Source organism: Acinetobacter sp. 802_lipA, assembly GCF_058242885.1.
Map to the genome: position 1 here is coordinate 2075547 of NZ_JBZAYP010000001.1, position 115343 is coordinate 2190889.

Here is a 115343-nt window from a genome sequence, read left to right on the forward strand (position 1 = left end):
TTCCGATGAATTCAGCAAGATATTTATTCATAATGCGCTTTTTGTAGTTATTGATGTTTTATTCGCATAGAACTTTATATCTAACGAGAAAATGCTCGTTTTTCAATCAATTTAACAAAAAAAACATGACATCCTGATGATGTGGATCAAACAGATCAGATTTTAGTGAAAATGCTGGATACGCCACTGCTGAGGTGTGACTTGGGTCCAGTGTTTAAAGGCACGTTGAAAAGCACTTTGTTCAGAGTAACTCAGCAACAGTGCAATTTCCTGTAAGCTGAGGTGTGGATCTCTTAAGTATTGCTCCGCCAAGATGCGTCGGACTTCTTGCATCCGCTGTTGGTAGGTCGTGCCTTGTTGTTGTAAGTAACGTTGCAGCTGTCGGACTGAAAAATTCAGTTGCCGAGCAATATGTTCAATTTGATATTGGTTTTTTTGTAGCCCGGTTAAAATCGCATGCTGTAGGCGCTGGTCGATGTGAGTAGAGTTAGGGAGTTTTTCCAGTAAGGCTTCGGCTTGCTGTAAGAGCAATTTTTGAAGGGTTTGATCACCTTGCTGAAAGGGCATGGATAATTCACTGAGGGGAATCATCATCATCGGCCGGCTTTGAGAGAAGCGAACTTTACAATTAAAGTACTGCTCATACAGTGCCGTATTTTTCGGGGCAGGGTGAGTAAAATGAACCTCGCTGAGCTGGATGTCATCATGGGCGACAAAGTGCTTCATAAACTGAATGATCAGCGCCATTGCCACTTCATTGCTGAGTTGTGTGGTGAGTTCAATCGGCATCTCCACCCAACCAAAGCATAGATTTTCACCTTCAACTGCAACATATAGCGAGCTGCCATCATAAATGAGACGGTGAAAGTCATGATAACGGGTGAGCGCTTCGCCTAAATTTTCGCAGGACAGCGCAATATAACCCAAAATGCCTAAATGCTTGGGCTGTACATACTTTGCAATCTCAAGTCCGAGTGCAGGGATGTGCAGATGGCTGTCAAGATCATTCAGTAACTCTAACCACAGTGCATAATCAAAACGTTCTAAGTTCTGTGCTTTTTCAAGCTGTTCAGAAATGGGGTAGCCCACGGCTTGGCAATAGGCATAGAGTAAATGCCCCAGTCCACCGTAGATAGAACCTGTGTAGTCTTTGAAATGTTGCATTGATTGGCTCTATTGTTCTTGTCGTAATTTGTCAATGAATTTGAATGCTAGGGTCAATATTTAGCATAGTTTCCACATTATATTCAATCTGAATATAGGAGGAATTTGCCATGTGGAAGGGTTTTGTCGCAGGACTGGTGGTTGCCAATGCGTTTGAGTGGGTTGCACATAAATATATCTTGCATGGAACACACCGTGCTGGAAAGCCACGCTATAGCCCCGTGCCTGACAGTATGAAATCGCATTGGGAGCATCACCGAGAAGTGCGGAAAACCACATTTCATGATCATGGTTATGTTGAAGGTTGGAGCAATTGGCGTACCAAAAATGAAATCGTGTCACTCGCAGTCGTGGCGGGTGTATTTGGGACATTATTTTATCCTGTCTCCAAAGGCATGACTTTGTCTGTGTTGTACAGTGCAGGAAATTATTACTACATCCACCGCCGTGCGCACTTAGAGCCAGACTGGGCAATGCGTAAGATTCCTTGGCATTATGATCATCATATGAACTCCAATCAGGATGCCAACTGGTGTGTGACCAAGCCATGGTTTGATTATATTTTAGGAACGCGGGTCATTTCCTCATTGGATTTGCAAGAGCAAAATCCGTTGGGTATTGCTTTACCCCAAGTGGTGTCGGATAAGCTCACCCAGTGGGTCAATCAGGTCTTCCCTGCAAAATGGGTTAAGGCACCTGAAGCGATTCCACTGAACTCAGCGCAGACGACTGAAACGGTTGCAGGATAACTGAATGGGTATTTTGTCGTGATTTGTCAATAATATTGGTGTGTATTGTCAATATTTCGTCATTTGAACATTCTATAGTAAAGCTGTTGATGAGGTGAGATCATCTCATGAGCACTAGTACGTCATTTTTCATTTTCCAGTTTAACAAGACAATGTTGTCGTTATTCTAGGTTTATAGGGAGTCGCAAGACTCCCTTTTTTTATCTCAAAAATTGAGAGCATAATTGTGGTCAAGAGCCAGCGAGCATTCTAAGCTTTAACATCTACTGCATAATCGATAGTACTGTTCAACTCAGCGTTAGCTCAGCTGTGCCGAAGTACAGCGTAATTGAGTCTTTTAATTCGCCTGCTTTTTAAAGTCCGTTAAAATATAGCGATCCATTTCATCGGTATAGTCAGGGGAAAACTGAAAGCACACATGCTCGTTGATGTTTAAGGTTTTGAGATCAGGGAAGCTTTGTCTGGCACGTGGACTATTGCTAAATAAAAAAGCTTGTCGATCACTCTGAAAGTAAAACACTTTTTCAGTGCTGATGTTGTGCCGTCGGTAATGGGTGACCTCTGACCATTGTGTAAAAATACCACAAGCCCGAATTTGATCAGGTGCAATCAACGCTTTTTCATAATACTGTTTAAACTGATATTTGCTGAAGCTGATATAGCTAAACAGGCATAAACCAAGGAGTAACAGTACAGCCAGCATACCGAAAGGGCGGTCAGCATATTTCTTCATCAAAAGGATGAAAACAAAACAGATCAATAGACCACAAATAAATAAGATTAGCTCTAAGTGATACATTTTTTCTCATCTTTAAAATGATAAAAAAGAGTACTCGAAAGTACTCTTTTCATAGGTTTTACGGTTATGGTCTGTTTATAGACGCATTTCAATACCTTGCTCTGCAAGGTATTTTTTCGCTTCAGGAATGGTGTGTTGTCCAAAGTGGAAAATCGAAGCAGCCAGTACAGCGTCTGCACCACCTTTTAAAATACCATCGGCCAAGTGTTGTAAGTTTCCGACACCGCCCGAAGCAATGGTTGGAATGGTGACGCGGTCATTGATTTGACGCATCAGCTCAAGGTCATAACCTGCTTTGGTGCCATCGGCATCCATCGAAGTAATCAGCAGTTCACCTGCACCAAAGTCGGCCATTTTCACGGACCATTCAATTGCATCAATACCCGTTGGTTTACGGCCGCCATGGGTAAAAATTTCCCATTTATTCTCGCCTGTTTTTTTTGCGTCAATGGCAACCACAATACACTGTGCGCCAAAGCGTTGCGATGCTTCTTGTACAAATTCTGGGTTAAACACCGCTGCTGAGTTAATGCTGACTTTGTCCGCACCAGCATTGAGTAAGAGACGAATGTCTTCAACTTTGCGAACGCCACCACCGACCGTTAAGGGAACAAAAACCGTTTCAGCCATGCGTTCAACCGTACGATAAGTCGTGTCACGACCATTCGAAGTTGCGGTAATGTCTAAGAAGGTAATTTCATCAGCACCTTGTTCGTTATATCGACGTGCTACTTCTACTGGGTCACCTGCATCACGAATATCAAGGAATTGAACACCTTTCACTACACGACCGTTGTCTACGTCGAGGCAAGGAATAATACGTTTAGCTAGCATAATTTTTTCCAAAAATAACAGCCGATTATGAAACTTCGCGACTTAGATGCTACACCTTAATAGTCGGAGCGGGTATTCTATCAAACTTATGTAAGTTTTTTTGCAGGTTTTATATGTCGGTTTATACCACTTTGACTTTACAGGAAGTTCAGGCGTTTGCAGCACCTTATGGACTTGAGGTAATCGATCTGATCCCAATTCAAGGCGGTATTCAAAATACGAACTATTTTATTGTGTGTGAAAATGCTGTGCAGTATGTATTGACTGTATTTGAAGAAATGGATGAACAGGGCGCAGGCGAGTTGGTTCCTGTGCTTGAGCATTTAGGTCAGGCTGGTTTAGTGGTTCCTGTACCTTTAAGTCACTCAGGCAAAGCCATTCATAGTTTAAAAGATAAACCTGCCCAAATTGCCCCACGGATGATGGGCAAACATCCCATGCCTGCGACCCTTGAGCAAGCCGAGGCGATTGCGGTTGCACAAGCGCAAATGCACGTCGCACTGCAAGATTTTCCATTGGAGCGTGCAGAATACCGTGACCATGATTACTGGCTCGCTGTAGCGTTACAAATGAAACCGACATTAAGTGAGGCGGATCAAGCACTACTCAATAAGTTATTGGGGTTATATGACGCATTATCGGCGGTTTATCCGAATCGTCCAAAGGGCTTTATCCACTCGGATTTATTTCGTGACAACACTTTGTTTGAGGGCAATCAGCTCAAAGGCATTTTAGACTTTTATGAACTGAATAAAGATGAGTTCTTGTTTGATATTGCGATTACCCTGAATGATTTCTGTACCGAATATCCAAGTGTGCATTTAAATGAAGACAAAGCCATTGCATTCTTAAACGCCTATGAAAGCATTCGTCCTTTGACTGCCGATGAAAAATCTTGTCTCGAGTTGTATCTTGCAATGGCCGCTGCGCGTTTTTGGATGATGCGTCTACAAGTGGCACAAAAAAATGCTGAACAAGGCCGTACGGGGGATGACATTTTGCAGAAAAATCCTGCCGAAATGCGTAATATGGTGATTGACCGCCTAAAATTTGTAACTGCTTAAATAGGAAAGAAAAATGCGTGACCAAGGACGACTCGTTGAATGGTTTGATGAAAAAGGCTATGGCTTTATTCAGCCCAACGATGACAGCAAAGATCGCGTGTTTTTACATATCAAGGACTTTGCTCGGCAAGGTCCTCGTCCTATTTTAGGCTGTGCGTTGGAATACAACGTGCTTGTGGATGCGCAAGGGCGTTATCGTGCACAGCAAGTTAGTTATTTAAAAGCATCACAAACCCAAAAGAGCCGTACCCAAAAAGTCTCCCCGAAAAAGACCGAACAGGGTCAACGTTGGAGTCCAATGCAAATTGCGTCGGTGGCATACATCGTGTTTTTGGCGCTATTGGTATTGCTGGGGCGTTTGAGTGGATTGGTGCTGCTGTTGATTAGTGTGATGAATGCGGCCAGTTATTGGTTCTATGCACAAGACAAAGAAGCTGCGCAAAATGGACAGCGCCGTGTACCTGAAAACACGTTGCATCTGCTTTCATTTTTGGGTGGTTGGCCTGCAGCATGGTTAGCGCAGCAAAAGCTACGACATAAAACACAAAAACAACCCTTTAGAAAGATTTACTTTTGTACAATTCTATTCAATATACTTTTAATTTTATGGCTTATTTCTCCTTTCAATAGTTTGCCTATTTAAAGTTCAAGCCCACTTTATGAGGGACAATATGAATTATTCAGTCGATCAAGATCCGAATCGTAGTCTGACTTTTATTCTTTATATTTTGTATATCGTTGCGATTTTTTCCGCAGGCATTTTAGCCATTATTGCTTTAGTGATTAATTATGTGAAGCGTGGCTCTGTGCGTGGTTCCATTTTTGAGAGCCATTTTACTTGGCAGATTCGCACCTTTTGGTGGTATTTAATTTGGAACGTGATTGCCTTTGTGCCATTTATTTTCTTATTCTTTACGGGTGAAAATGCCACAGCTTTCGCAGGTGTTGCATTCGGTGCTTCGACCTTCTGTGTGGCCGTGATTGGGTTGTCGTGGGTGTGGATTGTGTATCGTGCCATTAAAGGCATTATACGTTTAAACGACAATCAACCGATGTATCAATAACAAGTGATGGGATTTAAAAAAGGGCAGTGTGCCCTTTTTTTAGGTCTGTATCTTTTGGGATGAGATTTATGCACCGAGATGAACCCAGCTGATGCAGCAGTGTCTCTATTTTTGCGCAGGCTTTTAAAAAGCACCTTACTAAATTGAATTTCAATCTTTACTTTTTTATATTAATAAATTTACTTTTTTAATATTTATAACTTACATTTTTATTTATAAATAATTACTTTTTTAATAATTTTAATTTACATTTTTAATAAATTAACTTTACATTAATGTACAGTTATTTATATGAATATATGCGTAGAGAATATTATAAAAAATAGTCCTTTTTTGACTAAGCGTAGAATCTTCCTCGACGACGTTTTAGTCCCAAAACATGGATGGCACGAACCAAAACTGCATAAGAAACCGAATAGCCAAAGTGTTGTTCAAAAAGTGGAACTAAATCGCTAATATTTTGAAATTTTGTATTTTTAACAAATACTTGAAATGCACTCCAGTCTTTTATATGGCTGGGTGCTCCACGGCTGTTGGCTACTTTTGGAGACAAGCCGCCTGTTTCTTCTTCGAGCTTAATCCATGCGTCTAAGGTCACACGAGAGATGTTGAATTCCTTGCAAACGGCAACCTTATAATCCGTGAGTTTATAGCGTTGAATCGCTGCTTTTCGGGTTTCTAAATCGTACTTTGGCATTTAATTCAATATTTTTAAAATAGCGAAGCTGTTATTATATGGCATAGTTGTTGCAAAAACCAAAATCACTAGATTAAAAAATGAAAGATGGTGATTTCGGTGAAAAATGCAGATTTTTCTTTAAAGAAAATGTCACTATGGCAAGTGGTCATTATTGGTGTGGCCTATATGACCCCGATGGTCGTGTTTGATACCTTTGGGATTGTGTCTGGGGTCACCGATGGGCGTGTGCCATTGGCTTATATTTTGGCGTTGGTTGCAATGTTACTGACCGCATTTAGTTATGCACGTTTTAGCCGAATCAGTGGTGACTCAGGTTCTGCCTATAACTACACGGCACAGTCGTGTGGAGCCAAAGCAGGCTTTTTTGTCGGCTGGTGTTCACTGCTGGATTATATTTTGTTGCCCTTGGTGAATGCCTTACTGGCAAGTATTTACTTAGAAGCTGTGATCCCGAGTGTGCCGTATTGGCTATGGGTGGTTGTATTCACGGGTTTGGTTACGCTGATTAACTGTTTCCGAATCAATATTTTGGCGAATTTAAGTCTGTTGTTTGTACTTTTACCCTTACTGCTGATGGTTTTATTTATCTATCTAGTCATTCAAGGCGTGGGTTCTGAACAAGGCTATGATCATGTACTGACTTTAGCCCCGCTGTTTAATGGAGACAGTTCTGTTTTGCCTTTGATTGCGGGTGCATCGATTTTATGTTTTTCATTTTTGGGTTTTGATGCGGTCACGACCATGTCCCATGAAACCAAAGATCCCCAAAAGAATATTCCACGTGCCGTGCTGCTTACCACGTTGCTCGGGGGCGGGATTTTTATTAGTGCCTCATGGTTTATCCAGCTGTATTTTCCAAGCAATGTGCGTTTTAACAACCCTGACGAAGCCTTACCTGAAATTGTCCTTTATGTGGGGGGAGCACTTTTCCAAGCCGTATTTTTATGTGCCCAAATCATGAATACCTTCGCTTCAGGTTTAGCCACTCATGCCAGCGCTTCACGCTTAATTCATATTATGGCGAAGGATGGCATTTTCCCCAAAGCAACCTTTGGGCAGCTCCATGCAAAATTAGGTACGCCACTTTATGCCGTCTTAAGTATTGGCCTGATTTCGCTATCGGCCATTTTTCTAGATCTTGCGACTGTGGTCAGCATGATTAGCTTCGGTGCTTTGATTGCCTTTACTGCGGTGAATTTCTCGGTTTTTGTGAAGTTCTATCTGTTGGAAAAACAAACCCAAGGCATTAAAAACAAATGCCTCAATTTGATTCTGCCCTTGTTATCTGTATTGGTGATGCTTTGCCTTTGGGTCAATTTAGAACGAAATGCACTAATTTTTGGTTGCGCTTGGCTGGCGATAGGCATTGGCCTATTTATTTATAAGAAATTGAAAAGACAAAACATTGTGATTGGAAATGCATATTAAAACCTGCATGAAAATGAGAGAGATATTGAGTGTGAATGAAATGAATATGAATAAACCGACATTTTTAGACGACGTTGAATACAAAGCCAGTTCTGCGGCGCAAAGTGGCAAAGAGTGGAATTGGTTGAACCCGCAGCGTGGTACGTTTAGTCATCCAGCCAATTACTATGAAAGTTCAATGCATGTATGGCATGAGTTTGAGCCTTTAAATGCGGATATCGAATGTGACGTGGTCGTGATAGGCGGTGGCTTACTGGGAGCATCGGCTGCACTGCATTTGTCGGAGCAGGGTGTCGATACGGTCTTGGTTGAAAAAAACCGAGTGGGCAGTGCTGCCTCAGGGCGTAATGGTGGGCAACTCACCCCGGGGTTGGCACGTTGGGAAGCCGAAACCATGATTGAGCACTTCAGCTTTGAAGAGGCTAAAAAGTTATGGCACTTTACCTCAACGGAAGCCATGACTTTGATAGATGACATTACTGAAAAATATGGCTTAGATGTGCAACGTAAACGTGGACATCTAACGGCCGCAGTACACCCAGGACATTTAGATGCACTGCATGAAGGGATGAAAGCACGTCAGTATTTAGATGAAAAAAATACCTCAATGTTGACCCAAGATGAATTACGTGAGCATGTGCAATCCGACAACTATTTTGGCGGTCAGTTGGATCAACTTGGGGGACATATTCATCCTTTAGCCCTGACGCGTGGTTTGGCTTATAGCTTTTGTCAAAACGGCGGCACGATTTATGAACAGACGGAAGTACAGTCAATCCAAGAACGTGCCGATGGTATTTATGTGACCACAGCCCAAGGCGTGATTAAAGCACGTAAAAGTGTGGTGATGGGCGTACACCATGCCTCATTTAAACTATTAGAAGAACGCAATCAAACCACCATTCCTTTTTATACCTATGTGTGCACCACAGCACCTTTAGCACTGGATTTGAAAGAGCTATTGCCGACGGATCTGCCTGTATACGACACCCAGTTTCAAATTGACTACTACCGCGGGGTCTCAAAAAACCGATTGTTATTTGGCGGTGAAGGTACGGGTTCGTGTTGGAGTCCTGAACAAACGCATGACTATTTGCTAGGGCGTATTCAACATGTATTTCCTCAGTTAGAGCAGGTCCAGCTTGATTTTGTGTGGAGTGGCACGACCGATTTAACCGTTAATGGTGCCGCGGATAGTCGCAAATTTGGCAGCCAATACCCAATCTATGCTGTTCAGGGTTGGAGTGGACATGGTGTTGCGCAAACGGTTCGCATTGGTAAAGCCATTGCCGATGATTTCTGCGGTCAAAGTGGTGACTTTAATATGTTGACCCGTATTCAACATCAGAATATTCCTTTTGGTCGTGCACTGGCGCCGTTGGTAATTCCAATAGCCAAAAGCATGTATGGAATCGGAGCAATGATTAATCCGGGCAAGATGGTGTCATTCTAACCACCTGACCATACTGCTGAATTGGTGGCCATTGATCACTCGATTCAGCAGTTTTTTTGTTTCGGAGATAGGCTAAAGTTGTTCGACATTCTTTTTCGACTTCAGCAATTTCGGTTTCCATTCACTGATCATAATACCAAACACCACCAAAAGTCCGCCCAACAAAGCCAGTGGTGCTAAGCGTTCTCCTGCAAGACGCCCAAACAGTGCCGCCCATACAGGCTCTCCTGCATAAATAATTGCCGCTTGAGATGGATTGACTGAGCGCTGTGCCCAATTCATTACATATTGAATCACGGCACTGGCAAGCCCCAAGCCTAGTGCAATACTCAGTAAAGGCCATGAAAAGTCTGGAATGCGGTGTTCACCTGCCAATGGCATGGCTGCAAAGGCGAGCACAGAGGCAACTGCCAGTTGAATTACCGTCACTCGACCAATATCGACTGTTGGAGCAAAATAGCCAATCAGGATAATTTCCATCGCTATAGCGATTGCACCGAGTAGGGTTAAGGTCTGGCCAAAATTCAGTGAAATTGAATTCAGGCTATTGCCTGTAAGTAAGACTAAGCCCATAAATGCACAGAGCGCACCAATCCAAATCATAAAATGGGGCACTTTACGAAAGATCAGCCACAACAATACAGGTACCAAAGGCACATACAGTGCAGTTAAAAAGGCAGATTCACTGCTACTGACTGTTTGTAGTCCGACCGTTTGTGTGCCATAGCCAATAGTGACCATACAGCCAATGAGTGCACCTGCCCACAAGTCCTGTCGGGTGATGTGTTTTAAATGTTGATAGGAAAATAAGCCAATAATTGTCGCGGCGCAGGCGAAACGACAGCCCACAAAGAACATGGGTGAGCTGAAATTTAAGGCATATTTCACGGCCAAGAAGGTACCGCCCCAAATAAAAGTAATTAGAATCAGCGCAATGACAGGCGCTTTAGAACCGAGCTGAGTATTCAACATAAAAGAACTGGTGTGCAATATATTGCACATAGCTTGTCATGCTTTGTTTTTTTGTGCAATATATTGCTCAATATTTTTTGATTTATCTCTATGAAGTCTCCTGCGGTACTACAACACGTCAGTCAAAATGTGCGTCATTATCGAAGCTTAAAAGGCTTGAGCCAGCAACAACTGGCGGATTTGGCTGGTTTAAGCCGTCGCATGGTGGCTGGGGTTGAATCAGGACAGGACAATATTAGTTTGGCGAAACTCAGTTTGATTGCCGATGTGCTTGAGGTCGATTTTGTACAGATCATTGCTGCACCTGAACAGCAAGGGCAAGCGGTCGTCAATGTTTTGGCTTGGCAGGGCACACAAGCCCACAGTGAAGCAAAATTAATGGCTTCAGCAGCAGCAACACAAAAAGTTGAACTGTGGACATGGGTACTTGCCCCAAATGAGCACTATAGTGCAGAACCCGACCCATTCGGTTGGCGTGAGATGCTCTATGTGATGGAGGGGGAGTTAACTTTGGATTTGGCAGGTGACATAAAAGTCTTAGGTGTAGGAGAGTCGATTGTGTTTTCGAGTGCCATCGAATACCAATACATCAACCGTGGAACTGTACCGTTAAAATTTATTCGTAATGTGATTTATTAAGCAGCAGATTTTATACGTCAACATTTAATGAATAAAAAAGAGGTCAAAAGACCTCTTTTTTAAATTCTACAATTAGAGCGATTGTTCATCTAACAACAATTGTGCATCACGTAAGTTTAAACTGCCTTCGTAAATCGCACGACCGGTAATTGCACCCAAAATACCCGGTTGACCTTTGAGGTTACGTACGTCATCAAGGTTGGTCACACCACCTGATGCAATTACAGGTAAGCCAGAGTATTGTGCCAATTGAACAGTTTGCTCAACGTTCACACCTTGCATCATCCCGTCACGTGCAATGTCGGTATAGACAATGCTCGATACGCCCGCATCGGCAAAACGTTTGGCCAAATCGGTTGCTTTCACATCGGTCACATTGGCCCAACCATCGGTGGCCACCATGCCATTCATGGCATCAATGCCGACAATGATATGACCTGCAAATTTCTTACATGCTTCTTCAACAAACTCAGGGTCTTGAACGGCTTTGGTGCCAATAATGACAAAAGACACACCCGCTTCTAAGTAGTGTTCAATGGTTTCTAGTGAGCGAATACCGCCGCCAATTTGAATTGGCAGTTCAGGTTGTGCGCGAGTAATGGCTTCAACCACAGGTTTATGAATTGGCGTACCAGCGAAAGCACCATTTAAATCGACCAAATGTAAGCGACGCGCGCCTTCATTTACCCAGTGCTGTGCAGTTGCAACAGGATCATCAGAAAAAACCGTATCGTCTTCCATACGACCTTGTTTTAAACGAACACATTTGCCATCTTTCAGGTCAATTGCAGGGATGATCAGCATGCTTTCGCTCCTAGCCAAATCTTAAATAAAATCAATGTCCGTCATCTTAGCAAAGTATTGGCAATTTTCTAAGCATCTGTTACAGCTTTTCATGACGACAAGGTTTTGTTGTTTTCTCTAATTCTTTGGAAATATCTTTTGGGAGTCGCTCTAAACGCCGCAATTCTTCAAAAACCAACAGCGCGGCATAGGCATCGGCAGCGGCATAGTCAACTTGTTCAGGCGTGAGTATTTTCCTCGCCCAATTTGAAGTGCTGACTTTTTTGCTTTTGGGGAAGTTGAGTTGAAACAGCAGGGCGATGGCATTTTTAATGCCAACAGGGTTAGTTAAACCAAAGCTGGCAAAGCATTTTGACAGCTCAACCACGCCCTTGAGCTCAAAACCTTTTTTGCGGAACAGATGGGCATCATTTTTTAAACCAAAACCCACTTTGAGCTGGTCTGGATTCGCTAAAAATGGCGTAAGGAAGTTCCAAATGGGTGGATTCATTTGAAACAAATAAGCATGCTCGACGCTGGCCAGTTGAATTAAATGCGGGCCCGTGGAAACTTCTCCTACTTGAAAGGTCGGTTTGGACTCGCTGTCAAAACCGAAGATGGCAATCTGTTCCAGTTCAGCACGGATTGCTTCACACTGTTCTAAGTTTTGAATGACATGAATTGCTTGTTTTGGTAAATTTTGAAAACGAGGAAATTTTTGAATTTCGACTTTACTGGGAAGGATGTGTTGAAAAGAAGAATCCATCATGCTTTGACTATGCCATTGTTGCCTAAGCCTAAAGCTTTTGTGTTGATTTAGCAAAACAGCCGACCTAGGCAGGCTGTTTTGCACGGGTGATTTTAGGACATAAAACCAGCCGCAATACCGCCGATAATTGCTAAAACGAAAATCAGGATGTAAATCCATGCCAAAACAGCTTCCCAGCCTGCAGTGGGGCGTGGTGAGCCATAACTGTTGTTACGATCATCGCCTGGTGCGAAAATTAGGTAAAGCATTAGAATCACGTTGGCAAGAGGCACCAACATCAACAGTGACAACCAGCCCGTATGGTTGCGGTCATGTAGGCGACGAATGGTAAAAACAAAAGTGAAGTACATGAGCGCAACATAGATCAGGGCGATAAAAATCATGCCACCACCGAAGTTGCCTGTTTCCAAATTCACAAATGTATTAGGAAAGATGGCGATGAAAATACCTAGAATAATTGACGCTACAATGGCAAGTAGACAGTTCCATGCTAGGTATGAAAAACGTCCGAAACGACCTGCGGCATTCAGCGCAGATTCTTGTGCATATTGAGTCATAGTGACTTACCTTATCGTTGTAAATTAAGTTTTTTATAAATAAAAATTTCTAAAAAGCAGGCAAATCATAATCAAATTTGGTGACAATGAAAAGGCATCGTAGTCATCTTGAGTGTAGTAGTGTGCTGTAAAGCAAAGATTTTATAGGCTCAAAGGCATAGGAGTGAGGTCACACGCCTCATTTACTTAAGCTGTTTCTGATTTATTTTAGTCTAGATGCATCAATTTTGGATAAACAAAAGCCCAACCGAAGTTGAGCTTTTTCAATCAAACAGAAGCTGGAATAAATTAAATTTTCCATTCCACAAAGTTTTTCAGCAGTTGCAAACCTGCGGTATGACTTTTTTCAGGGTGAAACTGTGTCGCAAACAAATTTTCTTGGTGAATGGCCGTGCAGAACTCTAAACCGTAGTCACAGGTCGCAGCCACAATACCAGAGTTCTTCGGTTCAACATAAAAGCTGTGCACGAAGTAAAAACGTGCATCTTGTTCAATGTCTTTCCACATTGGATGATTCGGATCGGCTTGATGAACTTGGTTCCAACCCATATGTGGGACTTTCAAGCCGTCTATATCAGGAAAGCGTTTCACGCTGCCTTCAAAAATACCGAGAGCATCGACTCCGCCATTTTCTTCAGAGCATTGCATCAGCGCTTGCATACCCACACAAATCGCTAATACAGGCTTATTAAATGCTGCATGACGAACGACTTCATCAATCCCTGCTTCATGCATGCCTTGCATACAGTCACGCATAGCACCTACGCCAGGGAACACAATTTTATCAGCTTGAGCCACTAGCTTGGGATCATTGGTCACATCGACCGTTGCACCAACATGCTCAAGCGCTTTTGCTGCTGAGTGTAGGTTACCCATACCATAGTCAAGAAGGGCAATACGGGTCATTACAAACTACCTTTGGTTGAAGCAATGGTGTTGGTTGCACGTGGGTCAATTTCACAGGCCATACGAAGTGCACGCGCAAATGCTTTGAACACACTTTCAATTTGGTGGTGACTATTTTTACCTTTGAGGTTATCAATGTGTACTGTCATGAGTGCATGGTTCACAAAGCCTTGGAAAAACTCAGAGAAGAGATCCACATCAAAACGACCAATCATGGCGCGGGTAAATGGAATATCCATAAATAAACCCGGACGGCCTGATAAGTCCACCACAGCACGGCTTAAAGATTCATCTAACGGTGCATAAAAATGACCATAACGACGTAAACCTTTTTTGTCACCTAAAGCTTTGGCAAAAGCCTGCCCAAGCGTGATACCACAGTCTTCAACCGTGTGGTGATCATCAATTTCCAAGTCGCCATCACATTCAATATCAATATCAAATAAGCCATGTCGCTTGATTTGATCAATCATATGATCTAAAAAGGGAATACCTGTGTTGAGCGTGCCTTGACCCGTACCATCGAGGTTTACACGAACTCGAATTTTGGTTTCGTTGGTATTTCTTACCACTTCACTGATACGTTCTGTCATAGACACGTTCCTCAAAGACGTCAAATAATTGATGTAAAATGTTTCGCCGTAACGAAGTCACCGCATATTAGATTGCTCAGGAGGGTTTATCAATGCCTATTACCGTACACGCTTATACTTCACTGGAAAAAGAAGAGTTGCGCAGCCAGCTAGAGCGACTGTACGACACCAGTCCTGAATTTGGCGATGGGCATGATGCCGTAGAACAACTTGAGCAAAATCTAGCTCAGTATACCTTACTTTACACTGCAGAATTTAATACTAAAGTCATTGGCGCCATTTGGTGTAGTGGGCAGGGTGAAAATAAAACCTTAGAATACATCGTAGTACATCCTGCAAACCGTGGACGAGGGGTTGCGGAGCGGCTGGTTGAAGAAGTTTGTCGTATGGAAGAAGCCAAAGGTGTCAAAGTGTTTGAGCCGGGCTGTGGTGCGATTCACCGTTGCTTAGAGCACATTGGTAAAATTTAAGCTTTTTTAAAGCAGTCTTTGGGCTGCTTTTTTCATGAATAGTGATGGTGACGCGCTTTAAGTGCAAATAATGACTCAAAAAATGTACGAAGGGTGCTGGGGTTGCTGTAAAAGTAAACACTCAACTGATTTTTTTGAAAACGCACTTGACGCTGCTTCGCTTAAACTGTTTAATACGCGACATCGGCGTGATAGCTCAGTAGGTAGAGCAACGGATTGAAAATCCGTGTGTCCCCAGTTCGATCCTGGGTCTCGCCACCATATTCAAAATCTTATTTAAAGATTTCAATCCCTGATCCCATCAGGGATTTTTTTTGCCTGAAATTTATCCGATCAAATAAAAAAGTGATGATTTTTATTGACTATTCATCCGAGATACGGCTTAATACACGGCATCGGCGTGATAGCTCAGTAGGTAGAGCAACGGATTGAAAATCCGTGTGTCCCCAGTTCGATCCTGGGTCTCGCCACCATATTCAAAAAAGCCTCAAACACTGTTTGGGGCTTTTTTTTGTCTTATGAAAAGTTGGATTGTATAAGGTGTTGGACAACATCATGCTTTAGTTAATGGAAAATGTGCTAATTTTGAGTCAAAAATAAGACTGAGAATGGCTTATGAAAGACCGCTTTTCATCGGGAAGTCAGCTTTATCAACTCGCACGTCCGAGTTATCCAGTGAGTTTGATTCAAGAAATACTCAAGCATGTAGTAACTCCTCAATTTGCGTGGGACTGTGGTGCAGGATCGGGGCAATTGACTCAATTGTTGGCGCCGCATTTTGATGCCGTGGTGGCGACAGATATCAGTGCTCATCAGTTACAACATGCACCTTATTTTGAAAATGTCAGTTATCAAGTTCAGTCTGCAGAGCACACCAGTTTTGCTGAGCAGAGTTTTGATTTAATCACGGTGGCTCAAGCCATTCATTGGTTTGATTTTGATGGTTTTTATGCAGAAGTGCGGCGGACTTTACGACCTGAAGGCATTTTGGCGGTCATTGGCTATGGTTTAATTCAGCTACAGCAACCTGAGTTACAGGGCTGTATTGAAAGACTTTATTTTAAGACTTTGAAAGGTTATTGGGATGCCGAACGACGTTATATCGACGAGGCCTATCAAACCATTCCTTTTCCCTTTGAGAAAATAACGACATCTGAATTGTCGATGTCGTTCCAATGGTCTGCTGCTCAATTGTTGGATTATTTAAATACATGGTCTGCACTGAAACATTATCGAGCGAAAAATTCAGATGACCCCTTATATGAGTTCAAAGCATTCTTTACGTTGGGTGATCACGCGAACCAACTCTTTGAGCTTAAATTTCCGATTTTTTTAAGATTGGGTCGTCTACCTGTATCGGCGCATTGAGTGTCTGAGCTTAATCGGCAATAAGACGTTTACCAAAGCACACGACTTCGATTTCCTCATAGCCTAGCTGCTCATAGAAGCTTTGCACGTCGATGTTTTCTTTACGTACAAGCAGTTGTAGTTTGGGGCAACCTAAGGCAATCAGGCGCTTCTCGAGCTGCTGTATGAGTGCAGTTGCGACTCCATTGCGTTGAAAGTGTGGATGTACTGCCAAATAATTAATCCAGCCGCGATGGCCATCATAACCACCCATCAATGTGGCGATGAGTTGTTCATCTTTAACAGCCAGTAAAAATAAACCATCTTTTTGCGCAGTTTTTCTAAAAATATCAATTTCAGGGTTATTCCAAGGGCGAGTGAGGTCGCATAACTCCCAAAGTGCAATGACGTCTTCTAAATCTGTTTCGAGATAGGGGCGAATAATGAACATGAGCTTGGCATTTTTATTTTTTGGATGCCTTTAGATTAATTGAGTTTTTTTATTTTGATAAGTGTTTTATTACACTTTTCATCAGACATAAAAAAACGCCCAAGAGGGCGCTTTTTTTTAAACTTTAAATTAAGCAGATTTCGCTTCTGCTTGAACAGGAAGCATGTGACCTGTTTCTTCAAAGTTAGAATGCCAAGACAACGCTTCACGAAGAAGGTGAGGCGTATGACCACCTTTTGCACATGAGCGATCGAAGTAGTCATTTAATGCATCACGGTAAAGTGGGTGTGCACAGTTGTCGATAATCGCACGAGCACGTTCACGCGGTGCTAGACCGCGAAGATCTGCCAAACCTTGTTCTGTTACCAGGATGTCAACATCATGTTCAGCATGGTCGATGTGCGACGCAAACGGTACGATTGAAGAAATGTCGCCACCTTTTGCAATTGATTTGGTCACGAAGATTGCCAAGTGTGCATTACGTGCGAAGTCACCTGAACCACCAATACCGTTCATCATTTTAGTACCGCAAACGTGAGTTGAGTTTACGTTACCGTAAATATCAAATTCAAGTGCAGTGTTGATGCCGATAATACCTAAACGACGAACCAATTCAGGGTGGTTTGAGATCTCTTGCGGACGTAAAACCAATTTATCTTTGTACGCTTCAAGGTTATTAAATACTTTCTCGCCGTATTTTGCAGAAAGGGTAATTGATGAACCTGAAGCAAACTTCATTTTACCTGCATCAATCAATTCGAAAGTACAGTCTTGCAACACTTCTGAGTACATGACGAGGTCTTCGAAGTTCGAATCTTTAAGGCCTGTAAGTACAGCATTGGCAATTGAGCCAATCCCTGCTTGTAATGGGCCTAAGTTTTTAGGTAGACGCTCTTCAGCCACTTCTTTTTCAAAGAATGCGATTAAGTGGTCTGCAATGCCTTGAGTTTCATCATCTGGAGCCGTTACCGTTGATGGAGAGTCGTGCAAGTCGTTGTTGATGACGATACCGACGATTTTTGCAGGATCGATATTGATCGCGTGCGTACCAATACGCTCATCCACTTGAGTCAATGGAATTGGTTGACGGGTTGGACGGTAAGTTGGGATGTAAATATCGTGTAAGCCTTCAAATGCAGGGCTTAAGTTGGTGTTGATTTCAACAATCACTTTTTCTGCGAAAATTGCAAAACTTGCAGAGTTACCTACAGACGTTGTTGGAATGATGCCGCCATCTTCAGTAATCGCAACCGCTTCAATGATCGCTACATCTGGCTTTTTCAACTGAAGGTTACGCATTTGCTCAACAGTTTCAGACAAGTGTTGGTCAATGAACATCACTTCGCCATTGTTGATGGCTTTACGTAAAGTGTTGTCCACTTGGAACGGTAAACGACGTGCCAATACACCCGCTTCAGTCAATTGCTTGTCTAGGTCATTACCTAAAGAAGCACCAGTAATTAATGTGATTTTTAAAGGATTTGTGTGTGCACGTTTAACCAATGCCAAAGGTACAGCTTTCGCTTCGCCAGCACGAGTGAAGCCACTCATACCTACAGTCATGCCATCTTCAATAAAAGCAGACGCTTCTTCTGCACTGATGACTTTATCGTGAAGTGAAGCTAAACGGATACGATCTAAAGACATGGTTTACTCTCGTTAATATTCTGGATCTGGCACCGATTGTACCGATCAAGAACGACATTGTGCATACCTGTTAGGCTAAGGTCTAATTTTTTGAAAAAATGTGGGTATAAGGGATTCTGATGATTTGTAAGTGTTTGAAATATATTTGGTAAAATTAAATTGTTGAATAGTTGAACAAAATCGTTTGATCAACTATTGTACAAAGTTTAAAAATGCTCAACCAAGGTTTGCTTTAATTTTTCGAGTGGGTTGTTGCTGGAAATTTCAGCATCTTGATTGTGATGAAGAGGCAGCGAAATAATTGCTTCAAGTCCGCCTTGTTCACGATTATGAATGGCCAGTTGACCTTGGTGAATATCAACAATGCGTTTCACAATGGCGAGACCTAAACCACTGCCTTGGACTGTTCTGGCTTCATTGCCACGCACAAAAGGCTGCATAAGTTCTTCAATTTGATCGTCAGGAATGCCTTCACCATGGTCTGCTACGCTAATTAAAATATGTTCATTTTCCACTGTTGCGGAAAGTTCAATCGGCTCAGCACCGTAGCGTTTTGAATTATTAATCAAGTTACCAATCAGGCGTTTAAGAGACAGACTACGTGCCTGAATAATCGGTAATTCAGCAGGTTCAAAACGAATATCCAGCGGTTTGAATTGCACCACCAATTCTTGTAATAGCATATTTAAATCGGTGTCTTGGATTTCCTCATCCGAACCATCACGCATATAAGAAATGAACTGATTTAAGATCGCGTCCATATCTTCAACGTCATAAATCAGCCCTTCTTTTAAAAAATCATCATCGGGCATCATTTCTGCACTGAGTCGAATACGGGTCAGTGGGGTGCGTAAGTCATGTGAAATCCCTGCCAACATAATCCGACGGTCACGTTCAGTCTGATCTAGGGTGTAAATCATGTGATTAAACGCTTGGTTGACCTCACGAATTTCTTGAGGGCCGTGATTGGTCTCTAAATACGGCGCTGTGCCTGTTTTACTATAACTGTTGGCAGCATTTTGCAGACGGCGCAGTGGGCGATTGAGCTGACGAACCAAGGTTAAAATAATGGCTGCTGCAATAAGTGGTACGCCAAGCAGCCAACCGAAAATTAACTCAGGGCTGTAGTTGGCGTATGTTTTCAGTGGTTCGCGGACCCAGTTACCGTTCATTTCAGGGGTTTGAATCCAAATGCGCGGACTGGGCTTAAATTGAAAATACACCGTGGCATGCTCGACTTTTAATTCTTTGGCCAGCTTAGCTTCAATTTGGTTGGTAAAGAACTCGGCAATCACCTTATCTTTGACATTGGGATATTCTTTGGGATCTGTGACGTATTCAATCCCGACGCGGCTTCTTAGCCAGTCATCGACATCGACTTCAGTATTTTGATGATAAATCCGTAAGTCGGGGTTGTTGAGAATTTCTATTTCAACAGCAAGATAACGAGCATGTTGTTGAATTTCTGGAAGATATAAGGTGCGCCAAAAGAACCACAAAGACATAAATAAACTGAAAAATACAATGAAGAGTACCAGTACGGTGGTGCGCATGGCAGCAGAACGCGGCTTGATTTTATCTAAAAAGCGTTCCCAGCGTGTGCGTTTCCGTTCTGAATACGCTTCGTAATCTGTAAATTTTTGAGGGTCGATGGGTTCGAGTTTCACGCCAGCTTCCTATGGACTATTTTTTATCAATATTACTGAAAGATACAGCAGAGTCTTACCGTTTTTATCAGTAATAGAAGGAGCTCATTCTGTTACTTTTTAAAAAGTAACCAAAACTTTTGCCATTCGCTGAACTCGCAATAAAGTTGACGAGCCTTGAAAGTAAAATTGGCTCAAACAGCAGCGAATGGCTTTTAGGGACAATAAGTTCGGTGAACGTTTACATTATTAGAGCTTATTATTCCGCGCCGTCTGGAACGAACACATAACCTACACCCCAAACCGTTTGAATATAACGTGCACGAGCAGGGTTTTCTTCCACAAGGCGACGTAGGCGCGATACTTGAACATCAATCGAACGCTCCATTGCTCCCCATTCACGGCCACGTGCAAGGTTCATCAATTTGTCGCGAGTCAAAGGTTCACGCGGATGTTGTACTAAGGCTTTGAGAACAGCAAACTCACCTGTAGTTAGGGTTACGACTTGACCTTCACGCGTGAGAGTGCGTGTAGATAAATCAAGTGACCATGGCCCAAAGCTGACCACTTCCATTTGTTGGCTTGGTGCACCTGGAACTTCACGGACTTGGCGGCGCAGTACGGCGCGAATACGTGCTAACAACTCATTTGGATTAAATGGTTTCGGTAAATAGTCATCTGCACCCGCTTCTAGACCTGCAATACGGTCTGAATCACTACCACGTGCGGTGAGCATAATAATAGGCGTATCAATATTGGATTGGCGTAGACGACGGCAGATACTTAAACCATCTTCAACAGGGAGCATGAAGTCGAGCACAATCAGTGAAAACAGTTCGCGCTGTAAGAGACGATCCATTTGAGTTGCGTCATGCGCTGTTTTCACCACAAAGCCTTTATCTTCTAAAAAGCGTTGAAGTAGCGTACGCAAACGCACATCGTCATCTACCACTAAAATGCGTTCAACGCGATCTGCATCGCTATGTACAGCATCTGTTTTTTCAGCAGGTACAACTAAACTCATTGAAGTGCTCCTTTATTCTTTATTGTCATCGTAAACAAAAGTCGGGATAGTCTTGAGTATACGACTCATTTGTATGTCTTTACTATGCTCTAAAGCAACAAATATTGCAGGTAAAATCAAGACATAGATACCAAATGTATACATCTTAGCCCATAGAAAAAAATGGCAAAGAATACCTAAAAATAAGATTTAACACTGAAAATGAGATGGATTTATGAAATTTGCCTGAAATATGTCACATTTAAGCCATTAAATTAATAAAAACAGTTGTGGATTTTATAGTCTTGGTCTTTATAATCATGGCTTTTAGTACATATCCTTGTGGGATCACATACGATGACTGACTTAGTTCAGCAGTTGGCAAAAGAAATTGCCGTACGTCCAAATCAAATCGAGGCTGCCATCAAGTTGATTGATGAAGGTGCTAGCGTTCCATTTATTGCGCGTTACCGTAAAGAAGTCACGCAAGGCTTAGATGATGCGCAGTTACGTCAGCTCGATACACGTTTGGCTTATTTACGTGACTTATTTGAACGTCGCGACAAGGTAATCGAATCATTAAAAGAACAAGACAAATTGTCTGATGATTTATTGGCACGTGTAAATGCTGCTGAAACTAAAAATGCCTTAGAAGAAATTTACGCACCGTACCGTCCAAAACGGACCAGTAAATCATTTAAAGCCAAAGAAGCAGGCTTGGGCCCGATTGCAGAGAAAATCTTTGCAGAAGCGGTTGATCCAGCTGAAGCATTGGCAGGCTTTAGCCATGAAGATTATCCAGATCTAGAAAGTCAGTTGGATGCGATTCAACATATTTTAATTGATGACTGGGCGCAGAACATTGCACTGACAACTGAACTTAAGGCCACGTTTGCAAAAACAGCCACTTTAAAAAGTTTAGTGGCAAGTGATGAGAAAAAAGAAGTTGGCAAAAAATTCCGCGATTACTTCGACTTTTCTGAAAATTTAAATAAAGTCCCATCACACCGTTTATTGGCTATGTTACGTGGCCGTCAAGAAAACGTTTTAGGTTTAAAAGTGGATGGCGAAGATGATGCACCATTGGCGCGTATTGAAACAGAATACAACCTTGAAACTGCACAGCCGCAAGCACGTCAAGACTATTTAAAACAAACGGCTAAATTGTTCTGGTTAGGCAAGGTTCGTCCAAGTATCGAACATTCGTTACTCACCGAAAAACGTCTTGCAGCTGAATCTGAAGCAATGGATGTTTTTGCTGAAAACTTACGTCATTTGCTGTTGTCTGCACCCGCGGGCGCACGTACAACCCTAGGTGTGGACCCTGGTATCCGTACAGGGGTGAAATTGGCTGTGGTAAATGCATCGGGTGATGTACTTGCACATAGCACGATTTATCCATTTGCACCCAAAGATGATAAAGCGGGTTCAATTGCAGAACTTGCCCGTTTATGCCGTGAGTTCAATGTTGACCTGATTGCCATTGGCAATGGTACAGCAAGCCGTGAAACAGAAAGCGTTGTGGCTGAAATGATGGCTGCAAACAGTGATTTAAAACTGACACGTGTTTCTGTATCAGAAGCGGGAGCATCGGTTTATTCAGCATCTGAATTGGCTTCTGCGGAGTTACCAGAGTTAGATGTGTCGATTCGTGGTGCAGTGTCGATTGCACGTCGTTTACAAGACCCATTGGCTGAACTGGTGAAAATCGATCCAAAATCGATTGGTGTAGGTCAGTACCAACATGATGTGAACCAAACGGGTTTAGCGAAAACCCTTGAAGCAGTCGTTGAAGACTGTGTGAACTCGGTAGGTGTGGATGTTAATACTGCATCATCTGCTATCTTGGGTTATATCGCAGGTTTGAATAAGTCGATTGCGCAGCAAATTGTCGATTTTCGTAAAGAAAATGGCCGTTTTGACAACCGCCAAGATTTGAAAAAAGTGCCACGTTTAGGCGAGCGTACTTTTGAACAAGCGGCAGGTTTCTTACGTATTCAAGATGGTTCAGAGCCACTGGATGCTTCTGCTGTTCACCCAGAGTCTTATGCGCTGGTGGGTAAAATTGTTGAAGCGAAAGCGACGACAGTGAAAGACATCATTGGTAACTCTGAAATCATTCGCCAAGTGAATGCTGAAGAATTTGCAGATGAGAAATTTGGTTTACCAACCATTCAAGATGTACTGTCTGAACTGGAAAAACCAGGTCGTGATCCGCGTCCAGAGTTCCGTACAGCAAAATTTCGTGAAGACATTACCGAAGTTGCGCAACTGACTGAAGGCATGCAGCTTGAAGGTGTCGTGACCAATGTGACGAACTTCGGTGCTTTTGTGGATGTGGGTGTACACCAAGATGGTTTAGTTCATATTTCAGAGTTGGCCAATGAATTCGTTGCAGATCCGCATAAAGTGGTGAAGCCGGGGCAAATTGTACAAGTACGTGTACTCACAGTAGATGCTGAGCGTAATCGTGTGAATTTGTCGATGCGTCCTGAAGGTGCTGAAGCGGCTAAAGCTCCGCGTCAACCACGTCGTGAAAATACAGAGCGTAGTGAACGTAAACCACAAGGTAAACGTCCACAACAAACACGTCCTCAAGGTGAGCGCGCTCAAACAAATAAGAAACCGCAAACGGCTAAACCTCAAGAAAATAAAATTGGTGGTTTAGGTGCATTGTTACTTCAAGCGGGCATTAAAGGTTCGAAATAATCTTTAAGATTTGAATAAAAAAAACCTCCCAAGTGGGAGGTTTTTTTATGGTTACTTTTATCCGTTGATGATGGGCACGATCCAACTGGTGATAATCAACATAATGCCAAAGTGCCCAAGCTTTCGGCAAACTTTGACAAAAGTTGGAGCGGGTTGTTCCAGTCGAGTAGCATAATCTTTGAGGCTTATGGCTTGTGTACTACGGCTATGCCACAGGAAAACAGCAAGATCGATACAGATTAGAATCGTCCCGACATTGGCCACGATATCCATCATCACATAATCTTGTAAATACAGGCTACTGCCTACTCGGTAGCAGAGATAAATCGCAAAAGCGATACACACATATTGCAGTACGAAAGTAAAAGCGCGCATAAATTCACAAAATAAAAAAAGACGGCTGTTTATAACACAAAAAGTAGAAGGGGCACGTCGTCTTTATCTTTTGTCCACAAAAAAGGTATGAGTCTTAACTGATTAGGCTTTGTGCAATCAGGCTGGAAAAAATGGAGACTAAACCTATTTTTGAAAAAATATTGCAATACATGCTTGAGGGTTGTGAGGTTGGCTTGTTTTTTGTTTCTAGAGAGTATATTTCGCTCGTCAGTGGGGTAGGCTGTTGCGGTGCGCGTTGGCTCTTAAAGCCAAATTCGAGCAAGATCATCAGCAAACCGCCATGAATCAGCACTTGCCAAATTGAAATATGAGAGAGGGTGAGTTCTGTATATAGATTAAAAGCGGTGATTGCAGCAAAGATGAAGCAAAAAAGCTTGAATGAATAAAATGTCTGCATTTCTTTTCCCCTTTTATAATTGCTTTTATGATGAGCTTTTTTTCTTAAGCGAATATTAAGAACTATAAAAGAGTTTCGAAAAATTTAGCTACCCAACCTTTGATCAAAGGTTGGGTAAATTGTAAGAAAACTTACCAGTGTTCACCTGGGAATAAGCGTGCATACGCTTTTTGTACCCAGTTGAGTTTTTGCTGTTCGCCTACAGACGCGGTAGAACTTGGGAATAAGTTATAACCAATCGACATGAGCTTATTGTTGATGTCTGGTGCAATTGAATAAGTAATCGATGCCAAACGACCTAAGTTAGTTGCGACCTTCTTCGGACGCTTCACAATCGCATAAGCAACCAAATCTGCTGCTTGTTCAGGCGAAAGAGTCGGGACGTATTTATAAATTTTTGTTGGCGCAATCATCGGGGTGCGTACCAAAGGCATATAAACCGAAGTAATCGCAATTTTATGTGAATGCACTTCGGCAGAAAGACAACGACTGAATGCATCTAGTGCGGCTTTAGACGCCACATAAGCCGAGAAACGAGTGGCATTTGCCAATACGCCAATCGAGCTAATGTTAATAATATGCCCATCACGACGAATCATCATTTGTGGCAGGATGTTCATGACTAAACGTACAGCACCAAAGTAGTTGAGCTGCATGGTACGTTCAAAGTCGTGGAAGCGTTCCGCTGACTCATGTACAGCACGGCGGATCGAACGACCTGCGTTATTAATTAAAATATCAATATGATCGACTGAAGCTAAAATCTGCTTAGAGACTTCATCAATCGAGTCTAAATCATTTAGGTCACATGGAAAAACAGAGGCTGAACCACCTTTGGCTTCGATTTCTGCTTTAACTTCTTCTAGTGTTTCTTTGGTGCGCGAAACTAAAAGGACGTGTGCTCCTGCGTCAGCCAGTTTGTGTGCAACGGTTAAACCAATACCACTTGAAGCGCCTGTAATTAAGACGGTTTTTCCATTTACACGTTCTTTAAAAAGTCTATCCATTCTTGAATTCACGTTATCATTCCTGATCTAAGTCAAATATTTGAGGGTTATGGCTGTTTTTATATTCGATTATTAAGGCTGCATTTTCGGAGAAATGTAGCTGCTTTCCTTCACGGTATAATACCTAAACTGCTTAAAATATCACTGCATAAGTTATTGAAATAATAAATAAATTTAGAGCAAAAGCTCTATTTTATTGGTTCTAATTACTTGTTTTTAACATGAATTCAAGCAAAGTGAAAGGGCTATAAATATAAAAGACAAGCGTATAAAAAACCTCAATCATGTGATTGAGGTTTTAAGTTTAGTGGTCTGTATTTTAGACTTGAGTCAAGGCCTGCTCTAAATCTGCAATCAAATCATCAATATGTTCAATGCCTACAGATAAACGCACCATATCAAGACTTACTCCAGCAGACTTTAATTCCGCTTCATTCAGTTGGCGATGTGTGGTGGTGGCAGGGTGGCAGGCCAAACTTTTGGCATCGCCAATATTGACCAGGCGAGTGAAGAGTTGCAGAGCATCAATAAAGCGAGTGCCACCTTCACGGCCATCTTGTACACCAAAGGATAAAATTGCCGAAGGTTTTCCTTTGACATATTTTTGTGCCAAGCCATGCTGAGGGTGATCTTTCAGGCTGGCATAGTTGACCCATTTCACTTTGGGGTGGGCTTGTAAATATTCTGCGACTTTCTGCGCATTTTCAGTATGACGTTCCATACGCAGGTTTAGCGTTTCTAAGCCTTGTAGAATCAAGAACACGCTTAAAGGGCTAATCGCAGCGCCAGTATTACGTAGTGGTACCACGCGGGCACGCGCGATATAAGCTGCTTCGCCTAAAGCTTCGACATAGTTCACGCCGTGATAACTTGGGTCTGGCGTATTCAGCACTTTAAAGCGCTCAGGATGCTTGCCCCAAGGAAATTTACCGCTGTCGACAATCGCACCGCCAATCGAGTTACCATGCCCACCAATATATTTGGTCAAGGAATGCACCACAATATCTGCCCCATATTCAAAGGGTTTCAGCAGTGCAGGCGTTGCAACCGTGTTATCGACCACCACAGGCACGCCATATTCATGCGCGATTTTGGCGATCGCTTCTAGGTCAATGATGTTGCCGAGTGGATTGCCAATCGATTCAACAAAGACCAACTTGGTTTTTTCATCAATTAAACCGCGTAGGGCTTCTGGGTCTTGATAATCAAAGAAACGGACTTCAATGCCTTGTTTCGGTAGAGTATGGGCAAACAGGTTATAGGTGCCACCGTACAAGGTCGAAACAGAAGCAATGTTGTCGCCTGCTTCGGTAATGGTTTGAATGGCATAAGTAATGGCTGCCATGCCAGAGGCTAAGGCTAACGCACCAATGCCTCCTTCGAGTGCAGCCAAACGTTGTTCTAGCACCGCAGTGGTCGGGTTCATAATTCGGGTATAAATATTACCTTGTACTTTAAGGTCAAATAAATCCGCACCATGTTGCGTATTATCAAAGGCATAAGAGGTGGTTTGATAAATCGGTACGGCCACTGCTTTGGTGGTGGCTTCGGGGCTATAACCAGCATGGATAGCCAAAGTTTCATCTTTATAGGTCATGGGACTTCATCTACGTGAGTTAAATATTGCACAGTCTACCATCAATGAATATGAGTGAAAGTGTGAAAATAATGAATATTTATCTAAAAAATTCATAAAGATGAGCTGAGCGTAGCTTCTTTTCTGCGGAAAAGTAAGATAAAGAGAGTGTTTAAAAAATAACCGCACTGAAAGTTGTAACATTGCATTGAAGATCGGTTTCATGCCTTATTTTTTCAACGTATTCATCGTATAATGCCCGCAAATATTTTTTCGCTTCTTGCGATTTTTTGGTTTTTCTATTGAGGAGTCCTACGTGGCCCAATATATTTATACGATGAACCGAGTGTCTAAGATGGTTCCGCCTAAGCGCGAAATCTTAAAAGACATCTCTTTGTCATTTTTCCCGGGTGCAAAAATTGGTGTACTTGGTTTAAACGGTGCAGGTAAATCGACCTTGCTTCGTATTATGGCAGGCGTAGACAAAGATTTCTCTGGTGAAGCTCGTGCGCAACCGGGTATCAAAATTGGTTACCTAGAACAAGAACCGCCACTTGATCCAAATAAAGATGTCCGTGGAAACGTAGAAGATGGTTTACGTGAACCATTGGATGCTTTGGCACGTTTGGACGAAGTATTTGCTGAATATGCAGCAGAAGATGCAGACTTTGATGCATTGGCAAAAGAGCAAGAAAAACTTGAAGCGATTATCCATTCATGGGATGCGCATAATCTGAGCAACCAAATGGATCAAGCTGCAGCTGCCTTGAACCTACCTGCTTGGGATGCGGATGTCACACTACTTTCAGGTGGTGAGCGTCGTCGTGTTGCATTGTGTCGTTTGCTTTTATCTAAGCCAGACATGTTACTTCTAGACGAACCAACGAACCACTTGGATGCAGAATCTGTGTCTTGGTTAGAGCGTTTCTTGAAAGACTTTGCTGGCACGATTGTGGCGATTACGCACGACCGTTATTTCTTGGATAACGTGGCGGAATGGATTCTTGAGCTTGACCGTGGTATGGGTATTCCATATCAAGGTAACTATTCTTCTTGGTTAGAGCAGAAGAACGCGCGTCTAGAACAAGAGAACAAGCAAGAAGAGTCTTTTGCTAAAGCATTGAAGAAAGAACTTGAATGGGTTCGTTCAAATGCGAAAGGTCAGCAAAAGAAAAACAAAGCGCGTATGGAGCGTTTTGAAGAGCTTAACTCACGTGAATTCCAACAGCGTAACGAAACTTCTGAAATCTATATTCCACCGGGCCCACGCCTAGGCAATAAAGTCGTAGAAGTGGAAGGCATCAGTAAATCATTTGATGGTCGCTTACTGTACGAAAACCTGAGCTTTACCGTACCTCCTACAGCAATTGTGGGTATCGTGGGTCCAAACGGTGCGGGTAAAACCACACTGTTCCGTATGATGACTGGTGAACAACAGCCAGATACAGGTACAGTGACTTTGGGTGAGTCGGTTAAAGTGGCGTATGTTGGTCAGATTCGTGACACCTTAGATAACAACAAAACGGTTTGGGAAGAAGTTTCAGGCGGTTTGGATATCTTAAGAATTGGCGATTATGAAATTGCATCACGTGCTTATATCGGTCGCTTTAACTTTAAAGGTCAAGACCAGCAGAAGCGTGTAGGTGAGTTGTCAGGTGGTGAGCGTAATCGTTTACAACTGGCGAAAATCCTGCAAATGGGTGCAAACGTCATCTTACTGGATGAGCCATCGAACGACTTGGATATCGAAACCTTACGTGCGCTTGAGGATGCAATTCTTGTATTCCCAGGTACGGTAATGGTGGTGTCGCACGACCGTTGGTTCCTTGACCGTATTGCAACGCACATCTTGTCGTTTGAGAACGAACAGCCTGAATTCTACGAAGGTAACTATGCTGAGTATGAAGCCTATCGTTTAGCATGTTTGGGTGATGCTGCAGTTCAAAAACGTACCAAATACAAGAAAATTGGCGGTTAACGCTTCCGTTAATTCAATTAGAAAACCAGCCTTCGGGCTGGTTTTTTTATGCTTATCAATTGCCTCTTAAGGTGTTTTAGGGGTATTCACTTGTAAGCTGATAATGGTGTAATACTGATTTTTAGGTTTTGCTTTGGTATCGACTTTTTCGCTCACTTCAATCAGGTATTGCCCAGCTTGTGCAAACGTGAGTGTGGCATGGCCTTGTGCGTCGACAGGTGTGCTTTTCGCTTGTTGCTCAAGCTCACCTTGAGCACGAACCATGAGTTCTGCATGCGCTAGGGCTTTGCCTGCTTGAGTAATTTGCAGTTGTACAGGCTGTTGCACCGTGATTTGGTTTGGATGGGTTCTGAAGTTGACTTGAATTGGGGCTGGCGTTACAGCAACAGGTGAGGTGCTGTCTTTGCTCACATAGCTTTGAATGCTCCATTCGCGAACCGTAGAGACTTTGCTTGGCACTTTGCCTTTAAAGTCACTTGGAATGACATAGTCACGCTCGCTTAAGGCAGGGACTTTGTCTGCTGCGACATCGGCAAATATTTTCCATTGATGATTATGTTGTACATATTCAATTGGATATGAGGTTTTGGCAAAAATGGTATAGGTGCCTTTTTCTGGTAGCTTAAGATCAAATGCAGTTGCAGATTCTAAGTGCTTCTGTGCTTGAATCGTAGTCTGTGTTTGGTTTGGTTGGAAAACGCTGAATGAAATATCTTTTAGGGCATATTCAGGATGAAAGGCTTGTTCCGCATAGGCGCTCAATACAGGGACTTGGGTGTTTTCAGTGTGATACGCCAGTGGAGCGACGTAGGGTTCATGTGCTTGAGCCACTGAACAGAACAAGAGTGTGTAGAGTAGAGCGTTTTTCATAGAGACTAGGCCTAAAAATATTTCGTAAGATGAGGTTTTTGATTATATCGAGAAAAACTAACAAGTGATAATAATTATTATTTATTCTTTGAGCAGATAAAAGGGAGTACATAGACTCCCTTTTTGGATGCGGGTTCTAAATTAAAACTTAGATTTCCCACTCATGGTCGCACTCGCGACATTTCCATTTTTTCTGAGACTGCATGAAGCCTTGCATTGAAATCTTAAAATCAGGAAGGTCACGGTAAAACAGGAAGCCTGCAATCACACACACGATAAAAACCACGACCGTTGCAATTTGTAGTGTTGAGCCAGCGCCATCCCCGAACAGCCACATTGCGATGCTAATGAGCACCAAAAGTAATAATACAAAAATGGCTGGAACCAAAAAAACCAGACTTTTAGGCACAACAGGGCGCGTTGCTGGAACCCCTGCTTGAGCAACTGGCATAATTTTTGGGCTTTGACATTGAGGACAACGATATTGCATTACAACTCCAAAATTCGAATCTATGCCGTATTCTAATCGGATTGGAGCAGAAAGCCAAAAAAGCGTGGTAATGAAGTGCTGATAATTTTGAGGCAATAAAAAACCCAAGTCATAATGCTTGGGTTTTTTACCAGATGTTGCCATCTTAAATATGGCGTCCCTACGGGGATTCGAACCCCGGTTACCGCCGTGAAAGGGCGATGTCCTAGGCCTCTAGACGATAGGGACTTATTGAGGCATCACGTTGAGTGGTTAACACCGTCTCTCTGTGTGAGCGCTATATTAGGGATATAACGCCCATGCGTCAACTAAAAAATCAATTAAGCTTCATCAACTGCGTCATTTTTCGGCAATTTTAGGCTTTCATTGAGTTTTTCCCAAACTTTTGCTTCTTTTTTGCTTGGACCACCGACAATTTCAAGGGCATGACGTAAGCGCGCGAAGGTTAAGTCAGGGCCAATGGTGACCATGGTTTGCATCACTGGAGTCGAAGCGGTTGAACCGGCAATCGCAATAAAGAACGCTGGCATAAAGTCACGGAGCTTAATTTCCATTTGGTTGGCTAAGTCCATCAAGGTTTGACTTACGGTGTCATTGTTCCATGTGAACATGCTTTCCAAACGCCAAATCGCAAATTGCAGACTTTGACGAACTTGTTCTTCGCTCAGTTTCTTGCTTTCAAACTGTTCTTTGGTCAAGCTTGGGAACTGGTTAAAGTAATGCGCAGACCAGTTCACCGCTTCTGAAAGTAAGTTGATACGAGGTTGAATTGCTGCGGCGATGTCTTCGAGCATCTTACGATCTGCTTTCCATGCCAATAGGGTATCTAACAGTTCAGCAGGGCTTAAGCCTTTGATCCATTGACCATTGAGCCAATTCAGTTTTTCCACATCAAAAATTGGACCACCGAGGGATACACGTTGAATGTCAAAGTGTTCAATCATCTCGGCCAATGTGAATTTTTCGCGTTCATCTGGCATCGACCAGCCCATACGGCCTAAGTAATTCAACAAGGCTTCAGGCAAGACACCAATATTTTTGTAGTAGTTAATAGAGGTTGGGTTCTTACGTTTCGACAGTTTTGATTTGTCTGGGTTACGTAGTAATGGCATATGACCCAGTACAGGCATTTCCCAACCAAAGTATTGATACAGCAACTGATGTTTAGGTGCAGAAGGCAACCATTCTTCGCCACGGAAAACGTGGGTGATTTGCATCAAATGGTCATCGACCACATTGGCAAGGTGATATGTCGGTAAACCATCGGTTTTAAGCAAGACTTGCATGTCCACTTGTGCCCAAGGGATTTCTACTTCCCCGCGCAGTAAGTCATTGACTGTACAAATGCCTTCTTCGGGCACTTTCATACGAATCACGTGTGGCTCACCTGCAGCAAGGCGACTTTGAACTTCTTCAGCAGATAATTTTAAACCACGACCATCGTACTTTGGTGTTTCACCACGGGCCTGTTGTTCTGCACGCATTTGATCCAACTCTTCGCTCGTAGCAAAGCAGTAGAACGCATGACCTTTTTCAACCAAATCCAGTGCATATTGTTTATAAATATGCATGCGTTCAGACTGGCGATACGGTGCATATGGCCCGCCAATGTCCGGACCTTCAGACCAATTCAATCCTAACCAACGCAATGAATCTAAAATCATTTTTTCCGATTCAGGAGTCGAACGAAGTTGGTCGGTATCTTCGATACGCAGAATAAATTCACCACCATGTTGCTTGGCATAGCATAAGTTAAATAGCGCAATATATGCTGTGCCCACATGCGGGAAGCCAGTTGGAGAGGGTGCAATACGAGTACGAACAGTCATAGCCAATTATGATTCAGAATGTAAATTGAGGTCTATTATAACGAAAAAGCCCGACCACTTAATGCTTAATTCAACATTCAGTGATCAGGCTTTTGTGCGCAAATGTCATAACTTGAGAGAGGTTACGACACTGTGGCTTATTTTTAGTTTAGAGGAACAATGATTGCACAAAACGGCTAAAGCGCTGGTTTTGTGTAGCAAAGAAATTTTGTGTCGGTGCAACTTTGATTGAGGTCATGATTTTTAAATCATTATCCATCATCGTGGTTCGGTCACTGCCTTTTTGTTGGCTGAGCGCTTTTTCAATCAACGATGTTTTCTCAGTGGGCATCGTCGCTTTATCATTGCTTTGAATGGCTGCACTATGTCCCAGTTGGCTAAAACAAGCCAAGCCGATACTCAACGTAACGGTATGTAAAAATGTTGCTTTCATGTCCTTTTCCCCTCTCAACATGGTATTGGAACAGATTTTTATTAAAGTCATTGGTAATCTAGTTTCAATTTAACCGATTTCACAAATAAAAAAGTAGAACCGTGTCACACAATTTACAAAATTATAAACAAATTTGGGCTAAATTGACATTTAAACATCAAATATAAATCATTTGGCTTTTTGTACCAAATAACTGTGGAGATAGCATGGAGATTTTGAGCTTGATCTGTGGAGGGTGGATATGGGTTATCCTTAAAAGTGCACAAAATAGTCCTTTTAGAGATATCTTTTTATCAGTATAGCCGTAAAACCTCGCCTTCAGGGCATAGGTATCTATGATCCTAGCCAAAATAATGGACAGCACGTCCCTCTAAAGATAACGTAACTTTAATCTTTGGAGATTCAAGAAATGGCTAAACGTTTTAGTCCTGAATTTAAACAGCAAGCGATTGATTATGCACTTTCAAACCCCCACGAACCTATAGCTGCAATCGCCCAGAAATTAGGTGTTGGTTATTCAACATTGGATAAATGGATTCGTGAAGCCAATCCAGTGGGTTCAAGCAAACGCCAACTTTCATCAGAACAACAGCGGATTTTAGAATTAGAGAAAGAAGTCAAACAGCTCAGGGACGCCAATGACATCTTAAAAAAAGCGCATGTGTACTTTCTGACAGATCATGCCAAGAAAAGTACACGGTAATTCAAGATCTGGATGTGAATGAAGTCACTGTATCTTCTGCCTGTAAATGCCTGGGTGTCAGCACTTCAGGCTATTATGCCTGGCGAAAATGCCAGGCCAATCTAGCGCAGAAATATAATGATTTAAAAGCCGTATATTGGCAGCATCATGCACGATTGGGTGCACCTTCATTGGTACATGACATGCATGATTTAGGTTACAGCATGAGCGAACGAACCGTTGGAAGAATGCTTAAAAAGCTTGGTTTACGTAGCAGGATTGCACGTAAATACAAGCATACGACTGATTCAAACCATCGTTTGCCTACAGCGCCTAACTTGTTGGATCGTCAATTTGGCGTTGGTCAATTGAAAGCTACTTCAAGCTTCTAAAACAAGCGGGTCATGATGTTGAATCGTGGCTCCAAACGACCCCTCAAGCAATTTTAAGAAAACTACTTGTTGCGAGTATGGCCTGCGTACTGACATGGCGAATAAAACGCTGTAATGATGAACAAACTACTCGAGTAAGAGCCGTACTAACACGACTATCTGGGCGACAGCAAAAGCGAGGGAAAAGAGAAAGTGCACCATCAATACTTGCTGGACTTTCAATCTTATTAAACACCTTGAAGCTACTGGAAAGTTATTCGGTGGATGAGTTAAAGGAAATGGCTAAAATTGCGTTGGGGTATCCACACGAAGATGTGTAGATACCTATACCTTCAGGGCGGGGATGTAAGGCTGCAATCCGCTAGTCCCCTTGTGGGGATTAGCTAGGATTGCTAATGCGGAGTTTGCTGTTGCTGAATATATTGTTTGATAATCCCAATAGGTGTACCATCACATGATGCAGCGAAATAGCTAGGCGACCACAAAGCATTACCCCATAACTTGCTTCTAATTTCAGGGTGCTTGGTTCGTAAAATACGACTGGAAGCACCTTTTAAACTATTTACCAAGCTAGAAATAGCGACCTTTGGCGGATAATGCACAAGTAGATGGACATGATCATCTTCACCATCAAATTCTGCCAACTCGGCTTCAAAGGTAAGCGTGCGCTGAACCCCATAGCTATTTTTTAACTTGGGTTGGATTTCCAGCGGTGTGGCAGTAATTCTTCTATTTGGGTCACTTTATGGATCGGTAACCTTTTCAGCACATCACTGAGATAGGCATACGGATCCAGCCCATTCAGTTTTGCTGACTGGATCAGGGTCATGATATTGGCCGCTCGTTGACCACTACGCAGCGAACCTGCAAATAGCCAGTTCTTGCGCCCCAACGCCCAGGGACGCATCTGATTGTCGGGTAGTCAGACGCAGTTACCTACGTCCAACCCCCTAAGAACCGTGCATGCGAGTTTCCCAGCACACGGCTCAAGCCTCTGCTAAGGCGCCATTCGGCACCCGGTTATACATCGTTGACATTGGCAAACTGAACACTCCTCGGACAATACAGATGGTAAATCTCAAGATTAGCAACTGCATCCGTTCCACCATGACTTAGCTTCACAATATGACGGCTGTGCCATGGTGTATCTTTGGTGACTGGTTTAAGACAGGCGCAGCAGCGACCACCTTGTTTTAGCCACACCCGATACAGCTTGGCTCGCCCCTTTGCGGAGACCAGCATTCTTTTACCCCATCGGGATTCGAAGTACTCATCCCATGCGGGGTCATGAGGGTTAGCAGCAGCCTTGATCTTGATATGTCGCACAATTGGCGTGTCCGAGGCAGACACTAATGTGTATTGTCGCTTCCGACCATCGGCGGACTGTTCATCACATGAGAACACCCATCGACGCGCTCCTTGTACTTTGAAATACCGATCAAAGTGGCCTGTCGTGTCGCTTTGTTTGCATTGATTAATGCTCGCAGCTTGTCAAGATGAGCGCTGATGTTTGCCTTTGACGGCTTGATCAGTAGCTTGCCGTTGTACTTACGTACGTTCCAGCCAAGAAAATCGAACCCGTTCCCTATGTGCGTGATTTTGGTCTTTTCCTGAGAGAGCACGAGACCGCGCTGCGCCAGAAATTCAACCACGGCAGGACGAACTTCATTTTCGAGCCACTCTTTAGAATACCCCGTGATGATGAAATCATCCGCATACCGTACCAGTTGCAGCTTTTTGCCTGTCCATTTGGCGTTAGAGAACCTCTTCGCCAGCATCGTTTCCAGTCCGTCCAAGGTCATGTTGGCCAGCACCGGGGAGATAATACCTCCTTGCGGTGTTCCGGAAAGACTGGGAAACAGCTTGCTTTGGTAGACGTAACCGGCTTTGAGCCATTTCCGTAGAATCACCTTGTCCATTGGGAGGTTGGCGATCATCCAGTCATGGCTGATATTGTCGAAACAGCCTTGAATGTCACCCTCTAGCACCCACTCCGCACTTACTTTTCTTGACAGCACACCAAAGCACTGTGCTGCAGCATCCGCGGTTGAGCGTTGCGGTCTGAACCCATAAGAGTTCCGATCAGCGATGGTCTCCGCGATGGGTTCCAAAGCCAGCAGATGGAGCGCCTGCATGGCCCGGCATTTCATCGTGGGTATCCCGAGAGGTCTCATCTTGCCATTTTTCTTCGGAATAAGGACTCTCCGAAGCGGAAGGGGCGTGTAACCTCGCCTCTTCAACGACATCATCGCACCGGTCTTGGCCTTGGGTGTATTCCAAGTCACCTTGTCGACCCCAGCCGTGTTTTTGCCTTTGTTTTCAGACACTCGTTTGACGGCCAATGCTTTGCCACTAAACGAGTGAGTCAGCAGCCATTGCAAAGCTTTCGCCTTGTTATGCCTGCCGTCTTGTACCGCCTTCACAATACGCGCTTGCAGCCCTCTGACATGACGCTGTACAGCAATCCAATCGATGCTGTCCCACGATGTGCTGGAAGGTGCACACGCTGATACTGCTGCATTCATTTGCTCTCCCTCCATTAAAAGGGTTCTACACACTCTCTTGTGATGAGAGACCATAAGGACGTCAGCCCGCTTTCGCGTGGGGTAATGTTTCAACCTCTATCCAACCCATTACAGACTGGCATTCGCTTTTTCCTCGTTCCTTCGCCCGCATCACCATGGGCAGTTTTTGCAAACTGCTTTCCCAATGGGAGTAATACGGGATTTCCACGTTCCGCTTACTGAAGTACATCGGCTTAGGTGCCTGCTATCGACCGGGAGGCGTATGGGTCACGAATGCGTAGTCGAAAGACGCAATTCCCACCTCCATTACCGTTTTGGTTCGAGCGTATCAGCCATTTCCGCTCGTTCAACTTAACGATCGTTACGCAGATTCACATGTGTTCACCATACCGATTATCTAGCCCTTGTCCGGCTATGGCTGCCAGAAGGGTACGCCTCTCACGATTGATACCCCGCACCTTGCGGTGCCTCGTTACATTGTCGAAGGCGCTCTTTATTCAGCCTTCTAGATTCACCCGGTGACACGGGTGGTTCCCGCAGGGGGGAACAACTTCATTAAGCGACTTCGTGTCGCACTTCCACCCAATTATTGCAAATCGGTAGATTGCCATCATCCAGATAGCGGCTTAAAGCTGGCCAACGCTTCAGAGTGTAATTGATGGCCTTGGCGGTTGGAGAACTCGATGGCACCGTCAGTTGATGCTGGTTGAGCCATTCATACAGTTGTTGCATCACCGGTTGACTATGCTGTTGTCGGTATTCGCGGCGCTGTTCTGCTGTACCATCGGTCTTTTTCCTGAGTTCTGCTTCTATGGCATACAGTTTCTGAATCAGCACTAATGCCTGTTCAGCGATCTGACTTTTCCCGGTCACATGCAGTTCATGAAATTTACGACGTGCATGTGCCATGCAGCCCACCTCAATGACCTGGCCTGATTTAAAGCGTGCTTTATAACCACTGTAATCATCACAGACCAGATGGCCCTGCCAGCCATTCAGGAACTCTTCTGCATGCTGACCTGAACGGCTATCCTGAAAGTCATAGATCACCGCTTGAACTGGATTGTACTGTGTGGTGGCATAGGCCCAGACATAACCTTTCTTTGGTTTTTTCTCATTATCACCCATCCGCATAATGGTGACCGGCGTTTCATCGGCATGGATCACCCGCTGTTGCAGCACCACCTGTTTTAAGGCATTGGCCAGAGGTTCCAGTTCCACACCGCAGCGACCAATCCAGTCAGATAACGTGGATCTGGACAGATCAATGCCCGCCCGCTGATAGATCAGGCGCTGACGGTACAGCGGCAAATGATCGGCATACTTCGATACCAGCACATGGCTGAGCAGTTCAGGTGAAGCAATGCCTTTATCAATCACATAGGCGGGCATCGCTTGCTGAGTCAGGGTGTCACACTGATCACAGACCCATTTGCCACGCACATGCTGTTCCTTATAGAACTGTGCCGGTCTGAAATGCAGTTTTTCACTGATATCTTCGCCGATACGACGCAAGGTGCAGCCACAAGCACATTGGGTTGATGTTGGTTCATGCTCGATACGGATGGTGTGTAGATGATCGGGCAGCAGTCGACGTTTAGGTTTGTTGACTGTGGCTTTGTGTGTCGCTGCATCAGTTTTATCTGCATTCAGCCGTTCCAGTTCCAGATCAACAGCGGCAATATCTTCTTCGACCGCTTCATCCCACAGATGGATTTGTTTTGCGGTGAGATGTTCGTTTTTACTGCCAAATTTGTGCTGTTTAAATAGTGCGAGCTCATGCTCGTATTTTTGCGTGAGAATGGAAAGATGTTGAACTTTGGCATCCAATTGCTGGTTTGATTTTTCTAATTCTTGATTTGATTGTGTCAGAGACTGATGCTGCATTGCCAACTGCTGGGTAAATTCCAGCAGTTGTTCATGGGTCAGTTGGCTTAAATCGGGCAGCATTTTCATGACCGAAGTATGCATGAGGTCATGACGCAGAGGAAATAGAACGTTTGGAGAATAGTAGAATGGACCAGCCTAGTTTAGAGCATCGTCACCACCTGCTGTCGTCCAATGCGCTGCCAAGGTAAACCCTGGATCAGTGCCTGTAACTGTTCCGGACTGATCGCCATGCTTTCACCCTGGTGAACCTGCGCCCAGTGGAATTTTCCCTGTTCCAACCGCCGGGCACACAGCCAGATGCCCAGTCCATCATGTACCAGCACTTTCATGCGATGGCCACGTTTATTACAGAACAGGTAAGCACAATGCGGTTTAATGTAGCCAAAGACTCTCACCACCTGAGTCATGACAGTATCCATACCTGCACGCATATCCATCGGCTGGGTAGCAAGCCAGATTTCATCAATACGGATCATTGAGTCAAACCCTGGATCAGCACCAGTAATTCAGTTACTGACTCCACCGGCCAGTCGATCTCGATCATCTGACCCCTTACGGAACCTGGTTCCTCATGTAGTGGAATCCTAATATGAGCGACAACTTTCTTCTCTGGTACAGGTGGCGGAGGTGCTTCTTGTCTGACTGGAGTCGGGTGAAGAATGACGGGAAGGAAGTCGGTCTGTGGAATAGATGGGGGTGTTAATGATGGAACCATTGATCTGGACTGACGAATCCATTTATGCAACAGATTCGCATTGACCTGATGTTGCATTGCCACCTTGGCCACTGATGTGTCTGGCTGCTGACATTGCTGAATAAGTTGATGTTTAAATTCAGCCGTGAAGGTTCGACGGGGCTTTTTTAGGGTTGGTGTGCTGTCTATAACTGTCTTTAAATCCATAAATAGGTGTCCACTTAAATTTTAGTGGACACTATCGCGGTATTAATGAGTTAGAAAAAGTGGGGTTCAGCGGACGCTTACCTTCAAAGTCTAAACAAACACGCTCAAACACTTCACGCATTGTTTCAAGCATTGCTTTGGTAAAAACATCTCTACGATATTTAGCGACAAAGACTAAATGAACGTGCATATTAAAAACACAATGACGACCTGTTCTAATCTCTTGACTATTGCTCATAGACCAAATATATTTTAGTAATGAAAACACTTAAATTACGAATAAAAGACAAACATTGCAAGATGCTAGACCAACTAGCAGTAGAGGTGAACTTTGTTTGGAATTATGTCAATGATTTGTGTTTCAAGCACCTACAACGTAAACAACAATTCTTTTCAGCATACGATATTGCTCAATACACGAAAGGCACATCAAAAGAATGTAACTTACATAGCCAAACCATACAGGCAATTGCAGAAGAATTAGTTACACGAAGAAAGCAGTTTAAAAAAGCCAAGCTAAAATGGCGTGTCAGTAACAACAAATCTGCAAGACGCTCATTAGGCTGGATACCTTTTAAGAAAGTAGCCATTAAATACGCCGATGGCTATGTGCAATATGGCAAGCACCAATTCAAACTATGGGACAGCTACGGACTAAGCAAATACAACGTCAAAACAGGCTCATTTGTAGAAGACAGTCGTGGACGTTGGTATGTTTGCCTTGTGGTTGATGATATTCAACAAGTTAAAGCTATAGCTAAAGGCTCAATTGGCATAGACTTGGGTTTGAAAGATTTAGCCACTTGTTCAGATGGTGTGAAACTCGAAGCTCCTAAAATCTATCGCCAATATGAGGAAAAACTTGGCATTGCTCAAAGAGCAAAAAATAAGAAACGTGTCAAAGCGATTCACGCCAAGATTAAAAATATACGCCAAAATATGTTGCATCAATTCAGCCATAAACTGGTGAATGCACATGCAGCAATCTTTGTTGGCAATGTGAATGCTAAAGCATTAGCACAAACTAGATTAGCGAAGTCAGTGTTAGATGCCAGTTGGACAACACTAAGAACCATGCTCAAGTATAAATGCGAGAACGCAGGAGTATGGTATGGAGAAGTCAACGAAGCCTATACGACCCAAACATGTTCGTGCTGTGGCTCACGCTCTAGCAGTCCGAAAGGTAGAGCAGGTCTTGGAATAAGAGAATGGCAGTGTATGGAGTGCGGTACGCTCCATGATCGGGATATAAATTCCGCACTGAATATTCTTGCGCTCGGACATGAGCGTCTCGGAGGAGGAATCCCCGTTCTTTAGGTCTGGGAGGATGTCAACAAGAATATAACCAAGCCTTTGGACAGTATCAGTATTGGAAAAGCAAAGCTGGGCAGGAGGTCAACTTTAAACAGTCTCATGGTGGATCGGGCAAGCAAGCACGTGCCGTTGCAACGGGTCTCCAAGCAGATGTGGTGGCCTTGGCCAATGATATTGATGAAATTGTGAATACTGGACAAATTGATAAAAACTGGCAAAAAGAATTTCTAAATAATTCTGCACCTTATACTTCAACCATTGTTTTTTTAGTGCGTAAAGGTAATCCAAACAAATTAAAGACTGGAATGATTTAACCAAGCTGGGGGTGAGATCATTACCTCAAAACCAAAAACAAGCGATGCGCCGCGTTGGATCTATTTATCTGCTTGGGGGTATGCGTTAAAACAACCTGGAGGTAATGATGCTAAAGCCAAAGAATTGGTGAAAAACTGTATCAAAATGTCAAAGTTCTTGATTCAGGCGCGCGAGGTTCATTGACCACGTTTGCTGAACGGGGCATAGGTGATGTGTTGTTGTCTTGGGAAAATGAAGCTTTACTGGCAACTCAAGGCCTAGGTAAAGACAAATACGATATTGTTTATCCGTCTATTTCGTTTTTAGCGGAGCCGTCAGTTGCGATTGTAGACAAAACCGTGGACAAAAATGGCAATCGAAATTTGGCCAAGGGCTATTTAAACTATCTGTATTCGCCAAAAGGGCAGGAGTTGGCGGCGAAGCATTTCTTCCGTCCACGAAATAAACAAGTGGCGAACAAATACCTTGCGCAATTTCCAAAGCAAAAAACCTTTAATATTAATGATGTCTTTGGAGGGTGGGCCAAAGCGCAGAAAACTCACTTTGTAAATGGTGCGATCTTTGATCAAATTTATACTGAAAAATAAACGTGCTGCGGTTTAATGAGATCACGTTCGGACATAAAAGTGGATATACGCATATCCACTTTTATTATATTTTAAGCATAAAAATGTATATAATAAGAATAAGTAAAGTGTTTGCTATTATTTTAAATAAAAACAATTCATTAAGTCTTAGTGATGTAAAAATAATGTGTATTTAAAAAACAAAAGCGAATTGCGATTTATGATTTTGTTTCATATATTTAGCATAATTCTTGATATTTAATTTAATACGCTATGAAAACGCATTTGAAATCTCTCTGGGCTGCTGCCGTAGTGGCAACAGGTCTGACATTCAGTATGACATCAGCTCAAGCAGCTGACCGTACTATGCTCAATGTCTCCTATGATGCAACACGTGAATTTTAAGATGAGTTCAATAAATCCTTTGGTGCTTATTGGCAAAGTCGTACAGGGCAAACGGTTGACTTTAAACAGTCACACGGGGGTTCAGGTAAACAAGCCCGTTCGGTCGTGGATGGTCTAAAAGGGGATGTGGTGACCTTGGCCTTAGCCAATGACATTGAAGAAATTGTCAAATCAGGTCAAATTCAGCCGGGTTGGCAAAAAGAGTTCCCAAATAACTCTGCACCTTATACATCGACCATTGTGTTCATGGTACGCAAAGGCAACCCGAAAAAAATTAAGGACTGGTCTGATTTAACCAAACCGGGTGTACAAATTATTACGCCTAATCCTAAAACAGGTGGTCTACCACGTTGGGTGTATCTGTCTGCTTGGGGTTACGCACTGAAACAACCTGGTGGCAATGAGGCCAAAGCCAAAGAGTTCGTAGGTAAAATGTACCATAACGTGAAAGTCATGGACTCTGCGGCACGGGCGTCTATGACCACCTTTGCAGAACGTCGCATTGGTGATGTGTTATTGACTTGGGAAAATGAAGCCTTAGTGACACAAAAAACTTTAGGTAAAAATCAGTTCGATATTGTTTATCCATCGATCTCGATTTTAACCGAGCCTTCGGTGGCAATCGTGGATAAGACCGTGGCGAAAAATGGCAACAAGTGGTTAGCACAGGGTTATATCAACTATTTATATTCACCACTGGGTCAGGAAATGGCGGCGAAACACTTCTATCGTCCACGTAATGCTGCGGTTTTAGAAAAATATAAAGCGCAATTTCCACCGTTAAAAACCTTCACCATTGATGAAGTGTTTGGTGGTTGGGCCAATGCTCAAAAGACCCACTTTGTGAATGGGGCGACTTTCGACCAAATCTATAATAGCCGTAAATAATCCAGTTAATTATTTCAGCTGCTGCTTACAAAGCCTCCCTTGGGAGGCTTTTTTGATAATGAATGCCGTTTAAAAACGGTTTTGTCTATGAAAAGTAATATTTCCCTACAAAAAGTCGTTTGGAGCTTTGTTAAAACAAGGTAATAATGTGCAGTTACATTTTTCCTTCCGATCATATTGAGTCTTTATGTCGCATATTTCTGTATTACTTCACGAAACTGTTGATGCTTTGGTAGCAGATCGCAATACAGGGATTTTCATTGACGGGACGTTTGGTCGTGGCGGACATACGCGTTTGCTGTTGTCTAAGCTAGATGAAAATGCACGTGTCTATGGTTTTGATAAAGACCCGCAAGCACTGGAAACAGCCGCGATTTTAGAACAAGAAGATCCACGTTTTAAAATTATTCATGCCAGCTTTGCTGACCTTAAACATGAGTTAGAAGTACGCGGAATTGGCTTGGTCGATGGGGTTATGGCCGATCTGGGCGTGTCTTCACCGCAGCTTGATCAGGCGGAGCGTGGTTTTAGTTTTATGAAAGATGGACCACTGGATATGCGTATGGACAATTCAAAAGGTCCAACCGCAGCGCAGTGGTTGGTTAATATTGAGGAAGAGGCGTTAGCCAATATTATTTTTCAATATGGTGAAGAGCGTTATAGCCGTCGTATTGCCAAAGCGATTAAAGCGGCCGGATTGATTGAAACCACAGCGCAGTTGGCTGAAATTGTGAAAGTAGCGCACCCGAAATGGGAAAAAAATAAACATGCCGCAACACGAACTTTCCAAGCAATTCGTATTGCCATTAATAAAGAATTAGAAGATATTGAAGTTTTCCTACCGCAAGCGGTAGAAGTATTAAAACCGAATGGTCGCTTGGCTGTGATTAGCTTCCATTCCTTAGAAGATCGATTAATTAAACAATTTATTCAAAAAGAGTCGACACTTGAGGAAGATATGGGTTGGGGTATGCCACAACAACGACCAGATACGCGTCGTTTAAAGAAAGTATCACGTGTGAAAGCAAGTGATGCAGAGGTTAAAGCTAATCCACGTTCACGTAGTGCATGGCTTAGAGTTGCAGAGCGCTTAGCACTTAAAGGCGAATAATGAAAACTGAAGTCGTTGAAAAAATTCCAACAAAGTTAAAGTTTAAGAAGTTGATTGCCTATGTCATTTTATTGGTGCTGGTGTTTATCAGTGCCATGATGGTGGTGTTCCAAGTGTTTGAATACCGTCATGACTATCGCGAAATGAGCTCTTTTATGCGCGAGCGTGATGACTTAAATGCAGAGTGGGGCCGTTTGCTGATTGAACAGCAAACTTTTGGCGCAACTGCACAAATTGGAACGCGCGCGGTGACGCAACTGCGGATGTATTCACCACCTGCGGCGCAAACCGTAGTGATTTCTTTACCCACGACTTCAGAAGACAAAAAATAAGGCCGCTGTAACATGGTAGAAAAGCGTAAACCCACTCGTAAAAAACAGCAAGCGGTGACTGAAAAATCGGCTCTACAGGTTGAAATGTGGCGCTTTTATCTCATGTGGGCGGTGGTTTTAGCCTGCTTTATTGCTTTGGTTGGACGTGCTTTTTACGTACAAGTCATTAATACCGAATTTTTGCAAAATAAAGCCAATGCCAATATTTTAAGAACTGAAAAAATTAAGGCCATGCGCGGTGTGATTTATGACCGTCATGGTGTGCCTTTGGCGATCAGTACGCCGATTATGAAAGTGGTGATTGACCCACGTGATTATTTTGATAATAAAAAACTATTTGATGAAATTACCGCTGAATTAGCCAAAGATCCACACAATCGTAAATTGAAGCGTCAATTACCAGACAAAAATCTAAATCTGGATGAACTGGCTGATGCCGTGGGCATGGATCGTGCGGAACTGAAGCGGAAACTCAATGAACGTCCGCGTTCGCGCTACTTGGTTTTGAAAAAAGAAGTGCCACCTCAGCAAGCCGAACTGATTGCAAAACGTGAGTTCCAAGGTGTGTATACCGAAAAGAACTACAAACGTTACTATCCGCAGCCACAACCGAATGCGCAAATTATTGGTTTGACCAACAGTGAAGGTTCGGGCATTGAAGGTTTAGAAATGCAGCTGAATCAACGCTTGTCGGGTATTGATGGTGAGCAGCAAATTGTTCGAGATAAAAAGGGCAATCGTTTTAAAGATGCCGAGGTGGTTAAAGAAGTTGAGCCGGGCGAAAATATTACGCTCAGTATTGATTCGCGCCTTCAGTACATTATGTACCGTGAACTGACCGCTGCGGGTGTAGCCAATAATGCTCGTTCTGCCACAGCAATTGCGGTCGATGTGAAAACGGGTGAAATTTTAGCGATGGCGTCGTGGCCGTCGTATAACCCGAACGATAAAAACAGTTTGTCCAATAAAGACGCCATGCGTAACCGTGGTGCGGTTGACTCTTTCGAACCGGGTTCAACCATGAAGCCTTTGACCATTTCAATGGCCTTGGAAAGCGGCAAATACATGCCGAATACTGTGGTTAATACCACTCCGGGTTCGATGCGAGTCGGCAACCACACCATTCGAGATACACATAACTATGGTCCACTGACTTTGGGTGGAATTATTCAAAAATCGTCTAACGTGGGTGTGGCTAAAATTGCTTTGTCTCTCCCTTATGCAACTTTACCGACTTTTTATAAACGTCTCGGTTTTGGTCAGCGTTCAGCTGTTAAATTCCCGGGTGAAAGTGGTGGTTTAATTCTTCCACCAAGTAAATGGAATGTATCGGAAGTGGCGACCATGGCGTATGGCTATGGCTTAAATGCGACTGTGCTGCAAATGGTGGATGCTTATGCCATGTTGGCTAACAAAGGTGTGAAAATGCCTTTGAGTTTGTATAAGTTAGATGCGCCTCCCCGTGGTGAACAAATGATTGATCCAAAAATTGCGGATCAAGTTTTGTTGATGATGGAAACGGCAACCTTACCGGGTGGTACCGCGACTCGTGCAACCATTCCGGGTTACCGTGTAGGTGGTAAAACAGGAACCGCGCATAAGTTACGTGCTGACCGTAAAGGCTACTCAACCAATGAATATCGTGCACTTTTTGCCGGTGTTGCACCAGTCAGCGACCCGCGTTTAGCGATGGTGGTTGTGGTCGAAAACCCGCAAGGGACCTACTATGGTGGTACGGTGTCTGCGCCTGTATTTGCCCGTGTTATGCAAGAATCCTTACGTTTAATGAACGTGCCTTTAGATAAACCTTTAGATGCTCCTGTAATCAAGAGATAGGTGATGAATGTCCATTACATTTCAACAACTCTACACCGCTAACTTAAGCGCTGAATGGATGGCACAGCCATTTCAAGGTTTTGTTCTTGATAGTCGTAAAGTACAGGCAGGGCAAATTTTTATTGCGCTGACATCACTTTCACAACCTGAGAAAACAGAGCAGTTTGCGCAAATAGCCTTGGACAAAGGGGCTTTAGCAGTGGTGAGTGAAACTGAGCTTGCACTTGCAAACAGTATTGTGGTGCCGAATGTGCGTCACTTGATGGGAGGCTGGCAAAAGCAATTTTTGTTGGCCACTAGCCAAGTACAGCCTGCTCGTATTTTAGCGGTGACAGGAACCAATGGTAAAACCACCATTTCTCGTTTAGTCGCAGAACTGTTGATGCTACAAGGCAAATCATGTGCGGTAATGGGCACGACAGGTAATGGCATTTTGCCCAATTTAGAAGCATCGTCGCATACCACCTTGGATGCGCTGCATCTACAAAATGCACTACATAGCTATGCCAAGCAAGGTGCTGAATTTGCATCGATTGAAGCCTCTTCACATGGTTTGGAACAAGGCCGTTTAGCGGGCAGTGAAATTGAAATTGCTGCATATAGCAACTTAAGTCGCGACCATTTGGACTACCATGGCACGCTTGAGGTCTATGCCGAAGCTAAATCTCGCTTATTTCAATTTCCATCATTGAAAGTTGCAGTCATCAATCTGGATGATGAGCATGCTGGAGTCATGATTCAAGCGGCACAAAATAATCCAGCCCAACCGAAAATTTTAACTTATTCAACCACGCAGCCTGCAGACTATCTGGTAAAGAATATTCAATATAGCCTGACGGGTGCAAACTTTAGCTTGTGTACGGCACAGGCCGAATATCAGGTACAGAACCCATTATTGGGTCATTTTAATATTGAAAATTTGGTCGCCAGTTTAATTATGGTTGAACAAGCGGGTTTTGATTTAGCCGATGTGGTTGCTACAACAGCACAGCTCAAGGGTGCGCCAGGTCGTATGCAAGTGATTCGTGATGATGCGCGTTTGTTTGTGGTTGATTATGCGCATACGCCTGATGCTCTGGTGCAAGTCTTAAGTACGTTGAAGCGCCATGTGGAACAGCAACTCTGGGCAGTATTTGGCTGTGGTGGAGACCGCGACCGTGGCAAACGGCCACTCATGACCCAAGCAGCATTAAACGGAGCAGATGTGGTGTTGTTGACTTCAGATAACCCACGTACAGAAAATCCTGAGCAAATTTTTGCCGATATGAAAGCGGGGATTGATTTCTCAAACCGTGTGGTTCATGAAATCCATGATCGTCGTGAAGCGATTAAATTTGCCGTTCAACAGGCCCAAGCGGGTGATATTGTCGTGATTGCAGGCAAAGGTCATGAAAACTATCAAGAAATAGAGGGTGTTCGGCATTGGTTTGACGATGTCGTCGAAGTGCAATCCGCGATTGATACACAGCACCACACTACTGATTCTGCTTATCCTGCACACTAAGGAAGTCGTATGCATACCTCAACAACAAGCACAGTGCCTTTAGTGTCATGGACCGCCGCACAGTTGCTCGAAGCTACCCAAGGTTATTGGCTAAATGATCAAGCGCCAAATACTGAAATTAAACGCATTTTGACGGATTCACGTGATGCAGAAGCAGGAGATGCTTTCTTAGCACTCAAAGGCGAACGTTTTGATGCACATGCTTTTATTACGCAAGTTGCTGAACAAGGTTGCCAAGTGGCCATTGTGAGTCAGCCTATAGATGCAGAGGTTTGTCAGTTGGTGGTGCCCGATACACGTTTGGCATTGGGACAACTGGGGGCTTATCGCCGTGCACAAAACCCACAGCTAAAAGTGATTGCGCTGACGGGTAGTAGTGGTAAAACCACCACCAAAGAAATGTTAGGCAGTATTTTGTCACGTATAGCACCAACGTTGGTGACCCGTGGCAATCTGAATAATGACTTGGGTGTGCCAGTCATGTTATTGGAATTACATCCAGAGCATCAATATGCAGTGATGGAGTTGGGTGCAAGCCATCAAGGTGAAATTGACTATACTTCGAATTTGGTCCAGCCCTTGGTTGCAGGCATTATCAATATTGGTACAGCACACTTGGGTGAGTTTGGTGGACGCGATGGCATCTGCCGTGCTAAGTCTGAGATTTATGCGCATATTGCTCCAAATGGCACATCAATTGTTCCTGCAGCCGATGATTTTGCCGATAGCATTCGCCAAGCAGTGCAAACTGAACAGGTGCTCAGCTTTGGTGCGGGTGGTGAAATCTTTGCCACTGAGATTGAGTTACAGGCACAATCTGCAACGTTTAAGCTAAATACCCCGCAAGGCGTGCGTCAGGTGAATTTACCATTTGCTGGGGAGCATAATGTTCAAAATGCAACTGCTGCGGCAGCTTTTGCTTTAGCGATTGGTATTAGCTTGGATGATATTGTGCTTGGCCTTGAGCAAGCGGTCGGTGCAAAAGGGCGTTTGAACTTTATTCAACAAGGCCGTCATTTGTTGATTGATGATACCTACAATGCCAACCCAACCTCTATGCGTGCCGCTGCTGAAGTGCTTGCACAGCAAGAGGGGGTTCGAGTGATGGTGATGGGTGATATCGGTGAGCTAGGTAGCTCTGCTGCACAGCAGCACTATATGCTGGGGCGCGATTTGGTCTCAGTGAAAGGGCTGAACTTCGTGGTGGCTGTCGGTGAATTTGCACCTGCGGCACAAGAAGGTGCACGCAGCACCCAATATGGCAAAAAAATGCAGGCTTTTTTAACTCAAGAGCAGGCTTTGCCGTTCTTACTCAGTTTAATTGAAACACATCAACCCCAGTCTATGAGTTTCCTGTTTAAAGGTTCTCGTTATACCCATATGGAAACGTTGATGGCTGATTTGATGGAGAAACTCTAAATGTTGTTATGGTTGTTTGAACAACTGGCGGGCTACCATAGTTCGTTTCAGGTGGTTCGTTATTTAACATTGCGTTCTTTGCTCAGTGTTTTAACCGCACTGACCATTGGTCTAGTGCTCGGTCCTGTGATGATTCGCAAGTTGCAAGCACTCAAATATGGTCAAGCCGTGAGTTCATATGCTCCTGAAAATCATGCCAAAAAAATGGGCACACCAACCATGGGTGGTGTGTTGATCTTACTCTCAATTGGTATCTCCACACTGTTGTGGGCAGATTTATCCAACCCTTATGTATGGATTGTCTTGGCAGTGATGGTGATTTTTGGTGCAGTGGGTTGGGCCGATGACTGGATCAAGATTCGCTATAAAGACAATGCAGGCTTACCTGCCCGTAAAAAGTTCTTTTGGACGTCGCTTGCATCATTGGGCGCAGGTATTGCGCTATATGTAATTGCGCAACAACAGAGCAATCCTGTGCATACCGCAAATATGCTGGATCTGCTGATTCCATTTTTTAAAGATTTAAGTATTCCTTTGTCGGTGATTCCGTTGGGTATTGGTTTTATCATTTTCACCTATTTGGTAATTAATGGTGCATCAAATGCCGTGAACCTGACCGATGGTTTGGACGGTTTAGCGATTATGCCTGTAGTGCTTGTTGCAGCGGGTTTAGGTGTATTTGCATATTTGGCTGGTGATGTCCGTTTTGCCAATTATTTACATATTCCTTATGTGCGCTTTGCTTCTGAGTTGGTGGTGATTTGTGCAGCCATGATTGGCGCGGGTCTAGCCTTCCTCTGGTTTAATGCACACCCTGCACAGGTTTTTATGGGCGATGTGGGCGCATTATCATTGGGTGCAATGCTCGGTACAATTGCGGTCATGGTTCGTCAGGAAATTGTCTTTGCCATTATGGCTGGTGTGTTTTTGGTCGAAGCGATTTCAGTCTTCTTGCAAATTGGTTCCCTCAGAATGCGCAATAAACGGGTATTCCTGATGGCACCATTACACCACCATTATGAGAAAAAAGGCTGGCGTGAAACCCAAGTGGTGATTCGTTTTTGGATTATCACAATTATGCTGGTAGTTTTAGGTCTAATGACCTTAAAATTGCGTTAAGCAAAAGTATGAAAAGAGTCGGTATTTGCCGGCTTTTTTTATGCCTGAGGTAAGGTCTTGGAGAAAATAATGAATCTGCTCATGTGTCCTGTGTGTCGTGAGGCTTTAACTTTAAACGAAAGAACATGGCGCTGTGCGAATTCACATAGTTATGATGTGGCGAAACAAGGCTACGTCAATTTGCATGTCGTTCAACACAAGCACAGCAAAAATCCGGGGGATACGCGTGAGTCGGTACAAGCCCGCCGTGCCTTCTTAAGTGCAGGTCATTACGCGCCTTTACAGCAAGCAGTGATCAATAAGGTACGTGAGTTACGTATTGAAAATTTACTCGATATTGGTTGTGGTGAAGGCTATTACACCGATGCAATGCAGTCGGAGGTACTGCAATGTGTCGGTGTAGATATTGCAAAAAATGCAGTGCAAGTGGCTGCGAAAATCAATAAAAATATCACGTGGGTAGTGGGTACAGGAGCAACTTTACCCGTGTTGGATCAATCGATTGATTTATGTAGTAGTTTGTTTAGCCCGATTCCAATACAAGAGATTTTAAGGGTACTCAAACCGCAAGGATATTTGTTGGTGGTGACGCCTGCGCCTCAGCATTTATATGCCATGCGTGAGGCTTTGTTCGAAGAGGTGAAGCCGCATGAACCGAGCAAATTTGTAGAGCAGTTGAGTGATGCGTTTGATTTGGTGAGTGATGATGTTGTTGATGCTGATCTTAAGCTTAATCAGCAGGACTTAAAAAACCTGATTGCCATGACACCTTATGCCTATAAGGCGAAACAAGAGCGCCGTGAAGCTTTAGAGGCTCAAACAGCTTTTGAACTACAGGCACAGTATCAAATTTTACTGTTTCAGAAAAAAGCATAAGTATAAAAAAGCCCGCAGATGCGGGCTTTTATTATTGGACTTGATCAATCAAATGATCGAGCGCATCCGATTTAGGTTTTGGTTGTTCTTTGGGTGCTTGCATGGTGGGTGGGGTGCTGTTCTTTGGAACCAGCGTTTCCTCTTCACCCGGCAAATCATCAAAGTCATGCTCAGGAGCACGTGGAACTACCACCGGTGCAGGGCGATACAACGGCTGCGCCAAAGGTGGGGTTGGGCCTAAGTTACTCTGAGGTGTTTCTTTCTGATGGCGTTGAATCGGTGCTTTGGCTTTGGCATCGAGTTGAACCCACGCCGAAGGCGTGCCTTGTAAGGCTTTGCCCATGAAGTCCGTCCAAATTGGAAGCGCAGCCACACCGCCGTATTCGCGGCGTCCTAAAGTTGTTGGTTGGTCGAAACCAACCCACGCTACAGTGACCAATTTGCCATTAAAGCCGGCAAACCAAGCATCTTTTGCATCATTGGTGGTTCCTGTTTTACCGCCCAAGTCATCTCGTCCAATACGCAGCGCAGCACGGCCTGTACCATGTTGAATCACGTCTTTTAAAATATTCGCCATATCATAAGCAGAGCTAGATTTTAAAATACGTTGCGCTTGACGATAGTCACTGTTGATCTCAACAGGATTTGCCGATTTTTCAGCAGGGTTCAGCTCTTGGTTGGTGACTTCAATTACTTCATCATCAGGCGTGATGGTGTCAGCAGACTGAGGCTTTGATTCTTGTTGAGAGATACAACTGATACATGCATATTCAGGGTTGTTCTGATAAATGATCTTGCCATAGGCATCTTCAATACGATTAATGAAGTGCGGTTGAATACGATAACCGCCATTGGCAAAGGCTGAGTATCCAGTAGCCATTTGAATTGGTAAAACCTGAGGTGTTCCGAGTGCAATCGTGTAGTTGCGTGGAATCTGTTCATCAGTTAAGCCGAAGTCCATGAACAATTGGCGTGTACGTTCAATGCCCACGGTTTGCAGGAGTCGAACTGACACGGTGTTACGCGATAAATAGAGTGCACGACGCAGGGGAATCATGCCTAAATAGCGGCCATCGGCATTGCGTGGTGACCATTTCCCAATCGTGATTGGGCTGTCATTGACCATGCTATACGGTGTCATACCGCGCTCTAAAGCGAGTGCATAGACAAAGGGTTTAATAATTGAACCTGGTTGGCGCCAGCCTTGGGTGGTTCGGTTAAATTTAGATTGATAAAAATTATAACCACCAACCAGTGCTTCTACAGCGCCATTGTTTGGGTTAAGTGCAATCAGTTGGCCCTGAACTTTAGGCAGTTGCACCAAAGCCCATGAGGTTTTGTTGTCATTGGGGCGCAGACGTACGATGTCTTTCACTTTAACAATTTGAGATGCTCTTGATGGTGTACCGCCTACGGCATTCGCGTTGCGATAAGGACGTGTCCAAGACATGCCAGACCATGGCACGGTTACTGTTGAGCCATCTTGCATTAAGGCATCAAAACTATTTTGATTCACACGGGTGACTTCGGCAGGGAAGGTATTGGCAAAAGCACTAAAGCTACTTAAGGGTTTGTCATGGGCTTCCGCACCACGCCAACCATGACGACGGTCATAGGCTTCTAAACCATCTTGTACCGCTTGTTCGGCATAGGCTTGGCGTTCGCTGTTGATGGTGGTGTAAACCTTATAACCAGAGTCAATCGCGTGCTCGCCGAACTTTTCAATCAGTTCGCTACGGACCATTTCACCGATGTAGGGAAATCGGTTGCTTACCCCGCGGTCAGGCATATCGAGGTTAATTGGTTCTGCAATGCCTTTTTCATATTGGCTTTGGTTAATGTAGCCTAGCTGGAGCATACGACCCAAAATCCAGTTACGACGTTCTAAAGCACGTTCGGGGTTGACCACTGGATTGTATTTAGACGGCGCTTTAGGCAGACCTGCAATCATTGCCATTTGCGCAATGCTGAGTTCATCTAAGCTTTTGTTGTAGTAGATTTTAGCTGCCGCTGCGATACCGTAGGCATTTTTACCTAAGAAAATCTTATTGACATAGAGGGTTAAGATTTCCTCTTTCGTCAAATTTTGTTCAATTTTTCGGGCTAGAAAAACCTCAGTCAATTTACGTTTTAATGTACGCTCGGGACTGAGATAATAGTTTTTTGCCACTTGCATGGTGATGGTCGAGCCACCCGTTTGGACATTTGAGCCAGTAATACTTTCACTGACTGCACGTCCTAAACCTTTAAAACTGATACCACTATGCTCAAAAAAAGAAGAATCTTCCGCCGCTAAGAAGGCATGAATAAAACTTCGTGGGATCTGATCGTAATCTACGGGTACAGATAGCTTGCCACCGTATTCCGAAATGAGTTGGTTATCCGCACTATAAACTTGTAAAGGTTTTAGTAATGGCGCCTTTTTTAGAGTTGTCATTTGCGGCAAAGATGGGGCAATATAGAGATACATGCCATAAAAACCCATTGGAATTGAGACCAACATTATAATAATGATCAAAAAAAATGGATGAACACGGCCCGAACAAGATAGCTTTTTCATAACAAGTAAGTTTTAATAAGAGCTAATGGCAAACTAATTAGCGGTCAGTATATCCTGTACACATACGGAATGTTAGATGAGTTATTGTATCCGTATAAAATTATAGACGCGGACTAATTAGTGGGTTACTTTTTTTGGGGGATAAAAAAATAATAGGAATGATACTGTGCTCAGGTTATATCGTAAGCCAAGTAAGGGGTTAATAGGAGTAGGTATTAGTTCGACTTCTGTTAAGGTATTGGAACTTTCTGTTAAAAACAATCGGTATTGGGTGGAGAGCTATGCACTAGTCCCATTACCAGAAGGAAGTGTGGTCGAAAAAAATATATTGAATCCAGAAGCAGTTGGTGATGCCCTTGAGCGTGCGGTAAATTTGGCCAATGTTCAATCGACAGACGTAGCGCTGGCAGTTCCGACTTCCATGGTGATTACTAAAATCATTGAAATGGATGCCGATATGAACGATGACGAACGTGAAATTCAGATTCGTGATGATGCTGAGCAATATATTCCATTCCCATTAGATGAGGCGAGTTTGGACTTTGAAGTCCTTCCAGACCGTTTACCAATCCAAATCGTGTCAATGTACTCCTCGTTGCAACCCGCATTGAAAATGTAGAGGCACGTGCCGAAGCATTGGAGTTGGGCGGTTTAACGCCTAAGATTGCCGATGTTGAAAGTTTCGCCATTGAAAATGCATTCAAAGTCTTTTCAGATACGCTTCCAATGGGCGTAAATACCGTTGGGATTTTAGACATTGGTCATACCATGACCACCTTGTCCGTTATGAGAAATAATAAAGTCATTTATACGCGTGAGCAGGTGTTCGGGGGGGAAACAACTGACCCAGGAAATTCAAAACCGTTATGGTTTATCTTTTGCGGAAGCAGGGCGTGCCAAAAAAAGCCGTACTTTGCCTGATGATTATGATATTGAAGTCCTTGAGCCATTTCTTGAAGCTTTAGTGGAGCAAGCTGCACGCTCTATGCAGTTCTTCTTTGCGTCCTCTCAATTTAATGAGATCGACCATATTTTATTGGCAGGGGGGAATGCTAATATTCCAGGACTGGCGAAGTTATTACAACAAAAATTAGGTTATCGGGTCACCATTGCCAACCCATTTTTACAGATGGGCTTTTCTCCACAAATCGACATTAAAAAAATTGAAAATGATGCTTCATCACTCATGGTGGCATGTGGATTGGCATTGAGGAGTTTTGATTAATGGCAAAAATAAACCTACTCCCTTGGCGTGATGCGTTAAGAGAGAAACGAAAAAAAGAATTTATTGCCTATTGTGTTGGGGCTGCATTAGTTGGGGTTTTAGCTGTTGCTTTGGCGTGGTTTTTTTACAGTCAAAAACTTGAAGATCAAGAACAAGCCAATCAGTTGGTGGTGAGTACCAATCAAAACTTAGATGTCCAATTAAAGTCATTGGAAGGTTTGCAAGAACAGCGAAATGCGATTGTTGAACGGATGAAGTTGATCCAAGGCTTGCAAGGTCAACGTCCTGTGGCTGTGCGTTTGGTCGATGAAATGGTACGTGTTACACCGAGTAATATGTACATTACTAAGTTTGTGCGTACAGGTGATAAATTTACCATTGAAGGTAAAGCGGAAAGCCCGAATACAGTTGCGGAATTCTTACGTAATCTCGAAGCATCTGCGTGGTATCGCAATGCCTTTATGAATTCATTCTTGGTTGCTGAAGAGAAAAAAGATAAAGCACCAAGTTCTATCGTGCCACGTGTTGAAGAAACCTATGGCACCTTTGTGGTCACGGCAGATTTAGATGAGATTGCACAGCCAGTAGCGCCTGATGCGACTACACCTGAAGCCGCAAGCACAGTTAATAATTCAACAGCGGGGGCAGCACAATGAGTCGCGATGAATTTGAAGAATTAACATCAGAAAACCATGCTGTAGCCAAGAAAAAAATGACGGTTGATAAATTTTTTCAACAGTTTAATACCTTAGATCCAAACAATTACGGTAGTTGGCCCTTTTCAGTCAAATTGACTTGTTGGATCTTTATCATTTTAGTGATTGGGGCATTGGGTTATTTTGTCGTGATTAAGCCGAAGCTTGATGCGATTTCAAATGCACATGCACAAGAACAAAATTTACTGAATGAGTTTCGTGAAAAAGATTCAAAATTACGTAATTTGCAGCAATATCAAGTGCAATTGCAAGAAATGGAAGCCAATTTTAATCAGCAGTTAGAACAGCTGCCGAAAGAAACTGAAATTCCTGGCTTGGTTGAAGATATCAACGTGAGCGGCGTAAATTCTGGATTAAAGTTTAAAAATATTCGTTTAGAACCAGAAATTCGCCAAGAGTTCTTTATCGAACAGCCGATTTCCATTGAAGCGACGGGTGATTATCATTCTTTTGGTTCATTTGTCAGTGGAATTGCAGCTTTACCGCGTATTGTTACCTTGCATGACTTCGATATCTCAGCATCAAGTAACAATGATAAAAAGACGGATATTCCGCAAATTTCATATAGTGTAAAAGCGAAAACCTACCGTTATGTCGGGGCAACGGCTACAACGGATGTTGATGTAAAAGATACAAAAAATGATAAGAAAGCCGATGCGGGAGGTGCCAAGTAATGAAACATCAAAACCTCTTACTTAGTCTCTGCGTAGGACTATTCCTTGTCGGTTGTGATTCACGTATTGATGCGGTCAATATGCAAATGGCTGAAATTCGCAATCAGCCACCATTGCCGATTGAGCCAGCGCCAGATTTCCCACCTGTACCGACCTTTAACTATGCTGCGCACCAATTAAAGAGCCCGTTTATGCCAAGCTCTTTAGCGGCTGAACTGAAGATTATGGCTGGAAAGCGTGTCTATCTAAACCTATCGCGCCAATTACAACCCTTGGAAAGTTATGCGATTGAATCGCTTAACATGAAAGGAAGCATGCGCGGACAAAATGGACAAATTTTGGCGTTGATTCAAACACCGGATGGTGAAATTGAACGCGTGCAGCGTGGTAGTTATTTGGGGATGAATCATGGTCGTGTGATTAATATCACCGCTACACAAATTGATTTGATTGAAATTATTCTGGATGGGCGTGAGGGCTATGTCGAGCGCCCGAGAAGCCTAGTATTAATTGGGCCGGCGCCTTAAAAAAGGAAAAGGAATAAAAATGAAAAATAGTGCTAAAGATTTTATATTTGGGGATGGCAATACGATGAACCATATGTTCCGTCAGTTTTCAATGGGTGCAATTGCAATGGCGGTGATGCAGGCTGCAAGTGCGCAAGTCAGTATTACGAATATTGTGCCGATGCAAATTCCGGGACAGGGAACAGAAATTCGTGTCATGTTCAACGGTTTGCCACCACAGCCGCAAGCCTATCAGTTGGAACAGCCATCACGTTTGGTTTTGGATTTTGATAAAGCGCAGCAGAGCTTAAAACAAGGCAGTATTGCGGTGGCAACGGCTGAAGCAAGTACAGTAGATGTAACTTCAGCTGCGCAGCGTTCACGTTTAACTGTAAATTTGGCTGATGCTGGTGCATTTACTACACGTGTTGAAGGTAATACTTTTATTCTGAAAATTAACTCAGCGAACCCAGCGCTAGCAACACCTGTTGCTGCAGCGCGTTCAGAGCAAGGTATTTCAAATATTGGATTCCAACGTGGTTCAGACGGCGAAGGCCAAGTTGTCATTGATTTAAAAGGTAGCAATACCCCTGTCGATGTGAAACAACAAGGCAGTAAAATTGTGGTGCGCGTTTTGGGGAATAAAATTCCTGCCCACTTATCGCGCTGTCTCAATGTGAATGATTTCGCAACGCCTGTATCGACCACTGATGCACAAAATGATGGCAGTAACGGCCTGATCACGATCCAATCGAATGGCAGTTTTGAATATATGGCTTATCAGGCAGAAGATAAGCTCACCATTAGTTTAAAGCGTCCTGAAGATAAAAATCCAATGAAGCCTAGGTGTTTAGTCCCGGCATTTGATGGATCGGATCAATTTTAAAAAGTTCAGGTTCATCTGTCCACTGTTTGCAGATGAATTCGTAGGGAGTCAGGCCCCTGAGTGTTTTGAGTCTGCGGCCGAAGTTGTATGCAGCAATAAAATCAGCAAGGTGAATGCATAGCTGAGTGTGATCGTCGTAATGGAACCGTTTGACAGTAGCTTCTTTAATCGTTCGGTTCATCCTCTCGACCTGTCCATTGGTCCATGGATGCTTAACCTTGGTAAGACGATGTTCAATGCCACATTCAGTACAAACCCGATCAAAGATGTGCTCAGAGGCGTAGCGATCACAGGTGCGGTTCGTGAACTGGATGCCGTTATCTGTTAGCACCGTATGGATTCTATAGGGCACAGCCTTAACCAGATTGCGCATGAACTCCGCGGCTGCCATCTTACTGGCTTTAGTATGCAATTCAGTGAACGCAAACTTGGAAGTGCGATCAATGGCAACGAAGAGATAAAGCTTACCCTGTGCTGTTTGCATCTCAGCGATGTCGATATGAAAGTAACCAATGGGGTAGCTCTTGAAGCGCTTCCTGACAGGGCGATCACCTTGTACCTCAGGCAGTCGTGAAATACCATGCCGCTGTAAGCAGCGGTGTAACGACGAGCGTGTCAGATAAGGAATACTCGGCTGCAATGCATAAAAGCAATCGTCTAGCGGCAACAAAGTGCGTTTTCGAAAAGCAACAATTGCCGCCTCATCTTCAGGCGATAACACGCTTGAGCGAGGATTCTTTGGGCCGGTTGTAAGATCATCTACTGAAGTACGTTTCTTCCATTTTGCGACGGTCTTTTGATTGATGCCGTAACGCTTGGCTAGCGTTCTTAAGCTCTCTTGACTATTTTGTATTGCTCGACGCACTGCCTGTGTCGTTGTGGCGCTGCTGTGTAGAACTTGTCCCATAGTGCTTCCTTCCATTTATCTGAGAATATTGCACCATTAAAATCTGGGACTAAACACCTAAAGCACCAAGTGCTTATACGGGCAAAAAGATTTCTTTAGATTTCCAAGATATTGAAGTACGCCGTGTATTACAGCTCTTAGCTGATTTTACAGGCATTAACATGGTGGCCTCGGATACGGTACAAGGTAATATTACCTTGCGCCTTAAAGATGTACCTTGGGATCAGGCACTTGATATCATAATGAAAACCAAGAATTTGGATAAGCGACGCAATGGTAATGTGATTTGGATTGCACCTGTAGCTGAGCTGATTAAATCTGAGGAAGAAGAGGCGAAAGCCATCGCGCAAAGTATTAAGCTTTCACCTATTCAAACCGATTATATTCAATTGAGTTATGCTAAATCGGCGGATGTACTGAAGTTATTGGAGGACTCTCGTGATAGTAAAGGAGGTGAGTCGAACCGAACAGCGGGTTCAGACTCCTTAGCTTTGGAAAGTTTATTGAGTGCTCGTGGTAGTGCGGTTTCTGATTCGCGTACCAATACTTTAATTATTAATGATAGGCAGCAAAATATTGACAAGATTCGTCGCATGATTGACTTGCTGGATGTCGCAGTTAAACAGGTGATGGTCGAAGCCCGTATTGTAACGGCGTCAACAGATTTTTCTCGCGAATTGGGGATTAAGTGGAGCGCGAAGAAGCTGGGCAATAGCCCAGTATGGGGCGGAGATTTCCAGCCAAGTTTTGATTTGGGGGTGGATTTAGCAACAAACACGGCTGGTACGTTTAACTTTGGTTTACTGAAGATCTCAGATTATATGTTAAACCTTGAGTTAAGCGCACTTCAAGCGGATGGTCATGGTGAAGTGTTATCAGCACCTAAAGTACTGACTGGTGATAAACAGAAAGCCTTTATCTTGCGTGGTACAGAGATTCCTTATCAAACATGGAGTGCGACGGAAGGCTTAAAAACCGAATTCCGTGCGGCTAACTTAAAGTTAGAGGTGACTCCAAGTATCACCCCTGATGGTAAAGTTCAAATGGCGCTAAAAATTGAAAAAGATACAGTTGGTACACTAACATCAGCAGGGTATTTAATTAATACAAATGAACTTGAAACTAATGTTTTGGTTGATGATGGTGAAACAGTCGTACTTGGCGGTATTTTTGATGACATTAAGCAAAATCAATATGAGAAAGTTCCATTTTTTGGGGATTTGCCTGTAGTGGGTGCTTTATTTAAAAATAACACCAGATCTAGTGCGCAAACTGAGTTATTGATTTTTGTGACACCACGAATTGTTAATGACAGTGTTTCAAGAAATCATTAATATATTTTTAATTTGAACAAATCTAAAAGGTGACTCCTTGCCAAGCAAAGAGTTTGAAACCCTACCAAATATTTATTTGGTAGGGCCTATGGGGGCTGGAAAAACAACGGTAGGACGACATTTAGCTGAACTGTTAGGACGAGAGTTTCTTGATAGCGATCATGAGATTGAGCGTAAAACAGGGGCAACGATTCCATGGATCTTTGAAAAAGAGGGCGAGCTTGGATTTCGTAGTCGTGAAACGGTTGTAATCGATGAGTTAACCTCTCGACCCAACTTGGTCTTGGCCACAGGTGGTGGGGCGGTGACTCAGGCTCCAAATCGCGCATTTCTCAAACAACGTGGTATTGTTGTTTATCTTTATACTCCTGTAGAGATTCAACTACAGCGAACCTATCGTGATAAAAATCGTCCACTGCTTCAAGTGGAGAATCCTGAACAAAAGTTAACTGACTTGCTCAGCGTTCGAGATCCTTTATATCGTGAAGTTGCCCATTATATTATTGAGACCAATCAAGGGGCTGCACGTGATCTTGCGCAGCGTATCTTAAACTTGATTCTTTTAAAGTAGTTTTGATTCAGTTTTGAAGTGATTTGATCCATGCAAACCTTATATGTTGAACTTGGCGAACGCCGTTACCCGATCTTTATTGGTAGTGATTTAGATCCAAACGCTTTACTTGAGCCGTATATTCATGGTCGCCAAGTGATGATTGTGAGTAATGAAACGGTCGCGCCTTTGTATTTAGCGCGTTACGTGGCAGCAATTGAAGCGTTGGGAAAAACAGTTGCAACCTGTATTTTGCCTGATGGAGAAAAATATAAGAATATTGAGCACCTCAACCTGATTTTTGATGCATTGCTAGCGTCAGGCTTCAACCGTGATTGTACAGTTTTAGCTTTAGGTGGTGGTGTGATTGGAGATATGGCGGGCTTTGCTTCAGCATGCTTCCAGCGTGGGGTCTATTTTATTCAGGTGCCAACGACACTTCTTTCACAGGTTGATTCGAGTGTTGGTGGTAAAACAGGGATTAATCATCCGCTGGGTAAAAACATGATCGGGGCATTTCAACAACCGCAAGTGGTCTTGGCGGATATGTCTCAACTTAAAACGCTGCCAGCACGTGAGTTATCCGCAGGTTTGGCAGAAGTGATTAAGTACGCACTCTTGGGGGATACAGACTTTCTCACTTGGTTGGAACAACATATAGATGATTTGGTGCAGGGTGATGAAGCTGCACTGGCTGAAGCTGTGTATCGTTCTTGTGCCCATAAAGCGCGTATTGTTGCCAATGATGAAAAAGAGCAAGGTGAGCGTGCCTTATTGAATCTTGGGCATACCTTTGGACATGCGATTGAATCTTATCTAGGCTATGGTGAATGGCTCCATGGTGAAGCTGTGGCAACAGGTATGGTGATGGCAGCAGATTTATCGCAGCGTATGGGATGGATCAGTGCAGAAGATTTGGCGCGTACAAAAAATATCATTCAACGCGCGAATTTACCGATAGTATGTCCGCAGATTCCCCTCGATGACTTTTTGGCGTATATGGCTCATGATAAAAAAGTCTTGAACGGGCAACTGCGTTTGGTTTTGATGCAAGCGGTAGGACAGGCCATCATTACCAAAACATTTGATGTAGAATTGATGAAACAGGCGATTTTAGCCAACCAAGAGCAGGCATAACTTTATTATGGCAACAACCCTTCGAACCCAGTGGCAGACAAAGCAAAATTATATTTGGCTTGCATTCGGAGGGGTATGCTTGTTTGGCGCCTTAGTCTTTTGGGCCATTACAGATCAAGAGACTTTGGTTGAAGTTGAAAAAAAAGCTGAATCTGAAGTTGAGTTACAAATTCAGCCAGAAAAAGTCGCAACAACCGCACATTTAGGTTCATTCCTCGATGAAGTAAAACCTTTGGATATGACGACACGTGTTGTAGCAATCGCGCAGCATGAAGCTGAATTCCGTGGGACCAAATTTATTCAGGAAAATAAAAAGAACAGTGCAGTTGAGTTGTTTAGAGTTTCAGAAGAGGCGATTATTAAGCGCTTTTTGCAAAGACAATCTGATCGTCAAGCGTTTAGTTACTTAAGACTGACGGGTGAAAACCAAATTGAGCAATATGTGCTGATCTATGGTGTGTATAAAAATGCCAATGAGGCGCAAAAGGCATTGGCGGATTTAAAACTGACGTTGCCGAAGTCGGTGCAACCCAAAGTTGAAAAAATTGAAAGCTATGCTGAATATGTCAATGATCTCGGTTCTGATGAACTTGGACTTAGCAATAAGCTCTATGCCGTGCAGTTGAAACCAGCCGCTGTGCCTGTGATTGATGAAGCTACGCTTGCTGCGCGTCAACAAGCGGCACGTGCAGCAGTTGAACAAAATAAACAATCGACCACATCGACAACGGTTACTCGTCGTGATGCGGATGGAAATGTGGTTGATGTGCAAAAGTCACAAACGACCGTAGAGAATGCGCCACAAAATAAAACAAATGAACCTGAAGTGACCGACCCATTTAATTAAAATTGGATCATTATGGCGCATCAAAAAATGTAAATTCCATATGTGCACAGATATGGTGCAATAAATGGATTATCCTCGAACTAGTTTTTTACGTAAAAAACACAAACCTAATAAAACTAAAGCGCTTAACACACAAAATAAATAATTGGCATAAAACTTGCTTTAATGGTGCATGAATTGAGTTGATGTCACTGTTTTGGCGCAAAAAAGATTCGATTTATGAGCGAAATAGTAGCGGCCAAGTGCCTTATAAAAGTGCGTGACTGCTGCATACATTTTTTCAATTAAGACATGCATAAAGACGAAAATCAGTCTATCTTGGGTGTGAAGAAAAAATGCTGTACTTCAATCAGAATCTGAATATGAGTCAATTGAACGAATCGGCAAGAAGTAATTAGATTGTTAGACGCCCGACAGGGCCTGTAGAAAGAAGGGTACGCTATGCACATGCCATCGCCTAATACTGTAGCTCCCGCTCAAGGTTTATACCAACCGGATGAGTTTAAAGATAACTGTGGTTTTGGTTTAATCGCCCATATGCAGGGTGATGCAAGCCATGATCTTGTCAAGACTGCTATGCACAGTCTGAGCTGTATGACCCACCGCGGTGGTATTGCTGCAGATGGTAAGACAGGGGATGGTTGCGGTTTACTCTTAGCAATGCCAAAACAGTTTTTCCGTGAAGAAGCGAAAAAACTCAGTGATATTACACTCAGTGAAGTTTTTGCTGTCGGCACGGTGTTTTTAAGCCTCGATCCAGCAATTGCAGCACATGCAAAACAAATTCTAACTAAAGAAATTGAATCTGAAGGCTGTCGAGTATTGGCGTGGCGTGTGATTCCGACCAATAACGATGCTTTAGGTTCGATTGCGATGCAGTCACTTCCTGCATTTGAGCAAATTATTGTGAACTGCCCAATGGGTGTGTCTGAAGTTGAGTTTAACCGTAAACTCTTCTTGGCACGCCGCCGTGCAGAACAGCAGCTTACTAATGACCCTTCATTTTATGTAACCACATTATGTTCAACAGTGATTAGCTATAAAGGCTTGATGATGCCTGAAGCGATTGCTGACTTCTACACAGACTTGGCAGACCCACGTCTTGAGTCACATATTGTGGTGTTCCACCAACGTTTCTCGACCAATACATTGCCGCGTTGGCCTTTGGCTCAGCCATTCCGTTATCTTGCACACAATGGTGAAATTAATACCATTACTGCGAACCGTAACTGGGCGATGGCGCGTACGCCAAAGTTTGAAAACCCATTATTGCCTGGTTTAACTGAGCTCAATCCAATCGTGAACCGTACTGGCTCGGATTCTTCAAGCTTAGATAACATGCTTGAAATTCTTGTGGGCGGCGGTATGGACTTGTTCCGTGCACTGCGTATGTTGGTTCCTCCAGCATGGCAGAACGTGGAAACTTTAGATGCTGATTTACGTGCATTCTATGAGTTTAACTCGAAGCATATGGAAGCGTGGGATGGTCCTGCTGGTCTCGTGATTCAAGATGGTCGTCATGCGATTTGTATGTTGGACCGTAACGGTTTACGTCCAGCACGTTGGGTGATTACCAAAAATGGTTACATCACACTGGCGTCTGAAATTGGTGTATGGGGCTACGAGCCTGAAGATGTAATTTCTAAAGGTCGTGTCGGTCCAGGTCAAATCCTAGTGATTGATACCTTCACAGGTAAAATGCTCGACACTAAAGATGTCAGCACGCATTTGAAAAAAATGCGTCCTTACCGTGAATGGTTACGTGAAAACTCAGTTCGTGTACAAGGTAGTCCAGAGCTTGAAGAATATTTATGTGATCAAGGCTTAAAAGGCGACGACCTTAAAGCATCACAAAAAATGTTTATGGTGACCTTTGAAGAACGTGATCAATTGCTTCGTCCAATCGCTGAAAGTGGTCAGGAAGCAGTGGGTTCAATGGGTGATGATACGCCAATGGCAGTTTTGTCTCGCCAAGTACGTCATGTGTCGGATTACTTCCGTCAACAGTTTGCTCAGGTCACCAACCCACCAATCGACCCATTACGTGAATCGATTGTGATGTCATTGGAAACGTGTTTAGGTCGTGAGCAAAACGTTTTTGAACAAAGCCCTGAGCATGCGGATCGTTTGATCATTTCAAGCCCAGTGTTGTCAAATTCGAAAATGCATCAAATCCGTACGCTGGGTCGTAAGGGTTATGAGATTGCAGATATCGATTTAAATTATGCGGAAGATGAAGGTCTAGAAGCTGCAATTGCGCGTATCTGTGAAGAAGCAGCGCAAGCGATTCGTGACGGCAAAACCTTATTGGTGTTGTCTGATAAGAAAATTCGTCAAGGTTTCTTGCCTGCCAATGCATTGATGGCAACTGGTGCTGTGCACCATTATCTAATTAATGTCGGTTTACGTACCGATGCCAACATTATTGTTGAAACAGCACTGGCACGTGACCCGCACCAATTTGCGGTTATTCTCGGTTTTGGTGCGACAGCAATTTATCCTTACCTTGCTTATGATGTGATCAATGACTTGGTTGCAAAAGGCGAGCTATTAGGTGACCCAATTCAAGCACAAGTGAATTTCCGTAAAGGCATTGAAAAAGGCTTGTTAAAAGTCCTTTCAAAAATGGGGATTTCTACGGTTGCCTCTTACCGTGGTGGTCAGTTGTTTGAAGCGGTGGGTCTGTCTGAAGAAGTGGTTTCAAAATGCTTCACGGGTGTACCGAGCCGTATCAAAGGTGCAACCTTTATTGACCTTGAAAATGACCAAAAGAAATTGGCCGATACCGCATGGAAAACACGTAAACCAATCGATCAAGGTGGTTTGCTGAAATTTGTCTTTGATAAGGAATACCATGCGTTCAACCCAGACGTAATCAATGCTTTGCATAAATCAGTGCGTTCTGGTCAATATGCAGACTTTAAAGAATATGCTGAGCTGGTGAATAACCGTCCAGTGGCAACAATTCGCGACTTATTAAAGTTAAAAACAGATAACTCGATTGCTCTAGATCAAGTGGAGTCTGTAGAAGCGATTTTACCGCGCTTTGACTCTGCAGGCATGTCTTTAGGAGCATTGTCTCCTGAAGCGCATGAGGCGATTGCGATTGCGATGAACACCATTGGTGGTCGTTCAAACTCGGGTGAGGGCGGTGAAGATCCAGCGCGTTATGGCACCATTCGTAACTCGAAAATCAAACAGATTGCATCAGGTCGTTTTGGTGTAACACCTGCGTATTTAACCTCTGCTGAAGTCTTGCAGATTAAAGTGGCGCAAGGGGCTAAACCGGGTGAAGGTGGTCAATTACCAGGTGGTAAAGTGAATGGATTAATTGCACGTTTACGTTATTCTGTGCCGGGAGTGACCCTCATTTCTCCACCACCGCACCATGACATTTACTCGATTGAAGATTTATCACAATTGATCTTTGACTTAAAACAAGTCAATCCTCAAGCGATGGTTTCAGTAAAACTGGTGTCTGAGCCGGGTGTAGGTACCATTGCAGCAGGTGTGGCAAAAGCCTATGCTGACTTCATTACTATTTCAGGTTATGACGGTGGTACAGCAGCCTCTCCATTGTCTTCAATTCACCATGCAGGTTCGCCTTGGGAGTTGGGTCTTTCTGAAGCGCATCAAGCACTTCGTGTCAATGACTTACGTGGTAAAGTTCGTGTTCAAACCGACGGCGGTTTGAAAACAGGTCTAGATGTGGTGAAAGCAGCCATTTTAGGTGCAGAAAGCTTTGGCTTTGGTTCTACACCAATGATTGCTTTAGGTTGTAAATACCTGCGTATTTGTCACCTGAATAACTGTGCAACGGGTGTTGCGACTCAACAAGATCATTTACGCCAAGAACATTATATTGGCGAGCCACAAATGCTCATCAACTTCTTCACCTTCATTGCTGAAGAAACACGTGAGTGGCTGGCAGCGTTGGGTGTTTCAAGCCTCAAAGACTTGATTGGTCGTACAGATTTGCTTGAAATGCTTCCAGGTGAAACGGAGAAACATGCGCACCTTGATTTGAGCGCATTACTGGAGTCACATCCTTCTGCGCAAGGTAAGGCGCAGTACTGTGAAGTTGAAGGTAACGCACCGTTTGATAAAGGCTTGCTTGCTGAGAAAATGGTTGCTGAAATGCTACCAGCAATTGAAGCTGGGACCACAGGTGAATATCACTTCACCATTGGTAACTGTGACCGTTCAATTGGTGCACGTATTTCAGGTGAGATTGCGCGTCGTTATGGCAACCTCAGCATGGAAGCGCACCCAGTGAAGATGAACTTGGTGGGTACTGCGGGTCAATCCCTCGGTGTTTGGAATGCGGGTGGTTTGCACATTCGATTAGAAGGTGATGCGAACGACTACGTGGGTAAAGGCATGGCAGGTGGTCGTGTGTCGATCTTCCCACCAAAAGGTTCACCTTTCCAAACCCAAGAAACGGCAATCATTGGTAACACCTGTTTATATGGTGCAACGGGTGGTAAATTGTTCGCAGCAGGTACAGCAGGTGAGCGTTTTGCAGTACGTAACTCGGGTGCTTTCGCTGTAATTGAAGGTGCAGGCGATCACTGTTGTGAATATATGACAGGTGGTATCGTGACTGTACTTGGTAAAGTGGGGCACAACTTCGGTGCAGGGATGACAGGTGGTTTTGCTTACGTTCTTGACCTTGATAATGACTTCGTTGATCATTACAACCACGAACTGATTGAGCTGAATCGTATTTCGACTGAATCGATGGAAGAACATAAAGAGTTCTTAAGCCGTATCTTAGATGAACACATTGCTGAGACTGGTAGTGCTTGGGCGTACAAGATCCGTAACGAGTTTGATTTCTACAGTCGTAAATTCTGGTTGGTGAAACCGAAAGCTGCCAACTTACAGACTTTGTTGAAAACCACTCAAGCTGATCCACAATAATTCCACTACTGCTGATACATAGGCAGGTGCAGACGATAGATAAACGGGCTGCACCTACCCACGGAGAGAGACATGGCAGAGCGCCTAAACAATGACTTTCAATTTCTGGATGTAGCACGCCAAGATCCAGAGAAAAAAGAGATTCAGGTCCGCAAAGCAGAGTTTGTGGAAATTTATAAACCTTTTACAGCGGAAGTGGCAGCAAATCAGACCCACCGTTGTTTAGGGTGTGGTAACCCATATTGTGAATGGAAATGTCCAGTACATAACTATATTCCAAACTGGTTAAAGTTGATTGCTGAAGGCCGTATTTTCCAAGCAGCAGAACTGTGTCACCAAACCAACACGCTACCAGAAGTGTGTGGTCGTGTTTGTCCGCAAGACCGTTTATGTGAAGGGGCTTGTACCTTAAACGATGGTTTTGGTGCAGTGACGATTGGTAACGCTGAAAAATATATCAATGACACTGCGTTTGCACTGGGCTGGCGTCCAGATATGTCTTCAGTAAAGTGGACAGATAAAAAAGTCGCGATCATTGGTGCAGGCCCTGCTGGTCTAGGCTGTGCTGATATTTTGGTGCGTAGTGGGGTTAAACCTGTAGTATTCGACAAACGCCCTGAAATTGGTGGTCTACTGACTTTTGGTATTCCAGAATTTAAAATGGAAAAAGATGTGATGAAGCGTCGCCGTGAAATCTTCACGGGCATGGGCGTGGAATTCCGTTTAAATACTGAAATTGGTACAGATGTCACCATCGATCAATTGCTTACTGAATACGATGCGGTGTTCATGGGTATGGGTACTTATACCTACATGAAAGGTGGCTTCGCAGGTGAAGATCTAAATGGTGTCTATGATGCCTTGGATTTCTTGATTGCCAATGTCAACCGTACTCAAGGTTGGGAAAAAGACCCAAGCGAGTACATCAGTGTTGAAGGTAAAAAGGTGATTGTCCTAGGTGGTGGTGACACTGCAATGGACTGTAACCGTACTTCGATTCGTCAGGGTGCAGAAGTGGTGAGCTGTGCATACCGTCGTGATGAAGAAAATATGCCAGGTTCACGTCGTGAAGTGCAAAATGCCAAAGAAGAAGGAGTGAACTTCTTGTTTAATCGCCAACCAATTGAAATTGTAGGTGAAAATGGTAAAGTCACAGGCGTAAAAGTGGTTACGACTCAACTTGGCGAGCCTGATAGCCGTGGTCGTCGCAGCCCAGAACCAATTCCGGGTTCAGAAGAAATTTTACCTGCAGATGCAGTTTTATTGGCATTTGGTTTCCGTACCAGCCCTGCGGATTGGTTTACAAATGTGAATATTAACCTTGATGGTTCAGGTCGTGTAGTTGCGGCTGAACAGCAAACCTATAAATTCCAAACCTCAAATCCGAAAATCTTTGCGGGTGGTGATATGGTTCGTGGTTCAGACCTTGTTGTCACAGCGATTTGGGAAGGCCGTCAAGCAGCTGAAGGTATTTTGGATTATTTAGACATTTAATCTAAATCGTTCAACACAAAAACCCGCTTCGGCGGGTTTTTTATGATCACTGTTTGCTTGAGATGATATGAAAGAGGTGGATCGGGATAAATCGAAAAAGATCTGGTGGAGAGTCCGATAAAAATGGACGAATTTGCAAACGTACTAAGCACTTTTGCCATATGTGAACGGTCTCTAAATTCAGATACTGAAGATCGCTCGGTTAAATGTTAGGAAATAGACATGACTCAAGTGACGACAGAAAAACTATATCAACATCGTCCAAAAGCTCAGGGTATTACGATTCGACGTTTGCAATTCAACCCCAAAGCCATTCGCAGGCATTATTTTGCCAATTCACCGGTCATGTCACATTTGCTGACGGCATTGTCTTCGACTTTTCCCATAGGTGAGCAGTTCTTTGTGCATAGCGTGCGTAATGTACGTGACCAAGTGAAGGATGAAAATCTGCAAGTGCAGATTGCGGCATTTATTGGTCAAGAGGCGATGCATTCTCAAGCACACACGGCATTTAATGCTGCATGGCGCCGTGATGATTATAATCTCGACCGTTTTCAGGCATGGTTGGCGCGTAAAGATGATGATGTGAAAAACCTGCATCCTAAAATTCAGCTCGCAATCACCTGTGCTTTTGAGCATTTTACGGCACTGCTAGGCGGCTATATCTTAAGGCATCCTGAGGTATTGAGCACCTTGGATGATGATGCGGTTAAACTCTGGGTGTGGCATGCCATTGAAGAAATTGAGCATCGTGCGGTTGCCTTCGATGTTTATCAAGATGTGTATGGTGATGACAAGATTCGCCGTTTAATTATGCGCAGTGTAACGACAGGTTTCGCCAGTTTAACTTTTTACTCAGCCAGTCGATTATTTTTACAAGACCACAAAAAGAGTATACCGAAATTGGGTGGGAATCTCTTTGGGTTGTATTTACTGGCGAAGATGTTTGTGCAATTGCTGCCTGAATATCTGTCTTATTACAAAAGCAACTTTCATCCCTCAGATATTGATTACACCCAACTGTTGAAATACTGGAAAACCCGTTTGGCAGACAACTATCAACTCGAAGGTTTTCAGCAGGAATTGCACGCGGCTATTTAGTTTAAGTATAAAAATAAATAATCAAAACCGAGTGAATATCGCTCGGTTCTTTCATTTTTAGCTACTTTAACTAAAAGTAACAAAAGGATAATCAAATGTGTTTACAATCAGGTTATTGCAATAAATACAAAAGAAAGAGGATAGCTGAATGAATTTTATGAAAAAAACTGCTGTCGTTGTTGCCCTTGTGAGCACGTTAACGCTATCGGGCTGTGGTTATAATACCTTACAGGTCAAAGATGAGGCAGTTACAGCTGCTTGGTCGGAAGTACAAAACCAATATCAGCGCCGTGCAGATTTGGTGCCGAACTTGGTGAATGTAGTGAAGGGGTATGCTAAGCATGAAGAGCAAGTCCTAACTGAGGTCACACAGGCTCGTGCCAATGTGGCAGGTTTAAAAGTCGATAAAGAAGTATTAGAAGACCCTGCATTATTCCAAAAATATCAAGAAGCTCAGGCGCAAATGACAGGTGCATTGTCGCGTTTAATTGCGGTCTCAGAAAACTATCCAGACTTAAAAGCCAATGAGCAATTCCGTGATTTACAGGTTCAACTCGAAGGTACCGAAAACCGTATTGCGGTAGCGCGTAATCGCTACATTAGTACAGTACAAGACTTTAACTCCTATGCACGTCAGTTCCCACAAGTCATGACTGCGAAGGTGATTGGGATGGACACCAAACCGAACTTTAGTGCGGAGCAAAGTGCGCAAAAAGCACCAACGGTATCATTTAACTAGTTGAAACCTCAGTGATCTCACGCAATCGTAGCTATAGGGTGAATGAATGATAGGACGGCAGCAGTTCTTACGGTTTTCCTATAAATGGATGCTTGCATTCATTTTATCAGGACTGCTGTGTCTAAGTTCTTTAACATGGGCGGAAGTTGCTACAGCAACAGATGGTGCTGCGGAAACAATCGTTGCTGGAAAGATGATTCAAGGTCAGCAAGCAGCGAGTTCTAATAAGGTAAGCTCTACCAATACTGATGCCGTGCCACAACCACCCATTGCCAATGATATGGCAGAAGGTGAATTGATATGGGCGTTACCGACCTTAAATGAACCCGTGATCGATCAAGCACATATTTTAAGTGCTGAAGATAAGGAAGCTATTGGCCAAAAAATTCGTGCCTTGCATGACACAGGAAAAGCCCAAATAGGCGTAGTGATTGTCCCGACCACAGGTCAAGAGGATATTTTTGGTTTTGCAATGCGTATTGCAGACCAATGGCAGCTCGGTTCAGCAAAGCAGGACAACGGTTTGCTGATTGCAATTGCCGTTAATGACCGACGTATGCAAATTCTTACGGGTTATGGTTTGGAAGGCGTCATTCCTGACATTATTGCGAATCGCATTATTAATCAACAAATCACACCGTATTTTAAACAAGCTCAGTATGCTCAAGGGATCAATGCAGGGCTTACTGAAATTGAACGTATTTTAAATCTTGACCCTGAAGTTGCAGCCCAAGCAGCGCAGGAATTACAAGAACGCCAAGACCAAGCCATTCGAGAGCAGGAAGCCAAAAGTAAAACCTTTAGTACTGCTTTATTTATCTTAATTGCTGGCGCAATTGGCTCATTTGTGGTGGGGAAGCGTTTAAGTGCCTCGACGGCTGCAGTTGCAGGCATCGTGGCAGGCTTGGTCAATGGAGCTGGTTTAGTCACCAGTTTGCTAATTGGTGGTGGGATTTTCTTTTTACTCATCACGGCCTTAGCCCAAACGATATTTCAGCTCTTTCTCTCTTCTGGCGGTGGAGGTGGGCGCGGAGGTCGTGGCGGCGGCGGTTTTGGTGGAGGTGGATATAGTGGCGGGGGCGGCGGCTTCGGCGGTGGAGGAGCATCAGGGTCATGGTAACAACAACTGAAACGACGGACATCGTTACTAAACCAAAGCTAGATGAAGTTGTACAACCGAGTTTTAAGCGTTGGTTAAAGCATTTATTACATATGCCAGCTAGTAAACGCTTTTTTAATCAGCAAGATCAACATGCGATTGCGCAAGCGGTATCTGCTGCTGAACATGGGCACATTGGTGAAATCCAAGTGGTGATCGAAGGGCACATGCCTGCTCGAGAAGCCTATTATTTAGATACTCGTGGACGTGCGAAACAACTGTTTGCTGAGCTCGGTGTGTGGGATACCGAGTTGAATAGCGGGATTTTACTGTACTTAAACTTGTGTGAGCGTAAAGTCGAGATTGTCATTGACCGTGGAATACAGTTAGCTACTACACAGCAGGTGTGGGACGAGGTCTGCCAAAGTATTATTGCAAAAATGGCACAGCAACAGTATCGGCAGGCTTTAGTCGATGCCGTTACTGAAGTTGGGACTATTTTGGATCATTTCTATGCCAATAAAATAGAGGATAAAGCTGATGAATTGAGCAATTCGCCAATTATGTTGAACTAGAAAGAGGGAAACTGACAATATTTGTCAGTTTTTTACATAAAAACACAATGCTCAAAAATAAATTTTTAAATAGTGAAATAAAGTGCTGTTTTTTATTTAAAAATAAATATAATAAAAGTTGGCATAATACATGCTAATTACAAAGTAGCTTAAAAAGCTTATAAAAAATTAACAAAACATTTGTGGAGAATGTTATGAACGCTCAAAAGGGTTTCACTCTTATTGATACTCCATAAGTGTCCATATAAAATGAACAATCCATAAGTAAGTCAATATGGACATAAAAATAATAAATTTGATATGAAGAATCACTATTATCTTTTTCTACTTTTTTCAATCTCCGGTTTTACTCATGCTCAAGAACTAGACTTCATTCAATATTCAGATATTTCATCAATTCCTCAAATTGTTTTGAATCCAAAAATCCAAACAGAACTTCAAACATTGTTAAAGCATGATTATCTAAAATTTCAGGTGGTGTTTCAAAAAGTATGCTAGTTAATTCTGTCAATAGAGAAATTGAAAATAAGTAAATTAAATTCACTATATTTTTAATGCTTTATGAGATTTCAATTGTGGTTAAAATATAATCAGTATACTTTTTGAAACACCACCAAATTTCAATCTAATTTTGACAATTACTCAGCGCCATATTTACTGAAAACAGATGAGGCGCTGTATTATGAAGGTCGGTCTGGAAGCACTTTAGATGCTTCATCCGCGATTGTGTTTAAAGATGGGCGATTGTTTGCTGCAATATATTTTTCCAATACCAAGACTTTAAAATACTTTAGCAACGATGCCAGTTGCTCAGAACAGTTACATCCTGCGATTCAAGTTTTTGCTCAGCAGCGTGAAATTCAAGGTATTGAATATGCAACAGCTAGAGCCAATACCGCTTTAAAATATAATTTTGGCCCCGCTTCAAAATGTGAAACCTATTTTAAAAAATTAGGAAGATAGCTGTGTTAGCGGCAGTGTAAAAATGCCCCCCTAACGGCATTTAAAAACTGCCCCCCTTGGTTAATATAGTGGTCGATTTATTGTTCGTGTTCCATCATTGTTCATCAAAAACTTGCCTTGGAAGCAGCAGGGCGTGGTGTAAGTATGAATCATCAGGTGTTGGCAAAAATTAGCTTATGTGACTATTTCTGGTCGTCTAACAAGTAAGAATAACTGGTATGCTACGAACAGTAATAGGTGATCGTTTTATCTAGTAATTTGTATGATATTGTTAGATTTAAGGCTTGATCAGTAAAATTAGAGCTTGAGGTGATGCTATGACGTTATTGGAACAGCAGGTAGTACCAGCAGCTGTATTGGGAAAGTCAGTACTTAGGGCTGCTAAACTGCTTTCCCTTAGTCAGTCTCCGCTCGCAATAGTGCTAGATATGGATGTTGAGGCAATCACTCAATTGCAAAACCAACCTGAATTAGATCCAAATGGCTTTGTTGCACAAACCTAGCCTATAAGGTTTATTCAGTCCTATAATTTCAAAATGAATAAACCTACTCCTAAAACTTATCGTACAACCAACTGGTCTTCCTATAATCGCGCTCTCATTAATTGGGGCAACATTTCCATTTGGTTTGATCCAAACACTCAGTGGTATGCACAACCACAAAACAAGCAAGGTCGAAATCAAACTTACTCCGATACGGCTATTCAATGCTGTTTAATGATCAAATCTTTATTTAGACTCTCTTTACGCATGGTCACAGGTTTTGTTCAAAGTCTGATTAAACTTTGTGGATTAAATTGGACCGCACCAGATTACAGTACGCTTTGTCGAAGACAAAAACATATTGATATTGCGATTAGCTATCAAAAAAGTAGTGATGGGCTACATCTACTCGTCGACTCAACTGGCTTAAAGTTTCTAGGTGAAGGTGAGTGGAAACGTAAGAAACATGGACCTGAATATCGTCGCCAATGGCGTAAGCTTCATATTGGCATCGATGCTGAAACCTTGCAAATACGTGCAGTACAGCTTACTACAAATAATGTGAGCGATTCGCAAGTACTCGGTGATTTACTTGCTCAAATTCCCTTAGATGAACGAATTGATTCGGTCTATACCGATGGTGCTTATGACACGAAGCACTGCAGACAAGTCATTCTAGATCGAGATGCACATGCGCTCATTCCGCCAAGAAAAAATGCAAAACCATGGAAAGATCAGAAATTGAGATCTTTAGAGCGGAATGAGTTACTGAAAACAGTTAAACGTTTAGGAAGAACGCTTTGGAAAAAATGGTCTGGTTATCATCGTCGAAGTTTAGTTGAAACCAAGATGCATTGCATCAAACTATTAGGTGATAAATTAACAGCAAGGAGTTTTTCTAGTCAGGTGAATGAGATTCATGCACGCATAGCCGTATTGAACAAATTTACAGAATTAGGTCGTCCTCATACCCAAGTTGTCATTTGAATTCTGTTCAAATGAGCAGAGTGTTATCTTTTAAATCTTTGTGCAACAAAGCCCCTGAGAACTGTACTCAAAATTAATGATTATTTTATCTTTGGAAATAAGCATAAACAGTAAAAAACCTGCATATGCAGGTTTTTTTTAAACAGTAGAAAAGTCTTAAATTTGACTCTGTATATAATTTTCTACACCGACGGTTTCAACCAAATCGAGTTGTGTAGTTGTCCAATCTAACCACTCTTCTTCTTTTTCTAAAATCTCTTGAACAAGATCTCGAGTAACGTAGTCCAGTTGTTCTTCGGCAAGCTTAACAGCGGCTTGAATGGATTCAATGTTCTCTTTAACTTTACGGACATCACAGTTTAGAACTTCAACAGTATGTTGGCCGATATAGAGTTTACCCAAGTGTTGTAAGTTTGGTAGACCTTCTAAAAAAAGAATGCGCTCAATAATTTTGTCAGCATGCTTCATTTGACGGATTGACTCTTTATATTCAGCTGAACCGAGTTGCTCAATTCCCCAATCATTAAACATACGAGAGTGCAGGAAATTTTGGTTAATGGCAGTTAAATGATGATAAAGCACCTGATTTAACTGATTAATTACATCACGATTGCCTTTCATGAGAAAGCTCCATTCAAACTGCGGCTTAAAAATAATATCAATAACTTATGAGAAATATCTTAAACAACAAAGTGGATTTTGGCGAGTAATTTATAGAACAGCAAATGAAAATCGCAATCAAAAGCATACGAGGTGGAAATTGGATTTTTAGGCATTTAAAAAGAAAACCCGCTTAGAGTCATAAGCGGGGGAGGAGCTACTCATAAAGAGTACGTTTATAATTATGGTTATTCTAAAAACGAATAAAATATCTAGGCAGCAATAGCTAAGCGTGAGGCAATCGCAGAGACTTCTGCGCTGATGATTGAGCGTGCTTCTGGTGCACAGCGACCACAGCATGTCCCGAGATCCAGCATCTCGCGAACTTCGCGATAACTGCCCGCACCATTTTCAACAGCGTCTTTAATATCTTGATCTGTAATACCACGGCATAAGCACACGTACATTTCAGCAAGCCACATGAATGAAATAAGATAAGTGATATTATTGATAATTGTTATCGTTTGTCAATAAAAATCATTTGAAATCTCATTTGTCTTTATTGGAATTTTGGATAAAAAAAAGCCACTCAATCGGTGGCTTTTTCTTAAAAAAATATAACTTATTGATTAATAATCACAATGCCATCCATCTCAACCAATGCATTTTTAGGTAGGCTAGCCACACCGAGTGCAGCGCGTGCAGGGTAAGGTTGTGCGAAATACTCGCCCATAATTTGATTGACCAACTGGAAGTTTGAAAGATCGGTTAAGAAAATATTCAACTTCGCGATATCAGCCAGTGTTCCACCAGCAGCTTCACAGACAGCTTTTAAATTATCAAACACACGACGAATTTGTGCTTCAATGCCTTCAACCAACTCCATACTGTATGGGTCTAAACCGATCTGACCAGAAAGGTAAAGTGTATTGCCGACTAAGATTGCTTGCGAATAAGTGCCGATCGCAGCAGGGGCATTTTCAGTATGAATTACTTGGCGGGACATCGTGTTCTCCTATTATATTCACCATCAATCATAGCCTAGATTGGCATTAAAATGTGTGGATTTAAACAATTAACTCGCAATCGATGTTTCCGCAATACTAACAGGTTGAGCCAATCGACTGATACGTGGGAAGCCAAAATGCATACGTAGATCACGAATGATTTTTGCAATTTGCTTACGGTTGTGCACCACAACATTGACATAAGTCTTATCATCTTGATTACACACCATTTCGACCCCGATTTTTTCTTTACGGCATTGATAAATTAGGTCAGAAATTTGTTCGTCATCCATGGCCATGTTAATCAATAAATATGCAGTAAAACTAATTTCTTCTTCATTCTCGTTAGTCCACTGCAACGGCATGATATTTTCAGGGTGCAGATGTTGTTCATGTAGGAGGTTATGACAACGTGCACGATGCACAATAAGACCGCGGCGTGATAAATGTCCTTGAATTGGGTCACCCAACACAGGGTTACAGCAATGTGCGTATTTAACATCGACACCCTCAGTACCTTGAATGAGTCTGTCAGATTCCTGTGCACTTTGGTCATGCGCAAACAAATGATTCGCAACCAATTGCGGCAGTAAATCGCCCACGGCAATTTGTTCAAAGAGTTGGTCTTTACTTTCAATATGTCGCCATTGTAAAAGTTCTAACCAATCTGATTCGGTTAAATCTTTAATGGATACATTGAATAGCTTTAAAGCGCGATTTAAAGCTTGTTGTCCAACAAGGCGTTGTTCTTCGATGTCTTGCTCACGCAGTATATTTTGTAAGGCACGACGGGCTTTTTGCGTGTTGACAAAGCTGAGCCAATCTGGGTTTGGGGTGGCCAAGACATCAGTAATAATTTCAATCACCTGACCACTGTGCAATGGCGTAGAAAGTGGTTTAGTTTCCCCATTGATTTTCGCACCTACCGCATGGTTACCTAAAAATAAGCTAGCAGAGTAGGCAAAATCGACTACCGTTGCACCTTGTGGTAACTCGTGTAGATGACCTTGTGGGGTATACACCCAAATTTTCTCTTGGTGTAAATAATCGAGCAGTTCGCTAAAAGTGGTTTTAGCACAGGCTCCATCGATCAAGACATTCAAGTTCTGCATCGAGGCTTGAATCGCAGAGCGGCAAGCTTGCGGAGCACTATCGCCTAGGACTACACCAAAACGCGCAGCTTTGCGCATCAGTTCGGTTTGAATGGTGACTGATAAGGTTGTGTTTTCACCTTTTAAACGTAGTAGTAGCGATTGGTTACCACCTGGGAGTGGTTTACGAATATGGTCTGCAAAGTGTAAAACTTGAAAACTCTCTCGCAACACATCGGCTAAGCGGTCACAGTCAGCAATACTATTTAGAATAATTTCAAAGGCATGACTATGCGTAAGTTCATGTAGATCAATGTCATTTTTTACAAAGTGACGTAACAGTTCGATATTATTATTTTTCTTTTTAATTCGACCTGAGATTTGATGGGTTTTTAATAGCTCAGTAAGATTATTTTCCCATTTGCTTTGATATTCACAGCGTTTGGGTTTGGTTTGCAGGAGGGCTTCTTGGACATTGTTATACATGTCGAGATCAAGGTTTTGATAACACAGATGTTCGAGGTTATCGCCCATCTCATTCATACCAACAATACGTGCCATTGGGACAAAAATATCAAAGGTTTCTTGAGCAATACGCGCACGCTTATCGGGACGTAGTGCATCCAAGGTAGTCATGTTGTGATAGCGGTCAGCCAGTTTAATAATAATGACACGTGGGTCTTGTAATGTGGCTTGCAGAATTTTTCGGAAAGAAGCGGCTTTATTATATTCTTTATCGCTGGATTGACTAAGTTTGGTGACGCCATCGACCAGTTCGGAAACGGTTTTTCCAAATTTTTCTGCAATATCTTCTTTGCTAAAGTCTGTGTCTTCAATCACATCATGTAAAAGTGCCGCCATCAGGGTTTCGGGATCTAGACGCATATGCGCTAAAATGCAGCTTACCGCAATCGGGTGCAAAATATAGGGTTCGCCACTTTTACGGGTAATACCATCATGGGCAATATCCGCATAATCACAGGCCGCAAGCACTCGTTCGACGTCGCTTTCAGTTAAGTAAGCATCGATAATAGTTTTGAGCTGTTGTTTAGCTTGGCTGACCATTGGGCCTGGCATAAAACACCTTTAAGACGTAGCAATTACAAGAAAATTTTACTGATCCTCTAATGAAAAACATATTGCATGAGTTGTCAAATTTTTCATTGAGAGAAAAGCAAAAAAGATACACCTAAACCACGATGAATCCTATCTTCTAGTTATAACGTGTATTGCACAAATATAAAAGTTATCCAATAAAAAAGCCTAGTTAAAAACTAGGCTTTTAAGCGATAAATTTTTCTTATTGGAAAGAAAAACCATCTAAATTCAAATTGTTTGCAGAAAGTGCAAGATCAAGACTCGAAGTTTGGTAGTCTTGCTCACGTTGTTTCAAAATATCTTTAGAAACATGACCGATTGCGATTTCACGTAATGCAACAACAGTCGGTTTGTCATTGTCCCACTCAACAGTAGGTTCAATGCCTTGACGTGCCAATTGACGCGCGCGTTTGCTTGCCACTAGTACAAGCTCAAAGCGGTTGTCTACATGGTCTAAACAATCTTCAACGGTTACGCGTGCCATAAGAGTTCTCGTTACAAAGGCTAAAATTAAACAGACTGTGCAGTATAAAGTGCTTTGTCTGTAGACTCAAGTTTTAATCACTTTTCAACTGGGGTGATCAGCTCAGAAATCATTTTCTGATGACGACTTGCTTGCTGAGTAATGACTAAACGATTGGCAATAATCACAGACTCAAGATCGTGCAAAGCTTTATTAAAGTCATCGTTGATAATGACATAGTCGAAGTTAACATATTGTTGCATGTCTTCAACTGCACAGCCTAAACGCCGCTCAATCACTTCAACCGAGTCTGTGCCACGGTTAGACAGACGCTGACGCAGATCAAACTGGCTTGGTGGTAAAATGAAAATTTGTTTAGAGTCAGGAAAAAGCTTGCGAACTTGCTGTGCGCCTTGCCAGTCAATTTCTAATAGAACATCATGACCTTTCGCGAGTTGTTCTTTCACAGTAGCTTGAGCTGTACCATAGTAATTGCCAAAGACTTCAGCGTATTCAATAAAACCACCTTGTTCAACCAAGGCCAAAAATGAGTCTTTTTCGGTAAAATGGTAATGTACACCATCAAGTTCGCCGGGACGTTGCCCACGTGTAGTATGAGAAACAGAAACGTGAAGATTCGTTACACGATCGAGGAGGGCTTTTACGAGGGATGTTTTGCCTGTTCCTGAAGCTGCAGAAACGACAAACAAGAGACCCGACATGATATTTTTCCTGATATGATAAAATATCTTCTCTATTTTAGAGCAGACAAGGTTTAAACGAAATAGCAAGGCGTCACTTTGTTTGCATTTATTTTATTAGTTTCCGCTGATTGAAAAGTGGTATCGAGGAACATATGGAAATTGTATTGGCCAATCCACGTGGTTTTTGTGCAGGTGTTGACCGTGCGATTGCCATCGTAAATCGTGCACTTGAGTGTTTTAATCCCCCCATTTATGTAAGACATGAAGTGGTACACAATAAATTTGTCGTGGACGATTTACGTCAACGGGGTGCAATTTTTGTCGATGAGCTAGATGAAGTACCCGATGACAATATTGTAATTTTTAGTGCGCATGGGGTTTCTAAAGCGGTACAGATCGAAGCCGAGCGTCGTGGTTTAAAAGTTTTTGATGCAACCTGTCCATTGGTGACCAAGGTTCATATTGAAGTTACTAAATATGCTCGTGAGGGAGTTGAGGCTATCTTAATTGGTCATGAAGGCCACCCTGAAGTTGAAGGTACCATGGGGCAATATGACCTGAAAAATGGTGGTGCGATTTATTTGGTTGAAGATGAACAAGACGTGGCTGAGCTTCAAGTGCATCATCCTGAGCGAGTGGCTTTTGTGACTCAAACAACTTTATCGATCGATGATACTGCAAAAGTGATTGATGCTTTACGGGCGAAATTTCCTGAGATTCAAGGGCCGCGTAAAGATGACATTTGTTATGCGACTCAAAATCGTCAAGATGCGGTGCGTGATTTAGCAACCCAATGTGATGTGGTGTTGGTGGTCGGTTCACCAAACTCATCGAATTCAAATCGTTTACGAGAATTGGCCGAGCGAATGGGTAAAGCGGCTTATTTGGTCGATAATGCAGATGAACTTCAACAGGCATGGTTTGAAAATATTGCTAAAGTTGGCGTCACAGCGGGTGCATCTGCACCTGAAATTTTAATTAAGCAAGTGATTCAACGATTACAAGACTGGGGTGCAACACCACCACAAGAGCTGGCCGGAACGGAAGAAAATATTACCTTTAGTTTGCCAAAAGAGTTACGTATTGCAGTAACTCAAGCCTAAAGTGTTAATTTCATTTAATAAGTTTTTATATGTAGTTGAAAATGCCCCTTCTTTAAAAAAAGGGGGCATTTAGTTATTGATAACTGATAGAGGATGGGGTGACGGATTTAACTGTGACTGGGATAGAGTTGCCAGCAACATCAGAATTTCCTAGTACAACATGGCTTTGTTGCATAAAGATTTAAAAGTTAAATTTACCCTGTTCTACTCAAATTCAAGTGACAACTTGGGTGAGAGGTCGACCTAACTCCGTAAATTTATTTAATACTGCCACACGTGCATGCATTTCATTGACTTGACTTTGAAAGTTTCTCGTACTGAGTTTATCCCCCAATAATTTGATGCAATGCATCTTGGTTTCGACCAAACTTCGCCGATGATAGCCTGACCATTTTTTCCATAGTGTCCTGCCGAAACGTTTAACTGTTCGAAGTAATTCATTTCGCTCTCGCGAATGAACTTTGTTATCTTTCCAAGGCTTTGTATTTTTTTCTGGGTGGAATCACTGCATACGCTTGCCGATCTGCAATGACCTGACGGCATTGTTTGGTGTCATAAGCCCCGTCTGTATAGACTGAATCAATCTGCTCATCCAATGGGATTTGATCAAGTAAATCTCCAAGGACTTGCGAATCACTGACATTATTTGTTGTCAGCTGTACAGCTCGTATTTGCAAGGTTCTAGCATCTATACCAATATGTAATTTACGCCATTGCCGACGATATTCAGGCTGATGTTTCTTACGTTTCCATTCACCTTCGCCTAAAAACTTAAGGCCAGTTGAGTCTATCAATAGATGTAATCCTTCATGACTTTTTTGATAGCTGATCGCAATATCAATCTGCTTTTGTCGTCTGCAAAGTGTGGAATAATCTGGTGCTGTCCAACTTAACCCACTGAGTTGAATTAGGCTTTGCACAAAGCCTGTGACCATACGCAAAGAAAGTCGAAAGATAGATTTGATCATCAAACAGCACTGAATTGCTGTATCAGAATAAGTTTGATTTCTTCCATGCTTAGCCTGTGGCTGAGCATACCATTTAGTCTGAGGATCGAACCAAGTTGAAATATTTCCTCGCTTGATTAGAGCTTGGTTATAAGAGGACCAATTCGTTGTGCGATAAATTTTAGATGCAGGATTCTTCATTTGGAAATTATATTGCTGAAGAAGCCTTTAAGAATAGCTTTGTGCAACAAAGCCCATCGCAACTATAAAACTAGAGAAGAAGCTAAAGCAGATATTACAAAATACATAGATAACGCCAATCTCAACTTTGAATAAGGCTTTCCAGTTGTAAAGGTGGATTTCCTAATCGTGTATTTAAAATTACTGCAATGGTATGTGAAAGAATCTTACGCGTAATTCTATGCGTTAAATGCCATAAATCTTTAGCTCTTACTTTTTGAATGTGAAATCGTTCAGTTAATTGACCTATAACAGTCTCAATTTTTCTACGAGCATTCATGAGCCTCGCCATAGCTTCCTTAGACCTGCTATCAGTCATGTTCTTTCTATAAGGTGTTTGTAAATCAATATCTTGGTACTTAAAATAGTGTTTTAATTCAGGTCTTAAGTATCCTTTATCACCACCAAGTAATCCCTGAATATCTTGAGTAATTTCTGGTGCAACATCACGTTCATCACAATGAGCTGGAGCAAAAGTATAGCCTGTAATCATTCCTGAAAAGTTAATAACGATATGTCCTTTGAAACCATAATATTTTTCTTGTTTAGCCGCACAATAACTAAAACCTGCAGATTCTTTGAAGTTTTTATGTTTTTTTGCTCTAGCATAACGACAAACAGGTATAGGAAAGCCATCGATAAAATGAATATTATCTAAACCGAAAACAGATTTTAGTTGTGACATAATCTGTTGATTTACATGCCATAATTTTGCACAATGTTTGCAAAAATTAGGATAGGAACCTAATTTTGGAAACCATTCAAACCAATTGTGTTTAAAGTAGAACCAGATATTTTTATCAGAATCTAAGCCAAGAAACTCTCCCACAATTTGTATAGTAAGAATTTCAATATCACTTAAAGCGGGTGGAAATCCTCTACTTCTTAAAGGTTGAATGACAATCGCTGAGTAAAATTGCTCTATGATTAAAAATACAGAAATGATAAATTCGTAAATGGACATAACTTGCTTTGCTTTTCTTAGTCGAAAATTAAATTGGGTTATGTCCTTTTTATTTCAAAGACTTAAAAAGTTGAGATTCGCGTATAGATAGAGCTATTTTATAATCAGCAGAGAATTCAGAAAGGATTAGATTTTAAGACACCAAATTAAATGGCAGAGGACTTTTACAAGTTGGCTGCCTAGAATCTCCCAAGTGGAAGTGTCCTATTATTTCAGCACACATCACAAAGGAACAGACATTAATAGCGGTTCTGCCTGTACTCCTTCAGCCACCTCCAACTGGGACGGCAGATAAAATCCAAATTCAAAATTGTGGATAAACAAATTTTGATCTTCCTTTCGCAGTAAAGATAACGTAAAATATTGCCCTCTATGAAAGGGGTTTGAAATGTTCCGGTGGTCGGGGCAGGGATAATCCGTAAAAACTATAAGGTTGTATCATGGTAGTTATTCGTCTTGCACGCGGTGGTGCTAAAAAACGTCCGTTCTATCAAGTTATTGTAACTGATAGCCGTAATGCACGTGACGGTCGTTTCATCGAACGTATTGGTTTCTTCAACCCAACAGCTCAAGGTAAAGCAGAAAAACTTCGTTTAGATGCTGATCGTTTTGCACACTGGGTTGCTCAAGGTGCTCAACCATCTGAACGTGTTGCTTCTTTAGCTGCTCAAGCTAAGAAAGCTGCAGCTACTGCATAATTTTTGCTAATTAAGTAGTAGGTAGCCCATGACACCAACACAGAATGTTCCCGAAGATCGTATTCAGATTGGACAGTTACGTTCAGCATATGGATTAAATGGGTGGCTCTGGATCTATTCCAATACAGAACCGATGAGCAACATCTTTGACTATCTGCCTTGGTACATTGAAACCAAAGCAGGTTGGCAAACAATAGATGTAAAACGTTGGAAACCGCATGGCAAAGGCTTAGTTGTTTCGCTCAAAGGCGTCATTGATCGCACTGCAGCAGATAACCTAGTTGGCGCAAATGTTTGGATTTCAAAAGCGCAACTTCCTAAAGCAGGAATGGATGAGTTTTACTGGTCAGATTTGAAAGGCTTAACAGTGTTAGGTTTGGATGATGAAGAACAAGAAGTAAATCTCGGAAAAATCCATGAAATGTTTGAGACAGGTGCCAATGATGTGATGGTGGTTCACGCAACACCAGACAGTATTGATACTGAAGAACGTATGATTCCATGGCATAAAGATGTGGTGCACCGCGTTGATCTCGAAGCTGGTCGTATCTACGTTAATTGGGGCGTAGATTACTAATTATTTTGGAAATACGGGGGTCTGCGATGTTTTTTGCAGTCATTACGCTTTTTCCTGAAATGTTTGAAGCGATTACAGCCTACGGTATTAGCGGGCGTGCAGCAAAAAGTGATTTAGTACAAGTAACTTGTATTAATCCTCGTGATTATGCTGAGGGCAACTACAAACGAGTGGATGAACGTCCATTTGGTGGTGGTCCAGGTATGGTGATGATGGCTGAGCCTCTGGCAAAAGCAATTCAACATGCCAAAGAGCTTGCCATGCAAGCAGGTGCAGTTCATGTTCCTGTGGTGTATATGTCACCGCAAGGAAAAACCTTAAATGAGCCTGCAGTACAACAATTTGTCGACTATGATGGATTGATTGTGCTGTGTGGTCGTTATGAAGGGGTCGATGAACGTTTGATCCAAAAATATGTTGATCAGGAATGGTCCATAGGGGATTACGTTTTATCGGGTGGAGAACTTCCTGCGATGGTTTTATTAGACAGTATTATTCGGAGACTTCCGGGTGCAATGTCTGATGAACAGTCTCATGTGCAAGACTCATTCGTGGATGGTCTTTTGGACTGCCCACAATATACCAAGCCAGACCATTTTGAAGGTTTGGATGTCCCTGAAGTCTTAAAGTCGGGACATCATGCCAATATTGAGAAATGGCGGTTTTTGCAGCGTTATCAACGAACACAACAACGCCGACCTGAGTTGGTGGACAATGTAGAGTTGACGAAGCAGCAAAAGAAATGGCTAACAGATTTGAATACTTAATTCAGAGTATTCTTTTAATAGGCTCTTTGTGCATTGAAGTGGTCAAGCATAAAGAGAAAGATAATCGGGTCTATGCGATTTAGCCTCTATACCCAGCGGATATCAGACCTCTTCTGACCCGCACATATTGGAGATACCCCATGAGCGGTAAGCATCCTTTAGTACAAGCTGTTGAAAATGCACAGCTTAAACAAGACATCCCAGCTTTTGCACCAGGCGATACAGTTATCGTTCAGGTTAAAGTAAAAGAGGGTGACCGTGAGCGTCTTCAGGCATTTGAAGGTGTTGTAATCGCGAAGAAAAACCGTGGCTTGAACTCTGCGTTCACAGTACGTAAAATTTCTAGCGGTGTTGGTGTTGAGCGTGTTTTCCAAACTCACTCTCCAATCGTTGCTAAAATCGAAGTGAAACGTCGTGGTGACGTTCGTCGTGCTAAACTTTACTACCTACGTGAATTGTCTGGTAAAGCTGCACGTATTCGTGAAAAGTTACCAGCTCGTAAAGTTAAAGCTTAATTTTAAGTTTTATACGAGTAAAAAATGCGCCCAATGGCGCATTTTTTATGCCTAAATTTTAGAGTCCTTGAAGCTTCAATCGGTTGGCGTGTTGTCGGTAAACATCAACAGGGTCTGGAGCAAAAATAGAACGTAATCCAAAGAACTGGTTAATCACATCTAAATGGTTCCAATTATAGTTATCGCGCACGGTCTTACCATACTTGGCACTACAACGTGAAACTAAGCCATCGTTATCATTGGGCGCTTGCATGAGTAAGCCTGTCGCCGCCAGTAATGAGTCTGGATCAAGTACGTTCGTCAACGTTGAGTTGCCAGAGAAAGAGTAAAAATAAATTCCATTTTCTTTCGCTAAACCTTCACCACAGCTTGTTTTTGGCATACCCAGTGGATATTTTTGTGCAAAAGCTTTAGCCCCAGCTTGACTTAAACTTTTACCCGCACCGAGTGCATCATGTGGAAGTGAGTTTGGGTTTTGCTGTTGTGCCCAAACAATAGCCTTGGACCCAAAGTTGATTAAGCCCACCAGTGGTTGTTCTAGCGGTGTACCTTGCGCGGAAATAATCAAATCCGCCACAGGAGAGCCTTTTAAAGGACTAGAAATGGCTGTTGCAGACGCGATTTTATTGGGCATAACATTTGAGACATAAGCAATACTATGCCCGCCGTGACTATGCCCAAGCAAATTGACTTTGGGTGCTCCTGTAATCGCTAAGATTTCACCAACTTGTTGCAGCAGTTGTTCACCACGAACTTCAGATGTGTTGAATGGAGAAACGCGTGTTGCCCATGCGTTTGCACCGTTACGGGCTAAATCTGGCAAGATTTGATACCAATATAGTCAACACGTCAAAAAACCAATACAATACTGATATGAGTTATCCAATACATTTTAGAAAAAAAATATTAGCCAAGCTTGAAGAAGGTCAATCTATCCGAGCGGTTGCTCAGCACTTCGAAATTAATAAAAATACAATTGTCGAATGGAAAAAGCGAATCGAAATAAAAAGAACTCGACCAAGAAAACCATCTAAAGTTGATGATGATGCCTTACGTGCAGATGTTGAGCAATATCCTGATGATTATCAATATGAACGCGCTGCTCGTTTTGGTTGTGCTACTTCTACAATTGGAGATGCGCTCAAGCGTCTAAATATTACAGTTAAAAAAAGACCTTACGGCACCCGAAAGCAAAAACAGAACTCAGAGAGCAGTATTTAAAAGATTTAAACCGATTAAGGTATCAACACCCGATCATCTATCTTGATGAAAGTGGATTTAAATCTCATGAACATAGACCTCATGGTTATTCAAAACAGGGAACTCCTTGTTATGGAACATATAATTGGCAATTAAAAAATCAAACCAATGCAATAGGAGCAATCCATGAGGGTAAGTTATTTGCAGTGGGTTTATTTGATAGCAAAGTAAATTCGGATGTATTTTATTTTTGGGTAGATCAGTTTTTATTACCAGAACTACCCTCGAATAGTGTAATTGTCATGGACAATGCAGCCTTCCATAAACGACCAGATATACAAGATCTATTAAGCCAACATGGGCATCAAATACTTTGGTTACCACCTTATAGTCCTGACCTTAATCCTATTGAAAAAATGTGGGCATGGGTGAAAGCAAAAAGGAAAAAATGGTTGGTTAACTCAATAGATAAGCTTTTTAGTCGTTTCTTTAACGAGTGTATGGGTAATTAAGCGGTTTGACTATAATCCACACCAAGTTCATCGGTTCCTGCTCGAATCCAGCCACCCATACCATGTGCAAAAACCAAAGGGTATTTGGTCTTTGCATAATTAGAGGCAACGTAGTTTGATTTAATTTGTGAAGCAGCTGCTTGCGTTTGTGTAACAGCAAGTGCGCAGGTCGACAGCAGTCCAGCTATCAATAATCCATATTTCATTGATCATCCTCGTTTTTTAGTTTTTATGACGACAATTTAAGTTGTCAAAAATGAGTATAAAGGTGAGGGAGGAGGAGCGTAGAGAAATCCGATTAAATTAAATACAGTTTGTAACTGGATAATTCTAGGAGGCATCCCTCCGAAACGTTAAAGATTCGAAGGGAAAAATAGAACTAGAGTCCTTGCATTTTTAAGCGATTGGCATGTTGGCGATAGACATCAACAGGGTCTGCGCTAAATAGTCCACGTAGTCCCATAACTTGGTTGACCTCATCTAAATGGTTCCAGTCATAGTTATCACGGATGACTTTACCGAAGTGTGTACTACAGCGTGCCACTAAACCATCATTGTCTAAATGTCCATAGGCCAAAGGCCCCAACAGTGAGATCGCACTATCTGCGACATCGAGAATGTTCGTGACTTGAGACGTACCAGTCCACGAATAGTAATACACGCCATTGCTGGATGTTGCACCGCTCTTGTTACAGTCCGAAGCCAGTGCTGTTGTTGGATATTTCTGATTAAAAACACTGGAACCTTGCTCACTAATTGAGGTGAGTGATGCTGTTAAATTGCTTTTTAAGGCAGGGCTACTTTGCCCATAAGCAAGCATAGGACCAATAATATAATCCACCGCTAGACTGAGTAGTTGCGTTCCACCTTGATTGGCGAGAAGTTTATCCGCGACTTTTGAACCTCTAAACGTTGCCCCCACACCTGTCAGTGAGGCCACATATTGCGGTTTAACTGCTTCTACATAGCGGATGGTTGGTCCACCATGGCTATGCCCAATCAAATTGACTTTAGGTTTATTGGTTAGGGCGATGACCTCTTCAACTTGTTGTAGTAACTGTTCACCTCGTACTTCAGTTGATTCTAAAGGGGAAATTTGTGCTGCAAAGGTGGTCGCACCATTTCGAGCCAAGTCGGGTAAAATTTGATACCAGTAATCTAGTCCAAGTTCGGCAACGCCCACTCGGCTGAACCCAAACATGCCATGAGTAAATAGCAATGGATATTTAGTTTGAGCATAATTACTTTTTACGCTTGCAGTCACCGTCTGCAATCCAGCTGTGGCTGTGGTTGCGCTGAGTCCAAGGCTGGTAACCAGACCTACGAGTGACATTGTTTGTATCATTCTTTTCGTTATAAACATTTTTTTCATCCTGAAAAAGTCAAACACGGTATAGCTTTAATCTGCGAACGGAAGTTTTCCTCCCGTGTCATGCGTGGTTTCAAAGGCTCCTAGTCGAAGTTGTTCTTGTGAATTATTAAACTGTTGATCACGTAGTTTTTGAATGGCTTGCTGCTGCGCGTCTTGACTCATGTTGCTGTTGAGAATGCTGTCGCGTTGTTCTAAGTAGGTATTGACCCGAGATTTCCAATTGTTTCGATCTTTGTCGAGTTTTTCTAAGCGTACGGTCGCTTCGGCACCGACAAGATTCTGGCGCATTTGGCGAATTTCTTCGGCAGAGCCGCCGCGCGCTTTAATATCTGAGGTCAGTTTACGCAGATCTTCGAGTTTGGAGAGTTGTTCTAGGTTTTCTTTCCAATCTTCAGGCAGTTGAGCAAACAACTCTTTCAGTTTCTGCGCTTTTTGTACTTCAGTTAAGGACTGATCTGCCATGATGCTCATGCGGTCTAAGGTATATTCATGGTAGGTATTTTCAGCGCCAAAGAGGCCTTCGATTTCATAGTCGGAAAAGAACTGGCTACGTAGGTTTTTCATCAAAGTAAAAATTTTACGATAGTACTCAGGGTCTTCTTTATTTAGGCTTGGCTCCTTCAGGCTACCCAATTGCACACGATAATCTATATAGCGAGTCCAAAGATCTAAAATCTGCTTAAGCGCAGGTTCTTGATAACCTTGCTGGATATAGGCTTTAAAATCTTGCTTGATCTGGTCAATATTTTTTTCACCATATTGGGTAATGAAATATTCAAAACAGTTACGTGTTTGTTCATTAACAACTAAGCGATTATTTTGGTCGAGCACCAGTTGGCAGTTGACTTCAGTGTCCTGTTGGCTGTTGCTGACAAAAGGCAGCCCCGATGCATGTGGCAAGTCTGACGCTGCGGGTAATAAGCCTGTCGTATTTTGAGCACTAGAGCGAATCGGCCCTTGGTTTGAGCCAACAGTTGCATTGGGTGCGAGCCAAATGAGAAAACCAAGAATGACAACGATGATCACGGCGAAAATGAGCCATAATTTCTTTTTTTGCATATCCTATGCCTAACATCCCTATTGTATTTTTTATTTGGTTCATATGAATGAACTCAGTTTATTCTGAAACAAAAGAGCAAATAAACAACAGAAAAGTTGTAAAACTAGACAAGCGGTTGATAGTATTGCGGCAGCTTTAAGACGTGTCTATGTTATGAAATCATCTGCTTCAAAAATCCAGCGCCGTGCCGTGAATGGTGTATTTTTATTGAATAAGCCATTGGGGATTAGTTCAAATGCGGCATTGCAAAAAGTACGTTGGTTATACCGTGCGCAAAAGGCGGGGCATACGGGAGCGCTTGATCCATTGGCATCGGGACTGCTGCCGATTTGTTTGGGCGAAGCGACCAAGTTTTCACACTTTTTGTTGGACTCGGTGAAGCGCTACCAAACCACCATTCAGCTGGGTCACAGTACCACCACAGGTGATGTAGAAGGTGAGCAACTGTTAAAGCAGGCTGTACCTGAGTTAACCGAAGATTTGATTGAAGCCGTTTTGGCTCAGTTTATGGGTGATATTAAGCAAGTTCCACCAATGTATTCCGCTTTGAAGAAAGATGGTCGTCCTTTATATGAGCTAGCCCGTAAAGGGATTGAAATTGAGCGTGAAGCCCGTCCGGTTACCATCTCTGCGATTGAGTTGCTTTCATTCACAGCAGACAGCGTCACCCTTGATATTACCTGCTCGAAAGGCACATATATTCGTGTTTTAGGCGAAGATATTGCGAAGGCATTGGGTACTTATGGTCATTTAACTTATTTACACCGTATTAAAACAGGTCATTTTGATCTGATTCCAAGTTATACCATTGAGTATTTGGAAAGTTTGTCTGAACAAGAGCGCGAAGCACTGTTGTTACCTGTATATGCACCTGTAGATCATTTTCCTAAAGTACAAGTTCCAGAAGGACGCAGTGAATACTTTAGTCGCGGTATGGAAAGTAATACTGAGCATACGGCCGAAGCACAGGTCTTGGTTTTCGATGGGGAAAAATGCTTAGGCTTAGCTGAAGTTACGGATAAGAAAAGATTGGTTCCAAAGCGGGTTTTAAATCTATAATCGAAATATATCACTCGGTAAAAAAGGATAAGGCGTGGACATTGACATTATTATCAGTCTGATCTTTTTTGCCTTTTGTGCAGGCGCAATTGACGCTGCCGTTGGCGGTGGTGGGCTGATCCAAATTCCCGCTTTGATGAATGCCTTTCCGTCGATGGCGCCTGCCACTTTATTTGGCACCAACAAATTAGCGGCAGTGGTGGGTACAGCCACTTCAGCCGTTTCCTTTGCCCGTAAAGTTCGCTTTGAATGGAAACTTTTGGCTGTGGTCGCAGTATGTGCCACCATCAGTTCATTTGGGGGCGCGGCTAGTGTCGCTATGATTCCAAAAGAGGTTCTCCAACCCTTTGTCTTGCTCATGTTGATTGTGATGGCGGTCTATACCCTCATGAAGAAGCAATTTGGGCAAGTGCATATGGCGCAAACTGTGACGCCTAAAATTTTGTTGTTGGCGGGTCTCGGAAGTTTAGCCATTGGCTTTTATGATGGTTTGTTTGGCCCAGGCACGGGCAGTTTCTTTATTTTCTATTTTATTCGCTATTTACGCGTTGATTTTTTGCATGCGGCGGCATTGGCTAAAATTGGCAATGTGATGACCAATCTTGCGGCGCTAAGCTTTTTCATTCCCTCGGGGCATGTGCTCTTTGCTGTAGGAGGCACGATGGCCGTCGCAAATATGATCGGGTCTATTTGTGGGGTAAAAATGGCGCTGAAATATGGCAGCGGCTTTATTCGTATTTTATTTCTTATTTTGGTAACTATTTTAATTCTCAGATTGAGCTATCAAATGTTTTTGATGTAATGGTGCGATACCTTTAAAACTTCATTACAAAAAACGCGCAGTCTGTGACCTCATTTCTCGTTTATTGCATTTAAGATCAATACAGCGCACTCAATGCTGTGCCAAGAAGCTTTTCAATAAAAAATGATGTTTTAAGTTGAACTGAACTGGAGCATAGAATGAATATATTTGAAGCCTTAAGAGAAAGTCACGTTATACAACGAAATTTGGCTGAACGACTACTCCAAACTTCAGGGGATACGCCTGAGCGCCGTGAGCTATTTGAACGCCTTAAAAATGAATTATTTGCCCATGCTGTGGCAGAAGACCGTTATTTTTATATCCCTTTAATGATGACTGATTCGGGTCTTAACATTACCCGCCATGCTTTGGCAGAACACCATAAAATGGATGAGTTATTGGAACAATTGACCGAGACGGAGTTCTCCAATCCGGGCTGGTTGGCAATTGCAAAAAAATTATCGGATACTGTACATCATCACTTACAAGAAGAGGAGCATGGTTTTTTTCAGCAAGCCGGAAAAATTTTACTCGATGCTCAAAAGACTGCGCTCGCCAAGCAGTATCAGCAGGAATACAAAAAGTACAAAAAAATTGAAAAAGACAGTTTGGTTTAAGTCCATTTTAAACAAAAGATGGCGAGTGCCATCTTTTGTGATTAAATCGCGTCATCACTTTGCTGTTTGGCTCTAAAGGTAACCCCAACAGAGGCAATCATAATGCAAACCAGCGCCAACGTTTGCCACATGCTAATTTGTTCTTTCAGTAGTAACCAACCTGCCAAGGCTGCTAAAGCCGGTGACAAACTTGAAAGCGTCCCATAGCTGAGTTTACTTAAACGTTTCAACGCCATGAGGTCTAGAGCATAGGGAATGGTTGTGGCGAGTAGTGCAATCAATAAGGCTTTGGGCCAGTATTCCGTTTGCATTAGCGCTGTAGGGTTATGCGTGGCGCTAATGGGCAGTAGCACCAAGGCTGAGATCACAATAGCAATACTGAGGGCATGCATGCCGATATTTTGACGGACGACTTTTTGCCCAAAATAAATATACAGCGCCCAGCACGCACCCGCTGAAACCGCAAATGCAGCACCTAAGAAAGAGAAGTTGGTTGCATTCGCTTGATGCCACGGCACCATCAGTGCAATGCCTAAAATCGCTAATCCGACCCAGATATAATCACGACGTTGTTTAATCGAGAGTAGCGCTAAAGTTAAAGGACCTAAAAACTCTAAACCGACGGCAATACCTTGCGGCAGTTTACCCAGCGAAGCGTAGAATAAAATATTCATGAGGCATAAGGCTGCCGTGTAGCTGAGTAAATCTTTCCACTTTAAATGCGGTAGGCGTTTCATGATGCTCCATGAGCGGAACATCAGCACAATTAAAATTGCCGCAAAGCACAGTCTAAGGGTCACCACGGTTAGCGGGTCAAGGATGGCAATCAACTGCTTGGCAAAAGAAGCACTGATTTGATAGGACAGCATGGACAAGACCATGAACATCACTGCCATCAGTTGAGAATTAGGCATCATGCACACATCAGGTCATGGCGACCTGTTATTTTAAGAAGGTGGATTAGTATAACGATTCACAACCCAAGTTGGATGCTGAATAAGCTGATTTTTTGAAATGCAACGACATGAATTTAAAAGTAATCGATAGAGCCGTTGGATTTAAAAGCTAAATTCAAACTCTGGATTACATCGTTTAAACTGTAGCTTGGCGGTTTTTCTGAGCTGTATAGGTACAACCAATAGATGCCATGATAATCACGCTAAGTGCAAGCCACTGTGACCACAATAGTTGCTCGCCTAGAAAGACAAAACCAGATAGTGCTGCAATGGCAGGCTCAAGGCTCATGAGCGTTCCAAAACTTAGAGCGGTTAAATTGCGTAGCGCAATCATTTCCAAGCTAAAAGGCAAAGCGCTGGCTAAAACTGCTAAAGCCACGAAATAAATCAGGTTTGAGGGTTCAAACACATTTGTGGGTAAACCACTGAATAGGGCAAGCGGCATTAATATCAGCATGCCGACAAACATGCCCAAGCACACGGTATGGTTGCCCGAAACACCCGATGGGCGCTGCCCCGCCACGATATACAAGGCCCAACATGCACCTGCACCTAGGGCAAATGCGATCCCAAGAGGATCTAAAGGTTGAGCTGCTTGGTCGAAAGGAAAAAGTAAAACCAAGCCTAAAATAGACAGCCCGACCCAAACAAAGTCAAAGCGTTGTTTGGCATAAAACAGCGCAACACTGAGCGGGCCAATAAACTCAAACGACACTGCAATGCCGAGTGGCAGGCGAGCAATGGATAAATAAAACAATAGGTTCATACCTGCTAAAGCAAAACCATAGCTGAGAATGGCTTTATATTTGACTTGCTTAAAATCAACCTGCCAAATTTTAAACAGCACGGCCAAGATGATTGATCCCAACAGCAAGCGCATGGCGGAAACAGTTAAAATGGGAAATTGATCAAACAAAACTTTGGCCAGTGAACCACTACTTTGCAAGCTAAGCATTGCAATCAGCAATAAAAAGGTCGCTTGGAGGTGGGGAGTACTTTTTAGATTTGGCATTATTGGAATACTAGATAGGGAAGTGAATACTTGGAAAAAGTAGCGGAGAATGTGCTTGGGTCGCACATAAAATTTTGGTGGTGTATCAAAAAGTATGCTAAAAAAAAGCAGGTTGAATTTTGATAAAATAGAGAAATGCAAATAACTCTAGAAATCAAATGTCCAACCTGCCTCAGTGACAATATAAAGAAAAATGGCATCAAAGTAGATGGGAAACAGAACTACCAATGCAAAGACTGCAAACGTCAGTTTATTGGTGACCATGCTCTGAGCTATCTAGGATGTAATTCTGGCATTACTCGTAAAATATTACAGTTAATGGTCAGAGGCAGCGGTATACGAGATATCGCTGAAGTTGAGCGCATTAGTATCGGTAAAGTCTTACGGACTTTAACTGAATCGGCCTATCAAATTCAGCCTAAACAAAGTCATTATGAATCTCTCGAAGTAGATGAATTCTGGACTTTTGTTGGAAATAAAAATAATAAACAATGGCTTATTTACGCTTACCATCGAGAAACAGGTGAGATTGTTGCTTATGTTTGGGGTAAGAGAGATTTAGCTACAGTCCAAAGGTTGAAGACAAAGCTTAAACAATTAGGTATTCACTACACCCGAATTGCAAGTGATCATTGGGACAGTTTCATCACTGCTTTTAAAAACTGCAAGCAAAGTATTGGTAAGTTTTTTACTGTAGGAATTGAAGGTAATAATTGCAAAATAAGGCATCGAATAAGGCGTGGTTTTAGAAGAAGTTGTAATTTCTCCAAAAAGCTTGAAAACCATTTTAAAGCCTTCGACTTAACCTTCTTTTACATCAATAATGGCTTCATTTAATGTCAGCATACTTTTTAAAACACCACCAAAATTTTAACAAGTATTCAAAAATAAAAAAACCACAGCTTGGCAGCTGTGGTTTTTAAATAGAGTCGAATTAGAACAATACGCGAACGCGGATTGTGCCTTCAACGTCTTGTAGAGTATCTAAAGCTTCTTGAGATGCTGTTGCGTCTACATCCATCACCAAGTAACCAACATCACCTTTGGTCATGAGAGACTGACCAGAAATGTTGATGCCGTGTTCAGCAAACAAGTTGTTGATTTTTGACAACACGCCTGGCACGTTTTTGTGGATGTGAAGTAAACGGTGTTTGCCTTCGGTCAATGGTAACGCGATTTCTGGGAAGTTCACCGCAGATAAAGTCATGCCTTTATCTGAATAAGAAACGAATTTCTCAGCCACTTCTAAACCAATGTTCGCTTGAGCTTCCATAGTCGAACCACCCACGTGAGGGGTTAAGATCACGTTTGGAATATTACGTAGTGGAGAAATGAACTCTTCACCATTGGCTTTTGGTTCTTTCGGGAACACGTCAACCGCAGCACCAGCAACATGACCTGATTTCAAGGCATCTGCTAAGTCTTCAATCACGACACATGTACCACGTGCAGCATTGATGAAGATTGCACCTTCTTTCATTTGTGCAAATTTTTCTTTGGTCATGAAGTTACGTGTAGAAGGAACATCAGGTACATGCAAAGAAACGACATCAGCATTGGCTAAAAGTTCGTTTAAGCTACCGACTTGACGTGCATTACCTAATGGTAGTTTCGTTACTGTGTCGAAGTAGATCACTTTCATACCTAAGCTTTCAGCAAGGACAGAAAGTTGTGAACCGATTGAACCGTAACCGACAATCCCTAAAGTTTTACCACGAGTTTCGAACGAACCAACAGCTGACTTGTTCCAACCGCCTGCATGTGTATCTGTCGATTTTTCAGGGACACGGCGAAGAAGAAGAATAGCTTCAGCAAGTACAAGTTCAGCCACTGAACGTGTATTTGAGTATGGTGCGTTAAATACTGGAATACCACGAACCATCGCAGCATTTAAGTTCACTTGGTTGGTACCAATACAGAAACAACCAACAGCGATTAATTTATTCGCTGCTTCAAACACTTCTTCAGTGAGTTGTGTACGGGAACGAATACCAATGAAATGTGCATCTTTAATCGCTTCTTTCAACGCTTCACCTTCAAGCGCTGTTTTACGATAATCGATGTTGGTGTATCCGGCAGCATTTAGTGTGTCGATTGCGTTTTGGTGAACGCCTTCTAACAACAAGAAACGAATTTTATCTTTAGGAAGTGAAAGATGTTGGCTCATTACGGCTCCGCTACAAAGGCCAAATTTAGTGGCGATATAATAGCACGTACCGCGCCCGATATACATTTCCTTTATGCGGACTCTGCTGGGTATTTTTAGCCTCTATAGTGCGTAAAAAAGTCTTTTTGGTCTAATTAAACTAATCATTTCAAAGGTATCCTGAATAAAACAGCTTTTTCTGCGGGAAACAGAAAAAATGCCTTATAATATGACTCCGTGAAAATAAGCCAGTTGCACACTGCTGCTTAAATCCTCACGAACTGCCTGAGCCTTAGGGCATGGAAAGACTGAAATGAAGCGCTTTTCATGCAGAGAACCCTAGCGCCACAAACAACTTGTTTACTTCTTGCAAGGTCTGAAAACGATGAATGCTCCAGTCGCTTTAACCCCAGAGTTATTGACCCAATTGACAGCAATTGTAGGTGAAAACCGCATTAAAACCGATGCGGATAGCCTTGAAAATTGGGGACGCGATCATACCAAACATTTTGATCCAAACCCGTCAGTCATCGTTTTTCCATCGAGCACGGAACAAGTGCAAGCGGTTGTGAAACTTGCAAATGAGTTCAATGTTGCCATTACACCATCAGGTGGTCGTACTGGCTTATCTGCCGGTGCAGTCGCTGCCAATGGTGAAATTGTGGTAAGCATGGACAAGATGAACCAAATCTTGGAATTCTTCCCAGCAGACCGTATGGTTCGCGTCCAAGCAGGTGTGGTGACTGAACAGCTGCAAAACTATGCTGAAGAGCAAGGCATGTATTACCCAGTCGATTTTGCTTCTGCGGGCTCGAGTCAAATTGGTGGAAACATTGGCACCAATGCAGGCGGTATTAAAGTCATTAAATATGGCATGACGCGTAACTGGGTACTCGGTTTAACTGTAGTCACGGGTAAGGGTGATGTGCTGCGTTTGAACAAAGGCATGATCAAAAACGCAACCGGTTATGCACTACAACATTTATTCATTGGTGGTGAAGGGACACTAGGCTTAGTGACTGAAGCTGAAATCAAATTGGAACGCCAACCGCAAGACCTTCAAGTAATGGTATTGGGCGTGCCTGACTTTGATGCTGTAATGCCTGTACTTCATGCTTTCCAAGCAAAAATTGACCTGACTGCATTTGAGTTCTTTGGTGAACTGGCAATGCAAAAAGTGTTGGCACATGGTCATGTACAACGTCCATTCGAAACCGAATGTCCATTCTATGTATTGTTAGAATTTGAAGCGCCATTTGAGCCAATTATGGACAAGGCGATGGAAATTTTTGAGCACTGCATGGAACAAGGTTGGGTACTGGATGGCGTGTTGAGCCAAAGCCTCGATCAAGTGGAAAGCTTATGGCGTTTACGTGAAGACATTTCTGAGTCGATTGCTCCATTTACACCATACAAAAACGACATTTCAGTTTTGATTACCCACGTTCCTGCATTTATTAAAGAAATTGATGCGATTGTGGCAAGTAACTACCCAGACTTTGAAATCTGCTGGTTCGGTCATATTGGTGACGGTAATTTACACTTAAATATTTTAAAACCTGCTGACTTAAGCAAAGATGAGTTCTTTGCCAAATGTCAGGTGGTGAATAAATATGTCTTCGAAACTGTGAAAAAATACGACGGCTCAATTTCTGCGGAGCACGGTGTTGGTATGACCAAAAAGCCATACCTTGACTACACCCGTTCAGCAGAAGAAATTGAATATATGAAGGCATTGAAGCAAGTTTTCGATCCAAATGGCATTATGAACCCTGGTAAATTATTCGACCTTTAAGTTTGAATTGAGTTTTAAAAGCGCATCCATCGTGATGCGCTTTTTTTTATGGTTGAAGGGACTGAATTACATTTACTAAATAGTGTAATAGGCTTAAAAAAGGCATGATAGATTGATAAATAATAAATTTTGGGTGGGATTTATGTTGCGTCTTATTTTAGCTTCAGCCGTATGTGTGGGACTTTTGTCAGGTTGTGCGACGACCAAAGAGTTAGTGAATAAAGTCGGTTCGTCAGATACGCCGTTGGCTCAGGTACTTAAAGAGCGTCCAGATTTGCGTAATGAGTTGGCTACGGTTGAAATCCGTCAATACTTTAATACAGTGGAGTCACCGACCGCGGCAGAAGTCAAAGTGACTGAAACAGGGTTGTTAGATGATTCGGTAAAGTCGGTGCGTACCGTGTATAACTTTAAGTTGGTCGATGGCGACTGGGAAAAAACTGCGACGAAAACCTCTTACCAATGTGCGCGCGGTAAAAATACCAAGAACTTCCAAACAGCGAAGTGTTCATAATAAATCTTTGATTTATGGTTGAACTTTAGACAATTTTGCCTCATAAAAAGCGTATCGGTTGATGCGTTTTTTTGCTTTTTGGGGTTTTATAAAAATGAATATTTTGATTGTTGGGAACGGTTTTGATTTGTCGCACTATTTGCCGACGAAGTACGACCATTTTATGGTCGCAATGGAAGCAATAGAAAATTGGGATGTGTTAAAAGGTGACATGAATTTTGATGATCTGTTTGGTGCTTTATATGAGAAAGAAAGCTATTTTTTTGATAAAACAAAAGTAATCTATAAGACTGAAAAGGCTTTGTTGCATAAATATGTAAGCATCTGATTTAAATAAATTTAATTTTGGATCAAAAAATAATCAAAACTTTTAAAATCATATAGTTATGAAATCTTTGTGCAACAAAGCCCCGTGTTGGATGTTCAGCTTACAGCGGGTACGAAAACAGTTTTACCTGTATCGGAAGGTGAGACGACACTGCTGTATATCCGTAGTGGTCGTCTTCAGCTCAATAGCGGAGAAATGATAGAAGCACAGCAGATGGCAGTCATGTCTAATCATGGTGAGCATCTCGAAATACAAGCGGTACAAGACAGCGCTTTTTTATTACTCAGTGGGCAGCCTTTAAATGAACCGATTTATGGACGCGGTTATTTTGTCATGAACACCTTCAACGAAGTTTTACAGGCGTATGAGGACTTAAAACAAGGGCATTTTATTGCGCCTAATACAAAACCAAATGCGACAGATGAAACTTAAAAAAGTAACAATACAAACAGATGCAACACTGCTAAAATAGCTTAACTGAGCTTTGTCAGTGTCACCGCTCAGTCTATTTTAATAACACCTTTTCTAAAAACGCTTTGTGAATACAGCGTAAAACCAGTGTGCATTTCTCGCACCCATACATTTTTTATTCAATTTTACAGTGCTTGCCATTGGGCTTAGTCGTCTCTCCCTCTAACTGACTTTGCTCAGGCTTGTACGCATTTTATATGTAGATAACAATGCAAAACGTACAAACTTTAAAGTTAAGCCGTGCCACATTGATGTTTCCTTTGACATTGGTTTTATTCGAATTTTCGGTCTATATCGGTAACGATTTAGTCCAGCCTGCTATGCTCGCGATTACCCAAGACTTTGGAGTAAGCAGTGCGTGGGCACCATCCTCTATGTCCTTTTACTTACTGGGCGGTGCTTGTGTCGCGTGGCTGCTTGGACCACTCTCAGACCGTTTAGGCCGTAAAAAAGTGTTGCTTGCAGGTGTGGCATTTTTTGTGCTGACTTGCCTCGCGATTTTACTCACTCAAAATATTGAGTCTTTTTTGGCGCTCCGCTTTTTACAAGGCGTGGGACTATCGATGATTTCTGCTGTGGGTTATGCCGCAGTACAGGAAAGTTTTGAAGAGCGTGATGCCATTAAAGTCATGGCACTCATGGCCAATATTTCTCTGCTGGCACCGCTGCTTGGCCCTGTAGTGGGCGCGTTTATGATTGACCATGTGTCATGGCATTGGGGCTTTATTGGCATCGCCTTTTTGGCTTTTTTAAGTTGGTTTGGTTTAAAAGCCAAAATGCCTGCGACACAACAGCGTCATTCTAAAAAGCCGCTGCGCTATATTTGGGATGACTATAAAACGGTCTATAAAAATAAGACCTTTTTGGCGCTCACCTTTGGCCTACCGATGGTCGCGATGCCTTTGATGCTGTGGATTGCGCTGTCGCCTGTGATCTTGGTAGAAGAACTTGGCTTGAGCAGTATGCAATATGGCTTGGCACAGTTCCCCGTCTTGGGCGGTCTCATTCTGGGCAACATTGTATTGATTAAAGTCATCGACAAAATGGCACTCGGTAAAACTGTGTTACTCGGTTTGCCTTTAATGTTCGTCGGTACGCTGTTGGTGGTGCTCGGCACCATTTTCCAAAGCTATTTCTTGCCGTTACTGATTGTGGGGATGACTTTGGTGAGCTTTGGCGAAGGTATCAGTTTTTCGGTGTTATATCGCTTTGCGTTGATGTCATCGGAGGTGTCCAAAGGGACGGTTGCCGCAGCCGTTTCGGTACTGATGATGTTTACGTTTTTCTTCGTGATTGAACTGGTGCGTATGGCTTATGTGGCATTTGGTCTTTGGGCCTACAGTTTGGTCTGCCTCAGTTTAATTGCGTTGTGGTTTAGCTTTCCACGTGCGACCGTGAAAAAAGTGATGCAAAAACGTCTTGAGAGTGGTGTTTACTAAGATTTTATTCGCTGAATTCAGCTAAGTTCACATTATAAAAAAAGCGCGCATTCATTTGAATGGGCGCTTTTTTATTACTGCTTTAAAAAATCCTTTTTAAAGCCAGTTTTTTTAAACTTAGGCTTCAGCTTGCTCTGGTTCCAATTTTTTAATTTTGGCATCAAACACAAAAGGCCCAAAAGGTAAGATTGAAGCGATCAAACCTAAAATAAACATCTTCAAAGACCATTTTTGTTTTTCACAGACCACAAACAGCACGATGAGAAACAAGATAAATAATACGCCATGCCCCATACCCACGTATTTGACTAGGATCGGGTTATCAAAGATGTATTTCATTGGCATCGCAACGAATAACAACAGTAAAAAAGAAATCCCTTCTAAAAATCCTACAACACGTAATGTCTGAATGTTCATGGTCAAAAAATCTATGAGAATGAAGCTCGAGTGTACGCAAGAACCAGATAAAAATGAACCACAATACACCCGTACATCATGACGCTTTTAAAGATCTTCGTTGTATCGTCCGTTTTATTTAATGTCTCGGGCCAGCAGTTCAGTTTTTAACTTCAGCAATTCGGGCAGAGTTTCCAGTAGTAGACTGATTTGTTTGAGGACCAAGTGTAAATTCGGACTCATTGTTTCTTGCGCATTTAGGCTTTTAATCTCTGCCAGTTTTTGCTGGATGTCGAGTTCAGCTAATGCCTGCTGATGGAGCAGTACATGATTCAGCGTATTTTGACACCACAGCATCAGTTCCAACACTTGCGTATCCTGCACCAAATCTCGGTGACTTCCCAAAGCAGAAATATAACTGAGTTGACTGTGGCTATATACCAAGTAGCGAAAAGCATGATGTACCAGTTCTGGGTTGGGATTGGGCTCGGTACTGAGACTGGAGATCATGTTCGCCAGTTCGGTTTGGGCATTATGCGCAGTACGACGCGCACTGCGGTAAGCCAGACTATTATTTTTACCGTGTTGATATTGCTCACAGATGGCATTGAAATAGTTGAGGGTTGCATCGGATGCTTTTTTAATGGTGTTGGAAATATTGCGGAAGTCCCAATCCGGCCAAATAAAACTCACTGCGAACCAAGCAATGGCACAACCAATGAGGGTGTCTATAATTCGCGGTAAAATAATGGCATAACCTGCACCTTTTAAATTAAAAATCAGCAGCACCATGAGTGTTGCCATAAGGGTCGCCATGGCATATTTCTTGGAACTGAGATAGAAAAAGCACACGCCAAAAATAATGGTTAGTAGCAGTTGTCCTTCAATACTTGGGACGAAATACAGCAGTGGAACCCCTAAGACAACGCCCAAAATAGTGCCCAAGGTTCGCATTTTTAAGCGGCTTTTGGTGGCGAAATAACGCATTTGGCAAACAAATAAACTGGTGAGCAAAATCCAATAGCCATGTTGCGCAAAGGGTAGCAGTGAGATGCCATAACCTACAGTAAAGACAAAGGCGATACGCACCGCATGGCGAAACAGTGCGGATTGGGGGGTGAGATGTTGACTGAGTTTGAGCCACAGATCATGCCAATCATGGATATCATCATCATATAAATTGAGGTTATCAATATGCTGTTGATAACGCTGTTCTTGGCGCGATTGTAGTTCGTTGAGGTGCTGAAAACGTTCATGCACACTGTCCAAATTATTTAAAATCAGTTGTAGATTTTTGACTTCAATATTGTGTGGATGATCTCGAATCCAGTCCTGCATGGAACTGTGTAAATTCAGCAACGCCTGAGTGGTCGTTGGATCTGATACATAGGTTTGATTGTTCAAAATACACCGTGCCAAAGCCTGACAGGCAAGGGCTTGCAGTCGAATATTTTTTTGAATACGAAAAATGAGATCAGTTCGGCTAAAGTTTTGATGTAACTGCTCATAGTGCAAATAATTAGAGCTGGCTTGTTCATGAATGTCTTGAACGAGAAAATAGAGGTTGAGCCAATAAATTATATTTTGGTTGGCGCGAGATGCTTTTAGTCGCGTCAGTAGTGAGCTTTTGGTGTGGTTAAAACTTTGTACCACAGTACTGTTTTGTAAGGATAAATCATAGAGCAGCGCTTCTACATTGTCTCGATTGTCTGGGTCGAATAGACGTGCTTTTGCGTTGAGCAAATCGGCGACTTGATTAAAACAGCGGGCTAAGTTGTCCTGAACGGCCAAGGTGGGTTTAAGAATATAAAACACAATGGCGGTACAGCCATACCACAATGCTCCCAAGACAAAACAACTGGGTTGAAAGTACCAAACCGAATATTCACCTAGGCCAAACATGCTGTATAGGGAAAGTAGAATGGTGCCAAAGCTCATCGCTGCATAGCGTTGCCCCAGTGCCCCCAGTAAAATAAAACAAGCACTAGACAGTGATAAATATAAGATGAAGAAGAATTTATAAGGATGCAAAAAATCTAAGATGCTACTGACGCTAAAGAACAAGACACAGACATAGGCAAGGTTTCTGAGACGAATACTGAGCCGATCGTCGAAGTCGGTCAGGGCTGTTGCAATTGCACCTAATGTGGTCGGAACGATGAGCTGTTGCAGTCCTAAGAAATATAAACCTAAGGTTGTACCACTCAGCACAATCAAAATTTGCAAGCAATACATAAAAATTGCATTGGACTGAAAGGACTGAAACCACTGACGAAGATTGTTCACGATGTAATAGTCTAGGCTTAGTTTTATTTTAGTTTTAGCCTGAACTTTTTTCAGGGCACTGTCAATTTAATGCTGTGGTCCATCACATCAGAAATTCACCTATGACAATAAAAATGCAGCGGAACATGACTCCGCTGCATTGTGTGTATAAGTCGAAACTTATCCACAGATACGAGGTCAGAACACTACTTTATTCACAGTGCACGGGGCGATAGAGTTACTTAATCACGCCACAGGCGATACGGTCACCGCCACCGCCAAGTGGTTTAGGGGTATCTGAATAGTTATCACCACCTGCATGTACCATTACGGCTAAGCCTTCAACGTCGGCTAAACTTAAGCGAGGAGCGAGTAAATTGACTTTTGCATTACCTGCTGAGTCGACATTCAAGATTGGTAAATCACCCATATGGCCATTGAGTGGTGTGCCGTGGTTTGGCGCTTTTTCTGGGTTAAAGTGTCCCCCAGCGGCTAAAGCAGCCACAGGTTTTCCTTCTTTTTCAGCTACATCACACGAACCTTTTTCATGGATATGAAAACCGTGTGGGCCGGGTGGAAGTTGAGTCAAATTGGTTTGAATCGCCAAACCAACAGGGCTATCAATAAAACGAATGGTGCCAATTTTTTGTCCCACACCTGCAGTTGAAACGGCGTGTACATCGACATCTTTAACCATCGTATTGGTTTCAGTGGGAGTAGTGGTGCATGCCACAGTCCCTAAACCGATTAAAGTCACAAGTGCGCTTAGTTTGAAAGCAGAAGACAACATGTTGGATCCTTTTTTCCTTAAAATTCAGAACCATTCAAACAAAGGCAGGGCTTCGGTTCAATGTTGTCCGTACAGCGTTTTTGTATCTGACATAAAAAAACGCATACTTTAGAGGAAAGCATGCGCTCAAGTCATTTCACTGAACTTATTTTTTGGGCGTATCTAAAGGCTCTTCAGGTGGATCATAAGCCAATGTCGCTTTCGGCATCATTAGGGGGTCATGGACTTGTTCATGTAGCCATTCTCGCCAAATGGCTAACAGTACCGCTAGAATCACGGGGCCGACAAATAAGCCGACCATACCAAAGCTGGCTAAACCACCCAATACACCAAACATGATCAGTAAGAATGGAATTTGCGTTGCACCTGAGATCACCAATGGGCGAATCACATTGTCTGCTGTGCTGACCACACAAACCCCCCACACCATCACTCCAATCGCTTCAATAGTCTGCCCTTGAGAGAATAACCATAAAGACACGGCGCTATATGCCACAGGTGGGCCAAAAGGAATGAGTGCAAAGATAAAGGTTACAATGGTCAGTACCATTGGGTTTGGGACACCAGCAACAAAATAGCTCAGGCCTGCCAAGAGTGCTTGCGCAATTGCAGTCAGGCCAACTCCATAGACCACAGCACGCGTGGTTTCGGAAATGGTGTCTAAATAGTGGTGGATACGTGGGCCAATCACCATTTCTAGCGCTTTACTGACCTGATTTAAAATGGTTTGTCCGTCACGATAGAAGAAGAATAACGACATCACCGCAAAACAGAGTTTAAAAATATTCTTACTGATTTCACTCAGCACCAAACGACCATAATTTAAGTGGCTTTGAAACCAGCCCGAGACATTTTGTACAATACTGTTCGGATCGGTGTTGATTTCTTTTAAAGTACGGGTGACTTCTTTGCCAATAATGGGCAAGTCCCGAATAAATTGCGGAACATCTAAATGACCTGAGAACACTTGTCTTTGCAGTTCATAAAATAGATTACGACCTTCATGCTGCAGCATAAAGATGGCAAAGGTCAGCGGGATACCGACAACTAACACCACCATACTGATCATGATAGTGGCACTTAAGGTTGGACGTGGTCCACAGAGTTTCTGCACTGAGTGATATAAAGGCCATGTGATGTAGGCAATAATCGCAGCCCAAAGCACAGGTACAATAAAGTATTTCAGGACTTGAAAGCTCAAATAGAACAGAATAAAAATCAGTCCAAATAACAATACTTTTTGTAAGGCTGGTGCGTATCGTTGCACGGTATTCACTGCTATATCTCTAAGGTCAAAGTCATATTAACTGAAAAAAATGCGCACGAGAACGTACCCTTGGTAAGTTCTCGTGAATAACCGACTATAAATAGGGAATAGCCCCGTTTTATCTATAGCAAAATATTTTAGAACCAAGCACTTGGATCATCGACAATGGCGTTGAGTAGCGGTTGCCATTGGCTTTGAATGGAGAGGTAATTCTTTTGTGTTTTATCAAATACGCTTAAACCTTGCATTGCCAACTGACCATATGCAGTACGTTCTGAAATCCACGCTACAGGTTGCTGTTCAATTTTCGCAAAAAAATCTTGGATGTCTTTGGCACTGGCGCTGTTGGCTTTGACACGATTGGCCAAAAGCAAAATTTGCACTTTGCCTTTACGAATGCGTTTAATGTCTTGTAAATGCTTTAAAAAACGACGGGTACTGTCAATATCAAAAAACGAGGGTTGCAGTGGGGTCACAATCGCGTGCGCCTCACTGACCAGTTGTTCGGCATGCTCACCAGACAGTGCACCTGGTGCATCGATAATTAAATATTCAATATTTTTAGGCACTTCACCAATCGATTTCTCATGGCGCCAATCTAAACTTTGAATATGCGCCACTTGCTCTGGACGCTGTTTTAACCACTGACGAGCAGATTTTTGATTATCGGCATCGGCCAAAGCCACTTTATAACCTTTTTGTGCGAGTGCCGAAGCTAAATTGATTGCGGTTATCGTTTTGCCACAGCCACCTTTTTGGTTGGCGATTAATATCGTTTTCATGACCTTAAATGATTTTATTCTGCTCACCCCTAGCATATCATTCTTTTGTGTGTCGCATATGACACCAAACCAAAGTTGTAAGTTTAAATCTTGCTACCTGTAGCACAAAATTAGGAAAGAACCATGTCCATATGGATGGCAATGTTGATCGGTGCAGCAATTGGTGTGGTATTGACCACCCTTATTTTAAGTCACAGCCGAAATGGACGCATCAAAGCAGAATATGAGCGCTACATTGCCGAATTAGAACTAGAGCATCAGCAGGCTTTGGCTCAAGCACAAAAGCGCAGTGTCAATACCAGTCGTGCAGTGCTCAAAGGTAAAATGGCGGAGCAACTGGCACCGATTATGCCGCAGTTTGAATACTTACCCAGTGATGCCAAGTTTTTGGGTGATCCTGTCGACTATGTGGTCTTTGATGGTTATACCGACCTACGAGATGGTGAAGGGCGACCAGAGGATATTGAAATTGTTCTCATTGATATTAAAAGCGGTGGGGCGAGGTTAACCAAAGGACAAGTTGCCATTGCGCAAGCGATTCAAGCAGGGCGGGTTCGTTTTGAAACGGTCCGCATCGACTTCGATACGATCGAATAAGCTTGATAATGTCTACCCATGAAAGTATCTTGCTTGATATAGAACAGATACCTTCTACATGACTATCATGACCCATCGCTTGAGTGTGGCTTTTGAGCACGTGCAAAAAACATCAATTGTCCGAGTTTAGGAATACCTTCGGCATAAAAGTAGTGTTGTTCTATCAAATTAAAACCTGCTGCTTTTAAGGCCTGTTCAATGTTTCGATTGAGATGGCAACCATCGGCTAAACGCTTTTGCACAGGTGTGAGTAAGTGTTGTAGACGTTGAATATAAAGGTTATTTGTATTTAATACATGTTCGACTACATGTAAGGTGCCACCCGGTTTGAGCACGCGTAATATTTCCGCCAAAGCCAGTTCTAGCTCAGCAATACTACACAGAGTCCATGTACTGACCACATGCTCAAGGGTCTGGTCAGCAAAAGGCAGCTTTTCCGCACGGGCTTGTACATGATGCACTTCAAATGCTGCTGTTTGTACCCGCTCTAAAGCCAAATGATAAATTTCAGGACTGGGTTCAAGGGCAAAGACAGTATCGACATTTTGATAAAAGGGTAGATTCAGTCCTGTACCAAAACCAATTTCCAATACCCCTCCCTGAATTGGCAAAAGCAGTTCGCGGCGCTTGTCCATTAAGCTTGGTACTTGCATGACCTGATTCAGGACATGCGGAAAGATGTGCTGTTGATAGTATTTATAAAGCATGATTGTTTTTTGGGGCTCTGTTCTTCAGCTCTAGCCTAACTGAAAAGTGCTGTGGCTAAAAGTAGACTGCATAATTCGTTCACAATGTTACTAAGTTCATAAGCTTCTTTTCAGGAAACTGGACTAAGATGAAATTGGTTCGTATTTTCCTAGGTCGATGGGAATGAGGTTTGCAATGAAATCTAAATTTATCCTGCTCGGTTTACTCAGCAGTTTGCTGTTGCCCATCAGTGCAAGTGCCACTGTGGATTACAACATTGCCAAAGGTTTAGCGCCGACCTCTAAAGATCAATCGATTTCGGTATTGAAACCGTTTAAAGGTGATTTTCGAATTTTAGGTTCTAAAATGTATTCGGATGATGCACAAGCCAAATTCTCTCCGATTGACTACGCCGTGAGTTGGGGCTTATTTGCTGAACCTGAAATTGCACGCCATATTACGGTGAATCAATACGACCGTTATCTCAACTGGAAAATCGATCGTTTGCCTGTGCCTGCCGAGCAAGCTATGCAAATGGTGTCGAATATGCACATTATTCCAGCCAACCCAGAAATTGCTAAACAAATTAAACACGTGAAACGTGGTGATTTGGTTCGTTTAAAAGGTGAGTTGGTTGAAATTAAAGACAAAGATATGGTCTGGACCTCATCCTTAACCCCGACTGATACGGGCGATGGTGCGTGTGAAGTATTTCGGGTCAACTCAATCCAATGGATTGAACGGGTAAAGGGGTAATGTGAAAGTAGCGCTGGGTTACTTCATCGTGCTGTTTTAATGTTTTATAGTTGATTAACACCCATATGACGTCTTGCTCCACGTGAAACCTATTGGTCAAATCTGTGGATGCTTATAGGTGTATCAATGTTAATAGTGTTTATAAATATCTGATAATAAAATTAATCTTGTATTTGTTTAAAACCACGCTCAAGTAACTTGAACGTGGTTTTTTATCTTTATTTTGCAGTTAATGCCGTACCGTCAAATTCAATACCGTCCCATCCATTCAACATGAACTGACGAATATTTTGATGATCTGTTGCATCAGGTGTGGCTAAAACAGAAGCATAGTGTTCTGCAAATAGGCTTAAAGTTTGCGTTTGATCGAGACCTTGAAGTTGTGCAAACGAAAACACTTTTGCGCTGCCTTGGTTTTCAGTTGCCGCATTGTGCTGCAAACCATTTTTAAATGCAGTTGGTGTATGTGTATAGGCTGCTTCAATAAAAGCCAATACATCTGAAAATTTTGCTTCGCCCGCTGCAAGCTGAGCCAATAATACCTGTGCCATGCGTCTATTTCCGACTAAATTTATGTCCACATCATACCCAAAAACTGCACGATTGGGAGTTTTTACCTGAGATAAAACCGTCTGTTTTGCATGAAGAACGGATGCTAGTGATTTTGGGAATCTATGTTGTCTTGGTCATAGAGCACACTAGGGTGAAGTAAAGATATTCGGCGATGGTGGGTTTTCAATATCCCATGTAAAGCATGTGTGAGTTTGAATGCTGATGCTCACTATGAGAGTGAGACAAGAAGATATGTAAGGATCAACAACCGATGTTAAAAAACCTTGAAGTGCGAGGATTGATTCAGGTTTAATAGCATTATAGTTGATGAACTGTGGATAACTTCGGACTTATCCATACCGCATTTTGTAAAGAATAGGATAGGTCAATGAATTGGATCTTGGTGGCAATGGGGGGGGGAATAGGAGCCTGTTTACGCTACGGTGCCGGATTATGGTTGTTTAAACCCAGTATGAGTTTTCCATGGCCGACATGGTGGATCAACATCGTCGGTTGTTTTGCTGCGGGTATTTTCTTTGCTTTTAGCCAGAAGTTTCCAGTACTACAACAAGAAGCGCGTTTATTTTTGATGGTGGGCATATTGGGCGGTTTTACGACATTTTCGAGTTTTGGCCTCGAAACTTTTCAGTTATTTAGACAGGGACAAACAGTGCTGGCTTTGAGTTATGCACTGTCGAGTTTAGTGGTGGGTGTCATTGTGCTTGGGATCGGATTTTATCTGTTGGATAGTGTGCTTAAACATTAAGAAAAAAGCTGGTCAAAATCAGAACCAGAAAAGAACGCATAAAAAAGAAGCCTAAGCTGGAGGAGGTCTTAGGCTTCTTGATATCTTTACTATAACGCGTATAGCTTAAAGAAAAATGAAATTATTGTGAGCGTTTGAAACGCGCGAAACGTTTATTGAAGCTTGCAACACGACCTTCATTACTGGTTTGACGTTGCTCACCGGTATAAAACGGATGTGACGCACTTGAAATATCCAAACTGACGTAAGGATAAGCCTTGCCTTCATACTCACGAGTTTGATGACTTTGTAAGGTACTGCCGATCACGAAAAACGCGTCGGCATTGGTGTCGTGGAACAGAACTTCACGATACTCTGGATGAATATTGGCACGCATAGACTTCTCCTTAAATGTGTTATTTTGAAATGTTATAATATAACAATAAATAAGTCAAAACAAACCCAGTGACTTTATGTAACTGGGTTTATTGAGTTGTAGTGATTTTATCGTGCCTGCAGTTCTTATTTAGGCAGGAGGTGGCACCAACTCTTCAAATAGATCATTGAGATTGTCGTGCACTTTGAGATGAATCAGGTTCCAATAATGTCCTGAGACTGTGCGATTGACCATTAGTGTATCGGGTGAGGGTTTAAACACATCCCAGTATTTTAGCGATGGTTTGACCAGTTCAATACCATCATGATGCGCTGAGTTTTCGGCAAAGTCATACAAAGTGGTCAGTGGACGCATGAGCACTTCTAACCATGCTTCATACAGTTCGGCAGGGAACTTGCCTTGCTCAGACATAGAGTGCAAAGCAGTCAGTTGCTGTTCCATGGCCAAGATATCACTGTCGCGCGCTGCTTGAATCAGCTGCTTAAAATGCATCACGATTTCTGTCGATAGGGTTTTGACACCACCGTAGTCATACACGATCACGCTACCATCTTCACGAAAGGCAAAGTTACCCGGGTGGGGGTCGCAGTGAAAGCGTTTTAGAAAGAAAATCTCACGGCCAATGGCACGAAATAAACGACGCCCCAGTTCATTGCGTGTGTCTTGTGACCATGTACTGGCAGTTTCAATGCTTTCGCCGTGCTCTAAGCTTAAGGTTAAAATATGGCGGCTTGAATAGTCTTTGTAGACTTGAGGAATAATAATTTTAGGGTCTAAAGCTTGATGAAAGGTACGTGCGACCTCTAAGTTTTGGGCTTCTATTTGATAGTTCAGCTCGTTGTCTAAACTGTCTTGAATTTCTTTAAAGAGTTGATCTTGCAGCTTACGGTCAATTTTAAGTACACCCATTAGGCGTAGCGCTAAACGGACTTGTTTTAAGTCGCTTTCACAGGCTTCTTCCACACCCGGATATTGAACTTTAACCACAATCTGTTCACCACTCGGTAAAGTGGCTTTATGCACTTGACCAATGGAGGCTGCGGCAAAGGGTTGTTCATCAAAGGCGGTAAATATTTGATTGAGCGGTTTGCCGAGTTCTTTTTCAACTTGAGCTTTGATCTCTTGAAAAGGCATCGCAAGCGCTTGGCGTTGTAATTTACTAATTGCACGTGCCACTTCAGGCGGAAAAATGTCTTTGTATTGAGATGCAATTTGCCCGACTTTCATCACGGCACCTTTCATTTCACCTAAGGTGTCTGCAATTTGAAGTCCAATGTCCTGAAAAAGCTGACTGCGCGCCGCATTTTTTTTATCTTCATCGGCATTGAAGTTTTTAATTGAATTGGTCACAGTTTTGGTTGCGATACTTGCCGTCATGCTGGCAAGTTTCATAAAGCGACGACCGGGCGTACGAGTCGTATTTGCCATGCGATATTCCTCGGGGCATCTTCATTACATCTCAGATTTGATCATAGGCGACAAATGCAAAACTGCCTACTTTAAATTGTTAAGCTGATGTTTCTATTTAAATAATAGTGGTCAATTGAGTGAATTGCACACAAGATGTCGCTGCATTTAAAAATCGCGTTACACTGTGCGAAAAAATTTGAGTAAGAAATAAATGAAAGTTTATCGTTATTTTACAGGCAAGGACGATGTGCATTTTTGTGCGCGTGTCACCAAAGCACTGAATGAAGGTTATAGCCTGTATGGTTCACCCACCATGACCTTTAATGGTAGTGAGGTGATCGTGGGGCAGGTGGTGGTTAAAGACGTTGAGGATGAAAGTGAAGTGCCACAAGGTCTGAAAGACGCTTTGGCACAACAGTAGAACAGCGGGAATAGGAGAAGAGTCTGGCTCCTTCCTATTCCATGCCATGCATGACTTATGGATAGTCCTGACTGAGGCGTTTATTGTTGTTATAAAGACGGAGCAAGAGCAGGGCACACGCCACGCTTAAACCGACAATCAGTCCAATCCAAACACCTGCTGCACCTATGTTGGTGTAGCGCGCCAAATAAATGCTGACTGGGAAAGCCACGATCCAATAGGCAACCATGGTAATCCACATCGGGCCTTTGGTGTCTTGCATGCCGCGTAAGCAGCCTGCGGCACTAATTTGCCAAGCGTCCATCAGCTGGTAGGCGAGTGCGAACAGCAGTAAATACATCGCAACTTCTGATACTTCATGATCAGAGGTATAAATTGCCACAATTTCAGGACGAAACAGTGCAATCAGCAGCATGGTCATCAGCGCCAAAACTGTGCCTGTAGCCAGTCCGAGTTTTTGCACCTTTCGCATAGCCTCCCAGTTTTTTTCGCCATAGTAAGTCCCGACACGAATAGTCAGGGCGATGGCAAGAGACATCGGAATCATAAACAACTGAGAGGTGACCGACATTGCAATCTGATGCGCCGCTACAATGGTTTCACCCAATGGACTCAGAATAATCGCAGCGGTACTAAAAATACTGACTTCGAAGAAAATAGCTAAGCCAATGGGTAGACCAAGTTTTAAAATGCGTTCGATCCAGTAGCGATCCATCTTCTCCCAAGTGCTAAACACTTGAGTTTTTTGATATGCCGAGGCTTTAAAAATATAAGTGGCCAAGGTGAAAAACATGATCCATTGTAAAATAGCAGTGGCAAATCCGCAGCCTGCCGAACCGAGTGCTGGAATCGGGCCGAAACCATACATAAAGACAAAGTTCAGTGGAACCAAAAGGACCAAGGCCGCTAAGCTAATGACGGTCACAGGACGTGGGTGACCAAGTGCTTCAGAATATCCACGCAGTGCGGCATACATAGTCACCGCAGGCATGCCAAAGCCAATGGCATGTAAAAATAGGCTGGCTTTAGGTAGTAAGTTTGCAGGAACACCCATGAGGGGCAATAACAGCGGCATGGCTTGTAAAATTAAACCCGCAATGCTCCCCAAAATAAAGGCCACCCACAGGGATTGACGAGCAATAGTGGCGATTTTTTCAGGGGTGCGTGCGCCATTGGCTTCTGCCACCAACGGCGTTGTCGCAATCATGATGCCACTGAATAGCAACATCACTGGTATCCATAAACCGACACCGACGGCAATTGAGGCTAAATCGGTAGGGGATAAATGCCCCGCCATGATGGTATCAATTAACCCGAGACCCGCTTGAGAAAACTGCGTGATCAGGATGGGCAGCATTAACACCAATAACTTTTTTAATTCGAAACGATGGGACGTGATTTTATTTGTAGTCGACACAAAAATTACTCATATTCATCATGTGCTTGGTCTAAATAAATTCAGCGTTGTAAAGTGAGAAGCACACCAATAAAAATTACGACGCCACCAAGTAAACGCTGCCAATTGACAGGGGTTTTTTCGGTACCAAGTAGACCATAGTGGTCAAAAATCATCGAGGTCAGGATTTGTCCAAAAATAACCAAACCTGAAAACGTGAGAAAGCCTAATTTAGGCGCAGTATAGATGCTTATACTGATGGCATAAACCCCTAAGCAACCACCGAGCCATAAGTACCATGGAATATTGGAAAAATCATGTAACTGCGGTTTGTCCACAGGTTGGAGTACAACCAAAAGTGCTAAAACGCAGGTTCCAATGAAGAAGGATAACAATGCGGCTTGTAGTGGAGAGTAAAAATATTCTCTGAGCTGTGTATTCAGCGCCGTTTGAAAAGTCATAGCAATGCCAATACCAAAGGCCAGTGGTAGCATAAACAGCAAGTGGCTCGATATTTTCATCATTTTAAACCATTCATTCTTCTTGTCTTTTTATCAGTCTAATCCAAATAGATTCAGATTTCATAAGTGTCTTGATGCAGTCATGTTAAAATATGCAAGATTACCGCTGTGCTTTAGAGTCTATTCCTTGACTGATTTACATCCTGCAAATATTCCGTTGTCTTTATATATTCACATGCCGTGGTGTGTGCGTAAGTGCCCCTATTGCGACTTTAATTCGCATGCGGTGCCAGATGGCAAACTGTCTTTAGATTTAGAGCAAGAATATTTACATGCTTTGGTCGAGGACTTTAAAACTCAGCTTGAGTTTGCTCAAGGGCGTCATATTCATAGTGTGTTCATTGGCGGCGGAACACCGTCTTTGATTTCAGCGCAAGGGTATCAATGGTTATTTGCCCAGTTAAAAGCACTACTGCCTTTTGAGGTGGATTGTGAAATTACCTTAGAAGCCAATCCAGGTACAGTCGAACATGATCCTTTTGCCGATTATTTGGCGGTTGGTATCAATCGGTTATCGATAGGGGTTCAAAGTTTTAATACTGAACATTTAACCAAGTTGGGACGAATTCACAGTAACGCCGATGCGATTTCAGCAATTGGTCTTGCGCGTGATGCAGGCTTTAAACGTATTAATGTCGACCTCATGCATGGTTTACCTGAGCAAACTTTAGAGCAAGCTCTACTGGATTTGAAGCTTGCCGTGGACAATGGTGCAACCCATATTTCATGGTATCAACTCACGATTGAACCCAATACTGTGTTCTTTAGAACTAAGCCTGTCTTACCTGTGGACGATGTGCTTGAAGAGATTCAAGTTCAAGGCGAAGCTTATTTAAGAGCACAGGGTTTTATCAATTATGAAGTTTCGGCATGGCGTAAAGAGCAGCCTTCCGCACATAATTTGAATTACTGGCAGTTTGGCGACTACTTGGCGATTGGGGCAGGTGCACATGCCAAAGTGACCCGGCCAGATGGGGTCTATCGGTTCCAGAAAACTCGTTTACCCAAAGATTATTTGGCTAAAGTTCCTGCGGAGCATGTGCAGTTTAAGCTGATTGAAGCCGACGAACTTCCATTTGAATTTATGATGAATGCTTTGCGTTTAAATGCTGGGGTTGCAGCTGAATATTATGCGCAGCGTACAGGTTTGAATCTGGATAGTTTGGCTGAAACGTTAGACTCACTACGCAGTCGAAAATTAATGGTGGATGATGCTATGCGCTTAGCATGTACCGAGCAAGGGCATGTATTTTTAAACTCAGTGTTGGAAGAATTTATCTAAGTTTTATAAAGCCATGCTTGTGTGAGTTGCCATCATGGCTTTGAGTGAAGATCTCAAGCCAATTTTTTAACTTGCATGATTACTTAAATGGCATTCAATCAAGCCAAGAACTCCAATTAGTATAACCATCATCAAAGCCGATATATTTCAACATCACCAGTGGGTGATGTGTGCTGAATTAGCAGGAGAATTTCACTTGGGAGATTTTAGGCAGCCAACTTGCAAAAGTCCTCTGCCATTTGATTTGGTGTCTTAAAATCCAAACGTTTTTGAATTTTTCGCTGATTATAAAATAACTCTATATATTTTGTAATCTCTGCTTAAGCTTGTTCCCTCGTTTTATAACTATGATCATGAACTCATTCATTTTGAGTATGCCCCAGAAGCCTTCGCTCGGTGCATTATCAAATGAGGAATATATTCCGCAAGGCCACGCTTACTGATCGAACTCAGGTTAAGTATGAGGCCAGAAAATTGGAGCGAAGGGGAAATTACAGGGGGAGTTGAATTTTAAGGTCA

Annotated in this window: 105 protein-coding genes, 3 tRNA genes and 17 pseudogenes (1 of these 125 only partly in view); 64 read left to right on the forward strand and 61 right to left on the reverse strand. The window is 42.7% G+C overall.

The window, feature by feature from the left end; all coding sequences use genetic code 11:
* Both AC4CU3_RS10110 and AC4CU3_RS10115 read right to left on the reverse strand, forming a co-directional pair.
* Positions 1-31: pseudogene (locus tag AC4CU3_RS10110) on the reverse strand (aquaporin); its annotated part reaches 143 nt to the left of the window's first position; the annotation flags it as partial.
* A gap of 131 nt (positions 32-162) precedes the next feature.
* Positions 163-1164, reverse strand: coding sequence for an AraC family transcriptional regulator (locus tag AC4CU3_RS10115; protein ID WP_005401395.1), 1002 nt, complete (start codon positions 1162-1164; stop codon positions 163-165).
* Between the two features lie 110 nt (positions 1165-1274).
* Here AC4CU3_RS10115 and AC4CU3_RS10120 point away from each other — a divergent pair, with 110 nt between their 5' ends.
* Entirely contained in the window at positions 1275-1913 is a 639-nt protein-coding gene (locus AC4CU3_RS10120; RefSeq protein WP_005401394.1) for a hypothetical protein, read from the forward strand.
* Positions 1914-2250: 337 nt separating this feature from the next.
* Here the strand turns inward: AC4CU3_RS10120 and AC4CU3_RS10125 are convergent, their stop codons facing one another.
* Together AC4CU3_RS10125 and hisF are read right to left on the reverse strand one after the other, a co-directional pair.
* Positions 2251-2646 (reverse strand): hypothetical protein, encoded by a 396-nt coding sequence (locus tag AC4CU3_RS10125; protein WP_490738191.1) that lies wholly within the window; start codon positions 2644-2646, stop codon positions 2251-2253.
* Positions 2647-2787: 141 nt separating this feature from the next.
* Positions 2788-3546, reverse strand: coding sequence for an imidazole glycerol phosphate synthase subunit HisF (gene hisF, locus AC4CU3_RS10130; protein ID WP_004691571.1), 759 nt, complete (start codon positions 3544-3546; stop codon positions 2788-2790).
* A 113-nt stretch (positions 3547-3659) separates the two neighbouring features.
* Between hisF and AC4CU3_RS10135 the strand changes: the two genes are divergently transcribed.
* From AC4CU3_RS10135 to AC4CU3_RS10145, 3 genes are read left to right on the forward strand one after another with little or no spacing between them, the layout of a single operon-like run.
* A complete protein-coding gene (locus tag AC4CU3_RS10135; RefSeq protein WP_004978153.1) occupies positions 3660-4610 on the forward strand; it encodes a homoserine kinase in 951 nt (316 codons plus the stop codon).
* Between the two features lie 13 nt (positions 4611-4623).
* Entirely contained in the window at positions 4624-5253 is a 630-nt protein-coding gene (locus tag AC4CU3_RS10140) for a DUF1294 domain-containing protein (RefSeq protein WP_005401391.1), read from the forward strand.
* Positions 5254-5281: 28 nt separating this feature from the next.
* Positions 5282-5674, forward strand: a complete 393-nt coding sequence (locus tag AC4CU3_RS10145; protein WP_005401390.1) for a DUF4870 family protein — start codon at positions 5282-5284, stop codon at positions 5672-5674.
* A gap of 337 nt (positions 5675-6011) precedes the next feature.
* Here AC4CU3_RS10145 and AC4CU3_RS10150 read toward each other — a convergent pair whose 3' ends face one another.
* Entirely contained in the window at positions 6012-6371 is a 360-nt protein-coding gene (locus AC4CU3_RS10150; protein ID WP_005401389.1) for a COG3415 family protein, read from the reverse strand.
* Positions 6372-6458: 87 nt separating this feature from the next.
* Between AC4CU3_RS10150 and AC4CU3_RS10155 the strand changes: the two genes are divergently transcribed.
* Together AC4CU3_RS10155 and AC4CU3_RS10160 are read left to right on the forward strand one after the other, a co-directional pair.
* On the forward strand, positions 6459-7802 hold the full coding sequence (locus AC4CU3_RS10155) for an APC family permease (protein WP_039890585.1): 1344 nt from the start codon (positions 6459-6461) through the stop codon (positions 7800-7802).
* Positions 7803-7842: 40 nt separating this feature from the next.
* Positions 7843-9255: an NAD(P)/FAD-dependent oxidoreductase gene (locus AC4CU3_RS10160; protein ID WP_080543929.1), complete on the forward strand. Its 1413-nt coding sequence runs from the start codon at positions 7843-7845 to the stop codon at positions 9253-9255.
* Positions 9256-9327: 72 nt separating this feature from the next.
* On the opposite strand, the gene AC4CU3_RS10165 is transcribed toward AC4CU3_RS10160, so the two are convergent.
* Positions 9328-10227, reverse strand: a complete 900-nt coding sequence (locus AC4CU3_RS10165; protein ID WP_005401386.1) for a DMT family transporter — start codon at positions 10225-10227, stop codon at positions 9328-9330.
* A 90-nt stretch (positions 10228-10317) separates the two neighbouring features.
* Between AC4CU3_RS10165 and AC4CU3_RS10170 the strand changes: the two genes are divergently transcribed.
* Entirely contained in the window at positions 10318-10866 is a 549-nt protein-coding gene (locus tag AC4CU3_RS10170; protein ID WP_279043875.1) for a helix-turn-helix domain-containing protein, read from the forward strand.
* A gap of 72 nt (positions 10867-10938) precedes the next feature.
* On the opposite strand, the gene hisA is transcribed toward AC4CU3_RS10170, so the two are convergent.
* From hisA to hisB, 5 genes are all read right to left on the reverse strand, one after another.
* Positions 10939-11670, reverse strand: coding sequence for a 1-(5-phosphoribosyl)-5-[(5-phosphoribosylamino)methylideneamino]imidazole-4-carboxamide isomerase (gene hisA, locus AC4CU3_RS10175; RefSeq protein ID WP_279043876.1), 732 nt, complete (start codon positions 11668-11670; stop codon positions 10939-10941).
* Positions 11671-11749: 79 nt separating this feature from the next.
* Entirely contained in the window at positions 11750-12418 is a 669-nt protein-coding gene (locus AC4CU3_RS10180) for a 3'-5' exonuclease (RefSeq protein WP_080543926.1), read from the reverse strand.
* Between the two features lie 92 nt (positions 12419-12510).
* Complete coding sequence (locus tag AC4CU3_RS10185; protein WP_005401382.1) at positions 12511-12975, reverse strand: DUF805 domain-containing protein; 465 nt, start codon at positions 12973-12975, stop codon at positions 12511-12513.
* 288 nt (positions 12976-13263) lie between these two features.
* Positions 13264-13881 carry an imidazole glycerol phosphate synthase subunit HisH gene (hisH, locus tag AC4CU3_RS10190; protein WP_005401381.1) on the reverse strand — a complete coding sequence of 206 codons (618 nt, stop codon included), beginning with the start codon at positions 13879-13881 and terminating at the stop codon, positions 13264-13266.
* Positions 13881-14474: an imidazoleglycerol-phosphate dehydratase HisB gene (hisB, locus tag AC4CU3_RS10195; RefSeq protein ID WP_004691554.1), complete on the reverse strand. Its 594-nt coding sequence runs from the start codon at positions 14472-14474 to the stop codon at positions 13881-13883. Before hisB ends, hisH begins: the two co-directional genes overlap by 1 nt.
* A gap of 92 nt (positions 14475-14566) precedes the next feature.
* Between hisB and AC4CU3_RS10200 the strand changes: the two genes are divergently transcribed.
* The 4 genes from AC4CU3_RS10200 (at position 14567) to AC4CU3_RS10215 (ending at position 16312) form a co-directional block, all read left to right on the forward strand.
* Complete coding sequence (locus AC4CU3_RS10200; protein WP_004691552.1) at positions 14567-14944, forward strand: GNAT family N-acetyltransferase; 378 nt, start codon at positions 14567-14569, stop codon at positions 14942-14944.
* A gap of 185 nt (positions 14945-15129) precedes the next feature.
* Positions 15130-15205, forward strand: a tRNA-Phe gene (locus AC4CU3_RS10205).
* A gap of 136 nt (positions 15206-15341) precedes the next feature.
* Positions 15342-15417 (forward strand) — tRNA-Phe (locus tag AC4CU3_RS10210).
* Positions 15418-15559: 142 nt separating this feature from the next.
* Positions 15560-16312, forward strand: a complete 753-nt coding sequence (locus AC4CU3_RS10215; RefSeq protein ID WP_005401379.1) for a class I SAM-dependent methyltransferase — start codon at positions 15560-15562, stop codon at positions 16310-16312.
* A gap of 10 nt (positions 16313-16322) precedes the next feature.
* On the opposite strand, the gene AC4CU3_RS10220 is transcribed toward AC4CU3_RS10215, so the two are convergent.
* From AC4CU3_RS10220 to ompR, 4 genes are all read right to left on the reverse strand, one after another.
* A complete protein-coding gene (locus tag AC4CU3_RS10220; protein ID WP_005401378.1) occupies positions 16323-16742 on the reverse strand; it encodes a GNAT family acetyltransferase in 420 nt (139 codons plus the stop codon).
* 129 nt (positions 16743-16871) lie between these two features.
* Complete coding sequence (gene scpC, locus AC4CU3_RS10225) at positions 16872-18389, reverse strand: succinyl-CoA:acetate CoA-transferase ScpC (protein ID WP_004978127.1); 1518 nt, start codon at positions 18387-18389, stop codon at positions 16872-16874.
* A gap of 206 nt (positions 18390-18595) precedes the next feature.
* Positions 18596-20056, reverse strand: a complete 1461-nt coding sequence (locus AC4CU3_RS10230; RefSeq protein ID WP_005401377.1) for an ATP-binding protein — start codon at positions 20054-20056, stop codon at positions 18596-18598.
* A gap of 238 nt (positions 20057-20294) precedes the next feature.
* The gene (ompR, locus tag AC4CU3_RS10235; RefSeq protein WP_004691545.1) at positions 20295-21059 is read right to left on the reverse strand and encodes an osmolarity response regulator transcription factor OmpR; all 765 of its coding nucleotides are present in this window, start codon (positions 21057-21059) and stop codon (positions 20295-20297) included.
* Between the two features lie 336 nt (positions 21060-21395).
* Here ompR and AC4CU3_RS10240 point away from each other — a divergent pair, with 336 nt between their 5' ends.
* A complete protein-coding gene (locus tag AC4CU3_RS10240; protein ID WP_039890583.1) occupies positions 21396-23747 on the forward strand; it encodes a Tex family protein in 2352 nt (783 codons plus the stop codon).
* Between the two features lie 57 nt (positions 23748-23804).
* Here AC4CU3_RS10240 and AC4CU3_RS10245 read toward each other — a convergent pair whose 3' ends face one another.
* The 4 genes from AC4CU3_RS10245 to AC4CU3_RS10260 all read right to left on the reverse strand — a co-directional run bounded on the left by AC4CU3_RS10245 (position 23805) and on the right by AC4CU3_RS10260 (position 27144).
* Entirely contained in the window at positions 23805-24122 is a 318-nt protein-coding gene (locus tag AC4CU3_RS10245; RefSeq protein ID WP_004691542.1) for a hypothetical protein, read from the reverse strand.
* 94 nt (positions 24123-24216) lie between these two features.
* Positions 24217-24540, reverse strand: a complete 324-nt coding sequence (locus tag AC4CU3_RS10250) for a hypothetical protein (RefSeq protein ID WP_490738192.1) — start codon at positions 24538-24540, stop codon at positions 24217-24219.
* Positions 24541-24671: 131 nt separating this feature from the next.
* Positions 24672-25547 carry an SDR family NAD(P)-dependent oxidoreductase gene (locus AC4CU3_RS10255; protein WP_238893368.1) on the reverse strand — a complete coding sequence of 292 codons (876 nt, stop codon included), beginning with the start codon at positions 25545-25547 and terminating at the stop codon, positions 24672-24674.
* A gap of 319 nt (positions 25548-25866) precedes the next feature.
* Complete coding sequence (locus tag AC4CU3_RS10260; RefSeq protein ID WP_005401375.1) at positions 25867-27144, reverse strand: O-acetylhomoserine aminocarboxypropyltransferase/cysteine synthase family protein; 1278 nt, start codon at positions 27142-27144, stop codon at positions 25867-25869.
* Positions 27145-27439: 295 nt separating this feature from the next.
* Between AC4CU3_RS10260 and ettA the strand changes: the two genes are divergently transcribed.
* The gene (gene ettA, locus AC4CU3_RS10265) at positions 27440-29101 is read left to right on the forward strand and encodes an energy-dependent translational throttle protein EttA (protein ID WP_279045254.1); all 1662 of its coding nucleotides are present in this window, start codon (positions 27440-27442) and stop codon (positions 29099-29101) included.
* A gap of 66 nt (positions 29102-29167) precedes the next feature.
* Here ettA and AC4CU3_RS10270 read toward each other — a convergent pair whose 3' ends face one another.
* From AC4CU3_RS10270 to AC4CU3_RS10290, 5 genes are all read right to left on the reverse strand, one after another.
* Positions 29168-29971, reverse strand: a complete 804-nt coding sequence (locus tag AC4CU3_RS10270) for a DUF4198 domain-containing protein (RefSeq protein ID WP_005401373.1) — start codon at positions 29969-29971, stop codon at positions 29168-29170.
* 148 nt (positions 29972-30119) lie between these two features.
* Positions 30120-30461, reverse strand: a complete 342-nt coding sequence (locus tag AC4CU3_RS10275; RefSeq protein ID WP_005401372.1) for a hypothetical protein — start codon at positions 30459-30461, stop codon at positions 30120-30122.
* Positions 30462-30613: 152 nt separating this feature from the next.
* Positions 30614-30689 (reverse strand) — tRNA-Glu (locus AC4CU3_RS10280).
* A gap of 92 nt (positions 30690-30781) precedes the next feature.
* Entirely contained in the window at positions 30782-32290 is a 1509-nt protein-coding gene (gltX, locus tag AC4CU3_RS10285) for a glutamate--tRNA ligase (RefSeq protein ID WP_005401371.1), read from the reverse strand.
* A gap of 148 nt (positions 32291-32438) precedes the next feature.
* The gene (locus AC4CU3_RS10290; RefSeq protein WP_039890577.1) at positions 32439-32723 is read right to left on the reverse strand and encodes a hypothetical protein; all 285 of its coding nucleotides are present in this window, start codon (positions 32721-32723) and stop codon (positions 32439-32441) included.
* 409 nt (positions 32724-33132) lie between these two features.
* On the opposite strand from AC4CU3_RS10290, the pseudogene AC4CU3_RS10295 reads away from it, so the two are divergent.
* Together AC4CU3_RS10295 and AC4CU3_RS10300 are read left to right on the forward strand one after the other, a co-directional pair.
* Positions 33133-33773: pseudogene (locus tag AC4CU3_RS10295) on the forward strand (transposase); the annotation flags it as partial.
* A gap of 101 nt (positions 33774-33874) precedes the next feature.
* Positions 33875-34117 carry a hypothetical protein gene (locus AC4CU3_RS10300; RefSeq protein ID WP_039890574.1) on the forward strand — a complete coding sequence of 81 codons (243 nt, stop codon included), beginning with the start codon at positions 33875-33877 and terminating at the stop codon, positions 34115-34117.
* A gap of 72 nt (positions 34118-34189) precedes the next feature.
* On the opposite strand, the pseudogene tnpA (AC4CU3_RS10305) reads toward AC4CU3_RS10300, so the two are convergent.
* From tnpA (AC4CU3_RS10305) to AC4CU3_RS10340, 8 genes and pseudogenes are all read right to left on the reverse strand, one after another.
* Positions 34190-34453: pseudogene (gene tnpA / locus AC4CU3_RS10305) on the reverse strand (IS200/IS605 family transposase); the annotation flags it as partial.
* Between the two features lie 32 nt (positions 34454-34485).
* A pseudogene (locus AC4CU3_RS10310) lies at positions 34486-34713 on the reverse strand (transposase domain-containing protein); the annotation flags it as partial.
* A gap of 104 nt (positions 34714-34817) precedes the next feature.
* Positions 34818-35201, reverse strand: coding sequence for an HNH endonuclease (locus AC4CU3_RS10315; RefSeq protein ID WP_228747348.1), 384 nt, complete (start codon positions 35199-35201; stop codon positions 34818-34820).
* Positions 35147-36322 carry a group II intron reverse transcriptase/maturase gene (gene ltrA, locus AC4CU3_RS10320; RefSeq protein WP_490738194.1) on the reverse strand — a complete coding sequence of 392 codons (1176 nt, stop codon included), beginning with the start codon at positions 36320-36322 and terminating at the stop codon, positions 35147-35149. Before ltrA ends, AC4CU3_RS10315 begins: the two co-directional genes overlap by 55 nt.
* 576 nt (positions 36323-36898) lie before the next feature.
* Positions 36899-38278, reverse strand: a pseudogene (gene tnpC / locus AC4CU3_RS10325) (IS66 family transposase); the annotation flags it as partial.
* Between the two features lie 74 nt (positions 38279-38352).
* A complete protein-coding gene (gene tnpB, locus AC4CU3_RS10330) occupies positions 38353-38688 on the reverse strand; it encodes an IS66 family insertion sequence element accessory protein TnpB (protein ID WP_005401366.1) in 336 nt (111 codons plus the stop codon).
* A complete protein-coding gene (gene tnpA / locus AC4CU3_RS10335; RefSeq protein WP_005401365.1) occupies positions 38685-39113 on the reverse strand; it encodes an IS66-like element accessory protein TnpA in 429 nt (142 codons plus the stop codon). The genes tnpB and tnpA (AC4CU3_RS10335) overlap by 4 nt, the downstream gene beginning before the upstream one ends.
* 76 nt (positions 39114-39189) lie before the next feature.
* Positions 39190-39351 (reverse strand): annotated as a pseudogene (locus tag AC4CU3_RS10340) (transposase); the annotation flags it as partial.
* A 20-nt stretch (positions 39352-39371) separates the two neighbouring features.
* On the opposite strand from AC4CU3_RS10340, the gene AC4CU3_RS10345 reads away from it, so the two are divergent.
* The 10 genes and pseudogenes from AC4CU3_RS10345 (at position 39372) to AC4CU3_RS10390 (ending at position 50798) form a co-directional block, all read left to right on the forward strand.
* Entirely contained in the window at positions 39372-40430 is a 1059-nt protein-coding gene (locus AC4CU3_RS10345) for an RNA-guided endonuclease InsQ/TnpB family protein (protein ID WP_005401363.1), read from the forward strand.
* Between the two features lie 2 nt (positions 40431-40432).
* Positions 40433-41329: pseudogene (locus AC4CU3_RS10350) on the forward strand (sulfate ABC transporter substrate-binding protein).
* A gap of 252 nt (positions 41330-41581) precedes the next feature.
* Positions 41582-42601 (forward strand): annotated as a pseudogene (locus tag AC4CU3_RS10355) (sulfate ABC transporter substrate-binding protein).
* Between the two features lie 187 nt (positions 42602-42788).
* Positions 42789-43712: a 16S rRNA (cytosine(1402)-N(4))-methyltransferase RsmH gene (gene rsmH / locus AC4CU3_RS10360; protein ID WP_004978100.1), complete on the forward strand. Its 924-nt coding sequence runs from the start codon at positions 42789-42791 to the stop codon at positions 43710-43712.
* Positions 43712-44044 (forward strand): cell division protein FtsL, encoded by a 333-nt coding sequence (gene ftsL / locus AC4CU3_RS10365; RefSeq protein WP_004691506.1) that lies wholly within the window; start codon positions 43712-43714, stop codon positions 44042-44044. The genes rsmH and ftsL overlap by 1 nt, the downstream gene beginning before the upstream one ends.
* A 12-nt stretch (positions 44045-44056) precedes the next feature.
* Entirely contained in the window at positions 44057-45880 is a 1824-nt protein-coding gene (gene ftsI, locus AC4CU3_RS10370) for a penicillin-binding protein PBP3 (RefSeq protein ID WP_010327652.1), read from the forward strand.
* 7 nt (positions 45881-45887) lie between these two features.
* Positions 45888-47384: a UDP-N-acetylmuramoyl-L-alanyl-D-glutamate--2,6-diaminopimelate ligase gene (locus AC4CU3_RS10375; RefSeq protein ID WP_005401359.1), complete on the forward strand. Its 1497-nt coding sequence runs from the start codon at positions 45888-45890 to the stop codon at positions 47382-47384.
* Between the two features lie 9 nt (positions 47385-47393).
* Positions 47394-48803 (forward strand): UDP-N-acetylmuramoyl-tripeptide--D-alanyl-D-alanine ligase, encoded by a 1410-nt coding sequence (locus tag AC4CU3_RS10380; RefSeq protein ID WP_005401358.1) that lies wholly within the window; start codon positions 47394-47396, stop codon positions 48801-48803.
* The gene (gene mraY, locus AC4CU3_RS10385; protein ID WP_004691502.1) at positions 48804-49922 is read left to right on the forward strand and encodes a phospho-N-acetylmuramoyl-pentapeptide-transferase; all 1119 of its coding nucleotides are present in this window, start codon (positions 48804-48806) and stop codon (positions 49920-49922) included.
* 69 nt (positions 49923-49991) lie between these two features.
* Complete coding sequence (locus AC4CU3_RS10390) at positions 49992-50798, forward strand: putative RNA methyltransferase (RefSeq protein ID WP_039890567.1); 807 nt, start codon at positions 49992-49994, stop codon at positions 50796-50798.
* A 31-nt stretch (positions 50799-50829) separates the two neighbouring features.
* Here the strand turns inward: AC4CU3_RS10390 and ponA are convergent, their stop codons facing one another.
* Positions 50830-53358, reverse strand: coding sequence for a penicillin-binding protein PBP1a (gene ponA / locus AC4CU3_RS10395; protein ID WP_005401356.1), 2529 nt, complete (start codon positions 53356-53358; stop codon positions 50830-50832).
* Positions 53359-53524: 166 nt separating this feature from the next.
* Here ponA and AC4CU3_RS10400 point away from each other — a divergent pair.
* From AC4CU3_RS10400 to AC4CU3_RS10420, 5 genes and pseudogenes are all read left to right on the forward strand, one after another.
* Positions 53525-54583, forward strand: a pseudogene (locus tag AC4CU3_RS10400) (pilus assembly protein PilM).
* Positions 54583-55239: a PilN domain-containing protein gene (locus tag AC4CU3_RS10405; RefSeq protein WP_005401354.1), complete on the forward strand. Its 657-nt coding sequence runs from the start codon at positions 54583-54585 to the stop codon at positions 55237-55239. The pseudogene AC4CU3_RS10400 and the gene AC4CU3_RS10405 overlap by 1 nt, the downstream one beginning before the upstream one ends.
* Positions 55236-55973, forward strand: coding sequence for a type IV pilus inner membrane component PilO (locus AC4CU3_RS10410; protein ID WP_005401353.1), 738 nt, complete (start codon positions 55236-55238; stop codon positions 55971-55973). The genes AC4CU3_RS10405 and AC4CU3_RS10410 overlap by 4 nt, the downstream gene beginning before the upstream one ends.
* Positions 55973-56500, forward strand: a complete 528-nt coding sequence (locus tag AC4CU3_RS10415; RefSeq protein ID WP_005401352.1) for a pilus assembly protein PilP — start codon at positions 55973-55975, stop codon at positions 56498-56500. Before AC4CU3_RS10410 ends, AC4CU3_RS10415 begins: the two co-directional genes overlap by 1 nt.
* 64 nt (positions 56501-56564) lie before the next feature.
* Positions 56565-57311, forward strand: a pseudogene (locus AC4CU3_RS10420) (AMIN domain-containing protein); the annotation flags it as partial.
* Between the two features lie 10 nt (positions 57312-57321).
* On the opposite strand, the gene AC4CU3_RS10425 reads toward AC4CU3_RS10420, so the two are convergent.
* Positions 57322-58272 carry an IS481 family transposase gene (locus tag AC4CU3_RS10425; RefSeq protein WP_490738195.1) on the reverse strand — a complete coding sequence of 317 codons (951 nt, stop codon included), beginning with the start codon at positions 58270-58272 and terminating at the stop codon, positions 57322-57324.
* 56 nt (positions 58273-58328) lie between these two features.
* On the opposite strand from AC4CU3_RS10425, the pseudogene AC4CU3_RS10430 reads away from it, so the two are divergent.
* The 13 genes and pseudogenes from AC4CU3_RS10430 to AC4CU3_RS10490 form a co-directional block, all read left to right on the forward strand.
* Positions 58329-59606: pseudogene (locus tag AC4CU3_RS10430) on the forward strand (type IV pilus secretin PilQ); the annotation flags it as partial.
* Positions 59607-59643: 37 nt separating this feature from the next.
* Complete coding sequence (gene aroK / locus AC4CU3_RS10435; RefSeq protein WP_005401350.1) at positions 59644-60177, forward strand: shikimate kinase AroK; 534 nt, start codon at positions 59644-59646, stop codon at positions 60175-60177.
* A 30-nt stretch (positions 60178-60207) separates the two neighbouring features.
* Positions 60208-61293, forward strand: a complete 1086-nt coding sequence (gene aroB / locus AC4CU3_RS10440; protein WP_005401349.1) for a 3-dehydroquinate synthase — start codon at positions 60208-60210, stop codon at positions 61291-61293.
* 7 nt (positions 61294-61300) lie between these two features.
* A complete protein-coding gene (locus AC4CU3_RS10445; protein ID WP_279044219.1) occupies positions 61301-62140 on the forward strand; it encodes a hypothetical protein in 840 nt (279 codons plus the stop codon).
* A 447-nt stretch (positions 62141-62587) separates the two neighbouring features.
* On the forward strand, positions 62588-67063 hold the full coding sequence (gltB, locus tag AC4CU3_RS10450; RefSeq protein WP_171054262.1) for a glutamate synthase large subunit: 4476 nt from the start codon (positions 62588-62590) through the stop codon (positions 67061-67063).
* Between the two features lie 72 nt (positions 67064-67135).
* Positions 67136-68557: an FAD-dependent oxidoreductase gene (locus tag AC4CU3_RS10455; RefSeq protein ID WP_005401346.1), complete on the forward strand. Its 1422-nt coding sequence runs from the start codon at positions 67136-67138 to the stop codon at positions 68555-68557.
* A 222-nt stretch (positions 68558-68779) separates the two neighbouring features.
* The gene (locus AC4CU3_RS10460) at positions 68780-69658 is read left to right on the forward strand and encodes a metal-dependent hydrolase (protein WP_005401345.1); all 879 of its coding nucleotides are present in this window, start codon (positions 68780-68782) and stop codon (positions 69656-69658) included.
* 148 nt (positions 69659-69806) lie between these two features.
* Positions 69807-70397 (forward strand): LemA family protein, encoded by a 591-nt coding sequence (locus AC4CU3_RS10465; protein WP_005401344.1) that lies wholly within the window; start codon positions 69807-69809, stop codon positions 70395-70397.
* Between the two features lie 46 nt (positions 70398-70443).
* On the forward strand, positions 70444-71517 hold the full coding sequence (locus AC4CU3_RS10470; protein ID WP_005401343.1) for a TPM domain-containing protein: 1074 nt from the start codon (positions 70444-70446) through the stop codon (positions 71515-71517).
* Positions 71511-72071, forward strand: coding sequence for a TPM domain-containing protein (locus AC4CU3_RS10475; RefSeq protein ID WP_005401342.1), 561 nt, complete (start codon positions 71511-71513; stop codon positions 72069-72071). The genes AC4CU3_RS10470 and AC4CU3_RS10475 overlap by 7 nt, the downstream gene beginning before the upstream one ends.
* A 615-nt stretch (positions 72072-72686) precedes the next feature.
* A pseudogene (locus AC4CU3_RS10480) lies at positions 72687-73034 on the forward strand (hypothetical protein); the annotation flags it as partial.
* Positions 73035-73351: 317 nt separating this feature from the next.
* Complete coding sequence (locus AC4CU3_RS10485) at positions 73352-73537, forward strand: hypothetical protein (protein ID WP_010327641.1); 186 nt, start codon at positions 73352-73354, stop codon at positions 73535-73537.
* Positions 73538-73570: 33 nt separating this feature from the next.
* Positions 73571-74503, forward strand: a complete 933-nt coding sequence (locus tag AC4CU3_RS10490) for an IS5-like element ISAha2 family transposase (protein ID WP_010327640.1) — start codon at positions 73571-73573, stop codon at positions 74501-74503.
* A gap of 156 nt (positions 74504-74659) precedes the next feature.
* Here AC4CU3_RS10490 and bfr read toward each other — a convergent pair whose 3' ends face one another.
* The 6 genes from bfr to gmk form a co-directional block, all read right to left on the reverse strand.
* Complete coding sequence (bfr, locus tag AC4CU3_RS10495) at positions 74660-75124, reverse strand: heteropolymeric bacterioferritin subunit Bfr (protein WP_004691472.1); 465 nt, start codon at positions 75122-75124, stop codon at positions 74660-74662.
* A 251-nt stretch (positions 75125-75375) separates the two neighbouring features.
* On the reverse strand, positions 75376-75570 hold the full coding sequence (locus AC4CU3_RS10500; protein WP_010327639.1) for a bacterioferritin-associated ferredoxin: 195 nt from the start codon (positions 75568-75570) through the stop codon (positions 75376-75378).
* Positions 75571-75725: 155 nt separating this feature from the next.
* On the reverse strand, positions 75726-76109 hold the full coding sequence (locus tag AC4CU3_RS10505) for a RidA family protein (RefSeq protein ID WP_004691470.1): 384 nt from the start codon (positions 76107-76109) through the stop codon (positions 75726-75728).
* A gap of 69 nt (positions 76110-76178) precedes the next feature.
* Positions 76179-78278 (reverse strand): RelA/SpoT family protein, encoded by a 2100-nt coding sequence (locus AC4CU3_RS10510; RefSeq protein WP_005401339.1) that lies wholly within the window; start codon positions 78276-78278, stop codon positions 76179-76181.
* Positions 78279-78501: 223 nt separating this feature from the next.
* On the reverse strand, positions 78502-78783 hold the full coding sequence (rpoZ, locus tag AC4CU3_RS10515) for a DNA-directed RNA polymerase subunit omega (protein WP_004978050.1): 282 nt from the start codon (positions 78781-78783) through the stop codon (positions 78502-78504).
* Positions 78784-78860: 77 nt separating this feature from the next.
* Positions 78861-79484 (reverse strand): guanylate kinase, encoded by a 624-nt coding sequence (gmk, locus tag AC4CU3_RS10520; protein ID WP_005401338.1) that lies wholly within the window; start codon positions 79482-79484, stop codon positions 78861-78863.
* Between the two features lie 134 nt (positions 79485-79618).
* Between gmk and ispH the strand changes: the two genes are divergently transcribed.
* Positions 79619-80569 (forward strand): 4-hydroxy-3-methylbut-2-enyl diphosphate reductase, encoded by a 951-nt coding sequence (ispH, locus tag AC4CU3_RS10525; protein WP_004978047.1) that lies wholly within the window; start codon positions 79619-79621, stop codon positions 80567-80569.
* 214 nt (positions 80570-80783) lie between these two features.
* Here ispH and AC4CU3_RS10530 read toward each other — a convergent pair.
* Together AC4CU3_RS10530 and AC4CU3_RS10535 are read right to left on the reverse strand one after the other, a co-directional pair.
* Positions 80784-81717 (reverse strand): annotated as a pseudogene (locus tag AC4CU3_RS10530) (IS5-like element ISAjo1 family transposase).
* 121 nt (positions 81718-81838) lie between these two features.
* The gene (locus AC4CU3_RS10535; RefSeq protein WP_019767920.1) at positions 81839-82720 is read right to left on the reverse strand and encodes an IS982 family transposase; all 882 of its coding nucleotides are present in this window, start codon (positions 82718-82720) and stop codon (positions 81839-81841) included.
* A 440-nt stretch (positions 82721-83160) separates the two neighbouring features.
* On the opposite strand from AC4CU3_RS10535, the gene rpsP reads away from it, so the two are divergent.
* From rpsP to rplS, 4 genes are all read left to right on the forward strand, one after another.
* Entirely contained in the window at positions 83161-83418 is a 258-nt protein-coding gene (gene rpsP, locus AC4CU3_RS10540) for a 30S ribosomal protein S16 (protein WP_004718284.1), read from the forward strand.
* A gap of 28 nt (positions 83419-83446) precedes the next feature.
* Positions 83447-83995: a ribosome maturation factor RimM gene (rimM, locus tag AC4CU3_RS10545; protein WP_005401336.1), complete on the forward strand. Its 549-nt coding sequence runs from the start codon at positions 83447-83449 to the stop codon at positions 83993-83995.
* A 26-nt stretch (positions 83996-84021) separates the two neighbouring features.
* On the forward strand, positions 84022-84762 hold the full coding sequence (trmD, locus tag AC4CU3_RS10550) for a tRNA (guanosine(37)-N1)-methyltransferase TrmD (RefSeq protein WP_005401335.1): 741 nt from the start codon (positions 84022-84024) through the stop codon (positions 84760-84762).
* A gap of 140 nt (positions 84763-84902) precedes the next feature.
* Positions 84903-85277 carry a 50S ribosomal protein L19 gene (rplS, locus tag AC4CU3_RS10555; RefSeq protein WP_004691454.1) on the forward strand — a complete coding sequence of 125 codons (375 nt, stop codon included), beginning with the start codon at positions 84903-84905 and terminating at the stop codon, positions 85275-85277.
* A 58-nt stretch (positions 85278-85335) separates the two neighbouring features.
* On the opposite strand, the pseudogene AC4CU3_RS10560 reads toward rplS, so the two are convergent.
* Positions 85336-86115: pseudogene (locus AC4CU3_RS10560) on the reverse strand (esterase/lipase family protein); the annotation flags it as partial.
* A 35-nt stretch (positions 86116-86150) separates the two neighbouring features.
* On the opposite strand from AC4CU3_RS10560, the gene AC4CU3_RS10565 reads away from it, so the two are divergent.
* Both AC4CU3_RS10565 and AC4CU3_RS10570 read left to right on the forward strand, forming a co-directional pair.
* Complete coding sequence (locus tag AC4CU3_RS10565; protein ID WP_039890557.1) at positions 86151-86498, forward strand: IS630 transposase-related protein; 348 nt, start codon at positions 86151-86153, stop codon at positions 86496-86498.
* Between the two features lie 17 nt (positions 86499-86515).
* Positions 86516-86989, forward strand: a pseudogene (locus AC4CU3_RS10570) (IS630 family transposase); the annotation flags it as partial.
* Here AC4CU3_RS10570 and AC4CU3_RS10575 read toward each other — a convergent pair.
* The 3 genes from AC4CU3_RS10575 to AC4CU3_RS10585 form a co-directional block, all read right to left on the reverse strand.
* A complete protein-coding gene (locus AC4CU3_RS10575; protein ID WP_005401332.1) occupies positions 86986-87195 on the reverse strand; it encodes a hypothetical protein in 210 nt (69 codons plus the stop codon). The pseudogene AC4CU3_RS10570 and the gene AC4CU3_RS10575 sit on opposite strands and share 4 nt — an antisense overlap.
* Before the next feature lie 173 nt (positions 87196-87368).
* Positions 87369-88322 (reverse strand): esterase/lipase family protein, encoded by a 954-nt coding sequence (locus AC4CU3_RS10580; protein ID WP_490738196.1) that lies wholly within the window; start codon positions 88320-88322, stop codon positions 87369-87371.
* A 66-nt stretch (positions 88323-88388) separates the two neighbouring features.
* Positions 88389-89420 (reverse strand): lipase secretion chaperone, encoded by a 1032-nt coding sequence (locus tag AC4CU3_RS10585; protein WP_005401330.1) that lies wholly within the window; start codon positions 89418-89420, stop codon positions 88389-88391.
* A 154-nt stretch (positions 89421-89574) separates the two neighbouring features.
* Here AC4CU3_RS10585 and truB point away from each other — a divergent pair, with 154 nt between their 5' ends.
* From truB to AC4CU3_RS10600, 3 genes are all read left to right on the forward strand, one after another.
* The gene (truB, locus tag AC4CU3_RS10590) at positions 89575-90480 is read left to right on the forward strand and encodes a tRNA pseudouridine(55) synthase TruB (RefSeq protein ID WP_005401329.1); all 906 of its coding nucleotides are present in this window, start codon (positions 89575-89577) and stop codon (positions 90478-90480) included.
* Positions 90481-90514: 34 nt separating this feature from the next.
* Entirely contained in the window at positions 90515-91282 is a 768-nt protein-coding gene (locus AC4CU3_RS10595; RefSeq protein ID WP_005401328.1) for a sulfite exporter TauE/SafE family protein, read from the forward strand.
* 158 nt (positions 91283-91440) lie between these two features.
* Positions 91441-91899, forward strand: coding sequence for a hemerythrin domain-containing protein (locus AC4CU3_RS10600; RefSeq protein WP_176538362.1), 459 nt, complete (start codon positions 91441-91443; stop codon positions 91897-91899).
* A gap of 41 nt (positions 91900-91940) precedes the next feature.
* Here AC4CU3_RS10600 and AC4CU3_RS10605 read toward each other — a convergent pair whose 3' ends face one another.
* Together AC4CU3_RS10605 and AC4CU3_RS10610 are read right to left on the reverse strand one after the other, a co-directional pair.
* On the reverse strand, positions 91941-92813 hold the full coding sequence (locus AC4CU3_RS10605) for an EamA family transporter (RefSeq protein ID WP_005401327.1): 873 nt from the start codon (positions 92811-92813) through the stop codon (positions 91941-91943).
* A gap of 178 nt (positions 92814-92991) precedes the next feature.
* On the reverse strand, positions 92992-93867 hold the full coding sequence (locus AC4CU3_RS10610; RefSeq protein WP_279045197.1) for an EamA family transporter: 876 nt from the start codon (positions 93865-93867) through the stop codon (positions 92992-92994).
* Between the two features lie 135 nt (positions 93868-94002).
* Between AC4CU3_RS10610 and AC4CU3_RS10615 the strand changes: the two genes are divergently transcribed.
* Complete coding sequence (locus tag AC4CU3_RS10615) at positions 94003-94704, forward strand: IS1 family transposase (protein WP_004693132.1); 702 nt, start codon at positions 94003-94005, stop codon at positions 94702-94704.
* 97 nt (positions 94705-94801) lie between these two features.
* On the opposite strand, the gene serA is transcribed toward AC4CU3_RS10615, so the two are convergent.
* Positions 94802-96034: a phosphoglycerate dehydrogenase gene (serA, locus tag AC4CU3_RS10620; RefSeq protein WP_004691438.1), complete on the reverse strand. Its 1233-nt coding sequence runs from the start codon at positions 96032-96034 to the stop codon at positions 94802-94804.
* Between the two features lie 364 nt (positions 96035-96398).
* Between serA and AC4CU3_RS10625 the strand changes: the two genes are divergently transcribed.
* The 5 genes and pseudogenes from AC4CU3_RS10625 to craA all read left to right on the forward strand — a co-directional run bounded on the left by AC4CU3_RS10625 (position 96399) and on the right by craA (position 100560).
* Entirely contained in the window at positions 96399-97808 is a 1410-nt protein-coding gene (locus AC4CU3_RS10625) for an FAD-binding oxidoreductase (RefSeq protein WP_004978025.1), read from the forward strand.
* Between the two features lie 142 nt (positions 97809-97950).
* Positions 97951-98322: a hypothetical protein gene (locus tag AC4CU3_RS10630; RefSeq protein WP_004978014.1), complete on the forward strand. Its 372-nt coding sequence runs from the start codon at positions 97951-97953 to the stop codon at positions 98320-98322.
* A 94-nt stretch (positions 98323-98416) separates the two neighbouring features.
* Positions 98417-98620: pseudogene (locus AC4CU3_RS10635) on the forward strand (hypothetical protein); the annotation flags it as partial.
* A gap of 99 nt (positions 98621-98719) precedes the next feature.
* Positions 98720-99082, forward strand: coding sequence for a pirin-like C-terminal cupin domain-containing protein (locus tag AC4CU3_RS10640; RefSeq protein WP_005401324.1), 363 nt, complete (start codon positions 98720-98722; stop codon positions 99080-99082).
* A 248-nt stretch (positions 99083-99330) separates the two neighbouring features.
* Positions 99331-100560, forward strand: a complete 1230-nt coding sequence (craA, locus tag AC4CU3_RS10645; RefSeq protein ID WP_010327630.1) for a chloramphenicol efflux MFS transporter CraA — start codon at positions 99331-99333, stop codon at positions 100558-100560.
* A 117-nt stretch (positions 100561-100677) separates the two neighbouring features.
* Here the strand turns inward: craA and AC4CU3_RS10650 are convergent, their stop codons facing one another.
* The 5 genes from AC4CU3_RS10650 to AC4CU3_RS10670 form a co-directional block, all read right to left on the reverse strand.
* Complete coding sequence (locus tag AC4CU3_RS10650; protein ID WP_004977999.1) at positions 100678-100977, reverse strand: DUF3817 domain-containing protein; 300 nt, start codon at positions 100975-100977, stop codon at positions 100678-100680.
* A 114-nt stretch (positions 100978-101091) separates the two neighbouring features.
* Complete coding sequence (gene yccS / locus AC4CU3_RS10655; RefSeq protein WP_005401321.1) at positions 101092-103242, reverse strand: YccS family putative transporter; 2151 nt, start codon at positions 103240-103242, stop codon at positions 101092-101094.
* Positions 103243-103459: 217 nt separating this feature from the next.
* Positions 103460-104011, reverse strand: coding sequence for a superoxide dismutase family protein (gene sodC / locus AC4CU3_RS10660; protein WP_005401320.1), 552 nt, complete (start codon positions 104009-104011; stop codon positions 103460-103462).
* 145 nt (positions 104012-104156) lie between these two features.
* Positions 104157-105278, reverse strand: a complete 1122-nt coding sequence (locus tag AC4CU3_RS10665) for an AI-2E family transporter (protein WP_005401319.1) — start codon at positions 105276-105278, stop codon at positions 104157-104159.
* Between the two features lie 137 nt (positions 105279-105415).
* Positions 105416-106060, reverse strand: a complete 645-nt coding sequence (locus AC4CU3_RS10670) for a ParA family protein (RefSeq protein ID WP_004977991.1) — start codon at positions 106058-106060, stop codon at positions 105416-105418.
* Between the two features lie 123 nt (positions 106061-106183).
* Here AC4CU3_RS10670 and AC4CU3_RS10675 point away from each other — a divergent pair, with 123 nt between their 5' ends.
* Positions 106184-106657: a Holliday junction resolvase-like protein gene (locus AC4CU3_RS10675; protein WP_005401318.1), complete on the forward strand. Its 474-nt coding sequence runs from the start codon at positions 106184-106186 to the stop codon at positions 106655-106657.
* A gap of 65 nt (positions 106658-106722) precedes the next feature.
* Here AC4CU3_RS10675 and AC4CU3_RS10680 read toward each other — a convergent pair whose 3' ends face one another.
* Positions 106723-107364 carry a class I SAM-dependent methyltransferase gene (locus AC4CU3_RS10680; RefSeq protein ID WP_005401317.1) on the reverse strand — a complete coding sequence of 214 codons (642 nt, stop codon included), beginning with the start codon at positions 107362-107364 and terminating at the stop codon, positions 106723-106725.
* A gap of 175 nt (positions 107365-107539) precedes the next feature.
* On the opposite strand from AC4CU3_RS10680, the gene AC4CU3_RS10685 reads away from it, so the two are divergent.
* Positions 107540-108100 (forward strand): hypothetical protein, encoded by a 561-nt coding sequence (locus AC4CU3_RS10685; RefSeq protein WP_005401316.1) that lies wholly within the window; start codon positions 107540-107542, stop codon positions 108098-108100.
* A gap of 218 nt (positions 108101-108318) precedes the next feature.
* On the opposite strand, the gene AC4CU3_RS10690 is transcribed toward AC4CU3_RS10685, so the two are convergent.
* Positions 108319-108651, reverse strand: a complete 333-nt coding sequence (locus AC4CU3_RS10690) for a HopJ type III effector protein (protein WP_004691410.1) — start codon at positions 108649-108651, stop codon at positions 108319-108321.
* Positions 108652-109040: 389 nt separating this feature from the next.
* On the opposite strand from AC4CU3_RS10690, the gene crcB reads away from it, so the two are divergent.
* Positions 109041-109418, forward strand: coding sequence for a fluoride efflux transporter CrcB (crcB, locus tag AC4CU3_RS10695; RefSeq protein WP_005401315.1), 378 nt, complete (start codon positions 109041-109043; stop codon positions 109416-109418).
* A gap of 121 nt (positions 109419-109539) precedes the next feature.
* Here the strand turns inward: crcB and AC4CU3_RS10700 are convergent, their stop codons facing one another.
* Positions 109540-109794 (reverse strand): type B 50S ribosomal protein L31, encoded by a 255-nt coding sequence (locus AC4CU3_RS10700; RefSeq protein ID WP_005401314.1) that lies wholly within the window; start codon positions 109792-109794, stop codon positions 109540-109542.
* 129 nt (positions 109795-109923) lie between these two features.
* Positions 109924-111222, reverse strand: a complete 1299-nt coding sequence (locus AC4CU3_RS10705; RefSeq protein WP_279044478.1) for an ABC1 kinase family protein — start codon at positions 111220-111222, stop codon at positions 109924-109926.
* Positions 111223-111415: 193 nt separating this feature from the next.
* Here AC4CU3_RS10705 and AC4CU3_RS10710 point away from each other — a divergent pair, with 193 nt between their 5' ends.
* Positions 111416-111625 (forward strand): DUF1737 domain-containing protein, encoded by a 210-nt coding sequence (locus AC4CU3_RS10710; protein WP_004691402.1) that lies wholly within the window; start codon positions 111416-111418, stop codon positions 111623-111625.
* Positions 111626-111680: 55 nt separating this feature from the next.
* Here AC4CU3_RS10710 and AC4CU3_RS10715 read toward each other — a convergent pair whose 3' ends face one another.
* Together AC4CU3_RS10715 and AC4CU3_RS10720 are read right to left on the reverse strand one after the other, a co-directional pair.
* Complete coding sequence (locus AC4CU3_RS10715; RefSeq protein WP_114837668.1) at positions 111681-112982, reverse strand: MATE family efflux transporter; 1302 nt, start codon at positions 112980-112982, stop codon at positions 111681-111683.
* Positions 112983-113083: 101 nt separating this feature from the next.
* The gene (locus AC4CU3_RS10720; protein WP_005401310.1) at positions 113084-113545 is read right to left on the reverse strand and encodes a DMT family transporter; all 462 of its coding nucleotides are present in this window, start codon (positions 113543-113545) and stop codon (positions 113084-113086) included.
* 124 nt (positions 113546-113669) lie between these two features.
* Here AC4CU3_RS10720 and hemW point away from each other — a divergent pair, with 124 nt between their 5' ends.
* A complete protein-coding gene (hemW, locus tag AC4CU3_RS10725; protein WP_279044474.1) occupies positions 113670-114824 on the forward strand; it encodes a radical SAM family heme chaperone HemW in 1155 nt (384 codons plus the stop codon).
* A 206-nt stretch (positions 114825-115030) separates the two neighbouring features.
* On the opposite strand, the pseudogene AC4CU3_RS10730 reads toward hemW, so the two are convergent.
* A pseudogene (locus AC4CU3_RS10730) lies at positions 115031-115233 on the reverse strand (IS3 family transposase); the annotation flags it as partial.
* Positions 115234-115343 lie beyond the last annotated feature (110 nt).

Coding starts and splice junctions, on each gene's coding strand:
- AC4CU3_RS10115 (WP_005401395.1), bottom strand. CDS start 1,164: ATGCAACATTTCAAAGACTACACAGGTTCTATCTACGGTGGACTGGGG.
- AC4CU3_RS10120 (WP_005401394.1), top strand. CDS start 1,275: ATGTGGAAGGGTTTTGTCGCAGGACTGGTGGTTGCCAATGCGTTTGAG.
- AC4CU3_RS10125 (WP_490738191.1), bottom strand. CDS start 2,646: ATGAAGAAATATGCTGACCGCCCTTTCGGTATGCTGGCTGTACTGTTA.
- hisF (WP_004691571.1), bottom strand. CDS start 3,546: ATGCTAGCTAAACGTATTATTCCTTGCCTCGACGTAGACAACGGTCGT.
- AC4CU3_RS10135 (WP_004978153.1), top strand. CDS start 3,660: ATGTCGGTTTATACCACTTTGACTTTACAGGAAGTTCAGGCGTTTGCA.
- AC4CU3_RS10140 (WP_005401391.1), top strand. CDS start 4,624: ATGCGTGACCAAGGACGACTCGTTGAATGGTTTGATGAAAAAGGCTAT.
- AC4CU3_RS10145 (WP_005401390.1), top strand. CDS start 5,282: ATGAATTATTCAGTCGATCAAGATCCGAATCGTAGTCTGACTTTTATT.
- AC4CU3_RS10150 (WP_005401389.1), bottom strand. CDS start 6,371: ATGCCAAAGTACGATTTAGAAACCCGAAAAGCAGCGATTCAACGCTAT.
- AC4CU3_RS10155 (WP_039890585.1), top strand. CDS start 6,459: ATGGTGATTTCGGTGAAAAATGCAGATTTTTCTTTAAAGAAAATGTCA.
- AC4CU3_RS10160 (WP_080543929.1), top strand. CDS start 7,843: ATGAATATGAATAAACCGACATTTTTAGACGACGTTGAATACAAAGCC.
- AC4CU3_RS10165 (WP_005401386.1), bottom strand. CDS start 10,227: ATGTTGAATACTCAGCTCGGTTCTAAAGCGCCTGTCATTGCGCTGATT.
- AC4CU3_RS10170 (WP_279043875.1), top strand. CDS start 10,318: ATGAAGTCTCCTGCGGTACTACAACACGTCAGTCAAAATGTGCGTCAT.
- hisA (WP_279043876.1), bottom strand. CDS start 11,670: ATGCTGATCATCCCTGCAATTGACCTGAAAGATGGCAAATGTGTTCGT.
- AC4CU3_RS10180 (WP_080543926.1), bottom strand. CDS start 12,418: ATGATGGATTCTTCTTTTCAACACATCCTTCCCAGTAAAGTCGAAATT.
- AC4CU3_RS10185 (WP_005401382.1), bottom strand. CDS start 12,975: ATGACTCAATATGCACAAGAATCTGCGCTGAATGCCGCAGGTCGTTTC.
- hisH (WP_005401381.1), bottom strand. CDS start 13,881: ATGACCCGTATTGCCCTTCTTGACTATGGTATGGGTAACCTACACTCA.
- hisB (WP_004691554.1), bottom strand. CDS start 14,474: ATGACAGAACGTATCAGTGAAGTGGTAAGAAATACCAACGAAACCAAA.
- AC4CU3_RS10200 (WP_004691552.1), top strand. CDS start 14,567: ATGCCTATTACCGTACACGCTTATACTTCACTGGAAAAAGAAGAGTTG.
- AC4CU3_RS10215 (WP_005401379.1), top strand. CDS start 15,560: ATGAAAGACCGCTTTTCATCGGGAAGTCAGCTTTATCAACTCGCACGT.
- AC4CU3_RS10220 (WP_005401378.1), bottom strand. CDS start 16,742: ATGTTCATTATTCGCCCCTATCTCGAAACAGATTTAGAAGACGTCATT.
- scpC (WP_004978127.1), bottom strand. CDS start 18,389: ATGTCTTTAGATCGTATCCGTTTAGCTTCACTTCACGATAAAGTCATC.
- ompR (WP_004691545.1), bottom strand. CDS start 21,059: ATGAGTTTAGTTGTACCTGCTGAAAAAACAGATGCTGTACATAGCGAT.
- AC4CU3_RS10240 (WP_039890583.1), top strand. CDS start 21,396: ATGACTGACTTAGTTCAGCAGTTGGCAAAAGAAATTGCCGTACGTCCA.
- AC4CU3_RS10245 (WP_004691542.1), bottom strand. CDS start 24,122: ATGCGCGCTTTTACTTTCGTACTGCAATATGTGTGTATCGCTTTTGCG.
- AC4CU3_RS10250 (WP_490738192.1), bottom strand. CDS start 24,540: ATGCAGACATTTTATTCATTCAAGCTTTTTTGCTTCATCTTTGCTGCA.
- AC4CU3_RS10255 (WP_238893368.1), bottom strand. CDS start 25,547: ATGGATAGACTTTTTAAAGAACGTGTAAATGGAAAAACCGTCTTAATT.
- AC4CU3_RS10260 (WP_005401375.1), bottom strand. CDS start 27,144: ATGACCTATAAAGATGAAACTTTGGCTATCCATGCTGGTTATAGCCCC.
- AC4CU3_RS10270 (WP_005401373.1), bottom strand. CDS start 29,971: ATGAAAAACGCTCTACTCTACACACTCTTGTTCTGTTCAGTGGCTCAA.
- AC4CU3_RS10275 (WP_005401372.1), bottom strand. CDS start 30,461: ATGCAATATCGTTGTCCTCAATGTCAAAGCCCAAAAATTATGCCAGTT.
- gltX (WP_005401371.1), bottom strand. CDS start 32,290: ATGACTGTTCGTACTCGTATTGCACCCTCTCCAACTGGCTTCCCGCAT.
- AC4CU3_RS10290 (WP_039890577.1), bottom strand. CDS start 32,723: ATGAAAGCAACATTTTTACATACCGTTACGTTGAGTATCGGCTTGGCT.
- AC4CU3_RS10300 (WP_039890574.1), top strand. CDS start 33,875: ATGGCCTGCGTACTGACATGGCGAATAAAACGCTGTAATGATGAACAA.
- ltrA (WP_490738194.1), bottom strand. CDS start 36,322: ATGAATGCAGCAGTATCAGCGTGTGCACCTTCCAGCACATCGTGGGAC.
- tnpB (WP_005401366.1), bottom strand. CDS start 38,688: ATGATCCGTATTGATGAAATCTGGCTTGCTACCCAGCCGATGGATATG.
- tnpA (WP_005401365.1), bottom strand. CDS start 39,113: ATGGATTTAAAGACAGTTATAGACAGCACACCAACCCTAAAAAAGCCC.
- AC4CU3_RS10345 (WP_005401363.1), top strand. CDS start 39,372: ATGAAAACACTTAAATTACGAATAAAAGACAAACATTGCAAGATGCTA.
- rsmH (WP_004978100.1), top strand. CDS start 42,789: ATGTCGCATATTTCTGTATTACTTCACGAAACTGTTGATGCTTTGGTA.
- ftsL (WP_004691506.1), top strand. CDS start 43,712: ATGAAAACTGAAGTCGTTGAAAAAATTCCAACAAAGTTAAAGTTTAAG.
- ftsI (WP_010327652.1), top strand. CDS start 44,057: ATGGTAGAAAAGCGTAAACCCACTCGTAAAAAACAGCAAGCGGTGACT.
- AC4CU3_RS10375 (WP_005401359.1), top strand. CDS start 45,888: ATGTCCATTACATTTCAACAACTCTACACCGCTAACTTAAGCGCTGAA.
- AC4CU3_RS10380 (WP_005401358.1), top strand. CDS start 47,394: ATGCATACCTCAACAACAAGCACAGTGCCTTTAGTGTCATGGACCGCC.
- mraY (WP_004691502.1), top strand. CDS start 48,804: ATGTTGTTATGGTTGTTTGAACAACTGGCGGGCTACCATAGTTCGTTT.
- AC4CU3_RS10390 (WP_039890567.1), top strand. CDS start 49,992: ATGAATCTGCTCATGTGTCCTGTGTGTCGTGAGGCTTTAACTTTAAAC.
- ponA (WP_005401356.1), bottom strand. CDS start 53,358: ATGAAAAAGCTATCTTGTTCGGGCCGTGTTCATCCATTTTTTTTGATC.
- AC4CU3_RS10405 (WP_005401354.1), top strand. CDS start 54,583: ATGGCAAAAATAAACCTACTCCCTTGGCGTGATGCGTTAAGAGAGAAA.
- AC4CU3_RS10410 (WP_005401353.1), top strand. CDS start 55,236: ATGAGTCGCGATGAATTTGAAGAATTAACATCAGAAAACCATGCTGTA.
- AC4CU3_RS10415 (WP_005401352.1), top strand. CDS start 55,973: ATGAAACATCAAAACCTCTTACTTAGTCTCTGCGTAGGACTATTCCTT.
- AC4CU3_RS10425 (WP_490738195.1), bottom strand. CDS start 58,272: ATGGGACAAGTTCTACACAGCAGCGCCACAACGACACAGGCAGTGCGT.
- aroB (WP_005401349.1), top strand. CDS start 60,208: ATGCAAACCTTATATGTTGAACTTGGCGAACGCCGTTACCCGATCTTT.
- AC4CU3_RS10445 (WP_279044219.1), top strand. CDS start 61,301: ATGGCAACAACCCTTCGAACCCAGTGGCAGACAAAGCAAAATTATATT.
- gltB (WP_171054262.1), top strand. CDS start 62,588: ATGCCATCGCCTAATACTGTAGCTCCCGCTCAAGGTTTATACCAACCG.
- AC4CU3_RS10455 (WP_005401346.1), top strand. CDS start 67,136: ATGGCAGAGCGCCTAAACAATGACTTTCAATTTCTGGATGTAGCACGC.
- AC4CU3_RS10460 (WP_005401345.1), top strand. CDS start 68,780: ATGACTCAAGTGACGACAGAAAAACTATATCAACATCGTCCAAAAGCT.
- AC4CU3_RS10465 (WP_005401344.1), top strand. CDS start 69,807: ATGAATTTTATGAAAAAAACTGCTGTCGTTGTTGCCCTTGTGAGCACG.
- AC4CU3_RS10470 (WP_005401343.1), top strand. CDS start 70,444: ATGATAGGACGGCAGCAGTTCTTACGGTTTTCCTATAAATGGATGCTT.
- AC4CU3_RS10475 (WP_005401342.1), top strand. CDS start 71,511: ATGGTAACAACAACTGAAACGACGGACATCGTTACTAAACCAAAGCTA.
- AC4CU3_RS10485 (WP_010327641.1), top strand. CDS start 73,352: ATGACGTTATTGGAACAGCAGGTAGTACCAGCAGCTGTATTGGGAAAG.
- AC4CU3_RS10490 (WP_010327640.1), top strand. CDS start 73,571: ATGAATAAACCTACTCCTAAAACTTATCGTACAACCAACTGGTCTTCC.
- bfr (WP_004691472.1), bottom strand. CDS start 75,124: ATGAAAGGCAATCGTGATGTAATTAATCAGTTAAATCAGGTGCTTTAT.
- AC4CU3_RS10500 (WP_010327639.1), bottom strand. CDS start 75,570: ATGTACGTGTGCTTATGCCGTGGTATTACAGATCAAGATATTAAAGAC.
- AC4CU3_RS10505 (WP_004691470.1), bottom strand. CDS start 76,109: ATGTCCCGCCAAGTAATTCATACTGAAAATGCCCCTGCTGCGATCGGC.
- AC4CU3_RS10510 (WP_005401339.1), bottom strand. CDS start 78,278: ATGCCAGGCCCAATGGTCAGCCAAGCTAAACAACAGCTCAAAACTATT.
- rpoZ (WP_004978050.1), bottom strand. CDS start 78,783: ATGGCACGCGTAACCGTTGAAGATTGTTTAGACCATGTAGACAACCGC.
- gmk (WP_005401338.1), bottom strand. CDS start 79,484: ATGTCGGGTCTCTTGTTTGTCGTTTCTGCAGCTTCAGGAACAGGCAAA.
- ispH (WP_004978047.1), top strand. CDS start 79,619: ATGGAAATTGTATTGGCCAATCCACGTGGTTTTTGTGCAGGTGTTGAC.
- AC4CU3_RS10535 (WP_019767920.1), bottom strand. CDS start 82,720: ATGTCCATTTACGAATTTATCATTTCTGTATTTTTAATCATAGAGCAA.
- rpsP (WP_004718284.1), top strand. CDS start 83,161: ATGGTAGTTATTCGTCTTGCACGCGGTGGTGCTAAAAAACGTCCGTTC.
- rimM (WP_005401336.1), top strand. CDS start 83,447: ATGACACCAACACAGAATGTTCCCGAAGATCGTATTCAGATTGGACAG.
- trmD (WP_005401335.1), top strand. CDS start 84,022: ATGTTTTTTGCAGTCATTACGCTTTTTCCTGAAATGTTTGAAGCGATT.
- rplS (WP_004691454.1), top strand. CDS start 84,903: ATGAGCGGTAAGCATCCTTTAGTACAAGCTGTTGAAAATGCACAGCTT.
- AC4CU3_RS10565 (WP_039890557.1), top strand. CDS start 86,151: ATGAGTTATCCAATACATTTTAGAAAAAAAATATTAGCCAAGCTTGAA.
- AC4CU3_RS10575 (WP_005401332.1), bottom strand. CDS start 87,195: ATGAAATATGGATTATTGATAGCTGGACTGCTGTCGACCTGCGCACTT.
- AC4CU3_RS10580 (WP_490738196.1), bottom strand. CDS start 88,322: ATGTCACTCGTAGGTCTGGTTACCAGCCTTGGACTCAGCGCAACCACA.
- AC4CU3_RS10585 (WP_005401330.1), bottom strand. CDS start 89,420: ATGCAAAAAAAGAAATTATGGCTCATTTTCGCCGTGATCATCGTTGTC.
- truB (WP_005401329.1), top strand. CDS start 89,575: ATGAAATCATCTGCTTCAAAAATCCAGCGCCGTGCCGTGAATGGTGTA.
- AC4CU3_RS10600 (WP_176538362.1), top strand. CDS start 91,441: ATGAATATATTTGAAGCCTTAAGAGAAAGTCACGTTATACAACGAAAT.
- AC4CU3_RS10605 (WP_005401327.1), bottom strand. CDS start 92,813: ATGCCTAATTCTCAACTGATGGCAGTGATGTTCATGGTCTTGTCCATG.
- AC4CU3_RS10610 (WP_279045197.1), bottom strand. CDS start 93,867: ATGCCAAATCTAAAAAGTACTCCCCACCTCCAAGCGACCTTTTTATTG.
- AC4CU3_RS10615 (WP_004693132.1), top strand. CDS start 94,003: ATGCAAATAACTCTAGAAATCAAATGTCCAACCTGCCTCAGTGACAAT.
- serA (WP_004691438.1), bottom strand. CDS start 96,034: ATGAGCCAACATCTTTCACTTCCTAAAGATAAAATTCGTTTCTTGTTG.
- AC4CU3_RS10625 (WP_004978025.1), top strand. CDS start 96,399: ATGAATGCTCCAGTCGCTTTAACCCCAGAGTTATTGACCCAATTGACA.
- AC4CU3_RS10630 (WP_004978014.1), top strand. CDS start 97,951: ATGTTGCGTCTTATTTTAGCTTCAGCCGTATGTGTGGGACTTTTGTCA.
- craA (WP_010327630.1), top strand. CDS start 99,331: ATGCAAAACGTACAAACTTTAAAGTTAAGCCGTGCCACATTGATGTTT.
- AC4CU3_RS10650 (WP_004977999.1), bottom strand. CDS start 100,977: ATGAACATTCAGACATTACGTGTTGTAGGATTTTTAGAAGGGATTTCT.
- sodC (WP_005401320.1), bottom strand. CDS start 104,011: ATGTTGTCTTCTGCTTTCAAACTAAGCGCACTTGTGACTTTAATCGGT.
- AC4CU3_RS10670 (WP_004977991.1), bottom strand. CDS start 106,060: ATGAAAACGATATTAATCGCCAACCAAAAAGGTGGCTGTGGCAAAACG.
- AC4CU3_RS10675 (WP_005401318.1), top strand. CDS start 106,184: ATGTCCATATGGATGGCAATGTTGATCGGTGCAGCAATTGGTGTGGTA.
- AC4CU3_RS10680 (WP_005401317.1), bottom strand. CDS start 107,364: ATGCTTTATAAATACTATCAACAGCACATCTTTCCGCATGTCCTGAAT.
- AC4CU3_RS10685 (WP_005401316.1), top strand. CDS start 107,540: ATGAAATCTAAATTTATCCTGCTCGGTTTACTCAGCAGTTTGCTGTTG.
- AC4CU3_RS10690 (WP_004691410.1), bottom strand. CDS start 108,651: ATGGCACAGGTATTATTGGCTCAGCTTGCAGCGGGCGAAGCAAAATTT.
- crcB (WP_005401315.1), top strand. CDS start 109,041: ATGAATTGGATCTTGGTGGCAATGGGGGGGGGAATAGGAGCCTGTTTA.
- AC4CU3_RS10700 (WP_005401314.1), bottom strand. CDS start 109,794: ATGCGTGCCAATATTCATCCAGAGTATCGTGAAGTTCTGTTCCACGAC.
- AC4CU3_RS10705 (WP_279044478.1), bottom strand. CDS start 111,222: ATGGCAAATACGACTCGTACGCCCGGTCGTCGCTTTATGAAACTTGCC.
- AC4CU3_RS10710 (WP_004691402.1), top strand. CDS start 111,416: ATGAAAGTTTATCGTTATTTTACAGGCAAGGACGATGTGCATTTTTGT.
- AC4CU3_RS10715 (WP_114837668.1), bottom strand. CDS start 112,982: ATGCTGCCCATCCTGATCACGCAGTTTTCTCAAGCGGGTCTCGGGTTA.
- AC4CU3_RS10720 (WP_005401310.1), bottom strand. CDS start 113,545: ATGATGAAAATATCGAGCCACTTGCTGTTTATGCTACCACTGGCCTTT.